The sequence below is a fragment of the uncultured Tateyamaria sp. genome, from assembly GCF_947488715.1.
Classification (GTDB): Bacteria; Pseudomonadota; Alphaproteobacteria; order Rhodobacterales; family Rhodobacteraceae; genus Tateyamaria.
The window spans coordinates 111177-223511 of record NZ_CANLAG010000007.1 but is presented as its reverse complement, the minus strand read 5'-3'; the positions used below and the strand labels follow the sequence as shown (position 1 = coordinate 223511).

Here is a 112335-nt window from a genome sequence, read left to right as displayed (position 1 = left end):
TCGGGGGCATTTCCGGGTCCGCCATTGCCGACATCTCGGCCCTTGGGTCGATCCTGATCCCGGTGATGAAAGACAAGGGATATGACGCAGATTACGCGGTGAACGTCACCGTGACGTCCTCCATCGCGGGGATCATCATCCCGCCAAGCCACAACATGATCATCTTTGCCCTCGCAACCGGCGGCGCCGTGTCGATTTCCAAACTGTTTCTGGCAGGCGTTGTGCCGGGCGTGCTCATGTGCTGCTGCCTTGCGCTTGCGGCCTATGTGGTGGCCGTCAAACGCGGGTACAAGGCCGAACAGTTCCCCGGCTGGACCGCACTTGCCATCGCCTTTGTCGGCTCCATTCCCGGCCTTTTGACGGCTGTGATCATTGTGGGCGGCGTCTTGTCCGGCGTCTTCACGGTCACTGAATCGGGCGCCTTTGGTGCGATGTATGCCTTTATCGTGACGCTCATCGTCTACCGCAGCCTGTCCTGGGAGGCGTTCAAAACCGCCGTGATCTCTTCGGTGCGCACAACGTCGATGGTGATGATCCTGATCGCCTGCGCGGGCGCATTTGCCTACATGCTGACGTTCAACCGCGTGCCAACCAAAACGGTCGAATTCCTGCTTGGCATCACCGAAAACCCGATCCTCATCCTGTTGATGATCAACGCAGTACTGCTGCTGTTGGGCATGATCATGGACATGGCCGCACTGATCCTGATCTGCACACCGATCTTCCTTCCTGTGATGAACATGCTGGGCATCGACCCCGTGCAATTTGGCATGATCCTGTTGGTGAACCTTGGCCTGGGCCTCTGCACGCCCCCAGTTGGCACCTGTCTCTTTGTCGGCTGTGCGGTCGGAAAGCTTCCGATGGAAAAGGCGGTCAAGACGATCTGGCCCTTCTACCTCGCGATATTCTCGGCACTCATGTTGATCACATTCATACCGGCGATCTCACTGACGCTGCCAAATCTGATCATCGGACCATAGGAGAACGTGATGCTTACGTTGCAACGGTTGGACATTGACGACGCGAACAGAATGATCGCGGGCGCACGCGCCAAGGCCGTCGAAATCGGTGTGCCCATGTGCATCGCGGTCACGGACGAAAGCGGCAACCTGATCGCGTTTGAACGCATGGACGGTGGCAAGATCACCAGCATCCAACTCGCCATCGACAAGAGCTTTACCGCCTGCGGTATCCGAAAAGGGACCGATGCGCTGGGTGCTGTCAATCAACCCGGCGAACCGGCACACGGCATTTCCTCAACACTCGGCGGGCGCATGGTGACAGTTGCCGGTGGCCTGCCGGTATTTCACCAAGGCGAGGTGGTCGGTGGCATTGGCGTCAGCTCAGGCTCACCTGCACAAGATCACGTCGTGGCACAGGCCGGCGCCGAGGCCTTCACCTAACCCCATGGAACGGCCAGACCTTCAAAGGAGAATGACATGACCAAACCCACAATCGGCTTTATCGGACTTGGCCTAATGGGCGGTAACATGGCCGAATGCCTGCAAAACAACGGGTTTGACCTGGTCGTTATGGGACGCAACAAAGAGGCGGTTGCCGCCACCGTCAGTCGTGGTGCTGTTGAGGTTGCGACCCCAAAGGCGCTGGCCGAGGCAAGCGATATCGTGATGCTTTGCGTCACCACATCCGACGTTGTCGAGGCACTGGTCTACGGCGACGATGGCATCCTCGCAGGCATCAAGGATGGTGCTGTCGTCATCGACTTTGGCACCTCGATCCCCGCGTCCACCCGCAAGATCGGCGCTGATCTGGCCGCCAAGGGTGCGGGCATGCTGGATGCACCTCTGGGGCGCACACCCGCGCATGCCAAGGACGGTTTGCTCAACATCATGGCCGCAGGCGAGATGGAGACATACGACAAGGTGAAACCGGTCCTCGACGTCCTGGGCGAGAATGTTTTCCACTTGGGCGCACTTGGCGCTGGACATGTCACTAAACTGATCAACAATTTCATGGGCATGACAACCGCCTGCACGATGAGCCAGGCCTTTGCCGTGGCCGAACGCGCCGGCATCGACAAGCAACAGCTCTTTGACATCATGTCAGCGGGACCGTCCAATTCGCCCTTCATGCAATTTTGCAAAAACTACGCGGTGGACGGTGTCAGCGATCTGGGTTTTTCCATCGCCAACGCCAGCAAAGACATCAGTTACTTCGTCCAGATGACCGAAGACATGGGCACACGGGCACAAATTGCCGAAGGCACCGACGCCAACCTCAAAGCCGCATTGGCGGCCGGGATGGGCGATGGAAACGTCCCGGAAATCTTTGATCTGTTCGTGAAGCAGTCGCGCTAGGGTGATCGACTGAGTCAAACATCCAGTCGTCACGGATACGCCCGAAATAAAGCAGGATATCGAATACAGCATTCAGGGATGGTGGATCGCGCAAGGCTCAAACTCCCGACGCAGAGTGGCCGCGCAGCGGACGCGCGTACGTCGGGCTACCCGCTCAGCACAACGGGGCAAGATCAAACAATCAGGAGGGCGGTGGTGGGTCGTGAGAGGCTCGAACTCCAGACGCAGAGTGGCCGCGCAGCGGATGCGCGTACGTCGGGCAACCCGCTCAGCGCAACGGAGGAACATCAAACATTCAGGTGGGCGATGGTGGGTCGTGAGAGGCTCGAACTCCCGACATCTTCGGTGTAAACGAAGCGCTCTACCAACTGAGCTAACGACCCGATGTCGCCGTATTAGCCAAGGCGCGCGGAGGCTTCAAGCCCCTTCCGACAGACATGTTTGGATCCCGCCAGATACCGCATAAACAACGCCCTGCCCCCCCGGCAGATCGGCGAACGCACCGGGCTCCAACCCCAACGCGTGACAGCGCAGCATCCGTGACGTGATCCCATGCGTGACCAGAACCGCAGGGCCGCGCAAGGTCGCCAGAAACGCACCTGTCCGCACATAAAGCGCCTCTAATCCTTCGCCGCCCGGCGCTTCGTCGTACCAGGTCAGATCGCCGTGATGATCGAACAACTGCGGCCTTTGCAACGCAATCTCGGCGCGCCGCACACCCGTCCAGGCCCCCATTGTGATCTCGGACAGGCGCGGATCAGTGGACACGTCGCGCCCAGGCAGTGCAATCTCTGCCGTGGCGCGCGCGCGGCCTTGCGGGCTAGACCACAGCGCCCAACCGTCCAGATTCAGACCCGCCAGCAACCGACCCTGCGCCTCAGCCTGCGCACGCCCGGTGTCGGTCAACGGACTGTCCATCTCGCCCTGCATACGGCCCTCGCGGTTCCACTCGGTCTCGCCATGGCGCAGGATCAAAAGGTCGGGGTAGGTCATGGCCTTCGCTACTGCGACAGGCGGGCTCGGACAAGGGGCAACATGTTTTCGCGCACCGCGCGCACTGCGGGCGCGTGGCGCGTGCGCGGATGGGTCAGGCACCACAAGGGACGCGTGCGCACCTCTGTTCCCGCACGGCGCCCTGCGGCCAAACATGCAGGCACCCAACCGCGCCCCAATCCTGCGACAACCGCCGCAACCACCGCCGACTGATCCGACACCCGCAGCCCCACAGATCCCGCTTCGGCCTCTGTCCACTGGGCCTGCGGCACATGCGCCATCTCTGGAATGTACCCGATCCACTGCGCACCCGACCCAGCCACGACAAAATCCACATCACACAGCTTGCGCGCAATGACGTCTCCGCCCGCCTCCGGACGGGCAAGGCGCAGGGCCACATCCGCCTCGCCATGCAACAGGTTGAAACTCTCATGCGCCCCAATCACCGACACGGAGACATCAGGGGCCAAGGCGCGCCATTGCGGCAAAACCGGCACCACAGCTGCGGCAATCACCCACGGCACAGACGTCAGACGCACAGCACCGCGCGGGCCAACGGTGCTTTGCCTGGTGGCCGCAACCTGTGCAGCGGCATCGGCCATGGCCTGTGCATGGCGCATGACCACAGCCCCCTCATCCGTCACGCCCCCGGCCGCACCACGCCACAACACCTGACCCAACACCCGTTCCAACCGGTGCACATGACGCGCCACTGTCGTCTCGTGCTGGCCCAACGCACGCGCCGCCGCGGCAAAGCTGCCCTCTTCCACAACCGCGCGAAACACCCGCACGTCGTCCCATGCCGCTTCCTGCATTTTTGCAATGTCCTCCTGCACGTCCGCCAATGGCATTCGAATTTGCGCAGGCCTACCCTGACCCACCACAACAGGAGATCGCAATGCCTTACCTTATTCTGTTCGAAGATGCCCCCGACCACGATCACATACGCCGCGCGCATATGTCCGAGCACCTGGCGTTCTTGTCAGAAAACGCGCGTCACATCAGTTGCGCCGGGCCTCTGTTCGACGGTGACGTGGGTGCTGGCGGGGCGTGGCTGGTGTCGACCGAAACCGCAGACGCGGCGCAGGCGCTTGTGGAAGCCGATCCATTTTGGCCAACGGGCCTGCGGAAATCTGTGCGGATCTTGCGCTGGCACCATGTTTTTGCAGATGGTCAGCCAACCCAGTGACGCTGTGCCCAGCTCACTGCCCGGCTGAATTTATTCGGCGTATCCGCCAATCAACCAGCTACAAAACAATCAAACGCCGCACCTGACCAGGCCAACGCTAAACAACGGACGTAGAAGGAGAATGGTGGGTGATAAGAGATTCGAACTCCTGACATCTTCGATGTGAACGAAGCGCTCTACCACTGAGCTAATCACCCTAAAGCCCGCGCGTCTTAGCCAAGTGCGCGGGCGCTGGCAATAGGGCCAGAAGAAAAACCTATTCCGCAGCCGCAGCTGTGGTGTCAGCAACGGCCTCAACGCCATCCATGTCCTTGGCATCGGGCTGCGATTCCAGCGGCGGCAGGTCTTCGGACTGGCGGATTTTGGCAATCATCATCTTGCCTGTCGGCAGTTTCTTTTCGCGGTTGATCTTCACCTTGCCCAGCGGTTGCAGGTTCAGCTCACGACCATCTTGCAGGGCCGACCCCAGAACCGAAAGCATGGCTTCGACCACCGGCTTGACGTCTTTCTTCTTCATGCCGGACTTGGCGACCACTGCGTCGACCAATTCCTTCTTGCGCATCATTGGCCCGGAAACGACCGGTTGGGGCGTCTCGACAACAACGGGCGCCGCCGCTGTTGTGGTCGCCGTCTTGGTCACAGAGGACTTGGGTGCTACCTTGGGCTTGGTTGTGCGGGTCGACGTGGTCTTGGTGGATGTCTTGGTTGTGCGGGTCGCCATTCTGGGCCTCATTATATGTGTTACTGCCTGCCACGCTCATATCCTGAAACCTCACAGATTTCCATATAAACGGAACAAATGGAGGTATTTAACCTGCATTGTGGCGCAAGCATCAACAATTCAGAGCCGCACTACCAAATACACCGAACCATAAAAAAGGCGCGCAAACAAATGTCTGCGCGCCCTTCTTCATCTCAAACAAGGATCAGTGCGCGACAGCAGCCGCCCCTGTATCTCGCGCCGCGGCTGCCGCAGCGGCTGCCGCTTCTTCCGCGGCCTCGTCCCATTCGATCGCATCCGGCACAGCCGTCAACGCGCGTTCCAGAACTTCGGTCACATGCGTCACAGGAATGATCTCGAGACCTTCCTTCACGTTGTCCGGAATGTCCGCGAGGTCCTTGGCGTTTTCCTCGGGGATCAACACCGTCTTGATGCCCCCCCGCAGCGCCGCCAACAGCTTCTCTTTGAGGCCACCAATCGGCATCGCGTTGCCGCGCAACGACACCTCACCCGTCATGGCGATGTCCTTGCGCACCGGAATACCGGTTAACACAGACACAATCGACGTCACCATCGCCAGACCGGCAGACGGCCCATCCTTGGGTGTTGCGCCATCCGGCACGTGCACGTGGATGTCGATCGTATCGAATTTCGGCGGTTTCACACCGATCTCCGGGCTGATCGAACGCACGTAAGACGAGGCCGCGTCGATCGACTCCTTCATGACGTCACCCAGCTTGCCGGTGGTCTTCATCCGACCCTTGCCCGGCAGCTTGAGCGCCTCGATGTGCAGCAGATCACCACCCACCGACGTCCAGGCCAGACCGGTGACAACACCCACCTGATCGTTCTGTTCGGCCAGACCGTAGCGATGCTTGCGCACACCCAGGAAATCGTCGAGGTTTTCAGGGGTTACAACAACCTCTTCAACCTCTTTCTTGATGATCTTGGTCAGCGATTTACGCGCCACCTTGGCAATCTCACGCTCAAGGTTCCGAACGCCAGCCTCACGGGTGTAGTACCGGATGATATCCGCCAGTCCCTCATCGGTCAGCTCGAATTCCTTACCCTTCAGGCCGTGGTTCTTGACCTGCTTGGCAATCAAATGCTGCTTGGCAATCTCGCGCTTTTCATCCTCGGTGTAGCCCGCCAGCGGAATGATCTCCATCCGGTCCAGCAGCGGCCCAGGCATGTTATAGCTGTTGGACGTGGTCAGGAACATCACGTTCGACAGGTCGTATTCCACCTCAAGATAGTGGTCCACAAACGTGCCGTTCTGTTCCGGGTCCAACACCTCGAGCATGGCCGACGCCGGATCTCCGCGGAAATCCTGTCCCATCTTGTCGATCTCATCGAGCAGGATCAGCGGGTTGGTCGTCTTGGCCTTTTTCAGCGCCTGAATGATCTTGCCGGGCATCGAACCAATATAGGTCCGACGGTGACCGCGAATTTCGCTTTCGTCACGCACACCGCCCAACGAGATGCGAATAAACTCGCGCCCCGTGGCTTTTGCGACCGACTTGCCGAGGCTGGTTTTACCCACACCCGGAGGACCGACCAAGCACATGATCGGACCTTTCATCTTCTTTGAGCGTTGCTGCACAGCGAGGTACTCAACGATCCGCTCCTTGACCTTCTCAAGGCCATAGTGATCGTCATCCAACACCTTCTGCGCGCGGCCCAGATCCTTTTTCACGCGGGATTTCACGCCCCACGGGATCGCCAGAATCCAGTCCAGGTAGTTGCGCACAACCGTGGCTTCGGCGCTCATGGGCGACATGTTCTTGAGCTTCTTCAGCTCCGCTTCGGCCTTTTCACGTGCCTCTTTCGACAGCTTGGTGGCCGCTATTTTCTCTTCAAGTTCAGCAACTTCGTTCTTGCCGTCCTCGCCATCGCCCAGCTCTTGCTGGATCGCCTTCATCTGCTCGTTGAGGTAATATTCGCGCTGCGTCCGCTCCATCTGGGACTTCACGCGCGTTTTGATCTTTTTCTCGACCTGCAGCACCGACAACTCGCCCTGCATCAGGCCGTACACTTTCTCAAGCCGCTCGCTCACGCTCAGCGTCTCAAGCAGGTCCTGCTTTTGATCCACTTCGATGCCCAGATGCCCCGCCACCAGATCAGCCAGCTTGGCAGGCTCCGTGGTCTCGCCAACCGCGGTCAGCGCCTCTTCGGGAATGTTCTTCTTGACCTTGGCGTAACGCTCAAACTCTTCGCCCACCGACCGCAACAGGGCCTCTGTGGTGGCCATATCACCCGGCATTTCGGTCAGATACTCGGCGCGGGCCTCGAAAAAGTTGTCGTTTTCCAGATAATCAGTGATGCGCACACGTGCCTGCCCCTCGACCAGCACTTTGACCGTGCCATCGGGAAGTTTCAGCAATTGCAACACATTGGCCAGCACGCCAGCCTTGTAAATGCCGGAGGTATCAGGGTCGTCAATCGACGGGTCCACCTGGCTCGACAGCAAAATCTGCTTGTCATCCGCCATCACCTCTTCGAGGGCGCGGACCGATTTGTCACGGCCCACAAACAGCGGCACGATCATGTGGGGAAACACCACGATATCGCGCAACGGCAGCACCGGGTACGAGGCGTTGAGAGGCTCTTGCATGCTCTTATCCTTGTCATTGGCAAGACAGTGCGGTCCCGCATTGCGGCAACCATGGACTGTCTCCTCGGGTTCGGACTGCTTGATCTGTGTGCGCAGCCTCTTGGTTTCAAGGTGTATCCTGACGCGCTCACGACAAGGGTGCAATGGGATGCAGCAAACTGTCCCCAGATTTTTACCACACGTGCCTGTGCCAGCGGCACTTGGCGGCACAATATGCAGCCCCCCGCGTCAAAGTGCGGCACTCCGCGCGCCCAGACAGAATTTCACACGCTCAAGGCCAATCCACACACCAATTCAATCGCCGGGGACGGTGGGCGGGGCGTCGTGGGTCGCGCATGCGGCACACGCGCGCCGGTCCCGGCGCTAGACCAGCGTGGCCACAGCCAAAAGTGACACGGCAAACCAGGACACGGATATCACTGCAAATTTCATTTCATCCCCTCCCCAGGGCAGGTTTCGACTGTTCCTAACGCACAGGCCGTACGCACGCGACGGAGGTATTCCTGACCCCGCCCGCCCGTTCACAGCCGCATATCCACGTTTTGCGACCGCGCCGCGGCCAGATCGGCCACCGCCTGCGCCCGCAGCGCATCGGCCAGGGCCGCCACCTGCCGGTCCGCCGCCGATGGCTCCGCAGGGGCCAGGGCCGCCGATTTCACAACTTCCATCTTGGAAATGGTCGCACCCGGATCCCCGTCCACGGGCGACACATCAATGGACACCGCACCGCCAACAGCATATTGCCGCCCATCGGGTCCCGTCTGATAGCTATAGGTCGGCGCGCCCGCATACTGACCGCCCACCGCCGCATGCGCCTGCTCATGGCGCCGCACTTCGGCATCACGCGCCCGCAATTCCTTGACAACCGCCTGTTCCGGCGCGGTCAATCCGCTGGCATCAGTCTCTTCATCCGGGCGCGCAACAGCATCACCCGCGCCCAGCCCCGCCTCACCAGACACCGCGCCACGCGCCGACGCACCACGTTCGGGCGCACGCACCACATCCGCGCGCGCGGACCCAGCACGCTCCGCAACACCGGGATCCGCCTGCGCCGCCACACGGTCCGCAACATCCCGCTGCCGCTGCTGGATCAGCGCCGCCACAGCAGTCCAATCCGCCCCTTGTCCAAAGTCGATCGCATCCATAACCCCCGACCTTGCCCATAGCGGGTTAAGGTCAGGTTACGAAAACAGGCCACCGGCGCCGATCAAAGCCGTTCGATATCCCCATCCGCGCGCCCCGCATGGAACGCCGCCTGCCACGCATCAAACGTGCCCGCCGCAATTGCCGCCCGCATGCCTGCCATGATCTCTTGGTAATAATGCAGGTTGTGCCAGGTCAGCAGCATCCCCGAAATCATCTCCTGCGCTCGGAACACATGGTGCAGATAGGCCCGCGAATAATGCGCACAGGCCGGACAGCGACAGTCTTCGTCCAAGGGGCGCGGATCATCCGCATGACGCGCGTTCTTGATGTTGACCACACCGCGCCGCGTGAACACCTGACCGGTGCGCCCCGACCGGCTGGGCAACACGCAATCCATCATGTCGATGCCCCGCGCCACAGCACCTACAATGTCATCGGGCTTGCCCACACCCATCAGGTATCGCGGCTTGTCCACGGGCAATTGCTCCGGCGCATAGTCGAGACAGCCGAACATCGCCTCCTGCCCCTCGCCCACGGCCAGACCGCCCACGGCATAGCCCTCAAATCCGATCTCTTTCAGCGCCTCGGCACTTTGGCCGCGCAGGTCTTCTTCCAACCCGCCTTGCTGGATACCAAACAGCGCGTGGCCGGGCCGGTCCCCAAACGCCTCACGCGACCGCCGCGCCCAGCGCATCGACAGCTCCATCGACGCCGCAATCCGGTCCCGGTCCGCAGGCAGCGCGGGACATTCATCGAAACACATCACGATGTCCGAGCCGAGCAACCGCTGGATCTCCATCGACCGCTCGGGTGTCAGCGCATGTTTGGACCCGTCAATGTGGGATTTGAACGTCACGCCCTCCTCGGTCAGCTTGCGCAGGCCTGCAAGGCTCATCACCTGAAAGCCACCGGAATCCGTCAAAATCGGCCGGTCCCAGTTCATGAACTTGTGCAAGCCCCCCAACCGATCGATGCGCTCGGCGGTGGGGCGCAGCATCAGGTGATAGGTGTTGCCAAGCAGGATGTCGGCCCCCGTCGCGCGCACACTCTCGGGCATCATTGCCTTGACAGTGGCGGCCGTGCCCACAGGCATAAAGGCCGGCGTGCGGATCTCTCCACGCGGGGTCGAAATCACCCCGGTCCGCGCGCGGCCATCCGTGGCATTCAGATCAAAGGAAAAGCTGGTCATGCCCGCCTGCTAGAGCCGCGCGGCCCAAGGGTCAAGCCACCGCCCCTTGACGCGCAACGTCAAGGCTGCAACCAAACGGATCATGCGCATCGCCGTGATCCTCGCCGGTCTTCTCAGCATGGTGGCACTGGCCTTTGGCTGGGCGGCCAGCCTGCACCGTGCCGCCGATACCGTGGCCATGTTGCGCCCCATCCTGGGCCTGGTGATCCTGCTGGCCGCCCTTGCCGCACGCGGCCCGGCCCTGCGCCTGATGTTCATGGTGACGGGTGGGCTGTCGCTGGTCTCCGTCCTGATCTTTCTGCTGCCACAGGCCCCCGGCACCGACATGCGGCTCTATTCTAAAAACGTCTGGTTCGGCAATGAACAGACCACAGCCCTGGCAGAGGACATCACAGCCGCCCAAGTCGACGTTGTTATGTTGCAGGAACTGTCGGGCCAAAACCGGGGGATCATCGACCAACTGACACCCGATTTCCCACACCAGCACATCTGCAAGTTCTCCGAATGGTCCGCCATGGCCGTCTTGTCGAAGCACCCCTTTGCGGCACAATCGCTCTGCACCGGTCAACGCGCTCTGGCAGCGGCCCGGATAGATCTGCACGGCCAACCGGTCTGGGTCGTTTCCACCCACATCCCCTGGCCCTGGCCGTTCGAGAACGCAGATGCCGAAACCAGCACCGAGGCCCTGCTCAGCTCACTGACAGGCCCCATTGTGGTGGCCGGTGATTTCAATACCTTCCCATGGTCCGGGCGGCTCCAGCGCATCCGCAGGATCACGGACACACGGATCGCCGGTCTCACGCGCCCCACCCTCACCTACCGCCATGTGCCGCTGCCGCTGGACCATGTGCTCGCACCGGGCGGTGGGTCCGTCACCAACCGGCCCCTGCTGGGTGGCGATCACCACGGGATCGTGGCGGATGTCTCCCTCTGACAACACCCGCCACGGTTGCCCCGCGCGTCGCCACCATGCTACCTAGGGCGTTCACGACGTCGCGGGGGGATGCACCATGGACACGCTGAATTTCGGCTGGGAGGAATGGATCAGCCTGCCCGACCTCGGTCTGCCCGCGCTCAAGGCCAAGATCGACACAGGCGCGCGCACATCCGCCCTGCACGCCCACGACATCGAAGTCTTCGGCCCCGCCAAATCCCCCAAGGTGCGCTTCAACGTCCACCCGATCAGCGGCAAGGATCACGTGGCCATCACCTGCTCTGCCCCTATCCTCGACCGGCGCGAAGTGACCTCGTCCAACGGCGAGGCGGAACTGCGCTATGTGATCGAAACCACACTCGCCGTCGCAGGCCAGTCCTGGCCCATCGAGGTGACGCTCACCGACCGCTCGTCGATGACCTCACGCATGCTGCTGGGCCGTCAGGCCCTTGCCGACCACATTTCGATCACCGCCTCGGAAAAGCGCCTGCAGCCAGAGCTCAGCTACGACGTCTACCACTCCTCCGCCATGCGCAAGGTCGCCCCCGCCCGGTCCCTGCGCATCGCCGTGCTCAGCCGCGAAAACAACTACTCCACCCGCCGCCTCGTCGAAGTGGGCGAGGCCCGCGGCCACACGGTCGAGGTCATCGACACCACCCGCTGCTACATGGCCATCAACGCCATGGCGCCCGAGGTCCACTACGACGGCAAACGCCTGCCCCGCTATGACGCCGTGATCCCGCGCATCGGCGCCTCCATCACCAGCTACGGCACCGCCGTCATCCGCCAATTCGAAACCACCGGCACCTACTGCGTCAACGGCTCGGCAGGCATCACCGCCAGCCGTGACAAACTGCACGCGCACCAGATCCTCGCCTCCAAGAAAATCGGCATGCCAACCACGGCCTTTGCCGCCTCGCCCAAGGATACGGCCAACATCATGGGCCTCGTGGGCACCGCGCCCGTGATCGTCAAACTGCTGGAAAGCACCCAAGGCAAAGGCGTCGTGCTGGCCGAAACCAAAAAGGCCGCCGAAAGCGTCATCGACGCCTTCCGCGGCCTGCGCGCCAACTTCCTCGTACAGGACTTTGTCAAAGAGGCGGCAGGCGAAGACATCCGCTGCCTCGTGGTCGACGGCAAGGTGGTCGCCTCCATGAAACGCACCGGGGCCGAGGGCGATTTCCGCTCCAACCTGCACCGGGGCGGGTCAGCCACGTCCGTCCGCATCTCAAAGGAAGAGCGCGAAACCGCCGTCCGCGCCGCCCGCGTCTTTGGGCTTGGCAAGGCGGGCGTCGACCTCCTGCGCTCCGAAACCGGCCCCAAGGTGCTCGAGGTTAACTCCAGCCCCGGCTTTGAGGGTATCGAGAACGCCACCGGCAAGGACATCGTGGGCCGCGTCTACGACATGATCGAAGCCCGCGTAAAACCACGGCCCGTGCGCAAGCGGGGATAAGGGTTGGGGTCAGTTCCTAGGATTTCTAATCCGGGATTGCGCAGAAAGCGGACATGACAAAGCCGAGCGGACGGCTCATTGCGGTCTTTCGTTCCAATGGCAAAACCGCCAAAGTTTGCACTGCACCGGCAATCCGTCCAATAATGGACGCAACCTCCATTAACCCTGTTCGTTTTGCAAACGGCCAACCGGAACAAGGTGACCTGCACCTCATGAAACCGCATCAGCCGATCGTCAATCGCGGCGCACAGATGTTGCGGCAGTCTGATGTCCAGGCAGAGCGGATCATTGCCCGCCTCAGAATGGTGCTGTCAGCCGCATTGTTCTTTGGTGTGCTCGGTTTGCTCGTCAACATGGAAAGCGCCGGGCTTGGCATTCGTCAATTCGAATTGGCGTTCCTGTTGGTCGGCGCCGGCGCTTATTTCCTGATGGGGGCCGTTAACTTCTATTTTTCCCATCCGGATCGCTTCCGATTCTGGCACAGTTGGCTTTTCAATGCCTTGGAAGTGGCGTTGCTTGGGTTCCAATTGTTCATCGACGTGCGCAGTGACGGCACGCCGTCCTTGGTCGCATTGGCCAGCCCGCTGGTATTGGTGGCCACTCTGGTTCTGTGCGTTCAGGCCCTGAGGTACCGCGTAGAACTGCATATTTTCACAGCCACGTTTCTGATCGTGGTGTGCGCAAGCGTGACATTCTACAGCCCCCTTCTCGATACGCCATGGAGCGCGTCCGTGATCGAAGAAATGCGCGTCCTCTATTCGCCTCCTCCAAACGTGATGCGCATCGTCATCCTTGCCACGCTTGCGCTTGTCATTGGAACGGCTGTCTATCGATCCCGCCGACTGGTCGAACGTGTGGCCAAAGAAGTGGAAGACGCCAGCAATCTAAGACGCTTTCTGCCCAGCGAATTGGGGTCCGACCTGAGTGACGATGCTCTGCAAGAGCTCAGGGTGCCGCAGCGAAAAGAGGTCGTTGTCGCCATGATCGATCTGCGCGGCTTCACCGAGCTAAGTGACACTCTATCGGCCAACGAAGTCGCGGATATTCTATTGTGGTTCCGCAGCATGGTCCTTGACGCTGCCGAGCGGCACAACGGCGTGGTCGACAAGTTTGTTGGCGATGGGGCCATGATGATCTTTGGCCTGCATGATGACCCAACCCGCGCGTCTTTCAACGCGCTTGCCGCTTTCAACCACATCAGTGACGCGGTCGACAAAAGAAACGCCGACCGGAAAAAAGGCGATGCAGAGGTTGCAATCGCCGCTGGCTTGCACTCCGGCCCCACATTGGTCGGTGCCTTTGGCGACGACCGCCGTCTGGAATTCACCGCTTTGGGCAAGACGGTCAACATCGCATCCCGTCTCGAAGCAATCGCAAAAGAAAACGGCATGCGTCTGGTTGCATCACAAGCCGTTCTCGCAGAAAGCGACGCCTTCGCCGTCAGCTTACACAGTCTTGGACCCGTCACCGTGCGTGGGATCGCAGACCCGATACAGATCGTCGGCCTAAAGAAATAGAGATTGCATGTTTGGTCGGGCGCCAATTTTAGCGGCAGTCACGCGCCATGCCCACCGTACGTCCCGTTAACGCACCGGGGCATCCAGCCCCTTTACCCCCCGCACCCCTATCCCTATATAAACACTCAGGATCATCCACGGGGCCGACATGAACCAACCGAACGAACAGCTCGAAGGCACGCCGCTCATTGCGCCGTCCTCCACCGACCATCCCCTGCACGAGGCTGTGGTCGAGGCCTGCCGCTCGGTCTATGACCCCGAAATCCCGGTGAACATCTTTGAACTCGGCCTGATCTACACGATCGATATCAATGCCGAAAACGAAGTCCGCATCATCATGTCCCTCACCGCACCCGGCTGCCCTGTGGCCGGCGAAATGCCCGGTTGGGTCGCCGATGCCGTCGAGCCGATCCCCGGCGTCAAACAAGTGGACGTCGAACTGACCTGGGAGCCGCCTTGGGGCATGGAGATGATGTCCGACGAGGCGCGCCTCGAACTGGGCTTTATGTAACCCCAAGCGTCACAAAACCATCACGCACCCTTCGGGTATCCGTTACACGGCACAGTCAAACTGTGCGCGTCGGCGCCACCGCGATCCCCATTCCGGATGCTGACGCACCGCCCTGACACCCCGCACCGTCACAGGCGATGCCCAGGGCCGCTGCACCCCCGGCGGCCCTGTTCGCGGTGCCTCACAACCTGCGCAGCACCCACATCAACATGCGCCGACGCCGCGCCCGACGCTTGCGATTTTGCATCTGCTCTTTCATTTCTGCAAATACCGCGCGCTCCTGATCATAAATCGACAGTGTTTCCATAGAGTTGTACGGATGTTTCATAGGGTCGCCTCCTGTGCTTCACCCAACATGGCAGCTCGCAACACCCATTGTCAGAGGCCAAAACCGCACCTACTCTTGCATTTATGCAAATCACCGACTGGACAGACCTGGGCCTCTTTGCCGCCGTCGCCCGCAACGGGTCACTGGCAGCCGCCGCACGCGAAACCGGGCTCAGCCAGGCCACCCTCTCGCGCCGCATGACCGCGCTGGAACAGCGCATGGGCCGCCGCCTCTTTGTGCACGGCACCGCCGGATACACCGCCACCGCCGAGGGACGTGCCCTGCTGGACCGCGCCAAACGGATGGAGGCCGCCGCCCGCGACATCGCACACTGGACCGCCGCCCAATCCGGGCCACCACGGGTGCGCATCTCTGCGGGGACATGGACCGCCGATTACCTCGCCCGCCACCTGTCCGACTTTTGGTCCGCCAGCGCGCCGTGGACACCCGAATTTGTCAGCTGCAACAAAGAGTTGGACATCGAACGCCGCGAGGTCGACATCGGCGTGCGCAACCGCAGGCCCACCCACCCCTGGCTCGCCGGGCGGCGCACCGGAACGGTGGAACACGCGGCCTATGCCACCAGCGGCGACATCACCGGATGGATCGGACCCAGCGACGACACCGCGTCCCTGCCCTCCGAGGCCTGGACCGTCACCCACCACGGCGCAGACATGGTCGCCATGTCCAACGAACCCCAGGTGCGCATGGCGCTGGCCTGCTCGGGCACCGGGCGGGTTGTGTTGCCCACCTTTGCAGGTGACCGCGTTCCCGAACTGGTGCGCGTGTCGGACGTCATCGATGCCCTCACCGCCGAGGAATGGCTGGTCTGCCACCAGGACACCCGCCACGATCCACCGATCCGCGCCGCACTTGATGCGCTGTCATCCTGCCTGTCGCGCCCGCGCCCCTTGCAAGCCACCGGCCCAAGCCCTACTTTAACAGTCGGATAAACGAGGCTCCTCACATGTTTTCGATCCCCGGCAAACAAGCCGTCAGCATCACAGACCGTGCCGCAACGCAAATTTCCAAACTCATGGAAAAAGAGGGCCATTCCGGCCTGCGCATCGGCGTGAAAAAGGGCGGCTGCGCGGGCATGGAATACACAATGGAATATGTCGAAACCGCTGATCCGAACGACGAAGTGGTCGAACAGGATGGCGCGCGCGTTCTGATCGCGCCCATGGCGCAGATGTTCCTGTTTGGGACGGAGATCGACTATGAAACGTCGCTGCTGGAATCCGGGTTCAAGTTCAACAACCCCAACGTGGCAGACGCCTGCGGTTGCGGCGAAAGCATCTCGTTCAAGGGCGTCGACGAATTGGCCGCCGAACGCAGCAGCTGACATGGCCGTCTCGGACGAAGAGATCGAACACGTCCTCGACCTCTTTGCCGGGCTTGGCCCCCTCACCACACGCAAGATGTTCGGCGGGTTGGCTATCTATCGTGATGGCACGATCTTTGCCCTGCTGATGTCCGACGGTCGCACCTTGATCAAAGGTCAGGGCGAGATGCAGGACAGGTTTGACGCTATGGGTCTCGAACGCTGGACCTATGCCCGTCCGGGCAAGTCGCCCACGGCCATGCCGTACTGGCACCTGCCGGACAGCGCGCTCGATGACGCCGATGAGGCGACAGAGCTTGCGCGCGCGGCCTTGGCGCATCTCTAGGCACCGTACGCGCCCGGCTCTCGCTGTTTGACGCGAGCATGCACCGCTATCCCTGAAACGAAAATGGCGCACCCGTTCCCACAGGTGCGCCACGTTTTGCGTCCATGCCGCAGCATGAACCATCATTTCAACGCTGATCAGCCGTTGATCCAGGACTGAACGGTGTCTTTGTTGTCCGCAATCCAGTCTTCGGCCACTTCACGCGGGTCGCGCTTGTTTTCGAACATCTCGACAATCCAGCCGTTGATCTCGTCGCCGGTGAACTGCACATTCGACAGCATCTTGGCGGCGGCGGGGTTGCGCTCTTCGAGGGACGCGGAATAGGCCACAAAGATCTCGTTCGACGCGATCACGCAGTTGAACTCGGACACTTCCAGCCAGTCTTCGGCATCCAGATCCACGTCTTCACAACCGTCGCTGCGCGCAGGCTCTTCCACGGCGGTCAGATCGTATTTCACGTGGATCGCCTCGGGTGTCCAATAGTAGAACAGCTGCGGCTTGCCGGACGTGTAAGCGGCCTCAAGGCCCGCTTTGAACGTGTCGGCGGAGACGATGTTCGGCTCCCACAGACCGTCGAGGCCATAGGACTTGAACTTGATCTGCCAGCGCTTGGTCGACGCCCATGTCACGTCACCGGCCCAGTATTCACCCTTGCCGTTGCCGTCCGTGTCGAACATCGCGGCGATCTCGGGGTTCTTCAGGTCCTCGATGGTTTTGACTTTGTCGGTCATGTACGAGGGCACATAGATGTTGGAGGTGCCGTTGTAGGGGCTGTTGGTCTTTACGGTCTGGTTGCCGTCGATGTACTCGTCCCACAGCGCCTGCTGGTTGGGCATCCACATGTCGGTGAACACGTCGATGGACCCGTCACCCTTGTCCATGCCCGCCATGATGACAGCCGCCTGGTTCATGCCCGACACGATTTCGGCGTCACCACCCATCTCTGTCTCGATGATCGTCGACAGCACGTGGCCGATGGCCTGTGCGCCGTTCCAGCTCAGATCGGAAAAGGTGACTTTCTCCTGGGCCGAGGCCCCGGCGGCGGCCAGCGCCAATACGCTTGTAAGCGCGGTTGTTTTCAACATGTTCATTTGGTGTCTCCCGTTTTTGTTGAACTTTGATGAGTGGTTTAAATACGGCTGAAAGAGTTGCGGATCCCCTTGAGAATGCGGTCGATCATCATCGCGACCAGCGCAATCGCCACGCCCGCCAGCAGACCCTTGCCCGCATTCGCGTCGCCCAGGGCCGAGGTCACAATGGCCCCCAAACCTTCGGCGCCAATAAAGGCCGAGATGGTCGCCATCGACAGCGCCAGCATGATCGTCTGGTTCAACCCCGCCATGATCGACGGGATCGACATCGGTAACTCGACCTTGCGCAGCAATTGCCGTTCCGACGCACCGAACGCCAGTGCGGCTTCCTTGGTGCTTTCCGGCACTTGCAAGATACCCAGCGCCGTCAGCTTGATCATCGGCGGCATCGCAAAGATGACCGTGGCCAGAACCGCAGGCGGCTGCGAGATGCCAAAGAACGCGACCGCAGGCACAAGGTAACTCAGCGACGGAATGGTCTGCATCACATCCAGGATCGGCTCGGTGATCCAGCGGAACCACTTGTTCTTGGCCATCCATATGCCAATCGGCAGCCCCACGAACACACAGACCGCCGTCGATACGACAACCAGGGCCATTGTCTGCATCGCGATCTGCCACAGCTCGAACAGGGCCAGGAACCCAAGCGACGCGCCCACAAACACCGTGGTACCCCGCCCCGCAAACGCCCAACTCAGCGCCAGGAACAGGAAGGCGACCACCGGCCACGGGGTCTGCATAAACGCAACCTCAACCCGGATCAGCGACTGCCGCAGCACATTCGTCATCGCATCGAAAAAGCCCGCGTATTGCGCCCGCAGCTTGTTGATCCCGATGTCGATGCTTTCGGCGGAATAGGTGAACACCGTCACTTTGCGGCCCTCAACCGGGTCCTTGACCTGCGCGATGACCTTTGTGGCCCCCTCTTCACCGGCGGCAATGGCCTCTTCGTCGGCCACCCGGCGATAGGTCACGTCCGCAGGCGGGTCGAGCCGCGCCAGCGTCGGGAAATCGTCGATAAAGGCACAATCAAACCGGTCCGCCGTGGTGATCGACTGGAAATCGTTGACCTGGTCCCGCTCCCGACCCAGATCGCGCACATCGCGGCGCAACTGGCTGCGCTCTGCATTCTGCGCATCTGTCCGGGCTTCGATGGCGTCAAGCGCATCAAACCGGGTCTGCATGTCCAGAATGTCGGCATCCATCGACGTCAACAGCGCGGTCACATCCCCCGCACCATAGGCCGGCATCAACTGACCAACCGCCTCACCGGCGCGCATCTGGTTGAAACAGGCGCGCTCGTCCAGACGCAGCTGTGTGGCCCGGTAGGTGGTCAGCGGCGCAATGATCGCCACCACAACCAGCCCGACAACCAAACGCTTGAAATTCACACCACTGGGCACCGCATGATCAATCCGCCAGCGGGAATATTGCGAGAAATACCAACGGTTTGCGCTGCTGCCCATCCACAGGCGACCCGCAACAAACAAAATGGTGGCGGCCCAACCGTAGTTGGTCACCCAGGTCGAATAGCGCGCAACCAGCGTGCTGTTTGCCGCCGCATCCAATTGGGCCTCGGCCAATAGGGGCGAGAATTTGATCACCTGCATCAGGCACACCAGCGCCAGCACATCAATCGCGAGCGAGATCCAGAACAACAGCCAGACACCCCGCGCCGCGGCCCACGCCCATGGCACAATCAGCGCCCAGATGTTCTGGTGCCACCGTGGCAGGCTGCCGCGCTGGACCTTTTCAAAGACCGACGCGTAATAGGGTTCCGCCTGCTCTACAAATGTCCCGATGGACACGTCGCGGTCTTCGATTTCGATTTGCTCCGCACCGCTCATGCCTCGGACCCTCCCTGCAAACCACGCAGCAGCGTGTCTTTTGTAACGATGCCGACAACCGCGCCATCTGCTTTGATCAGAACGGGTTTGTCAGACCCCGTGCTCAGCCCGACCAGCGTGTCCAGATCGTCCTCAGGGGCCGCCTCCGGGCAGCCCGAGGACAGATCAATGCCGCCGCTTTGGGCTGTGTAGGCGTCGACATCCGTCATGATCTTGGCCGCAGACACCAGCTTGAGCCGCGAGATGCCCGCGACAAAATCCGCCACGTAATCATCCACCGGCGCCGTCACGATGTCCTCTGCGGTGCCAATCTGCACAATCTCGCCGTCCTTCATGATGCCGATGCGGTCGCCCATGCGGATCGCTTCGTCGAGGTCGTGGGTGATAAAGACGGTGGTTTTCTTGAGGTTCTGGCTCAGCCCCAGGAATTCGTCCTGCAGGTTGCGCCGGATCAGCGGGTCGAGCGCCGAAAACGGCTCGTCCATCAGCAGGATCTCGGGGTCCGCCGCCAAGGCGCGCGCCAGGCCCACCCGTTGTTGCATCCCGCCCGAAAGCTCGGCAGGCAACCGGTCGCCATACCCATGCAGCGACACCGTCTCCAGCGCCGCATCGGCCTTTTGCGCCCGCGTGTACCCGTCAATGCCGCGCAGCTCCAACGCAAAGCCGATGTTGTCGCGCACCGACCGGTGCGGCAGCAGGGCCATGTTCTGAAACACCATCCCGATCTTGTCCGCGCGTGTGGCCCGCAATTCCTCGGTTTTCATCGCGCCGATATCTTCGCCCATGATCCGAATGGTGCCGGCGGTTGGTTCAATCAGCCGGTTGATGTGGCGCACAAGGGTGGATTTGCCCGACCCCGACAGCCCCATCAAACAAAAGATTTCGCCTTCCTCGACCTGAAACGACGCGTCCTTGACGCCGACAACAGCGCCGTAGCGTTCCAGAACTTCCGCCTTTCCGATGCCGTCCTTGCGGATGGCACTCATGGCTTCGGCCGATTTCTGGCCAAAGATCTTCCAGACGTTTTCGAGTTCTACAACACTCATGCACGCGCTCTTTCTCTTTTGGGGTCAAAGAACGGGACTGGCACGACTGTGGCGCTCAGCCGCTTCATCCGCCCGTCCAACAGACCAACTTCAACTTCTGTGTCGGGTGATGCAAATTCGATCGACAGTCGGGCCATTGCGATGACCTGCCCCAGCATCGGGGATTTCGTGGCGGATGTGACCTCACCGATCTGGCGCTCGTCCATATAGATCGGACAGCCCGTGACCGGCACATCGGTGGATTGGAACTGCAGGCCCACCAACGCGCGCCGTGGCGCTTGCGCATTGCGGCGCAGGGCCTCGTGTCCCACAAATTCGGTTTTTTTCAGATCAACGGCAAATCCCAGCCCCGCCTCAAAGGCGTCATGGCCCGGCGCGAACTCGGCACCGCTTGCCGCCAGCCCCGCCTCGATCCGTATGACGTCCAGCGCCGCAGAGCCCATGGGCTTGATGCCGAACTCGGCCCCCGCCTCCATCAGCGCGTCCCACAGCGGCAAGGCCGCATCGCGCGAACAAAAGAGCTCGTACCCCAACTCGCCGGTATAGCCACTGCGCGTCAGCATGAACGGCACGCCGTCCCGGTCATTGAGACGCCCCACCGTCGCCCCAAACCACTTGAGCTGATCAAGGTTCGGCACATGCGGCTGCGTGAACAGCACCTTGCGCAGGATGTCGCGCGACCGCGGCCCCTGCAGCGCAAGGTTCGGCAGCGCCCCCTGAAGGTCGTGAATGCGGACCTGGAAACCATGCTCTGCTGCCAGCTTGGTCAACCACGTGCCGCTTTCTTCGGCCCCGCAACACCAGCGGAACAAATGATCCGACAGGCGGAACAGGGTCCCGTCGTCGATCACCTCGCCGCTGACATCACACATCAGCGCATAGGTCCCCCGCCACACGGCCAGGCGCGCAATGTCGCGCGTCATCGCCAGTTGCAGCAGCCGCTCCGCATCCGGCCCGATGATGTCGAACTTGCGCAGCCCGCTCATGTCCTGCAACGTTGCCGCCTCGCGGCACGCCCAATACTCCCCATGCGTCCCATGGCTGGGAAAGGACACCGGCGCCCACAGATCGCGCGCAGGCGCAAACTGCTCTGTCAGCGGCGCCAAACGCGCGTGAAATGCGGATTTTTGAGAGATTTGCATCGGCGCATCTTCTTTCTTGCGGTACGCAACGGCCCGCGTGATCTTTGTCTCTGGCCGGTAGATGCGCACATGCACGTCCGTCGGATTCCACCCGTTGATCGGGTCAATGTCATCCGGGCACGCCGTCGAGACGCACACCAGATCATCCAGCGCCGTCATCGCGACATAGTCCCCCGGCCGCGACCACGATTCCGCAGTCTGAAGGTGATGGTGCGGATCCACCCAGGTGTTCCAGAAAAAGTTGATCGCCGGCCAACCCGCACGCGCAGCCACCCCATAAGGCCCCAGCGCGCGCGAGATATTGTCCGAACAGTTCACATGCCCCGGAAACCCGCGCTCTTCATAACCGCGCCCCGTGCAGGCCAGACCAAAGGTGTCGTGCCGCCCGCACGTGTCCTGCATGACCTGCAAGAGCGGCGCCATCGCCCCATCGTAAAACTTGTCAAACAGCCCAGGCCCCGGAAACGCGCGCCGTACCATCGATCGTGTTGTGGTCCCGTCGATCATCCATTCGGCACCCGCATCCAGCGACCTGGTGCGAAAGGCCTGAAAATCCGAACATTGCTGGCCCATCACATCGATGATCTGCAATGTCTCGCCCTTGCGCAGCTCATAGGCCTGCGCTGTGGCCCGGTCGACCGTGAACTCGTCGCGCACGTCCCCCAAAGGCTCTGGCAGGTGCACCGCCCCCGATGCGCGCTGAACGCTGACTTCGATCGCCCCGGCGGACCGGCCCTCGATCAGATCATCATCAGACACCGGCATCAAAACAACAACGTCACAGGTCACCGGCGCACGCATCACCAACGGCTCGGACAGCGCATCGACCACCACGGCGGCCAGCCCGTCCGCCCAAGGCGCGCCGTTGCTCTCCAGCCAACCGCGCAACGCCCCATGTTCGAAATCCGCCCCCGGCACTGAGGACACCGGCGGCAAGCCAAACTGCGCCTCGATCCGCGCACCGTCCGTCCCGAACACCGCAATGGCAATCGGGTCGGCAACCGCGCCCGTGCCCATCTGCACAATATCGCCCTCGGCAAGGGTCAGACGCAGACAACCGCGCGGCTGAAGAAAGTGCCGCGTCGGCGCATCGGTGTTCTGAAATCCGGCAAAATTCCGCCCCAGACCGTGATGACCCATGTTAGAAAAACTGCGAATGGTGGTGTGTTGTAGCACGGGGTCAAATGTCTCAGAATCGTCTGTGAAACTGGTTTCAAGGTTTGTGTAACCAGTTTCATAAGTCAACAATTACTGTATTGTGCCGGTCGGCCCAATCAAAATGGTAGGTGAATGCCTCAACTTCGACCAAAAACGAAAAGCAACATGCGCGACGTGGCCCGTCATGCGGGCGTGTCCGTGGCCACCGTGTCCCGCGTGCTGAACGGGACGGGTGTGGTGTCCGCCGACACCCGCAAACGTGTCGAGGCGTCGGTGGACACGCTCAACTTTGTGCCAAGCCCCTCGGCCCGCGCCATCAACAGCGGGCGCACGTTCATGGTCGGCGCACTGGTGCCGACGCTGGATCACGCGATCTTTGCCCGCTACCTGCACGCCCTCGAAGAGGAACTGGCCCTGTGCGGCCTGTCTCTTGTTGTGGCAACCACCGGCGGCAACCCAGAACTAGAGGCGAAACGCGCCCAAGATCTGATGAACCTCGGCATCGAGGGGCTGGTTGTATCAGGCATCACCCGCGACCCGGCTTTTGAACAAAATGTGCGCCGCCGGGCCCTGCCGGTGATTGCCACCTCCTATTTTTCGCCGGAGCACGACCTGCCCACCATTGGCTATGACAATGCCGAAATTGCCCTGATGGCACTGGATCATCTGGTGGATCTGGGCCACCGCAATATCGCGGTCATGCACGGCCCTGTGCGCTCCAACGACCGCACACAGGCCCGGATCGTCGCGCTACAGGCCCGTCTGCCCTCGGGCGCGCACATTCTCGAATGTCCCCTCCACTACGAAGCGGCGGCAGACCTCGCCAAACACGTCGTTCAAAATGAGCGCAGCGTGACCGCCCTGCTCTGCGCTTCGGACGTGCTGGCCCTGGGTGCGCTCTTTGGATTGCAATCCATCGACGTGTCGGTTCCCGACGACATCTCCTTGATCGGTATGGAAGATTTGCCCGCCTCGCGCACCACGTCCCCCGCCATCACAAGCGTGCGTTTGCCGCTCGACGATATGGGGCGTCACACGGCCAATGCGATGCGCGCCTGGATCGAACAGGGCACGCGGCCCGAGGCGCTTAAACTGCCTTCACAGTTGATCCTGCGCAGTTCAACCAGCCCTGTTTGATAGGAAGGGGTCTGATGGGTTCGGGTCTGATCCGACCCTCAATTCACCCACCATCTGCGCCACAAACGCACGCATAAACGCCACGCGTTCCGCCGCAATCGCCCGTGCCGGTTCGGTGTGCAGTGTCTCTGCGATCCGGTACAATTTGACCTCAAAGTGGTCCAGCGCATAGGCTCTGTCGTCCAGCGCCCGCGCGTCGGCCAACGGATCACCGCCATGCACGAGGCCCCGGCCCATCTGTCCCGATACGCCGAAACACCGCGCAATCCCGATCGCCCCCAGTGCCTCCAGACGGTCCGCGTCCTGCAAAATGCGCGCCTCCGCTGTCTCGCACGGCACGCCCGCGGAAAAGCTGTGGGCGGATATACAGTGATGCACCTGCTCTTGACCCGCGATCCCGCGCGCCTGCATCCACGCGACCGCATGATCGGCTGATAGGGATGCGGCCTGTGCCCTTTGTGGATCGTCTTTGGGCAGGTTGATAATATCGTGCAGATAGGCCGCGATCATCAGCACGTCGCGGTTGACGGGGTACGCCATCTGATCCGCAATCATGCCACATGTCGCCCAGACCCGCCGCACGTGCCAGATGTCATGCGCACCGTCCGTTTGTCCGGCCCAGACCCGATGCACTTCGGCTTCAAGGTCCGCCTGCAAGCTCATGTTTTGTCTTGCAAATGCACATATGTCGCGCGGAACCGCGCGCTCAGGTGATCACCGGCCAACATTTCTTCGTCGCCGCCCTTTGGGGCAACATTGGTGTCATAAGTCGGGTTAAAGAACATCGGTACCGAAATCCGCTCGGCCATGCCACCCACCACCCGGTGCGGCGTGGCCTTGACCGCCCCGTCCGTCCAGAACTCCAGCATCTCGCCAAAGTTGATGATAAAATCTCCCGGCGGCGCACTCAGCGGGATCCAGCCCCCGCCACGCTTGCGCACCTCCAACCCCGGCGACCCGTCCGTCGCCAGCAAGGTCAGACAGCCATAGTCGGTGTGCGTCGCAATCCCGAAATCCTTGGCCCCCGCCCAGTCGGGCCGCGCCGGATAATAGTTGCCCCGCAACAGCGCCATCGGCGTGTCAAACGCCCTGTCAAAATGCGCCGCATCCGCACCAATCGCCGTCGCAATCGCCCGCAGCAAACCTTTGCACACAGTGATGGCATCCGCGTAATAGTCTGAAATCACACGCCGAAATGCGGGATCATCCGGCCACTGGTTCGGCGCATAGAAAATCTTGGTCGCCAGGGCATGCCCCTCGGGCAACTGGTACCCAATGTCAAAGAACTGCTTGTAGTCGGGATTGGCATCCGGATCGACCTGCTCGGACCCTGCGGCCCCCCACCCCCGGTTCGACCCCGTGCGCGCCATATCCAGCGCCCGCTTGGCCGTCTCCGGCTGGCGAAAGAACGCGCGGTAGGTCTCGATCACCTCCTGCACCCGCGCCGCCGACAAATCCGTGTTGTGCACGGTGGCAAAGCCCACCCCAACCGCCGCCTCTCGCAGGGCCGCAAGGCTCTGCGCGTCGCCTTCGGCCAGTTTCTTCGCATCCAGTCGTGGGATCATCACCTGCCCTCTCCACTCGTTCGGCCACGCCCTAGCGCAGCCGCGCCCCCGATGCTAGGACCAACCCACATCGCACATCACCAAACGAGGGCACGCATGGGACGCAAACTGGCAGCAGGCAACTGGAAAATGAACGGCACTCCGGCCATGCTGGACGGCCTCAAAACCCTCTCGGCCCCGAACGGCACCCAGGTGCTGATCTGTCCGCCAGCCCCCCTGATCCACCGCGCGGCGCAAATCGCAGGCCCCGTCGCCATCGGCGGCCAGGACTGCCACACACAGGCCTCAGGCGCCCATACGGGCGACACCGCCGCCTCCATGCTCAAGGACGCAGGCGCCACATATGTCATCGTAGGTCACTCCGAGCGCCGCGCCGATCATGCCGAAACCAACGCCCAAATCCGCGCCAAGGCCGAAGCTGCCTATGCCGCAGGCCTCACCGCCATCATCTGCATCGGCGAAAGCGAAGCCGAACGCCTCGGTCCCGACTGCCTCGACATCATCGCGGCCCAGCTTGACGGCTCCACCCCCGACGGGGCCACCGCCGACAATACCGTCATCGCCTATGAACCGATCTGGGCCATCGGCACCGGCCGCGTGCCCACCCTCGATCAGATCATCGAAACCCACGACATGATCCGCGAAAAACTGACCAACCGCTTCGCAGCCCAAGGCACAACCATGTCCATCCTCTACGGCGGCTCCGTCAAACCCAGCAACGCCGCTGAAATCTTCACCGCACAGAACGTCGACGGCGCCCTCGTCGGCGGCGCATCCCTGAAACCCGACGATTTCCAACCCATCATCGACGCCCTCGCCGCCTCCTGATCTTCCTTTCGCGGCAAATACCTCGGGGGGATGGCGCGCATAGCGCCAAGGGGGGCAGCGCCCCCCTTTCACTTCAACAGCAGGGGGGCAGCGCCCCCCTGAACATCGTGTCGCGCGCAGCGCGTCATTTTCAAAAAACGCGCCGCGCAAACCTTACACCTACTGCACGATAATCTCCGGCCCCATCATCAAAGTCGGCAACCAGATCGAAATGGCCGGGATATAGGTCACCATGATCAGGAACACGAAGAGCACGGCCAGGAACGGCAGCGCTGCGCGCACCACCCGCATCATGGGCATCCCCGCCACCCCTGAGGTCACGAACAGGTTCAGACCCACAGGCGGCGTGATCATCCCGATCTCCATGTTCACCACCATGATGATGCCCAGATGGATCGGATCAATCCCCAGCTCGATGGCAATCGGGAACACCAGTGGTGCGACGATCACCAACAGGCCCGACGGCTCCATGAACTGACCACCGATCAACAGGATGATGTTGACGATGATCAGGAACACAACCGGCCCAAATCCCGCATCCAACATCGCACCCGCAATCTGCTGCGGGATCTGCTCATCGGTCAGAACATGCTTCAGGATCAACGCATTGGCAATGATGAACATCAGCGTCACGGTCAGCTTGCCCGCCTCAAAAAACGCGTTCTTCGTATCGCGGTGCACCAGCGCCAGCGGCATCCGGGCAAAATCCGTGGCAATCGCCACCGGGTTCAGGTCCAGACCGCGCAGCACACGTTCCGCCGCCGCCCCTGCCGCTGCAAGCGCAAAACCGATCAGAACGGATGTGGTCAGATCGAGACCGCCCGCCACCAGCCAGATCAGGATGCCCAGAGCCAGGCCACCCATCAGCGTGATACCGGTGAAATTCCCTGCGCGCGGCGCATCCTTGGAAAACGGTCCCATGTCCCGATAGATGAAACTGGCAATCAGGAACGAATAGACCGCCGCAACCGCCGCCGCCTCCGTGGGGGTAAAGATACCGCCATAGATGCCGCCCAGAATGATGATGATCAGGAACAGACCACCCGAGGCCGCAGCCGCCGAGGCACCTACTTCACCCCAGCCCAACCAGTCGCCCTTGGGCAGGTTCTTGATCTTGGCAATGGCATAGATGGTGATCATCAGCATCGTACCGGCCATCAGACCGGGGATCACACCCGCCAGAAACATCCGGCCCACGGACACATCCGTGGCCGAGGCATAGACGACCATCACGATGGACGGCGGGATCAGGATGCCCAAGGTACCCGCATTGGCGATGACACCCGCGGCAAAATCCTTGGAGTAGCCCACCTGCCGCATGCCCGCGATCACGATGGACCCGATGGCCACCACGGTCGCCGGGCTGGACCCCGACAGGGCCGCAAACATCATACAGGCGAACACACCCGCAATCGCCAGACCACCGGGGAAATGCCCCACAACGGCGATGGAGAACCGGATGATCCGCTTGGCCACGCCACCGGTCGACATGAACGTCGAGGCGAGGATGAAAAACGGAATCGCCAACAGTGTGTAGTGGCCCGCCATCGCCTGAAACAGCGTCTGTGCAATCGAGGCCAGCGAGGTATCACTCAGCACCAGCAGAAATATGATCGAGGACATGCCGAGGCTGACAGCAATCGGCACACCGATCAGCATCATCCCCACGACAAGGGCGAAAAGAATTGCAACTTCCATGGCTTAATCGCCTTCGTTCATGTGTTTGACGTCTTCGATCGCATCTTCGGCCTCATGGCTCACGATCAGACTTGTGGCGTGGCCTTTCCAGACCCGCACGGTGGCCTGGACAAAGCGGAACAGCAGCAGACCCATGCCAAAAGGCAGGATGAAATAGGGCATGAAGCGCGGGATTTTTTCGTACGCCTCGCCTTCGTTCATGATCGGCTCGATCCACTGCAGCCAGACGGGATGCGGGATGTCGACCGTCTCGTACCAGCCGCGATAGGATGACCGCTTCATCTCTTCGAACCCGGTCGGGAACCAGCGCCCGGTGGTCTGCGGCAGGTTCGCAAAGTTGGCCCAATAGTCCCAGGCGCCCTTGAAGACGAGAAACGCATAGCCGATGCAGATCGCACCCGCGACCAGCGCAATGATGCGGCGTGTGGCCGGGGAAAACAGGTTGATAACCGCGTCCACACCGAGGTTGGCAGTGACCTTGACCGCATAGCTGACCCCAAAGAGGACGAGCCAAGCAAACAGGAACGTCACCATCTCCAGCCCCCAGATCAGGCCGGTGTTGTAGCCATAGCGCAGCACGACATTGATGAATGTTATCAATGTCATAAGTGCCAGAAGGATGGCGATGGCCGTCTCTTCGATTTCGTTGACCCAACGGCCAAACCCGGTGCCCGGATCATAAGCGCCTGCCATGGTCCTGCCCTTTCCCCACAATGTTCAGAAAATAGATCGGGTCCGGCGCGCAGATGCCGCCGGACCCTGTGCCAGCCTTAGTTGGTGGCGGCGTTGATCGCCTGAGCGGCGTCGATGTTGTCCTGGCCCACGTCGTCCTTGAACTCATCCCAGACGGGCTTCATCACGGCGACCCATTCGGCACGTTGCTCGGCTGTCAGCGCGCGGACCACACCACCGGCGTCGATCACGGCCTGCTTGGCCTCTTCGTTGACCTGGAAGGCCTGCGTATTGCGCGTGGTGGTCACCTCTTCGATGATGGTGGCCAGCTGGTCACGCGTGTCATCTTCGAGGCTGTCCCAGAAGTCGGTCGAGGTCACGACGAGGTAGTCGATGATGCCGTGGTTGGTCTCGGTTGTACCGTCCTGCACCTCAAAGAACTTCTTGCCGTAGATGTTGGACCAGGTGTTTTCCTGACCGTCCACAACGCCGGTTTGCAGCGCGCCGTAGACTTCGGAGAACGCCATCGGCTGGGGCGAGCCACCCAGAGCCGCCATCTGTGCCTTGAGCACATCAGAGTTTTGCACCCGGAACTTCAGACCATTGGCATCCGACGGAGAGATCAGCGGCTTGTTGGCCGACATCTGCTTCATCCCGTTGTGCCAGAACGCCAGACCCAGCAGGCCGCGGCGCGTCATGGATTCCTTCATCGCCTGACCGGTCTCGGAGGCCTGGAACGCGTCAACCGCGTTGATGTCGCGGAACATGAAGGGCAGATCGAAGATGCGGAACTTCTTGGTGAACTGCTCGAACTTCGACAGCGAGGGTGCTGCCAGTTGCACGTCGCCTTGCAGCAGCGCCTCGAGAACCTGATCGTCGTTGTAGAGCGTCGAGTTCGGGAACACTTCCATGCAGGCGGTGCCGTTCATCTCGTCGTTCACGCGCTGTTGCAACAGCGACGCCGCGATCCCCTTGGGGTGCTTGTCGGTGTTGGTCACGTGGCTGAACTTGATCACGATCTCGCCGGAGTCGCAGGCGGCGGCAACGGCGCCCGCGCTGACGGTCAAGGCCAGGGCGGCAGCGGTCAAAAATTTCATAATGTCTCCTCCCAGAGAAATGTTGTGAAACCGTTTGTCCCCGCGGGGACAGGCCGCCACATAAAAGCAGACCGCGCGGTGCGTGCAGCATAAAGTTCTTGGAAATATCTGGAGAAACGACACCAACGACATAATAACAATGCCTTACGCGTATACCTTCATCTCACAAAACCGATACTACACGCGGCTATGTGCGGTTTCCCGCACGGCCCCACGCAACACTGTGCGGATTTCCGCACAGTGTTAGCGCCGGTAGTCCTCGGCGCGAATCCCGTAGCGCTTGAGCTTGTCGTAAAACGTCTTGCGCGGCAGTTGCAGCGCCTGTGCGGCGGCGCTGGCATGACCGTTCTGGCGCCCCAATGCGGCAATGAGCAAGGACCGCTCGACCCGCGCCATCTGTTCGGCGAGACCTTGATCGGCGACTTCGGCGGCGTCTTCGGGCATGCCCAGCACAAAGCGCATCGCCGCACTCATCAGTGACCGCGCATTGCCGGGCCAGTCCTGCGCCATGAGTGCCGCCATGTGGTCGGGACCCACCTCGGGCGGGGTCAGACCCGCCTGTTCGGCGGCTTGTGCGACGTAGTGACGAAAGAGCACGGGAATATCCTCGGGGCGTTCGCCCACAGAGGGGATGCGGACGGGCATGACCTCGATCCGGTAGTAGAGATCGGCGTTGAGCGCGCCCGCCTCGACCGCAGCGGCAAGGTCGCGGTTGCTGCCTGCGATCAGACGTGCGGCGCTGCCGGCCTCCAGCGCTTCGAGCAGGGCCAATTGGCTGGCGGCGGGCAGATGGGTGATCTCGTCAAGAAAGAGGCTGCCGCCCTCGGCCTCCTTGATCGCCTCGGCCAGCGCCTTGGGGCGCAAGTCGCTGGCGGCGCGTTTGACAAAGGCGGCCTTGGACCGGAGCGAGGACAGGTGGATGACCTCGGCCACCTTGGAGATACCAGTGCCGGGCGCGCCGGTCACCAGCACCTCGGTTTCCAGCGGGGCGACCAGACGAACGCGGGCGCGCAACCCGTCAGCCAGATCGGAGGTGCCAAAGAGCATGCGCGAGGCGGGATCGCCGCTTTCTACCAGTTTGCGCAGGCGGCGGTTTTCCAGCACCAGCGCGCGGGATTTGAGCGCGCGTTCAAGAACGGACAGCAAGTCACTGGGCGCACAGGGTTTTTCGAGGAAGCCAAAGGCGCCCTCGCGCATGGCTTGCACGGCCATGGGAATGTCGCCTTCGCCGGTGAGCAGGATCACGGGCAGGTCCGCATCCACTTTGCGCGTGTGGGCCAGCAGGTAGAACCCGTCGCGGCCCGGCATGCGAATATCCGACAGGATCACGCCGTCAAAGTCGCGGGTGATATGATCCTTGGCCACCACGAAAGAGGCCGCCGTGATGGGCGCGTAATCCGCCAATTCCAGCGTTTGCGCCAGCGCGTCGCGCACGGCGGCGTCGTCATCGACCACCAGCACCTGAACGGTCATGCCGCGTCCCTTTCTGTCCATGGCAGGAGTTCGACGGTGAATTCCGCCCCCTGATCGCTGTTGCCGCCACGGATCTCGCCACCAAAGCTCTGGACGATGCCGTAGGAGATCGACAGGCCCAGCCCCATGCCTTCGGAGGCGCCGACCTCTTTGGTGGAATAGAACGGGTCAAACACGCGGTCCGGCACGGCGATGCCCGGCCCGGTGTCGCGGATGGTGACCGAGGCCCCCGCGATCGACAGGGTCAGGCGGCGCGTTTCGGTGCCCGCCATGGCGTCCACCGCGTTGGAGATCAGGTTGACAAAGACCTGCCCCAGCCGCACCTCGCCCCCCGAGACCCAGACGGGCGTGTCGGGCAGATCGAGGTCGAGGGTGACATCCTCGCGCCGGATACGGGGCATGGTCAGTTCCACGGCACTTTGTACCACGGCAACCAGATCGACGCGCACAGCCGGTTCGCTTTCCTGCCGGGCAAAGGCGCGCAGGTTCTTGATGATGCGGCCCATGCGGTGGGCCATGTCGGCGATGCGGCCCAGGTTTTCATCCGCCCGGTCGGGTTTCGATTTGGCGAGGAACTGTTTGCCGTTCTCGGCATAGGTCTGGATCGCCATGAGCGGTTGGTTCAGCTCGTGGCTGAGGCCCGCGCTCATCTGCCCCAGCGCCGACAGTTTGCCCGCCTGTACGAGGTCGGCCTGCGCGCGGGCAAGGGCCGTTTGTGCCTCTTCGCGTTCCTCGGCCTCGCGGCGCAGTTGGGCATTGGTATCGGACAGGGCGGCGGTGCGTTCGGCCACGCGCTGTTCCAGCAGTGCGTTGGCATCGGCCAGTGTGCGGCGGCGTTCGGTGGCCAGAAAGAGCAGCGCACCGAAAGCAAGGCAGAGCCCCGCCACGGCGGCGGCTTGCAGCGTGGCAAGGCGGCGGGCCGGGGCCACATCCACCAGCGCCTCGCCCGTCATACCGATCACCGGCAGCGCGCGCACAAGGTGCAGCGCGTTTTGCGGCAGGTACGGCCCCCACCCCATTTGCCAGACCTCGTGGCGGCCCAGGTGGTAGCTGTCGAAGGGCAGTGGCGGGCCGAGGTCGGGCACGAGGCCGGGCGCATTTTCGGGCCGTTCCCAGAACACGATTTCGGAGCGGTTGGTGATGAACACGCGGTCTTGCGCGTCGGTGAAGAACACCGCCGGGTTCGATCCGACCCAGTCCCATTCGATGCCTGCGAGGTTGGCGGTGACGACCACGGCCCCCTGTACCTTGGACTGGGCGTTGAACACCGGGGCGGCATAGGCGAACACGCGGGCACCTGCGGGCGTTTTGCCGTTGCCCCAACCGAGCGCCCCTTGGGTTGCGCGCTGGACCAGCGGGGCGATGTCGACGCCGGTGGGTGTGGGCCGGGCCGAGGCCATGACGTGCCCTGTGGCGTCGGTCAGGCGGATGTCCTCGGCAGCGGTCTTGTCGGCAATCTCGAGCAGCAGCGCCTCGGCGGCGGCGACATCCTCGCCTGCGAGCACCGCGCCCACTTGCGGGTGGTCGGCCACAAGCACAGCCAGTTCGCGGTAGCGTTGCAGCTGCCCCGTCAGCCGGTCCGAGGCGAGGGCGAGGTCCGATGCGCCCTGGCGCGACAATTGGTCCAGCGCCTGGAAGTAGCCATAGCGCCACACACCCGCCGCCGCCGCGGCGACGACGGCCACAAAGGCCAGCACAACGCTGACCCGTCTGAGGAGACCCGATGTCATGGGCGCACCCTAGCCGCGGGCATCGGGGCTTGCCAAGCGCGCGCGGGGCTGAGACATCTGGGCCATGTTGATCCAATCCCCCCATGACCCCGATTTCGTGCAGGACCCCTATGCGTTTTACGATGCGGCGCGGGCGGATGGCCCGGTGCAGTTCTGGCAGGATTACGGGATGTTTGCGACCTTTGACCACGCCACGGTGCACGCGCTTTTGCGCGACCGGCGGTTGGGGCGTGCAGTGCCGGGGCGCGGGGCCGCGGCGGCGCATTTGACGGATTTCGACGCAGTGGAGCGGTATTCCCTGCTGGAGCTGGAGCCGCCCGAGCACACGCGGTTGCGGCGGTTGGTGCTGCATGCGTTCACCTCGCGGCGGATTGCGGCGCTGGAGGGGGACATCAGCGCCATCTGCGCCGACCTGCTGGCGGGGTTGCCCGCGGGGCCCTTCGACCTGATCCCGACCTATTGCCAGCTGGTGCCGGTACGCGTGATCGCTCGCCTCTTGGGTGTGCCAGAGGAGATGGGGCCGGACCTGCTGCGCTGGTCGGCGGCGATGGTGGCGATGTATCAGGCGGGGCGCAGCCGTACGATCGAGGACGCCGCCAACACCGCCGCCGCCGAGTTCACAGCCTTCCTGCGCGGATATATTGAAGAGCGGCGCAATGACCCGCGCGACGACCTGATCACCGAGCTGATTGCCGCCGAAGACGGCGGCCAGACCCTGAGCATGGACGAGATGATCGGCACCTGCATTCTGCTGTTGAACGCCGGACACGAGGCGACGGTGCACAGCCTTGGCAACGCGGTCAAAGCCCTGGTGGACCGCGGCGCCACAGACGCCCTCGCCCATCCCGAACGCTGTGTTGAAGAGGTCATGCGCTATGACCCGCCGCTGCACATGTTCACGCGCCACGTCTACGAACCGATTGAGGTCGGTGGTCACAAGCTCACCCCTGGTGACGAGATCGCGCTGATGCTGGGGGCTGCGGGCCGCGATCCGGCGGTGTTCGATGCACCGCACCGGTTCGATCCGACCCGCGCAAAGAACCCGCATGTCGCCTTTGGCGGCGGCCTGCACTTTTGCGTCGGCGCACCGCTGGCCCGGCTGGAAATGCAGATCGCCCTACCGATGCTCTTTGACGCGATGGCCGATCTGCGCATCACCGAGACGCCCATGTATGCCGATAGCTACCACTTTCACAAACTCGACCGCCTGATCGTCACCTCGTGAGTCGGGACTGGGTCAAGGATGGCCAAAGGCCACCGCCAAAGGCGGCGTGTCCTTGACGCGGGCGCGACTCACAACACCTTCGAAAAAGTCTGTTTAAGACGCACCGCGCCTTAAACGACCTCTCAGCAGAATATCCAAACAATCCAACCCGCGCAGCGTCAGAAGCAGAGCGTCGCCTCACCACTGGCTGAATGAAAAATGCGCGGTAGCGCGCAATTGGATCACGTCTCCAGCGGGAGCATCGTGGTGGACTTGATCTCTTCCATCGACAGCAGCGCCGTCACGTTGTGCACCCGCACCTCCGAGATCAGCGCCTGGTAGAACGCGTCATAGGCGCGGGCATTCTTCACCCGCACCTTGAGGATATAGTCGATGTCACCCGCCAGACGGTGCGCCTCTTGCACTTCGGCCCGGTCGCGCAGGGCCTGCAGGAATTTCGCCTGCCAGTCGGCCTCGTGCTCGGAGGTGCGGATGAGGACAAAGAAGCACGCCTCGAACCCCAGCGCCTCGGCATCCAACACGACGGTCTGCTGACCGACCACCCCCGCCTCGCGCAGCTTGCGAATCCGGTTCCACACTGGCGTCTTTGAGGACCCCACCGCACGCGCAATATCGTCCAGCGACTGACTGGCATCGCGCTGCAACTCGGCCAGAATTTTGCGATCCACGTCATCAATGCGAACAGACATTCCAAAGCGCTCCAATTCGGGAAACAGGCGTTCTGCGCCTGCAAAGAGATGGAACAATCATCCTTATCTGCGCCACTGTCTAGCGTCAAAGTGGGATAATTTCCTATATTGGGGGTCAGAATTTACGAAACGAGGCACAGATGAACCATTTTCCCATCTTCCTGAACACTGCCGGACGGCGGATTGTTCTGTCGGGTGGCGGCGATGCCGCTCTGGCGAAACTGCGCCTGCTGATGAAAACCACGGCGCATATCTCGGTCTTTGCGCCTGACGCGGACGATCAGATCAAGATCTGGGCCGCCGAGGGCAAACTGCGCCTGATCGACCGCGCGATGGAGCCGGGCGATGCGATGTGCGCGGCCCTGTTCTATGCCGCAGACGAGGACGCCGCCGAGGACAAGCGCACCGCCGCCATCGCCCATGCGGACGGCGCGCTGGTCAACATCGTGGACAATCTGGCCGACAGCCAGTTCATCACCCCCGCCATTGTGGACCGTGACCCTGTCACCGTCGCCATCGGCACCGAAGGGGCCGCCCCCGTGCTGGCCCGCGCCATCAAGGCCGACCTCGAGGAACGCCTGCCCACGTCGCTTGGCACGCTGGCACGGATTGGCAAAGCGTTCCGCAAGGCGGCTGACGCCCTGCCCTTTGGCCGTGCGCGCCGGGACTTCTGGCGTGACTACTATTTCAATGCCGGCCCCAAGGCTGTCGCGGACAGTGTCGAGGCTGTGCAGCCCGCGCTGGACAACCTGCTGGCCGATCACCTGCTGCGCGAGACGCGCAAGGGTCACGTTGCCTTTGTCGGTGCGGGCCCCGGTGATCCCGAACTGTTGACCCTCAAGGCGCGCAAGGCGCTGGATGAGGCCGATGTGGTGATTTACGACCGCTTGATTTCCAAGGAAATCCTCGAACTGGCCCGCCGCGAGGCGACCATGCTGGACGTGGGCAAAGAGGCCTTTGGCCCCTCGACCCCGCAGGAGGTCATCAACGATCTGATTGTGGAGCATGGCCTCAAAGGTGCCCAGGTTGTCCGTCTGAAGTCCGGTGACGCCACTGTGTTTGGCCGTCTGGACGAGGAGATTGAGGCCGTGACCGAGGCGGGTGTTGATTATCACATTGTGCCGGGTATTACGGCGGCCTCTGCTGCCGTTGCCTCTATTGGTCAGTCGTTGACGCGTCGGGGCCGCAACTCTTCGGTGCGGTTCCTGACCGGTCACGACACACGCGGCTTTGCCGATCACGATTGGCGCGCACTGGCACAGCCTGGCGAGGTTGCCGCGATCTATATGGGCAAGAAATCCGCCCGCTTTATTCAAGGACGGTTGCTGATGCACGGGATCGATCCGGCCACGCCGGTGACTTTTGTGGAGAATGCCAGCCGTGCGGATCAGCAGGTCCTGTCGACCACCGTGGCTGAGATGGAGCCGACACTGACCCAAGCCGGTCTGGGCGGCCCTGCCCTGACATTCATTGGTCTGGCCCCGCGCGCGGCGCTTGCCGCCATTCCCGAGATCCCCATGCCCCAAATGCCCGAACAGATTCAGGAGGCGCACTGATGCCCAAGGCATTCACCCCCAAAGTGGTCACCGCCAATCACCTGTTGGCCGGCGACGTGATTTATCAAACCACGGATGGCTGGACACGCCAGTTGTCCGACGCAGAGGTGTTGACCGATGAGGCCGATGCCGATCTGCGTCTGATCGAGGCCTCGCAGCAGGTTGATGTGGTTGTGGGCGCCTATCTGGCCGATGTGGCCGTGACAGACGGCGTGCCCGCCCCCACCCATTTCCGCGAAACATTCCGGGCCACAGGCCCCAGCAACTATGCCCATGGCAAACAAGTGGACTTTGCGACGGGCGCATATGAGGAAGCTTCCTGATGTATAGCTATTCCGAATTCGACACCGCCTTTCTGGCGGAACGCAACCGCCAGTTCCGCGCCCAGGTTGAGCGTCGCATCTCCGGTGCGCTGACCGAGGACGAGTTCAAGCCGCTGCGCCTGATGAACGGTCTCTATCTGCAACTGCACGCCTATATGCTGCGCGTGGCCATCCCTTATGGCACGCTGGACAGCGCCAAGATGCGCAAGCTGGCCGAGATCGCTGAGCGCTGGGACAAGGGTTATGGCCACTTCACCACGCGCCAGAACATCCAGTACAACTGGCCAGAGTTGAAGGACGTGCCCGACATGCTGGACGCGCTGGCAGAGGTGGGCATGCACGCCATCCAGACCTCTGGCAACACGATCCGCAACGTGACCGCCGACCATTTCGCAGGGGCCGCAGCGGACGAGATTGCCGACCCGCGCCCCGTGGCCGAGCTGATGCGCCAGTGGTCCACCGACCACCCCGAGTTCCAGTTCATGCCCCGCAAGTTCAAGATCGCCATCACCGGCTCGCCCAACGACCGCGCCGTGACCAAGGCGCATGACATCGGCATCCGTATGGTAACCCGTGACGGGCAACGCGGCTACGAGATCATCGTGGGTGGTGGCCTGGGCCGGACGCCGATGATCGGCAAGGTCATCACCGACTTCCTGCCCGAAGCAGACCTGCTGCCATATCTCGAAGCCGTTGTGTCCGTCTGGAACCAGATCGGCCGCCGCGACAACAAGTACAAGGCGCGCATCAAGATCACCGTGCACGAGCACGGCATCGACGAAATCCGCCGCCTGGTCGAAGAACGGTTTGTGGAAACCCGCAAGACCTTCTCGGGCGTGGATGTCCAGATGCTGCGCGAGATCGAAGACCACTTCGCCGCACCCGCGTTCAAGACCGCGTCCGAGGCACCGTTCAAGGACGCCTATCACAACGACCCCGTTTTCCGCAGCTGGGCCGACACCAACCTGACCGCCCACAAGGCGCCGGGATACAAGATCGTGTCGATCTCGCTCAAGAAACACGGGGCCACACCCGGTGACGCCAGCGCGGACCAGATGCGCCTGATGGCCGATCTGGCGCAAGACTACGGCCACGACGAATTGCGCATCAGCCACGAACAGAACGTGATCCTGCCCCATGTGCATGTGTCCGATCTGCCCGCCCTGCACGCGCGCCTCAAGGATGCGGACCTCGCCACCGCCAATATCGGCTTGATCAGCGACATCATCGCCTGCCCCGGCATGGACTATTGCGCGCTGGCCACGGCCCGCTCGATCCCGATCGCCCAAGAGATCGCCACCGCCTTTGACGACCTCAAGCGCGAGCACGAGATCGGCAACCTCAAGATCAAGATCTCGGGCTGCATCAACGCCTGTGGCCACCACCATGTGGGCCACATCGGGATCCTGGGCCTCGACCGCGCGGGCGTCGAAAACTACCAGATCACCCTGGGCGGCGATCACACCGAAGCCGCCAAAGTGGGCGACCGCGTCGGCCCCGGCTTCTCGGCGGATGACATCGTGCCTGCGGTGGAACGGATCGTGGACACCTATCTCGACCTGCGCAGCGACGTAGACGAGGCGTTCATCGACACGTATCGCCGCACGGGCCTCGCCCCCTTCAAGGCGGCCCTCTACCCCGAAACCAAGGTCGCCGCGGAATAGGCTCTGATGCTTCATTGTTCCCCAAATATGCACGGCCCAACACAGCCCGAGGCGCAGGTGATGGTCAGCGCGCTGAACGCGAAACTGACCCATCACGGCGCCACGGATGTGCTGCGCGCGGCCTTTGAGGCCGTGCCGGACATCGCATTGGTGTCCAGCTTTGGGGCGGAATCGGTGGTGCTGCTGCATCTGGCGGCGATGGTAAAGCGGGACGTGCCGGTGATCTTTATCGACACCGAAATGCTCTTTGCCGAGACGCTGGTGTACCAGCAGGACGTGGCTGAACGGCTGCGGCTGGAAAACGTGACCGTGATCCGTGCGGATGACATTGCAGCGCATGACCCGGACGGCACATTACACCAACGGGATACCGATGCGTGCTGTGCGCTGCGCAAGACCGTACCGCTGCAACGCGCACTTGCGCCTTACGGCGGCTGGATGACGGGGCGCAAACGCTACCAATCCGGCACACGCGCGCGCCTCGAGTTCTTTGAGGTTGAAGACGACACGGGCCGGATCAAGGTCAACCCGCTGGCCCGCTGGGCGCCGCAGGATGTGCGCGATTACATGGACGAGAACCGCCTGCCCCGGCATCCGCTGGTGGCGCAGGGCTATCCCAGCATCGGCTGCGCGCCCTGCACCTCACCGGTGGCTGAAGGCGAAGACCCCCGCGCCGGACGCTGGCGCGATACGAACAAGGACGAATGTGGCATCCATTTTGTGAACGGCAAAATGGTGCGCGTAGGAGAAAGCAAATGACAATTGTTGTGACAGATCAGGGCTTTGGCCCGGACACTTGGGACGGCGGCTATGCCCCTCTGGGCGAGGCGGCCAATGATGCTGCGGCCCTGGATGTGCCCAGTGATGCGGACCCGGATCAGATCCCGCTGAACGCGGACATCATTCGCGTGGATTTTCCCAGCTTTGCCGACGGGCGCGGGTTTACCATCGCCCGGATGTTGCGCCTGCGCGGCTATCAGGGGCGTTTGCGCGCAAGGGGCCACGTGATCTCTGATCAATATGCCATGGCCCGCCGCGCCGGTTTCGACGAGGTCGAGATCAGCCAGGCCCTCGCGGCACGTCAACCCGAGGACCAGTGGGTTTTCCGCGCAGACTGGCAGGCCCATGACTATCAGTCGCGGCTGCGTGGCGCGTCCAATCACTAAGGTGGTGCGCCTGCGCACCTGATACAGATCAAGGCGCGCGACCATTCGCGCGCTTATCCCGTTACAAAACCCTTCCCAAATCGAGAGGCGCAGGTGTAAACCTGCGTTGACACACCCATGACCGAGCAAACACCCGTGAACCAAGCCAGCGCCGTGAAGGCGACACCCGCCCTGCCCGATGCCCAGACCGTGACGCAGGTCACGCACTGGACCGACCGTCTGTTTTCCTTCCGCGTGACGCGGCCTGCGTCGTTGCGGTTCCGGTCGGGCGAATTTGTGATGATCGGCCTGATGGGCGAACCGCACCCCGAAACCGGCAAGCAAAAGCCGCTGCTGCGCGCCTATTCCATCGCCTCGCCCAGCTGGGACGAAGAGTTAGAGTTCTATTCGATCAAGGTGCCCGACGGCCCGCTGACCTCGCGGTTGCAGCACATCAAGGTGGGCGAAGAGATCATCCTGCGCCCCAAGCCCGTTGGCACCTTGGTGCATGATGCGCTGTTGCCGGGCAAACGGTTGTGGTTCTTTGCCACTGGCACCGGGTTTGCGCCTTTTGCGTCGCTCTTGCGCGAGCCACAGACTTATGAGGATTACGACGAGGTCATCATCACCCACACCTGCCGCGAGGCGGGCGAGCTGGAATACGGTGCCAAGCTGATCGAGGATCTGAAGTCGGACGAGCTGTTGAACGAGCTGATCGGCGACGGGTTCTGGAAGAAGATCAAGTACTACCCCACCACCACCCGCGAAGAGAGCCCAAAGATGGGCCGCATCACCGATCTGATGAAGTCGGGCGAGGCTTTCAGTGATCTGGGTGTGCCGCCATTGAACCCTGACACGGACCGCGCGATGATCTGTGGCAATCTGGCGTTCAACCTGGAGCTCAAGGACATGTTCGAGGACTACGGCCTCGAAGAAGGCGCCAATTCCAAGCCTGCGCATTACGTGGTGGAGAAAGCGTTCCTCGACTGACGCGTTTGCGACATGTGGAGCGAAGAAAAAACCGCGCCCCGGTCACTCCGGGGCGCGGTTTTCTTTTGCGTGTTGGTGGGCGCGTTGTGCGCCCGGTGACGGATCAGAGACCCATCGCCTCTTTGACCTGATCGAGCAGACCTTTGAGCAGTTCAGGGTTGTCCTTTGCCTGCTGGAGGCCGGCCTTGAGCGTGGTTTTCTGCAACGCACCGATGTCAGAGCCGTCGATCATCTCGGCGACCTTGTCAAAGTTGAAACCGTCCACAGTCAGCAGGTCGGCGATGCCGGTGCTGGCGGCTTCGGTGCCTTCGGCAGCCACGTCTGCGGCTTCGTCCACGGCCTCGGTGGCTGTTTCAGTCGCTGTTTCCGTAGCTGTCTCAGTGGCAGCATCAGTTGCGGCCTCTGTTGCGCCTTCGGCGGCATCCGTTGCCGCTTCGGTCGCGTCCGTAGCAGCGTCTGTTGTGGCCTCCACAGCGTCCGTCGCTGTGTCGGTCACGGCTTCGGCTGCATCAGTGGCTGTCTCTGTCGCGGCCTCAGCGGCGTCCGCAGCGGCGTCTGTGGTCGCTTCAACAGCGTCTGTCGCAGTGTCAGCAGCCGCATCAGCGGTGTCTGTCACAGCATCAACTGCATCGGTCGCGGTGTCGGCCACTGCGTCCACAGCATCCGATGCTGCGTCAGTTGCCGCGTCCACTGCGTCACCACCGGTCTCGGCCAGCGATTGTGCTGCGTCCGTAGCTGCATCAACCGCCGTATCAACCGCATCACCCGCAGCGTCCACGGCCTCTTCGGCAGTTTCGGTCACGGCCTCTACGGCCGTCTCAGCCGCATCCGTGGCCGCCTCAACTGCACCTTCAACAGCGCCTTCGGTTGCTTCAACGGCCTCACCCACGGCGTCGCTTGCGCTTTCCAGAGCGGCGGGCGCATTCACGGCCTCAGCGGCCTCGGTCACAGCCTCTTGGGGTGTTTTGCCGGAGAAAAGCAGATACCCGCCCCCCACGATCACAACCGCAACAATTATCCAGATCAGATTCTTCATGATACGTCCCCTTTGATTTTGGACTAACGCACAACATGCGTCTTGAGTTCCCGGCTGTCAGATGCGCGTCCACAAAGAAAGGTGCAAGGGGGAAAATCCGCGATTTCGGCGCAGTATGGCCGATTTCGAGGGTTGAAGATGCACCGGTCAAGGTCTACCTTCCGGCCTCAAATTTCCGCAACAATCAAGGACAACCACCATCGCTCGCAGACCACACAACGCGCCGCCTCAACGTGACACCGGCCCGCGCGTCAACGACAAGATCCGCTCTTCCGAAATCCGCCTGATCGGCGCAGACGGCGAAAACGTCGGCGTTGTCACCCCGGCCCGCGCCATGGACATGGCCGAGGATGCAGGTCTGGACCTGGTCGAAATCTCGCCCAACGCAAATCCGCCCGTGTGCAAGATCATGGATTTCGGCAAGTTCAAATATGAGCAGCAAAAGCGCGAGAGCGAAGCCCGCAAGAAGCAGAAGGTCATTGAGATCAAAGAGGTCAAATTTCGGCCCAACACAGATACCAATGACTATGACGTCAAGATGCGGAACGTGTTCAAGTTCCTGGAAAACGGCGACAAGGTGAAGGTCACTTTGCGGTTCCGCGGTCGCGAGATGGCGCACCAGAACCTTGGCCGCGAGCTGCTGGAGCGGGTGGCCGAGGACACCAAGGAACATGGCAAGGTCGAGAACTTTCCCAAGATGGAAGGTCGCCAGATGGTCATGCTGATCGGCCCCCTGCCCGCTAAGGGGTAACGCGCCCGCATCTGACCCCGATACCCTCTCATCGCATTTCTGACGAAATACGATTGCCGGGTGACGCCCCCGCAAGCGCGGGGGCTGAGAAGGTCGTCAGATGGTCATGCTCATCGGACCGCTGCCCGCCAAGGGTTAAGCCGATTTCGCAGCAAGTTTTGTCAGGGCGTTGCATATGCGGCGCCCCTTCTTTTTGCGCAGTCAGCACGTGCAGACAAAACTGCCTGTGTGCCTGTGTGCCTGTGACAATGACACGTCTGTGATGACCGGGGACGGATGGTCCGCGCCGCCTTGACGCCGCCCCTGCCGCGCTAGAGTAAGGGCCTGTTACCGCTCACAGCCCCTAGGAGGTCCCATGCCCGCATTTGCAAAATATCCCAGCCTTGATGGCGCATCTGTTCTGATCACCGGCGGGGCCTCAGGCATTGGGCGTCTCACGGTCGAGGCCTTTGCCGAGCAAGGTGCGCGGGTCGGATTTCTAGACCGGGACGCGGATGCCTCCGCAGAGGTGAGCGCGGCCACAGGTGCGGCCCACGCCCTGTGCGATCTGCGCGACATCGAGGCGACGCGCAGCGCCATCGCAACGCTGGCCGAAGAGGTCGGCCCCTTCACCGTTCTGGTCAACAATGCCGCGCGCGACGACCGCCATGACTGGCGCGAGGTGACGCCGGAATACTGGGACGAGCGGATGCAGACGAACCTGCGCCACATGTTCTTTGCCATTCAAGCGGTGGCACCGGGCATGATGGAGGCCGGCGGTGGATCAATCGTGAACCTCGGGTCAAACTCCTGGTGGGAAGCAGGCGGCGGGTTCCCGGCCTACACCACGGCCAAGGCGGCGGTGCACGGTCTGACCCGCACCATGGCGCGCGATCTGGGCGATCACCGCATCCGCGTGAACACGGTCGTGCCGGGCTGGATCATGACGGACCGGCAAAAGGAGCTGTGGGCCACACCCGAGGCGCTGGAGGCGCACCGCGCGCGCCAGTGCCTGCCCGATCTGATTGACCCCGTCTATGTTGCGCGGATGGTGCTGTGGCTGGCCTCGGATGACGCTGCGATGTGCACGGCCAACAATTTCATGGTCGAAGCGGGGTCGATCTGAGCCCCTAGGCTTGTGCGGCAATGGCGACGATCTCGATCAACGTGGTGCCACCGTCGCCGATATCGGCCCCCATGCACGCCCGCTGTGGCCAATGTGCAGCGGGGCCGATCCACGGCGTCCAGACCGCATCCATCTGCGGTTTCATTGTCATGTCCTGTAGGTAGATCGTGACTTGCAGCAGGCGGGATTTGTCACTGCCTGCCTCTGCGAGCCGCGCATCAAGGAACGCCAGCGCATTTGTGGTCTGTGCTGCGATGCCTTGTGCCGCGTCAGGATCATAGGCGACAGCATAGACCAGACCGCCATGGGTCACGGTCAAGCTGCGCCCGGCGACCGGGGCAGGCCAGCGTTGGATCGGGGATGGCAAGTGCGTCTCCGTTTCATGCAAAAGGCCCAGAGATTATCCGGGCCTTCGTCGTCGTTGTTCGGGATGTTAGCTGGCAGCAGCAACCGCCCGTTTGGTCATTACCGCACACAGATGCGCGCGGTAGGCACCGGTGCCATGCAGATCGTTGATCATGTCATCGCCGCTCAGAGACAATCCGTCGATGGCATTCGCAGAGAAGTTGGCGGACAGCGCGGCCTCGGCCTCGGCCCAGCGGAACACGCCGTCATTGCTGGCCCCGGTGATGGCCACGCGCACGCCGTCAGCATATTTCGCGACAAAGACGCCCACCAGCGCAAAGCGCGAGGCAGGTTGCACGAACTTCTGGTAGTTCGCGGCCTCTGGCACGGGGAACCGGACCTCGGTGATGATCTCGCCCTCATCCAACGCGGTGGTGAACATGCCCTGGAAATAGTCGTCGGCCGCAATCTCGCGGCTGTTTGTGACGATGGTGGCCCCTGATCCAAGTGCTGCTGCCGGGTAACAGGCGGAGGGGTCGTTGTTGGCCAGGCTGCCGCCGATGGTCCCGCGGTTGCGCACCGCCGGATCCCCGATATGGGCCGCTGTGGATGCCAGCGCCGGGTAGGCCCCCGCCTCTGCTGCCACGGTGGCATGGCTCGTGGCCCCACCGATACACAGCGCACCGTCGTCGCCCGTGCAAACACCCTGCATCTCGGAAATGCCCTTGAGGCTCACCAGCTTTGTCGGGCTCGCCAACCGCTGCTTGAGCGTGGGGATCAGGGTCTGCCCGCCTCCCAGCGCTTGTGCGTCCTCGTCTCCCAGAGCCGCAACTGCATCCGCAACTGAACTGGGTTTTGCAAATTCGAAGTTATACATCTTCAGGTCCTTCTTCTCGGCAACATGATCCTTGTCATCTTGCCAAATAAACTCCGGGGGTCCGGGGGCTGGCCCCCGGTCCTGCCCTTTCCATTCAGCCGTTCATCGCCGCCCAGACACGATCCGGCGACAGGGGCATGTCCACATGGGTCACATCCTTGCCCGCCGATTGCAGCGCATCGACCACCGCATTCACCACCGCAGGCGGCGATCCGATGGCACCGGCCTCGCCGCAGCCCTTGACCCCGAGCGGGTTGTGGGTGCACGGCGTCTGGCAGGAATGATCCACCGAGAACATCGGCAGGTCATCAGCACGCGGCATCGCATAGTCCATGTAGGACGCGCTCAGCAACTGGCCGTTCTCGTCATAGGCACAGTTCTCAAGCAGCGCCTGCCCGATCCCCTGCGCCAGACCGCCATGGACCTGACCCGTCACAATCATCGGATTGATGATGTTGCCAAAGTCATCTGCGGCCGCAAAGCGTTCGATACTGACCTTGCCGGTGTCGGGGTCCACTTCAACTTCACAGGCGTAAGCCCCTGACGGGTATGTGAAATTCGACGGATCATAGAAGGCCGTCTCTTCCAGCCCCGGCTCGATATCCTCGAGCGGATAGTTGTGCGGCACGTAAGCGGCGAGGGTCACATCCCCCCAGGCCACGGACTTGTCCGTGCCCGCAACCGAGAACGCGCCGTCCTTCAGCTCGATATCCGTCTCGGATGCTTCGAGCAAATGGGACGCGATCTTCTTGGCCTTGTTGATGATCTTTTCCGTCGCACGGACCATGGCCGAGCCGCCGACCGCAATCGACCGCGAGCCATAGGTGCCCATGCCCATGGGTACTTTGGACGTATCGCCGTGCACGATCTCGATCATGCTCTCATCAATGCCGATCATTTCGGCCACCACCTGGGCAAAGGACGTCTCGTGCCCCTGCCCGTGGGAATGCGAGCCGGTCATTACAACGAGGCCCCCGGTGGCATTCACCCGCACGGTGGCGCTCTCATACAAACCAGCACGCGCGCCCAACTGCCCCACGAGGTTCGACGGCGCGATGCCGCAGGCCTCAATATAACAGTTCACGCCCAGCCCGCGCAGCTTGCCGTTTTTCTCGCTTTCGGCACGGCGCGCGGCGAAACCGGCGAAATCGCCCATCTCTTCGAGCTTGTCCATGGTCGCGTGATAATCCCCGGTGTCGTACTCGACCGCCACAGGCGTGGCATAGGGGAATTCGGTGATGAAGTTCTGACGACGCAGCGCGATGGGATCCACACCCAATTCGCGCGCGGCCTTGTCCACCACACGCTCCAGCTGGAACGTCGCCTCGGGGCGGCCTGCGCCGCGATAGGCATCGACCGGCACCGTGTTGGTGAACACGGCCTTGACGTTCACATAGATCAGCGGGGTTTTGTAGTTCCCGGCCATCAGCGTGCCGTGCAGCCATGTGGGCACCGACGGCGCAAAGGTCGACAGATAGGCACCCATGTTGGCATGGGTTTCCGTGCGCAGCGCGGTAAAGTTGTTGTCCGCATCCAGCGCCAGCTCGATCTTGGTCACGTGGTCGCGGCCATGGGCGTCCGAGATGAACGCCTCGGACCGGGACGACGTCCACTTGACCGGACGGTTGCAGGCCTTGGCGGCAAAGGTACAGAACGCTTCCTCTTGATAGTGGAAGATCTTGGTGCCGAACCCACCGCCCACATCGGGGGCCACGACGCGCAGCTTGTGTTCCGGGATGCCCAGAACAAACGCACCCATCAACAGGCGGATCACATGCGGGTTCTGCGACGTGGTATAAAGCGTGTGCTCATCCGTGCCACGGGCATAGTCACCCACCGCCACGCGCGGCTCCATCGGGTTGGCGACGAGGCGGTTGTTGATCAACTCAAGCGTGGTCACATGGGCCGCGTCCTCGAATGCCTTGTCGGTGGCGGCCTTGTTTTCCTCAACAAAGCCCCAGTCGTAGCAGAGGTTATTGTTCAAATCGTCATGCACCTTGGTCGCGCCGTCCTTGAGCGCGTCCTTCATGTCCACAACGGCGGGCAGTTCGGCGATGTCCACGTTGATCGCCTCGGCGGCGTCACGGGCCTGGGCCAAGGTCTCGGCGACCACGGCGGCGATGGGTTCGCCCACATGGCGGACCTTGCCCTGCGCCAGCACGGGGTGTGCCGGTTCCTGCATGGGTTCGCCGTGTTTGTCGGTCACCTGCCAGCCGCAGGGAATGGAGCCTACGCCCTCGAAATCCGCGCCGGTGAAGACCTTGACCACGCCGGGCATGCCCTCGGCCGCGCTGGTGTCGACACTGGTGAGCGTGCCATGTGCAACGTCAGAGCGCAGGAAAAACACATGCGCCTGACCGTGCAGGTTGATGTCGTCGGTATAGTTTCCAACGCCGGTCAGAAACCGTACGTCCTCGCGCCGCTTGCTGCTGGCGCCGATGCCTCCGTCTTTTGGCATAGTTCATTCCTCCCTGATGTGGCGGTGCGCAATGAATGCGCACCCTACGGTGTGGACCTGTGCCCTGCCGCCGTAGGGTGTGCGTTTGCGCGCACCTTTACTATTCTGCGGCGATGGCGCCGACGTCCTGACCGGATGCGGCCATGATCGCTTTGACGATGTTATGGTAGCCGGTGCAGCGGCAGATGTTGCCCTCAAGATATTCCCGCACGTCGCTTTCGGACGGTTTCGGGTTGTCCTTGAGCAGCGCCGCCGCCGACATCACCATGCCCGGCGTGCAAAAGCCGCATTGCAGGCCGTGGTGGTCCTGGAACGCCTGTTGGATCACATTGAGCGAGCCGTCTGCGTTGGCTTGGCCTTCGATCGTGGCAACATCCGCGCCATCGGCCTCGGCCGCGAGCATTGTGCAGCTTTTGACCGCGACACCGTCCACGTGGACCACGCAGGCCCCGCATTGTGACGTGTCGCAACCCACATGTGTGCCGGTCAGTTTCAGCTCATCCCGAAGGAAAGACGACAACAGCGTGCGCCCCTCGACTTCACCAGACGCAGCTTTTCCGTTCACGGTCATGGTGACCTGTGCCATGGCATCCTCCCTTTTGGCATTCTTGTTTAGAGGGAGTTAAGCATGGCGATTGGCCGTTGAGAACAGAAAACTTTGTGTGTCCCCGGAAATCGCAAGATCGTGCAGATGTTTAGGGGCCGGTGCTGCGCGGGCGGGGCCGTGTGGGAATTTCCTTGAGCAGGCCACCCACCCCCATGGCCGAGATGTCGCCTTGTACCATTGCGATCCCGCAAGCGAGCCGCTCAAGCACCCAGTCCGCCCCGTTGAGTGCGGGCGAGCGGGCGCAGCCCGGCAGTCCGATCACAGGTCGCCCCGATAGTGTGCCGAAAAACAGCAGATTGCCGGGATCAACCGGCATACCGTAGGCCGTTACCGTGCCGCCCGCCTGTCTGAGCGCCTCTGGTGCCACATCGCAGATGTCGGATGTCGCGGAGGCCGTCAGGATCAGGATCATCTCACCCTGCGCCTTCCGAATGGCGCCCGCGAGTGCATCCGTTTCATGCGCCACCACGCAGCGGTCATCCAGTGTGATCTCAAGGCGGTCCAGGCGGCCCGTCATCGCGGCACGGCCTTTGCCCGGCGGTGTGTCTGCGCCGACGCGGGTTTCGATCAACGTGGCGGTTTTGACCGTGGGCCGCGCTACGGACAAGGCGCTGCTGGCCACGGCGCAGGCGCGGTCCAGATGGGTTTGCGGCACTGCGTATGAGATGATTTTGATCGTTGCGACCATCGTGCCTGCGTCCACGCGGTGAAATTGCGGGACGGTGGCAAGTGTGATCATGGGATCGACCGCGTTCAGCGCGGCCACCGCGCTTGCGTCCACCTGAACCACGCCCGGACCTGTTGCATAGAGGTTAACGCGGCCCGCACCGGCTGGCGCGATGCGCAGGCCCTGTTCTTTTTCATCCACGACAATTGCGTCGGCCAGCGCAGATGCCGCGGCGTTTTCTTCGGTATCGCCGGTCTCAAGGCGCGCAACCACGAGGGTGTGGTGCCCGGCCGCTTCAAGATCTTCCACGTGGGCGGGCGTCAGCACTGTGCCTTTGGGCACGCGCCCGGTTGAGGACGGCATCGAATGCGCCAGGATTGCACCGGTGGCCGACCGTATCGGCACAGAGCCAAAGATCATGTTGGACGCCTGAGGCGCTGTATCATCTGCGCCAGGATCGACACCGCAATCTCGGGCGGGCTGGCCGCGCCAATGTCGAGGCCGACAGGCCCTGCAATGCGCGCAATGGCGCTTGTATCAAAGCCTGCATCCTCAAGCCGCGCGACCCGCTTGGCATGGGTGCGGGTCGACCCCAGCGCACCGATGTAGAACGCGCCGGAGTTCAGCGCCACGTGCAGTGCCGGGTCATCCAGTTTCGGGTCATGGGTGAGCAGCACCAGCGCAGTGCGCGTGTCCACGCCGACCTCTGCCAATGCCGCATCTGGCCAATCGTTGATCACCCGTTCGCCAGGGAACCGGGCCTGCGACCCAAAGGCCTCGCGCGGGTCGATGATCACGGGGTCGTAACCCGCAATACGCGCCATCGGCACGAGGGCCTGCGCGATATGCACCGCGCCCACAATCACCAGACGCAACGGCGGGTTGTGGATCGCGACAAAGGTGCGGGTGTCCTCTTCGACGCCCGTGCGGTCGCTGGCAAAGCGTGCAGCATGCCCGCTTTCGTCCAACCGCCGTTCCCAGTTTTCCAGATCAACCACATAGGCAACCGGGGTGCGTGCCGCGCGTGCGGCCACGAGTTTATCCAACAGATCAAGAGGCATGGCGGGCCCGACGGGTTCAACCAGCACCTTGATCGTACCACCACAGGCCAGCCCAACGGCAAAGGCATCATCATCGCTGACACCAAATTCCAACAGGCGTGGCTGACCGTCTTCGATGGCCTCCATCGCCTCGACCACCACTGCGCCTTCGACACAACCGCCGGACACCGACCCCATCATGTCGCCTGCGCCTGACACGACCAATTGCGCACCGGCGCGGCGCGGCGCACTGCCCCAGGTCTGCACAACCGTTGCGAGGGCCGCGCCCTGCCCCGCCTGCACCCATGCCAACGCCTGCTCCGGCGCGTCATCCAAACTGGTCATACCTTGTGCCTTTCGTTGCGCCTGTTGGCCCGGCACCAACCGTATCGCCAGCCCGTTGCGGGACACAAGCCCCGGCCATGCACAGACCAGCCGCACCGCAAGTGCTTGCGCCCCTGCACCCTGCGCCTTACATCTGGGGCGAGACAGCCGGAGATGCCATTCATGCCCATGCAAGCCCAGGAAATCGAGGATCTGATCCGCGAGAGCTTTCCCGATGCCAAGATCACCATCACAGACCTGGCCGGTGACGGAAATCACTACTCGGCCGAGGTTGTGGACGCGTCCTTTGCCGGAATGAACCGCGTGCAACAACACCGCGCCGTGACCAAGGCGCTCAAGGGCAAGATGGACGGCAGCCACGGCGAATTGCACGCACTGGCCCTGACCACCAAGGCGCCTGCATGAACCAGCTATGCCGGATCCTCTCTGCGCCCTTCCGGCGTGGGCCGCGCAGGCCGCTGGCCGCGCGCCGCCCGGATCGCCAGACCATGGGCCAAGAGCACGCCGTGCCCCTGGGCATGGAAGCGACGGATCTGGCACTGGTCGACCGGGTGAACCGCAAAAACGACGCGCTGGAACGCGTGACACTGCCGCGCAACGGGCAGGACCGGACCCTCAGTGGGTTGTCCGGGGCCAGCACCCTTATCGACCCGATGCCCGAGGACGAAACCTATGCCGCGCGGTACCACCGCGCCTACAACAAGAAAGAAGATTGACATGAGCGACGCCAACGCACGCATCTCCGAAACCATTCAGGCCAACAACGTGGTCCTGTTCATGAAAGGCACAAAGTCGATGCCGCAATGCGGCTTTTCCAGCCGTGTGGCAGGCGTGCTGAATTACATGGGCGTGGATTTTGCCGACGTGAACGTGCTGGCGGACGAAGAAATCCGCCACGGGATCAAGGATTTCTCCGACTGGCCCACGATCCCCCAGCTTTACGTCAAAGGCGAGTTCGTCGGCGGCTGCGATATCATCACCGAAATGACCCTGTCGGGCGAGTTGGACACACTCTTTGACGAAAATGACGTGACCTATGACAAGGACGCCGCCGACAAAATCCGCGAAGCCAACGGCTAAGCCGGGCGGGCGCACGGACACGTGCGCTATTCCACAATAGCGTAAGGCGCGCCCGATCAGGGCGCGCCTTTCCTTTTGGTCACAGCTTGGTGGCAGGCGGTGATTAGCCCGCTTTTTCCTCGACATCGGCGGCCAGCGCTTCCGCACGCGCGGCCAATTCGGCCAGCGTGTCCGTTACCGCCTCCGGCACCACAGGCACCTCGATCCGCTCCGGCTCTGGCGCGCCCATGGTGCGCAGCCCTTCCAGTTCCGCCTCGCGCTCGGCCAATTGGGCCTGCACCTCGGAAATCTTGTCCTCGACGCTTGCCGTCTTGTCGGCCAGCATCAGCCCGGCCATCAGCAGCATCCGCGCCTCGGGCATACGCCCGGCCTGATCGGCCAGCACCTGTGCTTCGTCGTCCAGCATCTTGGCCGCCGCGTGCAGATAACTTTCCTCGCCCGCCTGGCAGGCCACGGCGAATTGCCGCCCACCGATGTTCACGGTCACTTCGGGCATCAGGCCTCCTCCTCTTCTTCGGGCGCGTCCAGTTGATCCAGAAGCGGCGTCAGCGCGCCGATGATGCTGGAGGCTTCGGCGACGTCAGCAGCACGTGCCGCCCGCAACGCCTCCAGTTCGGCCATCATTGCCTTGTTGATCAGGTGCGGCTCGCCCACGCCTTCTTCGTTGGCACTGCGCAGGGCCGCGTTCGACGCGCGCAGTTGTTCGTTGGCCTGGCGGAGCCGTTGCAATTCGAGATCCAGATCGGCCACGCGGGATTGCGCGGCGTCCGCCTGGGCCTTGGCCTCTGCGGCGGCGCTTTCCTGCCGCTCTGACAGTTTGCGCACCCGTTCAGACAGTTGCGCATTGGCCAGTTTCTCGTCCTCCAGTGCCGCTTCGAGTGTCGTCACGTCTGCGCCGCCCGATGCTTCCATCGTGCCCAGACCGGTTGCAATCCGGTCCATGGCCGCTGTCAGCCGCTGTTGAAGGGTGTCTAAGTCGCTCATCCCCGTGCCTGTCCCCTTGCTGTGGACCGATCCGACGGACCTGTCCGTGTCCTGTTTTTGACCCGAGGCCCGCGAATCGTTTGCCGGCCCGGATGGTCCTTAGTCTAGCCAATGCCCGCGCCAAATGCGCCCCCCTTTGCGATCAACCACTTGCACGGCGGCATTGAAGTGCCGGGACATCACGGGTGCCGCCGGGCTTGCGCGCAGACATGCAGATCGCCTTGATCTTTGGGGTTTGGCTGGTATTGAGCCTGAAACCCATTTGCCCAGAGGACAACGCCCCGTGGATCTGACCGCCCTTCGCACCGCCCATCCCGAACACTGGTCCAAGGCGACCGCCATTCGCGCCCTGACCCTGGACGCCGTCGCTGCGGCGAATTCCGGGCACTCCGGCATGCCGATGGGGATGGCGGATGTGGCCACTGTCCTGTTTGAAAAGCACCTGAAGTTTGACGCATCTGCACCCAACTGGCCCGACCGGGACCGGTTCATCCTGTCGGCGGGTCACGGGTCGATGCTGCTCTATTCGCTGCTGCACCTGACCGGCTACGAAGACATGACGCTGCAACAGATCAAGGATTTCCGCCAGTGGGGCGCGATCACGGCGGGTCACCCTGAATACGGCCATGCCGGTGGGATCGAGACCACAACAGGCCCGCTGGGCCAGGGCATCGCAAACTCGGTCGGCTTCGCCATGGCCGAAGAGATCATGCGCGCGCACTACGGCAAGAAGGTTGTGGACCACTATACTTATGTCATCGCGGGCGACGGTTGTTTGATGGAAGGCGTCAGCCAGGAGGCCATCACGCTCGCGGGACGTCATCAGCTGTCCAAGCTGATCGTGTTCTGGGACAACAACAACATCACCATTGACGGTCCCGTGACCCTGTCCGACACCACCGACCAGCCGCAGCGCTTCAAATCCGCAGGCTGGGCCGTGATCGAGATCGACGGCCATGACCCCGAGGCCATTGATGCGGCCATCACCAAGGCCAAGAGCCAGGGCAAGCCCACAATGATCGCTTGCAAGACGCACATCGCCCTGGGCCACGCAGCACAGGATACGTCCAAGGGCCACGGCGCGCTGACGGATGCCAACCAGATGGCGGCGGCCAAAGCCGCTTATGGCTGGACCACCGGCCCGTTCGATGTGCCGGCTGATGTCAAATCAGCGTGGGAAGCCATCGGCGCACGCGGCGCTGCGGCCCGCGCGGAATGGGAGGCCCGCTTTGCCGGTCTGTCGTCGAACAAGCAGAACCAGTTCAACCGCGTCATCGCCCGCGACGTGCCCAAGAAACTGTCTGCCACCGTCAAGGCGTTCAAAAAGCAGATGTCGGAAAGCGCGCCCAAACTGGCGACACGCGCCGCATCCGAAAAGGCGCTGGAGGTGATCAACCCGGTTATGCCAGAGACCGTGGGTGGATCGGCAGACCTCACCGGATCCAACAACACCAAGACCGGCGATCTGGGTGTCTTTGACACCGACAATCGCGGCGGGCGTTACGTCTATTGGGGTGTGCGTGAACATGGCATGTCTTCGGCGATGAACGGCATAGCGCTGCACGGGGGCATCCGCCCCTACGGCGGCACGTTCATGTGTTTCACCGACTATGCGCGCCCCGCGATGCGTCTGGCCGCCCTGATGAAGATCCCCACCGTGTTCGTCATGACCCATGACAGCATCGGCCTAGGCGAAGACGGCCCGACCCACCAGCCGGTCGAACATCTGGCGATCAGCCGCGCGACACCCAACACGATGGTGTTCCGCCCCGCCGACGCTGTAGAAACCGCCGAAAGCTGGGAACTGGCGCTGTCGGCCACCGAAACGCCATCTGTTCTGTCGCTGACCCGTCAGGGCCTGCCCACCGTGCGGACCGAGCACAAGCTGAAGAACCTGACAGCCCAGGGTGCCTATGTGCTGGCGGACGCCGAAGGCAAACGCCAGGTCATCCTGATCGCATCCGGGTCCGAAGTGTCCATCGCGATGGAAGCCCGCGCCAAGCTGCAAGAGGCCGGGATCGGGTGCCGTGTGGTGTCCATGCCCTGCATGGAGCTGTTTGCGCAGCAGGATGAAAGCTATCGCCGCAAGGTGCTGCCTGCGGGTCCTGTGCGGATCGGCATCGAAGCGGCCATGCGCCAGGGTTGGGATCGGTGGTTGCTGGGTGAGCGCGGCAAGTCCAACAAGGCCGATTTCGTCGGCATGGATGACTTTGGCGCCTCGGCCCCTGCGAATGTGCTGTTCGAGAAATTCGGCATCACAACCGACGCAGTGGTCGAAAAGGCCAAGGCGCTGCTGTAACCGGCCCACATCCGGGCCTCCGCCACGCGGGGGCCCATCCAACCGGGACAGCAGAAATGACCGACATCCCCGACGCATCCTCCCGGTTTCAGGACAGCCTGCCGGTTTCGTCAGACGCGCTGATGCAGCAGTTGACGGATTGGGGCATTGCATTCTCGCGGCACGATCACATCCCCCTGCGCACGGTTGAGGAATCCAAGACCGTGCAGGACATGTTCCTGCCGACCGAGGCAGGCGGCGGGCATATCAAGAACCTTTATTTGCGCGACAACAAGAAGCGCAACGTGCTGCTGGTCGCCGAACAGGACCAGCAGATCGACCTCAAGACCCTGAACAAGACGCTTGGCACAGGCCGGTTGTCGTTCGGATCGGCAGAGCGGCTGATGGAACATCTGGGCGTGCGGCCCGGCGCTGTGACGCCGCTTGCGATGATCAACGGCGCAAAGACCGGCGTGCAACTGTTCATGGATGCAGGCCTGCGCGACTGTGCGCAAATCTACCCGCACCCGCTGGTCAACGACCGCACGCTTGGCATGACTGTCCCGGCGCTCGAAGCGTTTTTTGAACAGATCGGCGTGTCACCCACCTGGGTGACACTCTAGACACTGCTGCGGATCAGATGGCCTTGGGTGCCAATGCCCGCCAGATCGGCGTGATCACCTTTTCCCCGATGGGGATCAGGACAAAGCCGAGGGCCAGACCAAGGATGCCGTTCATCGCGGCCTTGGCAAACCATTTGACCACACCGGACGCATCCCCCACCGCTGCGCTGATGGACTTGGCAATGCCGTAGATCACGTTTTCAGGGCCGTGCCAGCCCAATTGGGCCGCGCCGTGAACGATGATCTCACCACCCACCCACAGCATCGCCGCAGTCCCGACAATCATCAGCAGTTTCATAAAGCCCGGCATCACGGCAACAATCCCCCGCCCAATCGCGCGCGTCAGACCCAACCGTGCGCGTGCCATGGCAAGGCCCACATCATCCGCTTTGACGATGATGGCGACGGAGCCGTAGACGGCGACGGTGATCATGATGGCGACAGTGGCTAATGTAGCGGCTTCCATCCAGAAGTTGCTTTCCGGGATGGCGGCGAGGGAAATCGTCATGATTTCGGCCGACAGGATAAAATCAGTTTTGATCGCGCCCTTGGCTTTTTGCTCTTCGAGGTGCGCAGGGTCTTCGACGGTGTCGGCCTTGCCTTCGTAATCCTCGTGACCGTGCCCCCACCCCAGAACATGCGCGACCTTTTCTGCGCCTTCGAAACACAGGTAGGAGCCGCCCAACATCAGAAGCGGCGGGATCGCCCAAGGCGCAAAAGCCGAGAGCGCAAGCCCGGCAGGGAGCAGGTAGACCAGTTTGTTGATCATGGAGCCGCGCGCGATACGCCAGATGATCGGCAATTCGCGGTCCGCAGAGAACCCCTGGACATATTTCGGCGTCACGGCGGCGTCGTCGATCACCGCGCCTGCTGCTTTGGACCCCGCTTTGGCCGCCTGCCCGATCACGTCATCGACCGATGCCGCCGCCACTTTGGCGATTCCCGCCACGTCATCCAGCAATGCCAAAAGTCCGCTCATTCCGCCGTCTCCCTGTTGCGCGCCTTACGTTAGCGCATAACACCTTGTGTTGGTTCCGCATACTGTTAGCGCCAACTGTATACCGTTTGCCACGTTTATCGCTAACACTTTGTTTTTCCGCGCCTTTAAGGGTTCTCATGCCGCGGTGCGGCGGCTATCACGCCCGTGACACACAAGCTGCCGTTGCGGAAGGACCATCACCATGACAATCAAAGTTGGCATCAATGGGTTTGGGCGCATCGGACGCTGCACACTGAACCACATCGCCACATCCATGCGCAATGACATCGATGTGGTGGCGGTGAACGCCACGGGCCCGCTGGAAACCGCGGCGCATCTGATGAAATACGACAGCATCCATGGCCGTTTCCCGCACGAGATCACAGTGTCCAACAACACGATGGATCTGGGCCGTGGGCCGATCCGAATGATGTCGACCTATGACATGAACGAGCTGGACTGGGACGGCGTGGACGTGGTGCTGGAATGCACGGGCAAGTTCAACGACGGTGAAAAGGCCAACATCCATTTCGAACGTGGCGCCAAAAAGGTGCTGTTGTCTGCGCCCGGCAAAAACGTGGACAAGACGGTTGTGTTCGGCGTGAACGATGACCTGCTGGCGGCCAATGATCGGATGATCTCGAACGGGTCCTGCACCACGAACTGTCTGGCCCCGCTGGCCAAGGTTCTGGACGAGGCGATTGGCATCGAGCGCGGCGTGATGACCACGATCCACAGCTATACCGGTGACCAGCCCACGCTGGACCGCCGCCACGACGATCTCTACCGCGCGCGGTCGGCGGCCATGGCGATGATCCCCACATCCACTGGAGCGGCCAAGGCGCTCGGCGAGGTCCTGCCCAATCTGGCGGGCAAGCTGGACGGCACCGCGATGCGCGTACCCACGCCCAACGTGTCCGCCGTGGACCTCACATTCGAGGCGGGCCGCGATGTGACCAAGGAAGAGGTCAACGCCGCCGTGGCACAGGCCGTTCAGGGGCCGATTGGCCGCGTTCTGGCCTATGATGACGAACAGAAGGTCAGCATCGACTTTAACCACACTGAACATTCGTCGATCTTTGCACCCGATCAGACCAAGGTTGTCGGCAACCGGCTGGTGCGTGTTCTGGCATGGTACGACAATGAATGGGCATTTTCCGCACGTATGGCCGATGTGGCCGTGGCGATGGGCCGCCTCGGCTGATCAGGCACGCGGACTTGCAAGGATCGGGCGGGGCTGTCACAACGGCCCTGCCCTTTTTGCATTCAGGCCCATCCGATCCATGACCAACAGCAACGCGATCTTTCTTGGCCTTTTGATCATCGGCGCGATCACGGTGGACGTCATGCTGTACGGGTCCGAACACCTGGTGTTTCTGGGCAAAAAATTCGCCGAACTACTCGAATGGATCGCATTCTGGCGATAGGTCGCACTGTGTTGTGCACCCTGCCCGGTTGACAATCCGTCTCGCATGCCTTTGTTAGCGGTAACGGCGCGGGGTATTCTGACCCCGTTGCTTCAGACTGTATTCTGACGCCAGACATGGGGGATACCATGGCCATCAAAGTTGCAATCAATGGATTTGGCCGCATCGGTCGTAACGTGCTGCGTGCGATTGTGGAAAGCGGACGCACAGATATCGAAGTCGTTGCCATCAACGACCTGGGACCGGTCGAGACCAACGCCCACCTGCTGCAATATGACAGTGTGCATGGCCGGTTCCCGGTGCAGGTCAAAACATCCGCCGACAGCATCGACGTGGGCCACGGCCCCATCAAAGTGACGGCAGAGCGCAACCCGGCTGACCTGCCTTGGGCGCATGTGGACATCGTGCTGGAATGCACGGGCATCTTTACGTCCAAGGACGCGTGCCAGGCGCATCTCGAGAACGGGTCGAGCCGGGTACTGATTTCCGCCCCCGGCAAAGATGCGGACAAAACCATCGTCTACGGCGTGAACCACGACACCCTGTCCGGGGATGACGTGGTGGTGTCGAACGCGTCCTGCACCACCAACTGCCTGACGCCCGTGGCCAAGGTGCTGCACGACCAGTTCGGCATCAAGCGTGGGTTCATGACCACCGTGCACAGCTATACCGGCGACCAACCGACGCTGGACACGATGCACAAGGACCTCTACCGCGCCCGCGCGGCGGCCCTGTCGATGATCCCCACCTCCACCGGTGCTGCCAAGGCCGTGGGTCTGGTGATGCCCGAGCTGAACGGCAAGCTGGACGGCGTGGCTATCCGCGTGCCCACGCCCAACGTGTCTTGCGTGGACCTGACTGTCGAAGTGGACGGTGACGTGACCATCGAGCAGATCAACGCCGCGATGTCCGCCGCTGCAGCCTCCGGCCCCCTCAAGGGTGTGCTCGGTGTGACCGACGCGAAACTGGTGTCGATGGATTTCAACCACGACCCACATTCGTCGATCTTTGCCACCGACCAGACCAAGGTGATGGACGGCAACATGGTGCGTATCCTCAGCTGGTACGACAACGAATGGGGTTTCTCGAACCGCATGGGTGACACGGCCGTCGAGATGGGCAAGTACCTGTAATCCCCGCACAATCGAACACGGAAAAGGGCGTCCAAACGGACGCCCTTTTTTTGGTCTGGATCGAGGGTTCCTGCGTTACCCGATGACGATCTGGCCTGTCATATGGGGATGGAACACGCAGAAATAGGTGGTTTCCATGTCTTGCGTGACCACAATCTCTGCCGCCTGAGAGTTCCCGATTTCGCCCGTATCCCACCCGAACGCGTCTGCCGTCGCCGTATGGGGCGCCAGGTCGTCATTGACCCAGCGGATGGTATCTCCCACCTGCACCTCAATGCGCTCCGGCACAAAGACAAAGCTGGTGATGCGCACCACATGCGTTACGGGATTGGCGGCATAGGCGATGCCCGCGCTGGAAGCGGCTGCCGCAGCAGCCGCTCCCGTCAAGACGGCACGCCGTGTCTTCAACGGACCCATCAGTGGTCGTGGTCCAGGCCTTTTACCATCGCCTCGGCGTGTTTCTCATGGGCCTTGAAGATCTCAAGCCCTTGCTCGAAGAGCGCTTTGACTTCGGCATTGTCGATGTTGGGGATCATGGTGCCTTCGACCAATGCGTTGACCTCTTTGTGGTAGGCCAGTTCGTTCTCGGCGTAGGCCATGTCGAACGCGTCGCCTTCCAGCTTGACGAAGTCGGCCACGATCTTGTCCGCACGCGCGTCCAGAGCCTGGCTGACTGCGTTGTCCTGTGCCGTTGCACCAAGCTTGTCCAGCAAACCCAGCGCCGCTTCGTTGACCGCTTCGTGGTCGCGGATCATGGTGCGGGCAAACTCGTGGATGTCCGGGTTCTTGGACAGCGCCAGCGCCAGATGCGCATAGCGGATGTCGATGTTGTCGGCTGTATAGGCGATATGGGCAAACTCCAGATCGTTCATGGCAGCGATGTCTTGGGCCTGGGCTTGCGCGCCGACCATTGCCGCGGCAAATGCCAGCGCAGAGATGATTTTCTTCATGAGGGGTCCTCCGGGTTAAGGTTGTGTGCCCCCTAACTAGTGGCGGCATACCCCCCTCGCCCATGTCACAGCGTTCGCGAGTCAATGCCGATCGTTCAATCCGTTGAACGGTCAGGCCCCGGCACGGTTCAGGCCGCGCGCTGGCAATCAGCAGAGCAATGATCTCTGCACCTATGCGTTATGCTTGGATGGTGAAATAGGTTTGCCCGTGGGTCAGAAGACGTTAGCCAAACCGCTCTCTCAACGCGTCATTCACCAGCGGTGTCACGAATTTGCTGACGTCCCCGCCGAGGCGCGCGATTTCCTTGACCAGCTTGGAGGCAATCGCCTGATGTTCGGCCTCAGCCATCAAAAACACTGTTTCGATGCTGTTGTCCAATTGGCGGTTCATACCGACCATCTGATATTCATACTCAAAATCCGCGACAGCCCGCAGGCCGCGGATGATGGTCTGAGCGCCGACGTCGCGGGCGCAGTCGATCAGGAGGTTTTCAAACGGGTGTGCGACAATCTCGGTGCCGGTCTGCTCACTGAGCTTGGCGCACTCCGCCTCGATCATGGCGACGCGGTCCTCTAGCGGGAACAACGGCCCCTTGTCGCGGTTGATGGCGACGCCGATGACCAGACGGTCGACCATGGGGCTGGCCCGGCGGATGATGTCGATATGACCCAAGGTGATCGGGTCAAAGGTGCCGGGGTAAAGGCCGATGCGCATGGGCGGCTCCGTCAGTCGTCGTTTCCGCACTGCATCATTTCACGGCGCTGAATGCAAGCGCGGTCAGTGGCCCATGATCATGCCTTGCAGCGCGTCCTTTTCCATCGCCAGTTCGGCGAGGCGCGCCTTGACCACGTCACCGAGCGTGATCAGCCCAACCAACTGGCCGTCCTCGAGCACAGGCATGTGGCGAAACCGACCATCCGTCATCTTTTGCAGCACCGCGTCCGCACTGTCGTCACGCCCGCATGTGACAAGTTTGACGGTCATGAAGCTGTCCACCGGGTCGGACAGAATCGCCCCACCCCGTTTGGCCAGCACGCGCACGATGTCACGCTCGGACAGGATGCCGTCCGCGGTCACACCGTCGCTGGATATGACGACTGTCCCGATTTTGCGTTCGGCCAGGATGCGCGCGGCCTCTGACACTTTCGTGCCGGGCGGGACGGTCACAACCGCATCATCGGATTTCGCCTTGAGAATCTGGTGGACAAGCATGGTCTGGGTCCTCGCGCTGACATTTCCGTGACCCCAGCGTCAGGTGCGAAGCGGGTCCGTGTCAAGTCTGGACACAGCCGATGGTTGAATGTAGGCGTGTCGTTTGCAGGGTAAACGCGTCGGGCGTTTCTCATGTGATAGATCAGAAACCACCCTCAGTGCATTGTTTTTAATTTACTTTGCCTTCTAGCCTGCTGACTTCAGCCTTGATCCCATGGGACAGCAAGTCGGCAATTCTTTGCAGTCGGCTGTGTTCCTGATCTGCGGCGTGCCGGATCAAGTAGAAGCTGCGCGTGAGTGAAAACGCATCCGTCAGGACTCGCTGCACCCCCGGCGCGGCGTCGAGCGCAAAGTCATGGACCACGCCAATGCCTGCTCCCTGTCGTAGGATGTTCAACTGTACCGCAACCGAGTTTGACGCCAGCGCCACGCGGGCCACACCGACATCCGCCAGATAGTCCAGTTCCTGATCAAAGATCATGTCGGGGATATAGCCGACAATCTGGTGGTCCCTGAGGTCTTCCAGCCTGCGGATCGGCGCAGTGGACTGTAGATACCGGTCACTCGCGGCAAAGTGCAGCCGGTAGTCCGTGATGCGCTGAACGGTTAACCGCCCTGCTGTTGGCGCACTGACCGCGATGGCAAAGTCGGCCTCGCGGCGCGACAGGTTGACGACACGCGGCAAGGCGACGATCTGAATGTCGAGCGCGGGATGTTGATCCACAATGGCGGCGCAGACCTGCGGCAGGATGTAATTGGCGCAGCCGTCGGGCGCTCCTATCCGCACCTGACCGCTGAGGGCGGCGGAATGCGGCCCCTGATCTGATTGGCGCAAGGCCGACAGCCCATCGGCAGCCCCACGCATTGCCGCTTCGGCGGCCTCGGCGCTCGCCAGCAACCGCTCGCCCGCCATTGTAACGGAATAGCCCTGGGGGGATTTCACAAACAGGGCAGCGCCAAGGTCGCGTTCCAGACGCGCGACGCGACGCCCGAGGGTTGCCGCGTCCAGACGTACTGCTTTGCTGGCGCCTGACAGCGTTTCGGCTCGCGCAACAGCCAGAAACAGGCGCATGTCATCCCAGTGCATCGTGGTGTCACCCTCTCTGTATTTTGCATTTTTGCATTACTATTTTGCCCAGTTGCCTCTTTTACCCTCTATTTTGCAAGACTATCCTGCCGCTCAAACCGGACATGACCCGGACCCATTTTGCTGGCGCGCAGGCGCAGGAGGACACATGCAAGAGCTTTCTCACTATATTGGCGGCGCCCACGTGGCTGGAACGTCCGGACGGTTTGCCGACGTGATGAACCCGGCCACCGGTGAGGTGCAGGCCAAGGTGCCGCTGGCATCGACCGAAGAAGTCGCGCACGCCGTCGAAGTGGCAGCTCAGGCACAGCCCGCATGGGCGGCTGTCAACCCACAGCGCCGCGCGCGCGTGATGATGAAGTTTGTCACCCTGCTGAACCGCGACATGGACAAGCTGGCCGAGGCGCTGAGCCGCGAGCACGGCAAGACGCTGCCGGATGCGGCGGGTGACGTGCAGCGCGGGCTGGAAGTGGTCGAATACTGCATTGGCGCGCCCCACCTGCTGAAAGGCGAGTACACCGACAGCGCCGGCCCCGGCATCGACATGTATTCCATGCGCCAGGCGCTTGGGGTCACGGCAGGCATCACACCCTTCAACTTTCCGGCCATGATCCCGATGTGGATGTTTGCGCCCGCCATTGCGTGCGGCAACGCCTTCATCCTCAAACCCTCCGAACGTGATCCGTCTGTGCCGCTGATGCTGGCCGAACTGATGGAAGAAGCGGGCCTGCCCAAGGGCATCCTGCAAGTCGTGAACGGCGACAAGGAAGCGGTAGATGCGATCCTGCACGACGATGTGATCCAGTCCATCGGCTTTGTCGGGTCGACACCGATTGCGGAATACATCTATGCCACCGGCTGTGCCAACGGCAAACGCGTGCAGTGTTTCGGTGGTGCCAAGAACCACATGATCGTGATGCCCGACGCGGATATGGATCAGGCGGCAGACGCCCTTGTCGGCGCAGGATACGGTGCCGCAGGGGAGCGTTGCATGGCCATTTCGGTGGCCGTACCCGTGGGAGATGAAACCGCAGACCGCCTGATTGAAAAGCTGGTGCCGCGCATCGAAAAACTGAAGGTTGGCCCCTACACTGCGGGCAAGGATGTCGACTATGGCCCCGTTGTGACCGGCGCGGCCAAGGCCAACATCGAACGTCTGGTACAAACCGGTATCGACCAAGGTGCCGAGTTGGTCGTCGACGGGCGCGATTTCAAATTGCAGGGCTATGAGGACGGCTATTTCGTCGGGCCACACCTCTTTGACCGCGCGACCAAGGACATGGACATCTACAAGCAAGAGATTTTTGGCCCCGTGCTGACCACTGTGCGCGCCCAGTCTTACGAAGAGGCGATTGGCCTTGCCATGGACCATGAATATGGCAACGGCACTGCGATCTTTACCCGCGATGGCGACACGGCGCGTGACTTTGCCAACCGGATCAACGTTGGCATGGTGGGTATCAACGTGCCGATCCCGGTGCCGCTGGCCTATCACACCTTTGGCGGCTGGAAGAAATCAGTGTTTGGCGACCTGAACCAACACGGCCCGGACGCGTTCAAATTCTATACGCGCACCAAAACAGTGACGGCGCGCTGGCCGTCTGGCATTAAGGAAGGTGGAGAGTTCTCGATTCCCGTAATGGAGTGATATGCCAGTCATCTTCCGCATATTTCCGGATCGCGGTCTGGTTGTCGTTCGGTATTCAGGCCTGGCGGCCATCGACGATACGATGGCCGCGACCCAAGCCTATACCGCGCACCCGCACTATGCGCCCGGTCAAAAGCAGCTCGTGGACCTGAGTGGGGTCACGGGCTACGAAAAAGACTATGTCCGGTTCATGATGATGCAGGCAAGCAAGGCCGGAAGATTTGCGAATGCGGGCATTCAGTCGCTGGTTGTGTATATCGCACCGACCCCGATCGCCCAGGAAATGAGCGCGCTGTTCATCCGGTCTTGGGATGATGTGGATGCGGTTGTTCCTATGGTTCAGCATTCGGAATCCGAGGCGCTGGCGCTGTTGGGACAGCCCGAAACCACCGTCGATGCGCTTCTGACCCCCGCGGACGGACGTGCCTTGCAATAATCTGGCAAACATCAGAATTTAACGTATGTTCAATTCGGACGAACATGCGGAGGGAACACCATGGATTTTGCCCTGACCGAGGAACAAACCGCCATTTTCGATATGGCATACGCTTTTGGCCAATCAGACATCGCGCCCTATGCCCGACAGTGGGAGGCCGATGGCACCATCCCCAAGGATTTGTGGCCCAAGGTCGGCGCGCTGGGGTTTGCATCGCTCTATGTGTCTGAAGACGCCGGTGGATCGGGGTTGTCGCGTCTGGACGCCACGCTGGTGTTCGAAGCCCTGTCGATGGCTTGCCCGTCTGTGGCGGCCTTCCTGTCGATCCACAATATGTGTGCCAAGATGCTGGACAGCTTTGGCGATAACGCGCTGAAGGCGCGCGTGATGCCCGGTGTGCTGAGTATGGAGACTGTGCTCAGCTATTGTTTGACCGAACCCGGATCGGGGTCCGATGCCGCCGCCCTGCGCACCCGTGCGGAGCGCACAAACGAAGGCTACACCCTGAACGGAACCAAGGCGTTCATCTCGGGTGGTGGCTATTCCGATGCGTATGTTTGCATGGTCCGCACCGGTGAGGATGGTGCCAAAGGGGTGTCGACCGTCTATGTCGAAGACGGTACTGACGGGCTGTCTTTTGGCGGGTTGGAAGACAAGATGGGCTGGCGCAGCCAACCTACGGCGCAAGTACAGTTTGACAATTGCGACATTCCAAGCGGCAATTTAGTGGGTGAAGAGGGACAGGGTTTCAAATATGCGATGATGGGGCTGGATGGCGGCCGTTTGAACATCGCCGCCTGTTCCTTGGGTGCCGCACAGACCGCACTGAGCACGACACTGGATTACATGGGCGAGCGCAAGGCGTTCGGCCAGCCCATCGACCAGTTCCAGGGGCTGCAATTTCGGCTCGCCGATATGGAGATCGAGCTGCAAGCCGCGCGCACCTTCCTGCGGCAGGCGGCGTGGAAGCTGGACAACGGCGCGCCGGACGCGACCAAGTTCTGCGCCATGGCCAAGAAGTTTGTGACCGAAGCCGGATCGAAGGTCGTAGACCAGTGCCTGCAACTGCACGGCGGCTATGGGTACTTGGCCGATTACGGGATCGAGAAACTGGTGCGGGATTTGCGCGTGCACCAGATTTTGGAAGGCACAAACGAGATCATGCGGGTCATTGTGGCGCGAGAAATGTTGAAGAGCCGGTGATGCTGCTCAAATCAATTCACGATGCGGCATGGAACCACGAGGCTTGGGCTTTGGAAACTGGTCGCAATTGGCCCCGCATCAGTGCACTGCCAATCGGTTCACTCGCAGTATGGCCAGCCATCGCAATTGCAGCCTATCTCAATGTACATTCTGTTTTGACCTGGGCTGAATCTGGTGGCTGGCTTGATATCTTCCTATTGATTTCCAAGCTCTTGGTCTCTTTTTCGTTCATAGGTTGGCTCTTTATCGTCGCAGTCCCACGCACGATTGTGAGCTTACTGTACATCATCCGACTGACGGCCACCGGGCGTTCCTCGGGTGTTGACGCACGAATTGAATTCCTTGGAAGCAGCCGGCGGAAAAACTTGATATGACTGACATCTCTATCCGCGTCTCAGGCCGCGCGGGCCGGATCACCTTGCAACGGCCACATGCGCTGAATGCCATGACCTACGAGATGTGTCTCGCCATCGAAGGCGCATTGGACAGATGGGCCACAGACGATGCGGTGCAAGTTGTGGTTCTGGATGCCGAAGGCGACCGCGCCTTCTGCTCGGGCGGGGACATTGCTGAACTCTATGACACCGGCACCAAGGGCGATTATGCCTACGGCCAAAAATTCTGGGCCGACGAATACCGCCTGAACCACAAGATCTTTCACTATCCCAAGCCTGTCGTCAGCTTCCTGCAAGGGTTCACAATGGGTGGCGGCGTGGGCATCGGATGCCACGGGTCGCACCGGATCGTGGGCGACACGAGCCAGATTGCCATGCCCGAATGCGGCATCGGTCTGGTTCCGGATGTGGGCGGGTCGCTGATGCTGGCCCTCGCGCCGGGCCGGTTGGGTGAATACTTGGGCACCACGGCGGCGCGTATGAATGCAGGTGACGCCATTTTCGCGGGCTTTGCCGACCACTACATCGCCGAAGGACATTGGCCCGCCCTGATCGAAACGCTTGAGCAGACAGGCGATGTCGCCTGTGTCACGGACGCTGCAACCGCCCCTGCCCCCGGCCCCTTGCAAGACGCGATGCCCGACATTGACCGGCATTTCCACGGCGCGTCCCTGTCGGACATTCAAACGACCTTGCGCGCCGACGACAGTGACTTTGCCCGCGACACGCTGAAACGGATGGGGCGCAACAGCCCGCTGTCCATGGCTTGCGCGATTGAAACCCTGCACCGTTTGCGCGGCCCGTCCCTAACGCTGGAAAAGGCGTTGGACCTCGAATACCGCTTTACCGCCCGTGCGATGGAGCATGGCGATTTCCTCGAAGGGATCCGCGCCGCGATCATCGACAAGGACCGCAGCCCGAAATGGCAGTTTGCCGAAGGTGACGTGCCTGCCACTGCGATCAGCAAGATGTTGATGCCGCTTGGGAAAATGACACTGAAACTGGGAGGATCAGGGATGCAGATCGGGTTTATCGGACTTGGCAATATGGGCGCACCGATGGCGGCCAACCTCGCCAAGGCGGGGCACAACGTCACCGGGTTTGATGTAGCGGGCACCACAGCCGAGGGCGTGACACAGGTCGCCACCGCCGCAGAAGCCGCGGCAGGCCAGGACATCGTGATCACGATGCTGCCCAATGGCGACATCCTGCGCAGCGTCGCCGATACCGTGATCCCTGCCATGACCGCAGGTGCGACGTTGATCGACTGTTCGACTGTCGATGTGGAAAGCGCCCGCGCCGTGGCAGCTCAGGCTGATGCGGCGGGTCTTGGCTGTGTCGACGCGCCGGTGTCGGGCGGCATTGGCGGCGCGGCAGGCGGAACGCTGACATTCATGGCAGGCGGAAGTGCCGCGGCATTCGAGGCCGCCAAACCGCTGTTCGACATCATGGGCCAAAAGGCCGTGCATTGCGGCGATGCGGGCGCGGGCCAAGCGGCCAAGATCTGCAACAACATGATCCTTGGCGTGACCATGATCGCCACCTGCGAGGCCTTTGCCCTCGCGGACAAGCTGGGGCTCGACCGGCAAAAGATGTTCGATGTGGTCAGCACCTCGTCAGGATACAGCTGGACCATGAACGCCTATTGCCCTGCGCCCGGCGTCGGCCCCACCAGTCCGGCGGACAACGGCTATACGCCGGGATTTGCCGCCGAACTGATGCTCAAGGATCTGGGCCTGAGCCAGCAGGCCGCCGAAGCCACAGACGCGGACACCCCTATGGGACAAGCCGCCCTCGCCCTCTATCGTCAGTTTGTCGAAGACGAAGACGGGCGCGGCAAGGATTTCAGCGCAATGCTGCCCCGGTTTGAGACGCGCCGACGTCCAAGCTAGGCAATTGTGGCAAAATCAGAACGGACACGCATGCGAACCCATACGGATGCGTTTCCCAAAACCCTTTCTATCAAAGGGTCGTGCGCTGGTTTCCAAACCATGCACAATCCTAGGGACTCCAAGTAAATTGTCCTAAAATTGTCGTGATCAGTGCAAAAATTGGCTTTGATCGTCCGGCATCTTTGCGCCGTTGCCCACCCAAATTCCGGGCAGCGGAGGACAGAAGACAATGCCAACAGCAACAGAGCTGCCGATCAACACGGCAGCCACCGCAACAGACATGGCCACCACCATTTTCGGCAATGGTGTGCAGGTCAACAGCGCGACCTATACGGGCGATCAGCTCAGCTCAGGCACGTATTCCGACGGGGATGCCGTGTCGCCAGAGGCAACGCCGGGTGATACAGGCGTCATCCTATCCACCGGGTATGTCACCGATTTCACCAATTCGGATGGCACCACAAACACCAACCAGGCGGCAGGCACGTCGACCAACACCGCAGGTGTGGACGGGGACGCGGATTTCGAAGCCATTGCGCCCGGCTCCACCTTTGATGCGTCTTTCCTCGAGGTGAATTTCACGCCGCAAGGCGATTTCATCACCATCGACTTTGTTCTCAGTTCCGAAGAATACCCGGAATACGCCAACTCGCAGTTCAACGATGTTGTGGGTGTCTGGGTGAACGGGGTGCAGGCCACCGTGACCGTCGGCGACGGCAACGCATCCATCGGCAATATCAACGGCAACACAACGCAAAACCTCTATCAGGACAACACCGCGGACCAGTTCAACACCGAAATGGACGGTTTCACCATCACCCTGACGTTTGTTGCCCCGGTGATCCCGAACCAACCCAACACGCTCAAGATCGGCGTAGCGGACGTGGCGGACAACTCGTACGACACCAACCTGCTGATCGCGGGTGGATCAGTGCAATCGACCATCGTGGCGCAGGATGACGCGGTTGTGCTGGGCAATGACGACACCAAGGTGATCGACGTCCTGAACAACGACAGCTCGACCGGTGGCGCGCTGACGATCACCCATATCCAAGGCACGCCGGTCGTTGCAAACCAACAGGTCACCCTGAGCACGGGACAGGTCATCACGCTGAACGCGGATGGTACCCTGACTGTCGATGGCGACAGCGATGCCGAGACGATCTATTTCAACTACACCGTCGAAGACCAGAATGGCGCGACCGACACGGCGCTGGTCGAGGTCGAACAAGTCCCCTGTTTCGTGATGGGTACGCTGATCGATACGCCAGACGGCCCACGACCGGTTGAATCACTGCGGGCGGGTGACTTGATCCTGACTGCGGATGATGGTCCTCAACCCGTTCGGTGGATCGGGCGCAAGGCCGTCGCGGCCAAAGGCATGCACCGCCCCGTTCGGTTGCACCGCGGCGCCCATGGCGCTACCCGCGATTTGTGGCTGTCACAACAGCATCAGGTGGTTTTGACCGGGTATCTACCGCAATTGCTGTTTGGTGAGGATGAGGTGCTGACCAAGGCAAAGACGCTGGTCAACGGCCGCGATGTGGTGATGGAAGACCGCTGGGATGTGGTCACGTACCTGCACCTGTTGTTTGATAGGCATCAGATCGTGCAGGCCAATGGCGTGGCCTGCGAAAGCTATCTGCCGGGTCCGATGACCATGGGCGGGTTTGATCCCGAGACCCGCGCAGAGATCGCCGGATTGTTCCCCGAGATCAACGACCAAGGCATCGGTTATGGACCAGCGGCGCGCACGATGATCAAAGGGTTTGAGGCGCGTGCGCTGATGGCCGCGTGATTATTCCGCCGCCACCTTGCGCGCTTGCAACATCGGTTTGAGGTAGTGGCCGGTATGGCTTTCTGCAATCTCAGCCACCTGTTCCGGTGTGCCGGTGGCCACGACCTTGCCGCCGCCATCGCCGCCCTCGGGGCCGATGTCGATGATGTGATCGGCGGTTTTCACCACGTCCAGATTGTGTTCGATCACCACAACCGAATTGCCCTGATCGACCAATTCATGCAGCACTTCCAACAACTTACGCACATCCTCAAAATGCAGACCTGTTGTCGGCTCATCTAGGATATAAAGCGTCCGCCCAGTGGAGCGTTTGCTGAGCTCTTTCGACAGTTTCACCCGTTGCGCCTCGCCGCCTGACAGGGTTGTCGCCTGCTGGCCCACCTTGATGTATCCCAGACCAACACGCATCAGCGCGTCCATCTTTTCGCGAATGCTGGGCACCGCCTGAAAGAACCCTTGGGCATCTTCCACCGTCATATCCAGGACGTCGGCAATGGACTTGCCCTTGAATTTGATCTCAAGCGTTTCGCGATTGTAGCGCGCACCCTTGCAGGTCTCGCATTCTACATAAACGTCGGGGAGGAAGTGCATCTCGATCTTGATAACACCGTCGCCCTGACAAGCCTCGCAGCGCCCCCCCTTGACGTTGAAGCTGAACCGCCCCGGCTTGTAGCCGCGCGCCTTGGCCTCGGGCAGACCGGCAAACCAGTCGCGGATCGGGGTGAAGGCCCCGGTATAGGTCGCAGGGTTCGACCGCGGCGTCCGCCCAATGGGCCGCTGGTCGATGTCGATCACCTTGTCCAGATGTTCGAGGCCTTTGATCGTCTCGCAGGGCGCGGGCGTCTGGCGCGCGCCGTTCAGCGCCATGGACGCGGTTTTGAACAGCGTTTCGATTGTCAGCGTGGACTTGCCGCCGCCCGACACGCCGGTGACGCAGACAAACTTGCCCAGCGGGAAATCGACGGTCACGTTTTGCAAGTTGTTGCCGGTGGCCTTGACCACCGTCAGCTTTTTCTTGCCCTTTTTGCCTTTCCGGCGCTCGGTCGGCACTGCGATCTCGCGTTTGCCTGACAGGTAGTCACCGGTGATCGAGCCACTGGCCGCCAAAACATCCGGCGTGCCATGCGCCACAACTTCACCGCCATGCACACCCGCGCCCGGTCCAATGTCGAACACATAATCAGCTTCGCGGATCGCCTCTTCGTCATGTTCAACCACGATGACGGTGTTGCCCTGGTCACGCAGATTTTTGAGCGTGCCAAGCAGGCGGTCATTGTCGCGCTGGTGCAGGCCGATGGACGGCTCGTCCAGCACGTATAGAACCCCGGTCAGACCAGAGCCGATTTGCGAGGCCAGTCGGATGCGTTGGCTCTCGCCACCACTTAACGTGCCACTTGAACGAGACATCGTAAGATACTCAAGACCCACGTTATTCAAGAACCCTAGACGCTCGCGAATCTCTTTCAGGATCGCGCGCGCAATCTCGTTGTTTTGTGCGGTCAGGTGATCCGGAACGGTCTGACACCAGGCAAATGCCTCGCGAATCGACATCTCGACCACATGTCCCACGTGCAAAAGATGCTCGGGATCATCGGCGGGGCCAATCTTGACCGCCAGCGCCTCTGGCCGTAGGCGGAAACCGCCGCAGTCGCCGCAGGGGCGGTTGTTCTGGTAACGCTCAAATTCCTCGCGGACCCAGTTCGAATCCGTCTCACGGTACCGACGTTCCATGTTGGGGATCACCCCCTCGAACACGCGCGTCACCTGATAAACGCGCCCGCCCTCATCATAGCGGAACGGGATTTCCTCATCGTGCGACCCGTACAGGAATACCTGCTGCACATGCTTGGGCAGGTCTTTCCACTTGGTCTGCGGATCGAATTCGTAATGTTTGGCAATCGCCTCGATGGTCTGCAGGAAATACGGGCTCTTACCCTTGCGCCATGGGGCCAGCGCGCCGTCATAGACCTTGAGCGTCTGGTCTGGCACCACGAGCCGTTCGTCAAAGAACAGCTCTTGCCCCAGCCCGTCACAGGTTGGACAGGCCCCAAAAGGCGCGTTGAACGAAAACAGGCGCGGCTCAATCTCGGGGATGGTGAAGCCACTGACAGGACAGGCGAATTTCTCGGAGAACGTCGTGCGTACCGGGTCACCTTCGCTTGGCGCAGTCTCGAGGATGGCAATGCCGTCGGCCAGATCCAGCGCGGTGCGCAAGCTGTCGGCCAGCCGCGTCTCCAGCCCTTCTCGCACGACGATCCGGTCCACCACGACGTCGATGTCATGGCGGAATTTCTTGTCCAGCGTCGGCGGCTCGTCCAGCTCGTAGAACGACCCGTCAACCTTCACCCGTTGGAACCCCTGCTTGCGCAGTTCGAGGAACTCCTTGCGGTACTCGCCCTTTCGGTCGCGGATGATGGGGGCCAGCAAATAAGCGCGCGTCCCCTCTTCCATCGTCATGACGCGGTCGACCATGTCCTGCACTTGCTGCGCCTCAATGGGCTTGCCGGTGGCGGGTGAATACGGCGTGCCGACACGCGCAAAGAGCAGGCGCATGTAGTCGTAGATTTCGGTCACGGTCCCGACGGTCGAGCGTGGGTTTTTCGACGTCGTCTTTTGCTCGATGGAAATCGCGGGGCTGAGGCCGGAAATATGATCCACATCCGGTTTCTGCATCATGTCGAGGAACTGCCGCGCATAGGCGGACAGCGATTCCACATAGCGGCGCTGCCCCTCGGCATAGATCGTGTCGAAGGCGAGCGAGGACTTGCCCGACCCCGAAAGCCCAGTGATCACCACCAGTTGATCGCGCGGAATGTCCACGTCGATGCCCTTGAGGTTGTGCTCGCGCGCGCCGCGCACCTCGATATTCTTTTGCTCGGCCATATCAGCCCCCCGGATTAACGGTTTGTACATAGGTCAGATGGCCGTGACAGCCAATGAAAAAAGTAGAACATTGTGCGAACATGTTTGCTGCTGTCATGTGCTGTCAGCACGGCGCCGCGCAGCCATCCACGCGTGGGCCGCAATGCCGCAGGCAAATACAGCCACGCAGGTCCACACGAGCCCCGGAAACCCGGCGGCCCCCAGCACCAGCAGCAGCACCGGCGTGCCGAGCGTATTGCCAAGGTTTCCCGTCTGCGCGAGGCCGCCGTAAGCCTGGCTTTGATAAGCGGCGCCCTCATTCAACTGCGGCACAGCGGCAAAGCTTGCGCCCTGCACCAGCCCAAGTGCGCCCGCAAGCGTCAGACAGGCCGCAGGCAGCCCCGGCATCGCCCACAACCACAAGAGCGACGCAATACAGGCGGCAAAGCCAATCTGCACCAACATCACCGCCGTGATGTAGCGCAGCAAAAACACGCCAAGCGTCAACGACACGGCAATCGAGGTCAGCGGCATCGCCCCCATCACCCAAGCCCGCCATTCCGGCGCGATGTAGGGCGGCAGGACAGTCAGGATGGCGAGGAAACAGAAGGTGTAAAACATCCACCCCGCCCCAGGAGCCGCGATGCGCGGGGATCGGTAGATTGCAACATGATCGCGCGCGATCCCGCTGACGGCCAAACGCCCTTCCGGCGGCACTTCGAGCGGGCGCAGGAACACAGTCAGGATCACCGCGAATGCCATCAGCCACAGAGCGTGCGCGATGAACAGCGCGGGCAGGCCCTGCACCTCGACCAAGGGTAGGCCAAGTGCCACCAGCAAGGTAAAGGCGACGGAGAAAAACGTGCTCCAGAGCGTCAGGGTAAATCCCCTGTGCCTGTCTGCGCTAAGCTGTGCGATCAAAGTGGGCGCGGCCACCACGATGGCCAGATGCGACACGCCCTCAAGCCCGCGGCTGAGCAACATCAAGGGCAGGCTCGGCAGTGTTGCCTGAAACAGCGACAGCGCCGCCCCCGCCCAAAGCGCCCAAAGCATTGCGCGGCGGTACCGGATGCGCGCCACGACCAGCCCAGCCACAACGCCCAGCACGATGCCCACAAACCCGACCAGCGACACGATGAACCCCAGCGCGGGGCCCGCGTCGGGATAGACCTGTGGCAGACGGTCAAAGATGATTGAGATTTTGGCGTATTGCCCCGCCGCCCCCAATCCCGCGCCCCAGAGGGCAAAGACAAGCGGGAATGAGGTGCGGTCGGTCATGGCTCCGGGCTACGCCTGAAAGCCGGTCGCTGCAAGGCCGCGATATGTGCGCGGCCCGCGCCCTACATATGGATCACGCGATCATAGGCGTCCAGCACGCTTTCGTGCATCATTTCGGACAGGGTCGGATGCGGGAAGACCGTGTGCATCAGGTCCTCTTCGGTGGTCTCCAACGCCTGACCAACCACATAGCCCTGGATCAGTTCGGTCACTTCTGCACCAACCATGTGCGCGCCCAACAGCTCGCCGGTCTTTTCATCGAAAACCGTTTTGATCAAGCCTTCGGGCTCACCAAGTGCGATGGCTTTGCCGTTGCCGATGAAGGGGAATTTGCCAACTTTGACCTTGTAGCCCGCCTCTTTTGCCTTGGCCTCGGTCAGGCCCACGCTGGCCACCTGTGGGTGGCAATATGTGCAGCCCGCAATGGAATTGGGTTTGATCGGATGCACGGCGTTCTTGCCCGCGATCAATTCAGCGACCATCACGCCCTCATGGGACGCTTTGTGGGCAAGCCATGGCGCGCCCGCGATGTCCCCGATGGCAAAGATGCCGTCGACCCCGGTGCGGCAATATTCATCCGTGACCACATGGGTCCGGTCCACCTTCACACCAAGTTTCTCAAGGTTCAGCCCTTCGACATTGCCGACGATGCCGACGGCCGAGATCACCGTGTCAAAGTCCTGCTTCTCGACCTTGCCGCCCACTTCGATGTGGGCTGTGACTTTGCCCTTGGCGCGGTCCAACTGTTTGACCATCGCTTTTTGCATGATCTTCATGCCCTGCTTTTCAAAGGCTTTCTTGGCAAAGGCACTGATTTCAGCATCTTCGACCGGCAGGACGCGATCCATGACCTCAACCACAGTCGTGTCAGCGCCCAACGTATTGTAGAAGCTGGCAAATTCGATGCCAATTGCGCCCGACCCGATGACCAACAGCTTTTTGGGCATCCGCGTAGGCGTCAGCGCCGCCTTGTAGGTCCAGACCAGTTCGCCATCGGCCTCAAGACCCGGCAGTTCGCGCGCCCGCGCGCCTGTGGCCAGGATGATGTTCTTGGCGGTCAGTTCTTCGGTGCCCTTGTCGGTCTTGACGCTGACCTTGCCCTTGGACGGGACCGTGCCCTCGCCCATGATCACGGTGATCTTGTTCTTTTTCAGCAGGTGCTGCACGCCGCCCGACAGTTGCCCGGCGATCTTGCGGCTGCGGTCTACAACGGCTGGCAGGTCATAGCCGATGCCATCCGCCTTGAGGCCAAATTCCTTGGCGCGGTGCATCAGGTGGAAGACTTCAGAACTGCGCAGCATCGCCTTGGTCGGGATACAGCCCCAGTTCAGGCAAATGCCACCCAGATGTTCGCGTTCGACCACGCATGTGTTCAGACCCAGCTGTGCAGCGCGAATTGCCGCCACATAGCCGCCTGGCCCGGAGCCGATCACCACAACATCAAAGGATTTCGCCGCCATATCAGTACCCTCGCAAAAAGCGCCACGTCAGATTTAGTTTACCGTTAAACTATTTTTTTTCCAACCTCAACGCAACCAGCCCGCGACAAATCGCCTGACGCAAGGGAATGCGTCAGGTGCGGTGCAAATACGGTGATGTTACGTGGGTCCGTCAGGCTGCGGTTTTGGCCTGGAGCGCGCGCAGTACACTGCCGTAACCACCCGCCTCAAGGTGGGCCAGTTCGGCGGCGGTGGATTTGCGACCCAAGCAGGCATTGCGGTGCGGGAAGCGTCCGAATTGCCGGATCACTTCGCGATGCGCCTGCGCATGCGTCAGGAAAGTGTCGTCCTGCATGCGCTCACAGATCAGGCGAACGGCCCGGTCCTGGTCACAGAGGTTCTCGGAATGCTCGAGTGGCATGTAAAAGAACTGCCGCGCAGGCAGGTCGACCCGCATGTCCCACCCTTTGGCGATTGCGGACTTTGCAGCGGCCAACGCCGCCCGGTCCAACGCAAAGGCGCGGCTGTCGTCGCGGAACATGTTGCGCGACAGCTGATCCGTCAGAATGATATAGGCGAGCGCGCCATTGGGATATGTCAGCCACAGGGCAAATTTGCCTTCGGCAGCGGCCTGCCATGTGGTTTCAAAACGGGCGCGTATGGCGTCATCAAGCACGTCGTCTTGTGAATACCATTCGTTCGGACTGCACTCATCCAACCAAAACTTCAAAACCTCGTCCGGACCAACCATGGTGTTCGCTCCCACTCTCCATGCATACCGTTACGTCACCGTTACATTGGTTACATGTGTGAACCCAATCACGAAATGCAACACCTGCGACATATTACGCGGCATGCGTGTCTTCCTCGTCTTCGAGATCGGACTCGATGGCGTATTCCTGAGCGATCTCCATCGCCACAGGTGTGGTCGACGCCTGGGACATCACCACGTAAGAGCCCGTCTCATCCAGTGGGATCGTGGCCCGCTGTGTCATCCGGTAGCTGGCATAGGCGACCAGCACTGCAAACAGCACCGCCGTGAACAGGTAGAACCCGGCCGGGCCCACGTTCTCCATCAATGCGCCGACGATCAATGGTCCGAACACCGCACCCAGCCCGTTGATAAACACCAACCCGCCGGAGGCCGCGGCCATATCGTCGTGGTCCAGAAAGTCATTGGTGTGCGCAATCAACAGGGAATAAAGCGGGTTCGACATGCCGCCCACGATGAACCCGGACACCAGCAACAGCGTGAAACTGCCGCCCAGCGCCATGCCGAGGACCGACCCACCAAAGCCGACAGCCGCCACAGCCACAACCAGAACGCGCCGGTCGATCCGGTCGGACATCCACCCAATTGGATATTGCAGCACCACCGCCCCGACAAAGAAGATCGCCACAAAGGTCGAGATTTGCGCTACGCTCAAACCAACCTGCGCGCCGTAGACCGATGCCATACCGAACTGCGCCGAAAACACGCCCCCCAGCACAAACATCCCCACGACACCCAGCGGTGACACATTTGCAAGCGCCCTGAGCGTCATCGGCTTGGTCGTGTCAAAGGCCGGTGTCGGGCTGATCGACAACAGGATCGGCGTGATCGCGATAGACACCAGCACTGACGGGATCACAAACAGCACAAAGCCCGACGGGTCCGCCGTCAGCAAAAGCGCCTGACTGGCCACAATGCCCAACGTCTGCACGATCATGTAAAGAGACAGCGCCTGCCCACGGTTCGAATTGTCCGCCGCATCGTTCAGCCAGCTTTCCGCCGTCACGTAGACCGCGGAAAAGCAGAACCCGATCAGCACACGGCCCGCTGTCCACACCCAAGGGTCCGCAAACGTCGGGTAAAGGATCATCACCGCCGAGATCAAAGAGGCCAGCGCCGCAAACACGCGCACGTGCCCCACCCGCCGGATCATGCCCGGCGCCATGCGGCTGCCGCCGAGGAAACCGGCAAAATAGGCAGACATCACGATCGACATCTCGAGGGTCGAAAACCCTTCGATCTCGCCTCTGACACCCAACAGCGTGCCCTGCATGCCGTTGCCGACCATCAACAGGAACATGCCAAGCAACAAGGCCCACGCGCTGGTCAAAACTTGCATCATGGCCGATCACTCCTTGGCGGGTGTGTCTCTCACCCGTGTCACAGGCGATGGTCCGTGTCAGCAGATTTTGCGACCTCAGGATGTCGGTTTTGCGTCTTGTGCCTGCGGCAGAAGCAGAGAGGCGTCGCCGTAGGAAAAAAAGCGGTATGCGTTGCTCACTGCGTGGGCATAGACCGCGCGCATCCGTTCCGTGCCCATGAGGGCAGACACAAGCATCAACAAGGTGGATTTGGGCAAGTGGAAATTGGTCATCAGCCCATCCGTCGCGCGAAAGGTAAAGCCGGGGTATATAAAGATATCCGTCTCCCCTTCCCAAGCATGAAAGCCACCATCGCGTGCCATCGTTTCGATCAGGCGCAATGCGGTTGTGCCGACCGGGATCACACGCCCGCCGCGTGCGCGCGTGTTGGCCATGGCCTGTGCGGCACCCGCGCTGACCTGACCCCATTCGGAATGCATCTTGTGAGTGGTGACGTCGTCCACCTTGACCGGCAGGAACGTGCCCGCGCCCACATGCAAGGTGACATAGGTGACCTGCACACCGCGCGCATCCAGCGCCTGCATCAGCGCATCGTCGAAATGCAGCGATGCCGTTGGCGCAGCAACAGCACCGGCATTGCGCGCCCAGATTGTCTGGTAGTCGGTCTTGTCCTGCGCGTCCGCCGGTCGTTTGGCCGCGATATAGGGCGGCAAGGGCATTGCCCCCGCCGCATTCAGTGCGGCGTCAAAGTCGTCACCCGACAGATTGAACTGCAACAGGCCCTGCCCGTCTGTGACCCCTGTTAATGTGGCAGACAGTTCGTCGGAAAAGCGCACCGTTTCCCCGATCTTCACCTTCTTCAGCGGTTTGACCAGCGCGGCCCAAGTGCCGTCCGCGCGCGGCTCAAGCAGCGTGACTTCGATCTTTGCAGTGGTATCGCCCTGCGTGCTGGTTCGTGCGCGGGTGCCAAACAGGCGCGCGGGGATCACCCGCGTGTCGTTGAGCACCAAGAGATCGCCGGTGCGCAGCCAGTCGACCAGATCAGTGACCACCTGATCATGGGTGGCCTTCCCATTTGCCACCAGCAGGCGCGCGGAGGACCGCGGCGATGCGGGTCGGGTGGCAATCAGGTCTTCGGGCAGGTGAAAGTCGAAATCAGAAAGTTGCATGCGCGCGGCGTATCGCGGTGCTCACCGTTCATCAAGCTCTTCTCGACGCTCGCGCAGGCGGCGCTGCGCGCGTGTCTCGGCTTGCGGTTCCGGGGCAAAGGCCTCTGGCTGCACAGGAGCTGCGGCATCGCCTTCGACTTGCGGCAATTCCGGTGCCGGTGCGCGAAAGATCTCGCGGAACATACCCGGCGTCAGCGCCGACAGCGGATTGACCTGCACGCGCGGGTCCGTGACCGGGCCGCGCAGCCGGTAGTTGAACCCGATCAGCCCCTCGCCCTTGCGGGTCAGGATGCTGCCGATCCCGTTAAGCAGGAACAGGGGCGAAATCACGCCCTGCATGTCCAGCACCGAACGCGTCACGTCATACGTGCCGTCCATGGACAGCCCCATCGACGGTCCTGTGGCACTGGCGCGCGTCAGCGCCATTGTACTGGGGGTCAGGCGAAACGCGGCCTCAACTTCTTGAAAGTGGATACCGCTGCCGCGCATCTGTTCGAGCAGGCCAATGATGCTGACCGCATTCAAGAGGGCCGCAATGGCAGGCGCGTCGGTGATCCGGGTTTCAGTGACTTCAAGCGTGCCGTCAAAGCTGGCGGCCCCCACGGGCAACAGGGTCAGGGACAACGCCCCACCACGCGCTTGTTTGAGAATACCGGCAGATGCGGCGACGCCGCCCGCGTCATCTGACCTGATCCTGATGGCGCTGCGCCCATTCTGCGGCAGGACCTGACCGCGCACCACAGTGCCGCCATTCACCTGCGCGCGAAATTCACCGTCGAGGCCGCGCGTCATGTTGAACTGGCCCTCCAAACCGGTGAGCGAGATCGAGTCGGTGATCTGCAAACGATCAAGGGTCAGCGTGATCGGCCCGCCGCCCTGCTGGCCACCCGTGCCCGAACCCGAGCCACCGAAATCGGCCTGTCTCAGGTCCAGCACGCCGCCCCGTACAACCACGCCCGGTGGATTGCGCCCACGCCCCACCAGATCAACAGGCGCGCGCAACCACTGTCCCACCTCGACCTGAGAGAACCGCGCCCGTTCCAGACCGCCGCCGGGGGTCAACGTGATTGCCCCCGTGGCCTTCAGACCCGGTGCATCCAGTCGCAGCGCATCGACCGTTGGCGTCGCACCGAGCGTGCCAGAGATCGACAATTGCCCAGCCGTTCCAGCCGCCTTGCGCCAACCCAGAGGTGGCGATGACAGGCGCACGCCGCGCAAATCCGAGGTGAGGGAAAAAGTAGGTGTTTGCCCGCCAACGGGCAGGCCCACCACGATCTCGCCCTCGCCCTGCCCTGTGACTAGGCCATCGGGCAGACCGAGTTGAAACGCCTGAATTGTCCGCTCTGATAGCTCAAGCGTTCCGGCCACTTGACCGGGCTGCGGCGTGGTCGAGATCGGCTGGGTCCAGACGGCATCGAATGGCACGCCGTCCAATGTGCCGGGGCCAGAGACCGCAACCTGCGCGTTGGACGCGGTGACCCGCAACGTGTCCGCCGCCAACCTGCGCCCCTCGATGAGTTGCGTGCTGATCACATTCCGCGCCGTTCCTGTGGCGTCATAGATCAGGTCCGACGTCTTCAGCCCGGATTTGAGCGGCAGCGCCAAGGTGCCTGCCATTTGCAATTGCCCTTCGGCGAGGCTGGGCGCGAGCCCCGCCTTTTTCATCAGGTTCAGGGGCGGCTGATCCAGCAGGGACAGTGCGGATGTCACAGACCCCGATGCCTCAAGCCGCACAACCGCGGGCGCGCCATCCCGCGCTGTGACGTCCGGGATGATAAAGGACGACCCGCCCACTTCGACAATGCCGCCCTCGGGTGCGGTGACCTGTCCCGCATCGACCGACACGACAAAACGTTGGTCCAGCAAACTGGCCGTGCCGCGCGCATTTTTGATCGGCGGCAAAGTCTTGACGTAGCGCACATGCGCATCGTCATAGGCAAAGCTGACATAGGCGTTGGTCGGCGTGTCCGGCGCGTCCCGCAGCACGAGATCCACGTCGCTCAGCGTCCCGCCCAACAGGTTCTCGGACAGCCACGACCGCGTTTGCGGCACAAACTGTTCCGGCCAGAGTTCCAACAACCGATCCGGCGACAACGTGTCGACCTGCGCGTCAAGCGCATAGCGCCAACCGGCATCCGCCGCCTCCAGCATGCCGCGCGCCAGCAAGACCTGCCCGCCATCACGGAACACGGCCTGCCCGATGTCCAGATGGAACGGCGCCAGCGTCAGGCGGAAATCCATCTCGGCCCCGTCCAACACAACGGGCGCTGGATACAGCGCGTCGGGATTGGCCGCCAAGCGGCTGGCGCGGAACTGTCCCACCAGATCGTCCAACGCGCCGCTGTCATCCAGCCCCAGCACTGTCTGCCCCTCGATGCTGCCTGTGATCCAGGCGCTGTCGACGGACAACTCGCTGAACTCGAGCACACGGTCATCCGGGTCATAATTGAAATAGCTGCGCGCCGACGTGAACGGCACAGGCCGCGTCGCATCCGTGGGCTGAATGACCCCGGCCCCAATGCCCAGCGTCACGTTCAAGGGGGCCAGCGTGCCATCGCTATCGATCCCGCCACGCATTGATCCGGAGATCGGCGCACGCAGCACATCCAGCCAGGCAAAGGGCGGCGCAAGGGCCGCAATGTCACCTGCAGACACATCCGCAACCGTGGCACCAAAAGACGCGGCCGCATCCCCGATCCGGCTTTGGTAATTGGCCTCAAGGGTCGCGACCCCCTGCCCGCCGCTCAACAGTGCTAGGTCCGATGTGATCCGCACCGTGTCGTCGTCGCGGGTCAAGCGCATGCGCCCGCCATCCATTGTCCATGCCTGGGCAGACCGCACATCCTCGATCCGCAGGGTCATCGCCTGAACATCTGCCGATTGCAGCGCCGACAGCGCGGGCAGTGTCAGCAAGTCGTCGATGCTTTCGATCAATTGGGCAAAAGTCGCGGCCTCTTGCGTGGGCGAGCTGAGGTCGACGCCCCCCGACAACACAACCGATCCATCCACCTGTCGGCGCAATTTCCCGAACACACCGCTTATGGTGATGTCGGACGGGCGCAACTGGCCTTGCAACAGGTTGTCCATCGACACACCCGCACGCAATTCGCCGAATGCCACAATTTCCGCGCCTGCCGCGTTCACGAACTGCACGTTGGTCATGCGCGCGCGCGGAACCAGGCCCTCTTCGACAACCAGCTCCAGATCGTCAAACCGCAACGACGCTGTGCCAAGCGCATCGGCCACCCGCGCCTCAATCCGGGCGCGCAGCCAATCCGGGGCCGCAACGGGCCGTCCGATCAACACATATATCACCGCGCCACAGATCGCTGTGACGCACAGCGTCAGCAAAACACTGCCCAACCCGAGGCGACGCCACAGGCTTTTGCGGCGCACGGGGCGCTCGGGCGATATGGGTTCCGCGCTGCTCATGTCTTTATTCTTGTCCGCACAGCCCTATCATGCCAGTCACAACTTTCCCAATTGTCACGAAAAGGTTCTGATCCGTGCTCGACATTGCGACCCCTGCCCCTGATTTCACCCTGCCGCAAAGCGACGGCACCGACGTGACACTGTCCGACCTCAAGGGCGGTCCGGTGGTTCTATACTTTTATCCGCGCGACGACACACCCGGCTGCACCAAGGAATCCATCGCCTTTTCCGAACTGCTGTCAGATTTCGAGGCCGCAGGCGCCAAGGTGTTCGGCCTGTCCAAGGACGGCGTTGCCAGCCATGCCAAATTCGCCGCCAAACGCGACCTTTCTGTCCCGCTCTTGTCGGACGAAAACGGCACGGTCTGCGAGGACTATGGCGTTTGGAAGGAAAAGAACATGTACGGCAAGAAATACATGGGCATCGAACGCACAACCTACCTGATCGATGCCAACGGCGACGTGGCTATGGTCTGGCCCAAGGTCAAGGTACCGGGTCACGCCGAGGCTGTTCTTGCTGCGGTGCAAGCCCTGTGATGATGCCGCTGGCGCAGATGGCCGAGGCGGTTCTGCGCACGGCAAACGGACGGGAAAAAACCGCCCTGTCCCGGCGCTATGCCGCCGAGTGGCGGGCGGCACGCGCGGCTGGTGACAGGCCAGAGATTGGCACCGCCGCGCCGCCCATGCACCCGGCCCGACCGGCTGCGCCCGAACTGCTCAGCCCACGCGATGTACCGCGCCGACGCCCCGGCAGTCCCGAGGGCCGCATCGCCTTGTTGCACGCGGTGGCACACATCGAATTGAACGCGGTGGACCTGCACTGGGACATCATCGCGCGCTTTACCGACGTAGAAATGCCCATTGGCTTCTACGATGACTGGGTCAAAGCCGCAGACGAAGAATCCAAACATTTCAACCTGATGTGCGATTGTCTTGAGGAAATGGGCAGCCACTATGGCGCTTTGCCAGCCCACGCTGGCATGTGGCGCGCCGCCGAAGACACCGCCACCGATTTCATGGGCCGCCTCGCTGTTGTGCCCATGGTGCTCGAGGCGCGCGGGCTCGATGTGACGCCCGGCATGATCGAGGTGTTTCGCAAGGCCAAGGCCGACAGCGCGGTCGCAGCCCTCGAAAACATCTATGCCGAAGAGGTCGCGCATGTGGCCTACGGGTCCAAGTGGTTCCACTTTCTGTGCGGGCGACACAACCTTGACCCAAAGGACGCCTTTCACGAACTGGTACAACGTTACTTTCACAGCCCACTCAAACCGCCCTTCAACGAAGAAAAGCGCGCAGAGGCCGGACTGCCCCCGGATTTCTACTGGCCACTTGCAGTCGCGGACTGATCCGTATGGCGCGCATTGGCGGTTTTCCGCCAATTTGACACAATTCCGCACCACTTACCGCCCCAAGCTGTGATGAGACTTGCCGCCAAAGGGCGACATCCTTATGCACAGGCGTCAAGGCACCGTGTTGGGGGATGTGAGTGCCGCAATTGGGATGGGACAAAGGACGAGCGCAGTGCGAACACGCCTCGGCATCAAATGGCACGGTCTGCTGGAACACTATTTTCCAGAGCGTCGGGTCTTTCTCAAATCGGACAATGACACGCGTTTCATTCGGCTGCGGTCTGGAACGCAACTGGTGGCATTCGCCGGCAGTTCTTTCGTGGTCGCCTGGGCGATTGTTGCCACCGCCATTCTGCTGATGGACAGCATCGGTGCCGGGAACTTCCGCGAACAGGCCAAACGGGACCAGCGCACCTATCAGGCGCGACTGAACGATCTGTCCGCCCAACGTGATGCCCGCGCCGAAGAAGCCCTGGCCGCACAAGAGCGGTTCAACGCGGCACTGGCGCAAATCTCTGTCATGCAGTCCGAATTGCTCAGCTCTGAAACACGTCGACGCGAACTTGAGACGGGCATCGACGTGATCCAATCCACGCTGCGCGGCACCATGCAAGCCCGCGAGGATGCACGGTCTGAGCTGGCGACATTGCAAGAACAACTCGAAACCGGCACGGGCGGCACCGCACTGGCCTCTGCCGGAGGTGGCGCGCCCATGGATTTCGTCGCCGAGGCGCTGGCACGGACCGCGGCAGAACGTGACAAGGTGGTGCTGGACGCACAAGACGCACTGCTGGCCGCCGACGCGATGGCCGCTGAAATCGCGGTGATGAAAGAGCAAAACGACCAGATTTTCCGCCAACTCGAAGAGGCGATGACGGTTTCGGTCGCGCCACTGGACAAAATGTTCCGCGCCGCCGGGATGCCCACCGACCGCATCATCGAACAGGTACGCCGCGGTTATTCCGGCCAGGGTGGCCCACTGACGCCCCTGTCCTTCTCTACCCGCGGCGAAGAACCCAGCCCCGACGCCCTGCGCGCCAACCGTCTGATCAACCAGATGGATCAGCTGAACCTCTACCGCATCGCCGCGCAAAAGGCGCCCTTTGCGTCCCCCGTCAAATCCGCCTTCCGGTTCACGTCATCATTCGGGTTCCGCCGCGATCCCAAAACTGGTGGCCGCCGGATGCATAACGGGGTCGATTTTGCCGCCAGCAACGGCACGCCGCTCTATGCAACAGCGGACGGCGTTGTCACGTACTCGGGCTGGCAGTCCGGCTATGGCCGGTTGGTTAAAATCCAACACGAATTTGGCATTGAAACCCGTTATGCACATCTGTCGAAACTTCGCGTGAAAGTTGGCCAAAGGGTCTCGCGCGGGGATCGGATTGGTGATATGGGAGCCTCTGGACGGGTGACCGGCGTGCATTTGCACTACGAAGTCCGTGTCGGCGGCAAGGCCGTCAACCCGATGATCTATATCAAGGCAGCGAACGATGTTTTCTAAGAGCAAAATCAACGAACCCGGCCCCAGCACTGACGCAGCAAAACCGGCTGCTCCGCCCGCACCCGCACCCGCCGCGGCCCCGAAACAGAGCGAGTTCAAGGCAAGCGCCCCCAAGGCCAAGCCCCCCGCCTCGATCCTGTCGGCGGACCTGCACATAACGGGCAACATGAAAACCACCGGCGACATCCAGGTCGAAGGCACCGTCGAAGGCGACATTCGTGCCCACCTGCTGACCATCGGTGAAAGCGCCACAATCAAAGGCGAAGTCATCGCCGATGACGTGGTCATCAACGGCCGCATCGTCGGTCGTGTGCGTGGCCTCAAGGTGCGCCTGACATCGACCGCACGTGTCGAGGGCGACATCATTCACAAGACAATCGCCATCGAATCCGGCGCTCACTTCGAGGGTTCCGTGCAACGTCAGGACGATCCTCTGAACTCCGGTTCGGCCAAACCCAAGCACGCCGCAGCACCCGCCGCGCCGCCTGCTGGCGAATAAGCCACCCGGATCACACCCAATACGGGGCGTTGCAGTGACATCTGCGACGCCCTTTTTTTCATGCCTGCCTTTGGGCGCTACTGGCCCAGCATCCACGCCCCTTCGGGCCAGAATGCGTGAAAGGCAAAGGCGAACATGACATCATGCGGCACATCCTGCCCTGATGTATCGCGCACACGGATGCTGCCGACATCACGGCCCTTGTCGATGCGCGGTGTGTCGAGGGCCGACGCCTGGCCCGCGTGCCAACTCAACGTGATCCCTGCCTCTGACAGGTCGCCCAACGCGGCCAGTCGTGACAACGGCCATGCCCGATCCCCCACACGGACCACGCGCGCAAGCGGCGCGATGCCATGGGGCGGCGGGTCGCCGGAGTACAAGAACGGTCGGTGGCTGCTGTCATAGCGGGAATAGGGATTGCGCCTGTAGTCCCGATTGTGGGGCGGCTCCGCCATCACCAGACCGTCCGGGTGCGCCGCCTTGAACTCTGCCCAGCTTTCCATCCACGTGGGCATGTGGGTCAACGCAACGCCGGTCATCTCACCAACAATGCCGCGACCAACCGCCTGCTGCCACCAGCTCTGGGTTTCGCGGTCATACATGATCATATCCGAATTGCGCAGCTTGCCAGACACCCCAAAGCTCAACGTGCGTCCCTGCACCCGCCGATCAAACGTCATGCCGGAATTGCACAGCGGGCAGAACGTCACCGCCACGGGCACGCCGCCAATGCTGTCATTGACGATCTCGTGCCAAATCAAATAGCGGATTGGATAGGCGCGCGCCCGCGCACCCTCCATCGCCATGGTGATCACCGGTTCGCGCGCACCCAAGCCTCGTTTCTTCGCCGCCTCGACAAATTGCGGCGCGTCCAGCGCTGGTATGCCGTCCTTGGGTGGGCCGCCCGACAGTATCTCAACCCAGTTGCCAATGGATGTTTTGCCAAAATCCGTATCCGGCCACTCGTGTTTCCAGAAACTGGGATCGGCAGATGCAACCACGCTCATCCACAGGCCGGTCAAAATACTGGTGATCAAGATCCGCACGCCCACCTCCTCTGCACATGCTGATGCAGTGTGGCTCAGGCCCTTGCCAGCGCACAACCAACCCCACGCAGACGTGAAAAAGGGCGCATCGCCAGATACGCCCTTTCACATCTCAAAAACTGATTTTTCTCAGTCGGTTACGACAACTTTGGTCATACGGTCCGGCTCGCCTTCGGAAATGGCGCCACTGCGGGGGTGTCCGCGTTTGATCGCCTGAACCACATCCTGACCATCCGTCACACGCCCCACGACCGTGTACTGACCGTTCAGAAACGGGCCCGGCTGGAACATGATAAAGAACTGCGAGTTGGCGCTGTTGGGCGACTGCGACCGGGCCATGCCCACGACGCCCGTGTCAAACGGAACGTCCGAAAATTCCGCTGGCAGATCAGGCAGGTCAGACCCACCCGTCCCGGCACGGCGATAGTTGTAGCCGTCCGTTGCGTCGCCAAACTGCACGTCACCGGTCTGTGCCATAAAGCCATCAATCACCCGGTGAAATACAACACCGTCATACTGACCTGCTTCGGCCAATGCGGTGATCTGGGCCACGTGTTTGGGCGCAACGTCTTCGAGCAGATCGATAGTGATCGTGCCGTTTGCCTCCCCCGCCACAGTGACCTCAAGGCCCGTGGCCAGCGCAGGTGTCGCGCCAGCAACGGCCAAAGCAGCGATCAGGTTACGCAACATCTGCAGCCACCTTGACGCTGATCATGCGGTCAGGCTCCGCAGGCGGCTCGCCGCGCGTGATGGCATCCACGTGTTCCATGCCCGCCACGACCTGGCCGTAGACGGTGTACTGACCGTTCAGAAAGTCGTTGTCCTTGAAGTTGATAAAAAACTGGCTGTTGGCGCTGTTGGGGTTGGCCGACCGTGCGGCACCAAGGCTACCACGTGCATGCGGGATCTTGGAGAATTCGGCCGGAACGTCGGGCTTGTCCGACCCACCGGTGCCCGCCATGCGGATGTTGAACCCGTCTTCCATGTCGCCGTGTTGCACATCACCGGTCTGGGCCATGAAGCCGTCGATGACGCGGTGAAACGCGACGTTGTCGTACTCGCCCGCGCGGGCCAGTTCCTTCATCCGCTCCACGTGCTGTGGCGCAACGTCAGGCAACAACTGGATGGTGACGGTGCCACCTTTCAGCTCCATCAGGATTGTGTTTTCGGGGTCTTTGATATCGGCCATGTCTGCCTCTTTCTGTCTCAAGCTTTGGTTGGACATATGCCGATGCGGCGTCCGGGACAAGTAACGCGTTGACGTTCTGGCCGATTGCCGCGATGCAATGCGCGACCTAACGGAAGCTATGACCAAGGAGCGCACGATATGGGCTGGAAAACGCTGGACGACATGGACCTTCAGGGCAAACGGGTTCTTACCCGCGTCGACATCAACGTTCCGATGGAAGATGGCCGCGTCACCGACGCCACGCGCATTGACCGCATCGTGCCCACGATCACTGACATCCGTGCCAAGGGCGGCAGCCCCGTACTGCTGGCGCATTTTGGGCGCCCCAAGGGGCAACCCAGTGCCGAATTGTCCCTTGCCCAACTGGTCCCTGATCTTGAGGCCGCGTTCGGCTGCCCTGTCATCTTTGTCGAACGGCCCAGCCGCGATTTCATCGACGCTCAGACCAGTGACGCGGTGATCCTGGTCGAAAACACCCGCTTTTCCGCGATGGAAGAGGCAAACGCCCCCGAAATGGCCGGGTTTCTCGCCACGCTGGGTGACGTCTACTGCAACGACGCCTTTTCCGCCGCTCACCGCGCCCATGCCTCGACCGCCGGTGTCGCCGCGCATCTGCCCTCCTGTGCCGGGCGCTTGATGCAGGCCGAACTGCAAGCCCTCGAAGCGGCCCTATCCAACCCCAAACGGCCCGTCGGCGCGGTTGTCGGTGGTGCCAAAGTATCGACGAAACTGGACCTGCTGGAAAACCTGGTCAAAAAGATCGACGTGCTGATCATCGGTGGCGGCATGGCCAACACCTTCATCGCCGCCCAAGGCGCGCAAATGGGCGCGTCCCTGCAAGAGGCCGATCTGCACGACACGGCCCGCGCCATTCTGGCCGCTGCCCAAGAGGCCGGATGCCGTGTCATTCTGCCCAGCGATGGCCGCGTGTCCCGCGCCTTCGCCGCAGGTGCACCGCACGACATCATTCCGCTGAACGCGGACACCGTGCTCGAGGATGATCAAATGGTGCTGGACGCCGGTGACGCCGCCGCATCCGACATCGCCGCGGCCTTTGCTGAGCTGAAAACGCTGATCTGGAACGGACCGCTTGGCGCCTTCGAGATCGCACCTTTCGACACGGCCACCGTCAGCGCCGCCAAAGCGGCTGCACAGCGCACCGCCTCTGGTGACCTGATCACCGTGGCCGGGGGCGGCGACACTGTTGCGGCGCTCAACCAGGCCGGCGTGGCCGACGACTTTACCTATATCTCGACCGCAGGCGGCGCGTTCCTGGAGTGGATGGAGGGCAAGGAACTGCCCGGCGTTGCAGCCCTCATGACATAGTCATTCTCCCGCGCTTGGCAGCCCGGCCACGCGTCCCCATATTGCCCCTGTACCGAAAAACACAGGGGCAGACATGGCTTGGACATTGATCACCGGCGCATCCGAAGGACTGGGCGTTGAGTTTGCGCATATCGCAGCCAAGGAAGGCCGCAACCTGATCCTGGCCGCGCGGTCCAAGGACAAGCTGGACAAGGTCGCAGAAACCGCCCGCACACACGGCGTCGAAGTGCTGGTTGTGCCAACAGATCTGTCTGACCCGGACGCCGTTGACCAGTTGTGGTCCACCGCCACCGATGGACGCAAAGTCGATGTTCTGGTGAACAATGCGGGCCTTGGCTACAACGGCCCCTTTGCCGACGGGCAAGGTTGGAGCCGCGAACTCAGCTCGATCAACGTGAACATGATCGCCCTGACCCGCCTGATGAAACTGGCCATCCCCCACATGCAGGCACAGCCCAAGGGCCGCATTCTCAATGTCGCGTCCGTCGCCGGGTTCACCCCCGGCCCGAACATGGCCGTCTACCACGCAACCAAAGCCTATGTTCTGTCGCTGTCCGAAGCCGTCGCCGAGGAATTGCGCGGCTCGAACGTAACCGTGACGGCCCTTTGCCCCGGCGCAACGGCCACCAATTTCTTTGAGGATGCGGACATGCACGGCGTGCGCCTGCTCAAACTTGCCAAACCGATGAAGGCCTTTGACGTGGCGGAGTTGGGCTGGCTTGGTGCACGGATCGGGAAACGGATCGTGGTGCCCGGCGCCATGAACAAGGTTCTAGCCGCCCTGCCCCGCATTTCCCCACGTGGTCTGACCACGCGGATTGCCGCGCAGATCATGGGAAAACACTAGGGCATTGAATCAAGGGGGATTCCCAAGGCGAATCACCTGTGCCATACTGCTCCAAACCGCACAAAGAGGCGGACCAGAGGCAAAGCACATGACCCGCACCGCGCGCCCCGCACTGGGGACATTTATCTTTTTCGCAATCGCCTTTGCGTTGGCGATCTATTTCACCTTTGCCGCTGTGCAGGGGGATTACGGCCTGTTCCGCCGTGCCGAAATTGATGCCGAAGCGCAGGACCTCGCCCAACAACTGGCCGCCGTGCAGGCCGAAGTCGACGAGATGGAAAACCTGACGCGCCGCTTGTCTGACGACTACCTCGATCTGGACCTGCTGGACGAACAGGCGCGACGCATGTTGGGCGTTCTGCGCAGCGACGAAATCGTCATTCGCTAAAAACTCATATTTTTCCATGCTCTATGGTTAGGCTGCCGTTGCGGCACATTGACACTCGCGTGACGGGTCCGAATCCTGTAGAGAATAGTTTAACGCTAAACTATTCCTGCCCGGAGGAGGACTGCCCCCATGGCCGCGCGCAAAGCCACAACCAAATCAAACGTGTCCGCGGAGGAGCTGAAAGGCTACTACCGCGACATGCTCCTGATCCGCCGCTTCGAAGAGAAAGCGGGCCAACTCTATGGTATGGGTTTGATCGGGGGGTTCTGCCACCTCTACATCGGGCAAGAGGCGGTTGTCGTCGGTCTCGAAGCCGCCGCCGAAGAGGGTGACAAGCGCGTCACGTCCTACCGCGACCACGGTCACATGCTGGCCTGCGGCATGGACCCCAACGGTGTGATGGCCGAGCTGACGGGCCGCGAGGGCGGATATTCCAAAGGCAAAGGCGGCTCAATGCACATGTTCTCGAAAGAGAAGCATTTCTACGGCGGCCACGGGATTGTGGCGGCACAGGTGCCGCTGGGTGCGGGTCTGGCGTTTGCCGACAAGTACAAGGACAATGGCCGCGTCACCTTTACCTACTTCGGTGACGGCGCCGCCAACCAAGGTCAGGTCTATGAGGCCTACAACATGGCCGAGCTGTGGGACCTGCCCGTCATTTTCGTGATCGAGAACAACCAATACGCCATGGGCACGTCCACCAAACGGTCGACCAAGTCGCCCAGCTATTGGGAACGCGGTGCCGCTTACGGCATCCCCGGCGAGGAAGTGGACGGTATGGATGTGCTCGCGGTCAAGGCCGCTGGTCAAAAGGCCGTCGCCCACTGCCGCGCAGGCAAAGGGCCATACATTCTCGAGATCAAGACATACCGCTACCGCGGTCACTCGATGTCTGACCCGGCCAAATATCGGACCCGCGAAGAAGTGCAAAAGATGCGCGACGAGCGTGACCCCATCGAGGCAGTGCGTTCGATGCTGCTGACCGGCAAGCACGCCAGCGAGGATGACCTGAAGGCCATCGACAAAGAGATCAAGCAGATCGTAAACGCCTCGGCTGAGTTCGCAAAAGAGAGCCCGGAACCGGCGCTCGACGAGCTTTGGACAGACATCTACGCCGACGATGCGGCACCGCAGAACGCGTAAGGGAGAGACAGACAATGGCAACCGAAATACTCATGCCCGCCCTCTCGCCCACCATGGAAGAGGGTACGCTGGCGAAATGGCTTGTTAACGAAGGCGACACCGTGTCGTCAGGCGACATCATGGCCGAGATCGAGACAGACAAGGCCACGATGGAGTTTGAGGCCGTCGACGAAGGCACCATCGGCAAGATCCTTGTCCCCGCGGGGACAGAGGGTGTCAAAGTGAACACGCCAATCGCCGTTTTGCTCGAAGAAGGCGAAGACGCCAGCGACATAGCGGCAAGTGCTGCCCCTGCCGCCGAAGCCGCGCCGGCCGCCGCCGCGCCTGCTGCCCCAGCGGCCACCAGCGCGGCACCCGAGGCGCCCGTGTCCGACACCAGCCCCGACTATCCCGAAGGCACCGCGATGAAATCGCAAACTGTCCGCGAGGCCCTGCGCGACGCGATGGCCGAAGAGATGCGCGCGGATGAAAACGTATTCCTGATGGGCGAAGAAGTTGCGGAATATCAGGGGGCTTACAAAGTGTCCCAAGGTCTTCTCGATGAGTTTGGCGCCAAGCGGGTGATCGACACCCCGATCACGGAACACGGGTTCGCAGGGATCGGCGTCGGCGCAGCCTTTGGCGGTCTGCGCCCCATCGTCGAGTTTATGACGTGGAATTTTGCCATGCAGGCGATTGACCAGATCATCAACTCTGCGGCCAAAACGCTGTATATGTCCGGCGGTCAGATGGGTGCACCCATGGTGTTCCGTGGACCCAACGGCGCTGCCGCGCGCGTGGGCGCCCAGCACTCGCAGGACTATGCAGCATGGTACATGCAAGTGCCCGGCCTGAAGGTGGTGATGCCCTACTCTGCCGCCGACGCAAAAGGTCTGATGAAGACCGCGATCCGCGACAACAACCCTGTGTGCTTCCTGGAAAACGAAATCCTCTACGGACGTAGTTTTGATGTGCCGGACATGGACGATTTCACCATTCCGTTCGGCAAGGCCCGCATCTGGCGCGAAGGCACAGATGTCACGTTGGTGTCGTTTGGTATTGGCATGCAATACGCCTTGGAAGCAGCAGAAAAGCTGGCCGAAGACGGTATCAGCGCCGAGGTCATCGACCTCCGCACGATACGTCCAATGGATACGGCAACGATCATCAACTCTGTGATGAAAACCAATCGCTGTGTGACTGTCGAAGAGGGATGGCCGCAAGGGTCTGTCGGCAGCTACATCAGTTCCGTTCTCATGCAGCAGGCGTTCGATTACCTCGACGCGCCGGTCATCAACTGTACTGGCAAGGACGTTCCGATGCCCTATGCCGCAAACCTCGAAAAACACGCGCTGATCACGACAGACGAAGTGATCGAAGCCGTGAAACAAGTCACTTACCGCTAAGGAGCCGCAGACATGCCGATAGAAATTCTCATGCCCGCGCTGTCTCCAACAATGGAAGAAGGCACGCTCGCGAAGTGGCTGGTCAAAGAGGGAGACACGGTGTCTTCCGGTGATCTTTTGGCCGAAATCGAAACCGACAAGGCCACGATGGAGTTCGAGGCCGTGGATGAAGGCGTTGTGGGGAAAATCCTGATCGCTGAAGGGTCCGAAGGGGTCAAGGTAAACACCCCAATCGCTGTTTTGCTGGAAGATGGCGAAAGCGCCGACAGCATCGGCGAAGCCAGCACGCCAACTCGGGAACCCGCCCAAGAGGCGGCGAAAGAACCCGATCCAACACCGCAGTTTGCAGCGGCCCCTACGCCCAAGACCAAGGACGGAGCCCGCGTGTTCGCCTCACCGCTTGCGCGCCGCATTGCTGCGCAAAAAGGTTTGGACCTATCCGCGATCAAAGGCTCTGGTCCGCATGGCCGCATCGTCAAATCGGACGTTGAGAACGCGACAGCTGCGCCAGCGAAAGCTGAAGCACCTGCTGCTGCAACCGCAGCACCTGCGGCGCCAGCATCGGGACCATCTGGCGACGCAGTCACCAAAATGTACGATGGGCGCGACTACAAAGAGGTCAAGCTGGACGGTATGCGCAAGACAATTGCCGCGCGCCTGACAGAAGCCAAACAAACTGTACCCCACTTCTACCTGCGGCGTGACATTCGCCTGGATGCCTTGCTGGAGTTCCGCGGCACGTTAAACGGCCAATTGGCTGAACGTGGTGTGAAACTGTCGGTCAACGACTTTATCATCAAGGCCTGCGCGATCGCATTGCAGCAGGTGCCCGACGCCAATGCAGTTTGGGCAGGTGACAAAGTACTGAAACTGACCCCCTCGGACGTCGCAGTCGCCGTCGCGATCGAAGGCGGTCTGTTTACACCCGTGTTGCAAGATGCGCATCACAAGTCACTTTCCGCCTTGTCCGCGGAGATGAAGGACTTGGCAGGCCGGGCACGCGATCGCAAACTGGCGCCACATGAGTATCAAGGCGGCAGCTTTGCAATTTCAAACCTGGGGATGTTCGGCATCGACAACTTCGATGCTGTGATCAACCCACCGCACGGCGCGATCCTCGCGGTCGGCGCAGGTGTCAAAAAACCGGTCGTTGGCAAAGATGGCGAACTTGGCATTGCCACAGTGATGTCGGTCACGCTGTCCGTTGATCACCGCGTCATTGACGGCGCGTTGGGCGCACAGCTGTTGCAGGCGATTGTCGACAACCTTGAAAATCCGCTGTCGATGCTGGCGTAACTGCCAAACACAAAAAAAGGGGGCTGCGGTAGGTCTACCGCTGCCCCCTTTTCTATTTGCCGACCTAGCGTGGTCAGTGATCTTTGCCAAGCATATGGTTCATCGAAACCGAAGGTTGATCACAACCTGCTTCGCCAACGATGCGCGCTGGAATGCCCGCAACCGTCTTGCACTCAGGGACCTCTTCCAAAACGACAGATCCCGCAGCAATCCGACTGCAATTCCCAATTCGAATGTTGCCGAGCACTTTGGCACCTGCCCCAATCAAAACGCCGTTCCCAATCTTGGGATGCCGATCTTCCTCTTCTTTGCCCGTACCGCCAAGCGTTACCGAATGCAGCATCGAAACGTTGTCACCAACGACTGCAGTCTCGCCAATCACAATCGAATGGGCGTGGTCGATCATGATCCCACGGCCAATGCGTGCCGCCGGATGAATATCGACACCAAAAATTTCAGACACGCGCATCTGAAAGAAGTACGCCAGATCATAGTGACCTTCGGTCCATAGGAAGTGTCCAACCCGGTACGCTTGAACGGCCTGATATCCTTTGAAGTAAAGGATCGGCTGAACGAGGCGGTGGCACGCCGGATCGCGCTCATAAACGGCAACCAAATCCGCACGTGACGCAGCCACCAAGTCAGGAGACTTCTGGTACGCCTCTTCCACAATCTCACGTACGACCACCATCGACATTTCATTCGATGCCAACTTTGCAGCGATACGGTAGGACAGCGCCTTTTCGATCGACTTGTGGTGCAGAATACACGCGTGAACAAAACCACCAATCAGCGGCTCATCTGTCACAGCTTGTCGCGCTTCCTCGGTGATCTGATCCCAAACCGGGTCAATTGCAGAGATGTTTGTGCCTAGGTTTGCCATGGTTCATCCTCTCGCGCCTTCCATACTCTACATAGGCGCTAATCTCCAAACGCAAACCCGTGATGTATCCAATCTCGAAACGCGATCATTCGTCTTGATCACGCTTCGCCCCGTTTCTCATGTCACGCGACCAACGTAAGGTCAGCAAATGGCCCAGCCCCGAACCGGGCCGAATTTTGCGCAACCTGCACATTGAACATAGAACCGACCAAACCGTCCGCGATTTGCAAGGACGACGGATATGTCCAAGAGGGTGAAGACAAAGCAAGCTCGCGCACCACTTCGCCGCTGCGCATCACCCGCAACGTGTACACTTCGCTTTCTTCACCGATCGGCACTTCGGGCAGTTCCCAATCGTCTCCGTCCACACGTGTGCGGCGGATCCACGTGAAGTGGAAATCCATACCCACACGCGTCGCATTAAAGTGGCTGGGTCTGTAGGGACGCAAACCATTGCCATCAAATGCATGAACCGCCTCGGAATAGGAAGGATCGTCCACACTTCGTTGTGCTGGTCCGACACGATAGGTCTGCGCAATGCGCCTCAGGTTCGGTGCCAGTTCAATCTGTTTTGGTATGCCGTTGAACAAAACACACCAGGACCCAACAGGCCAAGCCTCTCCGTCTGTGCGTTCGGATCCAAACTGTCCACGCAGACGATGGCTCAGCAGATAACGACCGGGCGCGATCAGCGTGGCGTCCCGAAACTGCAACAGTTCCCAATTATTCGGTGTCCCGTCGCCAATGGCGATCAAATTCCCACCATTCAACAGTGCCGCATCGGAAATCGAGGACGGCGTTCCGTTTGCAAACCCAACTTCCAACGCTTCACCATGATCCACGATGCCCGATGGAGCAGGCCCAAGAGCGTTGCGCGTAAAACCTATGCCTGACCGAGCTGCCACTAGTGTATTCAAGACAAAGTCAGTGTCTGTTGCCGACTGGTAAACTGCAACGCTGCCCGGCCAAGGCGAGCCAGTAACCGCAATATAAGGCGCATGTTCAACTTCGGATCCGGAAAGCAACGGCAAATCCAGAAAGGTTGTCGTCAGTGGAACAGGTGGCACGAACTCCCGGACGGCCGCCAAGTCATCCGCCAGCTCCGAAGGAGTATAGACCTCCGGTTCAATCCGCACCGCTTCAAGCAGCTGCATTTCGCCCTGTTCTACCCGGTCCACGCGGTAGCGCGATGCACCCTCTGATTGCTCGGGCGACAATTCGATCACATCCCCCGCCCCGACGCCGATCATCGACGGCGGCAAGGCCAGACGTACTGTTTCGCGCGACACCCGCGCCTCTGTCAGCCAACGCTCAGCAATTTGCCGTCCTTCGGGCCGTGTCAGCGCCATCGGCAAATCCGAGGTCGACACCGAATGCGTCGCGTCGTCAGCCAAGATCGCTTCTTCAGACAAGACGTCAAAATTGCCATCCGTTTGCACAAATCTCAACCGCACACGCCCCGCCAAATCAGCATCAGACTCCCGTGACTGTTCCGTCGTGCCATCCAAATCTGCATTCAAGGCCAGCGTTTCGGGATTCAACACAACCGGATCCTGCCCGTCTCTCATGACAAACCGCAGCACACCGTCCCGTTCAATCGCATCAAACGCATAGCGCAACATCAAGGGTTGCAATGCCGAACGCGCATCCGAAACCTCTTCCACCAGATACCCACGCACATGCCCATGCAACTGGCTGGTGTCATAGTCTGTCAGCCCAGCGCGCTCACAGATTTCACCAACGACCGACGCAAGCGTGCGTGCCGACGTGCGCCCATTGATCCAATGGCCGCGCGGATAGTTCACACCATCCGACCACGTGCTGAGTGAATTGGGGAAAAACGGATAAGGCCGCGCATCCCAGGCCCAAACAAATGCACGGCTCATATCCACCATGGCCGCTCCGTATTCCTGGGAAATCGGGTTGTTCGAAACGTCACCCCAGTAACTGTGCATAGCCCGAAGATATTGCTTCTGGATCAGGTCATCGCGCGCACCGTTCGAATATTTCGGCAGGCTGCTTTCAGACGACTTCTGATCGAGAAACTTGTTCGGCTGGTTGGTTCCTTTATCGACCGCGGCACAGCCGAGCTCGGTAAACCAGATCGGCTTGGAACCCGGCTCCCATGCCGTTGGCTGATCAGAACGCACGCCACCTACGCGCTCGTGATGCGCGTTTTGCCACCAGTTCCGAATGTCCTTGTACCGCCACACCCATGGCTCGCCGTTGGCACCATCCTCAATTGGCGTGCGTATCTGGGCCGCATCTGCCTCGGGCGAATGGTAGAACCAGTCAAACCCCTCTCCGCCTGCAACATTCGCTTTCAGGTAGTCCAGATCGTAAATGCTCGGCCACTCCTGCGCATCCAGATGCGCACGGCCCTCGCGCCAATCGGACAGGGGCATGTAGTTGTCGATGCCGATGAAGTCGATATTGTCATCTGCCCAAAGCGGATCGAGGTGAAAAAACCGATCGCCGCTACCGTCCTGTGGCTGATAGCCAAAGTACTCGGTCCAGTCTGCCGCATAGCTGATCTTGGTATCCGGTCCCAGCAACGCACGCACTTCTGCCGCCAGCGCACGCAGTTTTTGAACAACGACAAACTTGTTGTTCGCACCGCGAATTTGGGTCAATCCGCGCAACTCTGACCCGATACAGAATGACTCCACGCCACCCGCGTAGGCACACAGGGCAGCATAGTGCACAATGAACCGTGACAACGACCACTCATCCGGCGGACCGGAATAGGTAAAGGTCGGCCCAGTGCCAAAATGCACTGCTTTGACCGTGCCAAAAAATGCGTCCACTTCCGCTTCCGCCGCCAGCGTCCCGTCCGGGGAACCTTCGACGCCCGGCGCAGTGGACAATGTGATCCGACCCCGCCAAGGCAGATGCGGCTGCGTGCCGCTTGGATCATAGGGATTGGGCAGCGTGTTATCGTCCAGTTGATCCATCAGGATAAAGGGGTAGAACATCACGTTCTGTCCTGCAGCGTTCAGCGCTTGGATCGCTTCCACAACGGCCGTGTCCGCGGGTGTCCCGCCATAGATCGGGCGATCATCAACGCGGGGAACTTCTTCGACCCAGTGCCGCGCAGTATGCGACACACCCCAAGGCATATTTTCGCCATCGATGTCTTTGCGTTCGACCTTCGGTTTCAACTCGCAACTGCCACACCGCAGATCGTTGCCAAACCAGGACACGATCAGAGAAGTCGCCTCGCAATTGGGCAATTCCTCAGTCAGCGCATCCAAAGACTCTGAAAAGTCCGACCGACCCGCCGGCGTGTTCACGTTGGCGCTCCAACGGCCCATATTGCTGTCCAGATAGTTCACCGGCGTCGTGGCCAGCGCGTATTCACCCGTCCCCGGCATCAGCGCAACACCGCGAATGGCATGCGTCATCTCTTCGTCTGCGCCGTCCTCGCCGGGTTGTTCCGGGCGAATGACCTCGAATGAAAACTGCGGCACACGGTTACCAAAAGGCCCCAAGGCAAGGTTTTCCAAGACCACATAGGCCGTACCGCGATAGGCAGGCACCTGCCCCGCCCCTTCAATCGCCTCGATCAATGGGTCGGGCAGTTGGTCCTCCGCACCCGAATAGAACCGCATGTTCAAATCGTTCACAGCCACTTCTTCGCCGTCCGCCCAGACACGGCCTATGCGGGTGACCTCGCCCTCGCATACCGCCAGCGCCAAGTGGACCGAATAGCTGTATTCCTTCGTGGCAGGCGTAGATGGCCCCGCCCCTTTGCCAGATCCCGGTGTCACGTTGACCGTTTCAATGAAATCAGACGCCCAAATGACCTGCCCACCCATGCGCATACGCCCATAGAGCTGCGAAATCGCAGCACCCTCACCGGAATTGGTCAGACGAAACCGATCCACCTTGCCGTGTTCGACAATGTCCGACCCCTGCCCCATGACACGTTGGTCAATCACCCGGCCCAGGGTTGCACCCACGGCCCGCCCGATGGCCACCGAAGAAAGACCGGCAAAGGTGCCTCCCAGAGACCCGCCAACAGCCGCACCAGCAGCAGAAAGTACAACAGTCGCCATCAGACGGCCTCCTCATTCGGAAATTCAAATCGGGCAACAATACGTCGTGCCCAAGGGCTGCTCAGCGGGCTTTCGACAACCCCATGGCCGCTATAGGCATGCACAAACGCAGGTGCCCCACCGATCTCGGTCTGTACGCCCAGATGCTTTGCAACAGACCCGGCGCGCATACGGAACAAGATGACGTCACCCTGCCGTGCGGCTTCAAGCGGCTTGGCCCGCAAATGGCGCAAAGCGGCCTGCCACAGCCACTCCTCGCCCTGCGGCTCGGACCAGTCCATGGTATAGGCGGGGGGGCGTTCGGGTTCGGTCCCGATCACGTCGCGCCAAATCCCGCGCACCAACCCCAGACAATCACAACCCGCCGACTTCGTGGCCATTTGATGGACGTAAGGCGTCCCGATCCACTGGCGCGCATGATGTACGATCTGTTCAGATGTCGTGCTCACCGCAGGCTCCCCCCGGAATTGGAACCACTGCTCTTGGGATAGGCCATCACCCAATCATCGCTGGGCAGATCAGGAAATCCTTGGAAATTGAGCAGGTTGTTGAACTTCAAACGGCACGTTTCGAACCGCTTGTCACACCCCGCTGTCAGGCGCAGTTGATCGCCGGATGCAATTGGACCACGAATGGGTTCCCACAACTCGATCCGGCGCACTGTCCCGTCAAAGACGTCATGCTTGACCATACCCCACAACCCGGCGGCATCGCCTTCCAACACATCGAGACGCCCGCGCTGGAACCAGCCGGGCTCAAAGCCCGCCAACATATCCCACTCAAACACCCGCCCATCAGTGATCCGATCCGCAGGCCCGTCATGGCGGTAGCCGGGCTCGGACAAATCGAACCGGCACTGACCGTCACCCAGAACGGCGGTACATGGCTTTTGGTAAATACGCCCAAGTGGACGGTTCAACGCTTCGGTCAAGCCACGCAATTCGGCGTGAAACGCTCCGCCTGCACGGCGCAGCTCACCAATCGTGCCGCGAAACTGCAGCCACCGCACATCCGGATCCGCCCAGTTCACCAACCACGCGCGCACCTCTGCCCCGTCAAATCGACCGGCCTCGATCTCATCCTCGCGAATGGCCGCATCCGTCAGCGCACCCAAGGCTTCGGTATTGTCAACACTCAACCCGGTGCTTTGCGCCAACGCAGATGCGGACAGACCCGTCTCAGCCGAGAATGAAATCCCGTCAAAGGCCAGTGTCCGGTCGTGGTCGGTAAACCCAAACGTCACGCCATCGGTGCGCGAAATGGCCCAGGCCCGGCACAACGTCGTCAAACCCTCGGCGGCATGCGCCAGAAACGCTTCACTTTGCCCGCTCATCACACACGTACCTCGATGATCGGCACATTCGGTACGCTGCCCGCCTGAAAACTCGATACCGACGTCTGGATCTGGTCGGTGCCAAACCGCACAGGCACGTCAAACTCAAATCCCGCCGTGATCTCGACGTCTTCTTCGGGGGCATGCTGAAACGTGACGATACCGGTGGACACATCCACCTCATAATCCACGCCTTCCTTCATCTCATCCCGACCCAGACCAATTCGCACCGAACCCAGCACGGGTTTGCTGATCGGACGCGCATAGCTGTTGTCGCCGGACCGGTAGACCTTGAGCAAAGGAAAAGCATCCTGCACCGCGTTGCCACGGGCAATGGTCTGATCATTGAAGGCAGGCTCGGCGCTGGCTGCCGAAGACTTGAAGTCCGACCAGTCCTTCCACCGAAACCCGTACATCTGACCCATTCGGGCCTCGAAAAAGGAAATCAGCGTTTCGATGTCATCCAACGACCGCAGCCCAAGCCCCGCGTCATAGCGGCGGCGCGAATGCGCCCAGGGTGTGTTGCGCTCTTCGTACCCGTTGGCCAGCGTGACCACCTCAGTACGGCGTTCTGGCCCGCCAACTGAACCAAAGCTCAGCGACGCGGGAAAGCGAACCTCATGAAATTGCATCTCTTTAGCTCCCCTCAAGTTCTATCGGTTACGATTGGCCCGCCCGAGGGCCCGGTTCATCTGTGCGGCAATCTGGTTCTGGGATCGTGCAAATCCCTGCACATCGGGCGTGGTGATGTTCATCACGATCGACGGACCCGCAGACCCGCCACCGCGCACACCCAACTTGCCATCCGGCCCGCGCGCCAGCGGCATGATCGCCTCCGGCCCGGCCTCGCCCATGACGCCCATACCGCCCCGCATGCCAAAGGGTGTGGCCTGACTGACGATACCGCCACTGGCAAAGGGCATGACACGCCCCTGACTGAACGGCGCGCCGTCGGCAAAAGGCAGAATGCCCTGTACCAACCCACCAACACCGCTCGCCAACAGCCCGCCCACATGATCTGTGACGGGCTTGATGGCGGCATTATACGTGGCGTTGATCATCGAATTGGCGACGGTTTCCAACGCATCCGACAGGGTCATACCGTCGAACACCAAACCGTCAAAGGCCGAGCGCAAACCCCGCGACAACCCTTTCTCCAGGGTCGCCACATCCTTGCCCGTTGCGGCCAGGCTCTCGCGCATCCGCCGCAACTCACTGTCGAAACTGGTGACCATGATGGATGTCGCATCCAGGGTCTGGCGCAAGCCATCCGTGTGCTCGTCCAACCCCTCGATCTCGTCTTTGTAGTCGCTCATGTCGCGCTCCCTTCAGGTGCCGCATCGGGCGCCTTGTCCGGCCAGGCAGCCATCAGCGCCTCCAACCCGTTGCTCAACAACGGCGCGGACTTGCCCGGATCACCCAGCATCACTTGCAGTTCCGCAGGGGTCAGCGCCCAGAACGCATCCGGCGTCAGGCGCAAGCCCTGCATCCCGGCCCGCATCAACGCGGGCCAGTCCAGTCCGTCACTCATGCGCCCGGCACCACAAAGGCACGGGCGATCAACTCAGCCGCAGCCCGCGCCGCAGCCATCGGACCACCCTCGATTTCCGCATGATCCAGCGCGTCAGGTGCCACCGGACAATTGCCACCGCGCAGTCCCGCCTTGAGCAAGGCCAGGACGTCACCACTGGAAAAACGGCTCTGCTCGAACCGCTCCACCAAAGCGATCAACGACGGCTCTGCCAGGGCGTCTTCCAGCCCCGCCAACGCACCAAGGGTCAGGCGCATCACGCACGCCTGTCCGTCGATGACCAACGTCACCTCACCCCTCCACGGATTGCTCATCAGGCAACAAGCGCCGTAAAGGTCAGCGCGCCCGCCGACGACAGCGACAACTCGTACGTGGCCTCACCGTTGTGGTTGCCGCTGTACTCGAGCGAGGTCACCTGAAACGGCCCCTCGATGATGCCAAAGTCAGGCACGATCACCTGAAAAGCAGGTGTTTCACCGTCAAAGAAGATCTGGCGCGCACGCTCGTCCGTGCCTTCGTCCTTGAACACACCCGATCCCGAGATGTTGGCCGACCGCACACCAGCGCCCGCCAACAATTCGCGCCACCCGCCCTGGCTCTCCAGGCTGGTCACATCGACGGTTTCCGCGTTAAAACTGACGCGCGTGGCCCGCAGGCCCGCAATGGTCTCGAACTGCCCGTCCGATGTCATGTCGACCTTGATCAAAAGGTCTTTTCCGTTCTGAGCACCCATGGGTTTTCTCCGTTTGAAGCAAAAGGGTTAGTCGTCTTCGACACGCGCGCGAAATGTCAGATCGATGCGGCGGCCAGCGCCCTTGTCGATCATCACCGCACGCGCGCGGTCAAATTTCATGGACACCAGGCGCCCCCGGCTCAACGCCATCTCGGCATCGTGCAACACGTCACACACGGCACCCGCAGCCACCTTTGCGGCGTAAAACCCGGGCACGTCAGTGACGACCGAAATCACGAACCGATGCGCGGCACCTGTGCCTGTCTTGTCGCTCTCCGCGCGGACCGTTTCAGGCCCAAGACTGACATAAAGACTGGGCAAGGCACCGCTGGGCAGCGCGTCATAAACCGCGCCCCCCACGGCCTCACCCACATCCGGGTCTGCACTGACAGCGGCAAAGACGGCCGACTGCAACGCGGCGGAAACTGCGTAACTCATGCCACCACCTCTTCGTCTGCCATGCACACCAGATGGCGGCCTTCGGGGTCCCGCTCGGCCACAGAGCGGATGTGAAACACACGCCCCCCGTCGCGAAACCGCTGTTCAGGGACGGGGCGCTCGGGATGACCACTCGGCGCGCCGCGCACCACAATCTGATAGGGCACCATCGACACCGGTGCCGCCGCCACCTGAAGCGCCCGGCCCGTGCGCGCCGTCAGCTCTGCCCAGACCACACCCAAAGGTGTCCAGGTTTCGACAAAACCACCGGCGCCATCAGACACACGACCCGGACTTTCCAGCGTCAAACGGCGATTGAGACGCGGCGCGCTCATGTTGTGCGCCCGCCCAGGCGCAGGGGCTTGTACCGCTCGATCAGGCTGGTCACACCAAACGGCATACAGCCCTCGCTCAGGCTCGTTTCATCCCGGTACTCGTAATAATGCGCCGCCAGCAGCATGACCGCCTGCGCCAGATCCGCAGGCACATCCGACCAAACCGCGCCGAACCCGGCGGTAAACGCCACCGACACGCTGCCCGCCGTTGGTACAACCGGCAAACAAGCTGCAACGGCGCGCACACGCGGCCGATGTGTGTCGCGCTCCAACCAAAAGGCATCGTTGCCCACCGGCGTGGTGCCGCCTGACCGGTCAATCAGCGTCACACCTGTCACCGCCGACACCGGTGCAACCGGCAACGCCTGTGCATCCGCCACGGCCCATTCCGACACCGTCAGCGAAAACGCGCGCTCAAACAGTGCCTTGCCCGTGCGCGCCTCGATGGCAGCAACCGCCGCCCGCAGAAAGCTCGTCAAAACAGCGTCTTGCACGCTGTCATGGCCAAAACCGCTGCCCAGACGCAGATGCGCCTTGAATTCTTCGACCGGCAACGCCCCATCAGGCACTGTGGTCTCTTCGATCAACATCATGGAACATCTCCACACGAATTCTGCCCCTCACCCCAATCAAGTCCGGGCGCGCGCCAGTCCGCATTGCTCGGACGGAGGGGAGCAGCTAGACAACACGGCGCACATCCAGCGCGCACCCGGTAACCAGGGGCAGGCCATCGCCCACCCCCGGCCATCCACTCCCACCCGTTAGGCGGTCGCGAATTTCAGCAGCTTGATCGCGGCAAAGTCGCTCACGTCACCGCCCACGCGCTTGGTCGCATAGAACAGGACGTGCGGCTTGGCGCTGAAGGGATCACGCAGAACACGCAGATCGGGACGCTCGGCCACGGTGTAGCCGGCGGCGAAATCTCCAAAGGCAATGGCATCGGCACCGGTTGCGGCGTCGGGCATGTCTTCGGCGATCAGCACGGGATAACCCATCAGAACCGCAGGCTGACCGGCAGCCAGACCGTCGGTCCACAGGAAACGGCCGTCATTGTCCTTCAGCTTGCGCACGATGCCAGCGGTCTTGGAGTTCATCACGAAGGTCGCGTTGGCACGGTATTCGGCACCCAGCGCGTAAACCACGTCGATGATCGCCTCGGCGGTCACGTCACCGTCCACACCCGTAGGCACATAGCCGAGGTTGCCCCAGGCCCAAACGTCATTGTCGACCGATGTGTGCGTCAGGAAACCCTTGGGCTTGTCGATGCCGTCGCCGGACACGAAAGATGCCGCCTCGGCGCGTGCAAACTTGTCCGCGATGCGACCGGCCAGCCACGCTTCGATGTCAAACGCCGCGTCATCCAGCAGGCGCTGCGATGCCTTGGGCAGGGCCGACAGCTCGTGCAGCGGGATGGTGATGCGGTCGATGGACGGCGTGTCCGTCTCGGTCAGGCTGGCCGTTTCGGTGGCCCAGCCGGTGCCCACATCGCCGTGGTCGACCAGCACGTCATAGGACGTCGCTTCGACATTGACGACGGATGCGATCGAACGGATCGACGCCGTGGCGTTCAGAACCGATTTCACGCTCTCCGATGTCTGCGGATCGACGAGGTAACCGCCATCCGAATTCACCGCTGTCGACAGCGATTTGCCGTCCAGCTCAAGGCCGCGCAGGCCGTCATCTTCGCCCGAACGCAGATAGGCGTTGAACGCCTTCTGATGAGGGGCCCCAAAGTCGACGGCACCGGCCAGAGGGGTGCGCGCCGCAGTCATGTTTTTCCGATCCAGCATGGTCAGTCGCTCTTCTGTTTGTTGAAGTTTGGTTTGAACGTCGGCTTTGAAGCCTTTCAATTCGTTGACGAAACCGTTCATGGCTTCGGCAACCTCTTGGACTGGGGACAAACCTTCCCCGGCCCGAGCCTTGATCTCGGTCTTGCTCATAAGCATGTCCTTGATGGTGGGTTGAAATGGCGTGCGCGTCAGCGCTGTGCCAGGCTTTCGCGGGCAACCCAAAGGGCCGCCGCCATGTCACGCAGCGTGTCATCGTCAAACGCGTTGCGTTCTTCCGATTTTGCCGACACCCGCGCACTGGGCAGCATCGGGAACGTGACCAAAGACACTTCCCAAAGCTCCAGTTCAGTCAAGAGCCGCTGGCCCTTGTCGTTCTTTGTGGCTTTCACCGTACGATACCCGATGGACAGCCCGTCGATGGCGCCCGCCTGGATCAGGTCCATCGCCTCGCGGCCCTTGGCCACCCCCGGCAGCAAACGGCCCTTGACCCACAGGCCCCGGCCATCCTCGCGGACCTCGTCCCACACACCGATGGGAAAGGCCGGATCGTGCTGCCACAGCATCTTCACGCTGCGCCCTTCGACGGCAATCGCACCCAGCGACGCCGCATAAGCGCCCGCGCGCACAACGTCCCCGCCTTGATCGCAGGCACCAAACAGGCTGGCATAGCCTTCGATCACGTGATCATCCTGCACCTTGATGCCGTCGCCAAAGCGCGCAAATTTTGTCTCCAGACCGGTCTCTGCCTGCATCTGTTGTCTCCTTTTCAATGCGGAATGGCCGCCATGATTGATTGAAACCCGGTGGCCAGAATGACGGCGACCACGCCGTACACGGTCAGCCACAGCCGCTTCTCCAGCCGCTCCATCAGCTCTTCGAGCCGGTCGAGCCGCTTGCCCAGGTTGTCGAAATGCACCTCTGTCAGGCGTTCATGCGCCTCCAGCCGCAGACCGGGCGCACAGGCGAACCGGTCCAAACCGCCGTCATCCATGGCCCTACTCCTCGGCCAAGGCGGGCAGCCCCAGCATCCGGCGCTTTTCGGCCTCGGTCAGGAAATCGGCCTGCACCACCCGCGCCCACTGCGCATCGCGTTCCGCCGACAGGGCCGGCACTTGATCCAGATCGGGCGCCAGCACCACATCCTCGCCGGTATGCGCGCCCAACCACTCGGCCAGCGCCGCCGCTACCCGCGTGGCCAGCGGCAACACGGTCAGCCGGTAAAACGCCCGGTTGGCCTCCTGATAATTGGCGTAAGTCGCATCGCCCTGGATCCCCAACAGCATCGGCGGCACCCCAAAGGCCAAGGCGATCTCGCGCGCGGCCGCCTCCTTGGTTTTCTGAAACTCCATGTCGGATGGAGAGAACCCCATAGGCTTCCAATCCAAACCACCCTCCAGCAACATCGGACGCCCCGCATTGCGCGCACCCGAATGGTTGGTCTCGATCTCCGACACCAGACGGTCATACTGATCCACGCTCAGGTGCCCCTGACCCTCTTGTCCCTTGTAGACAATGGCCCCCGACGGACGGGCTGCATTGTCCAACAGGGATTTCGACCAACGCGACGCCGCCGTATGCACATCCAGCGCCATGGCCGCCGCCTGCATCGGCGAAAACCCGTAATGATCGTCCTGCGGGTGAAAGCTCTTGATGTGGCACACCGGGCTCACCGCACCGCTGGCATCAAACCGGTGCGTCTTGCCCGACACCGCATATTCATAGGCCACCGGCCACCCATCGGCCCCCGGCACCACCGACATCCGATCCGACCGCAACACATGCAGCTCCAGCGGCGCACCGCTTTCACCCGCCACCGCCTCCACATAGGCATTGCCCGACAGCAACAGCTGCGCATAAAGCGCCTCCAGCAACTCCGCGCGCCCCTGACCGGGATTGGGCCGCTTGATCAGCGACAAGAGCGGATGCGTCTCAAACCGCTGCTCCACATCCTGCAACACAAGCGGCAAGGCCGCCGCCGCCTCGGCGATCAACTTGACCGACCGAAACCCAACCGGATTGCCCGAAAACCCCGACCGGGTCAGCGACACCGCATCGCGCGGGCTCCACGCCACACGGCCACCTGTCTGCCAGGCCACGACTTTCCCCGTGGCACTGGCCTTTTGCTCCGGCGCGTCCACCGCGGCCCGGTTCCGAAAGAAATCAAACACCATTCTCGGGTCTCCTATCCGTGATCCCAAGGGCCGCCCGGCCCCGTCCATACCAACGAAAAAGGCAGCCCCATTTCAGGACTGCCCACACCACAAGGGACGGATCCCTCGTATCATCTTGCCAAATAAACTCTCCCCGAAGGGCCGTTCTGAAACCGCAGCCTACGGGCCTACAACCCGCGCACGCCGGGCCGCCGGTACTCCCGCGCGGGCTCGATCATCAACTCGTGCAACGCCCAGACCAACGCATCCACCCGGTCCGGCGATCCGTCACCCAGGTACCCGCGCCGCGTCATCTGCACCATCTGATCCTCAAGCGCGGTCAGGTGCGGCGTATGTGTCACCCGTCCCTGCTCATAAAGGGCGGCAATGGGCTCTGCGCGGGCCACCTTGCCCCGGCTGGCATGCACCGCCTTGTAAGGCACCATCGGGTCGATCTGACGGACCACCTCGCCCACCATCTGACCGCCCTGATTGACCTCCGCCACCAAGCGGTCCGCATCCCAGGTGTCCACGGCCTCCACCGCCACCCGCGCCCATTCAGACGGGCGCGCGCCTTGCACCGAGGCGTCGCAAATCACATGCGCGGTCCACTCCTGCGGCGGGCCCTGCATATGCGCCCCCACCACAATGATCCCGCACTCGTCCGCCGCCTTGCCGCTGGTGATCGCCGGATCAAGGCCCACGACAATGCGGTCAAAATGGAAAAATCCCTTCTTGTGACAGGCCGCCAACATGTCGCTGGTCCACAACGCCCCCTCGGCATCGCTCAACAGCAACCCATCCAGCTCCTGCCGTCCCAACCGCGTGCCCGCATAGCGCGCCCGCACCTCGGCCAGAAACGACGCCGCCAGATTGGCCGCGTTCGCCTCCGTGGGCGCGTGGGTGGTTACGGTTGACGGCTGCTCCAACAGCGCCTTCAGCACCCCCACATTGCGCGGCGTGGTGGTCACACAGACCCGTGGGTCATCGCCCAACCGCAACGCAAACTGCAACATGTCCCAGGTCTCCTGACCCTTCTTCCACTTGGCCAGCTCATCAACCCAGGCCGCATCAAATTGCGGCCCCCGCAACCCTTCAGGGTCATGGGCCGTATGCACGGTCGCCACGGCACCATTGGGCCATTCCAGACGTTTACGTCCCGCCTGCCACTCAGGGCGGCGGTCGGGGGGCGAACAGGCCAGAATGCCGCTTTCGCCAAATATCATCACTTCCCGCACCTGGTCATGGGTCTCACCCACCAGAGCCACGCGGCTCGCGCGTCCGGGATCCATCGGCAACGGCCCCTCAACCATCGACCGGACCCACTCCGCGCCTGCACGGGTCTTGCCCGCACCACGTCCCCCCATGATCACCCAGGAACGCCAATCACCCTCTGGCGGCAGCTGATGCTCCATCGCCCAAAACTCGAACAGAAAAGGGAGGGCGCCCAAAGCGCCCTCACCCAACTCACTCAGAAACGCTTCCTGCTCTGCAACAGGCGCGGATGCGACCCAGCGCGCACCGAACTTCAGCTCGGGCTGCGTCAAGATCGAGCACAGCCCCTCCGTGTCCGCCGGACCCGCGTTTTTGCCTGGCTTCTGCAAGCGTCGTCTCCAATTTCTGGCAATTGACCAGCACCGTCCCCAAGTCCCGAAAGTTGGACTTGATTTCAGCGCCTTTGACGTCCTCCCCCATGTCAGCCCTTTCTTTGAGGGCCTTGAACGCGTTCCGCAAATCGCGGAGCGAGTCCTGAACCGAAAGCAAAAGCTCCTCGGCACGCGCTTCATCATCAAGCGCAGGGGTGTTCAGTGTCATGTGTGCATAACCTCTCATGCGTTGGGATTGCTCCGCACGAGAGAAACGAAAAAGCGACCTCCGGATTTCTCCGGGGCCGCTGACCCACTTCTTCTAGCTTGTCACAAGTTATACGTGTGACCGTTCGCAGAGTCAAGCAAAATGCGCGCGACCCAGATCGGCTAACCGTACGGTAAGATTAACAAATTCCTACCCGAAGGGTTAACAAGGGGTGAACGCTCCACGTAACCGCCTGAAGACGCTACACAACCCTACCGTGTCCCCGCGGGGACACCTCGATAACGCGGCCCGTAGGGTGCGCATGCACTGCGCACCGCCCGTCCGCACGGGTCAGCCGTCGTCAGATTGGTTGGCCCGTTCCGCCTCGATCTCACGCCAACGCGCCACGTTGCGGTTGTGCTCGTCTAGTGTCTCGGCAAAGGCGTGCCCGCCCGTCCCGTCCGCCACAAAGAACACATAAGGTGTCTCGTCCGGCTGCGCGGCCGCCATCAGGCTGGCACGACCGGGGTTCGCAATAGGTGTCGGTGGCAATCCCTGAATGACATAGGTGTTCCATGGCGTCGCCGCGCGCAGCTCGGACCGCCGCAAACCACGGCCCAACACGCCCTGCCCCTTGGTGATCCCATAGATCACCGTCGGGTCCGTCTGCAGACGCATGCCCCGGTTCAGACGATTGACAAAGACGCTCGCCACCTGCCGACGCTCTTCGGCGACCCCGGTTTCCTTTTCGATGATCGACGCCAGCGTCAGCAACTCTTCGGGTGAGGCAAGCGGCACACTTGCGTCCCGCGCCTCCCAGGCGGCGGACACCCACAGCTCCTGCTGCTCTGCCATATCCGCCAGCACACCCGCCCGGTCGTCGCCGGGGCGCACCTCATAGCTGTCGGGTGCCAAGGCCCCTTCGGGCGGCACTTCGGCAACCGTACCTTCCAGGATGTCCATCGCACGCAGCGCGTTCACAACTTGCCAACTGGTCACGCCCTCGGCCATTGCCACACGGTAGCGCGTGTCCTGCGCCTCTCTGACAGTTGTGTAAATCTCAGGCGTCTCATCCGTGCCTGGCTGAAACGACACGCGCTCCACAAACCGGTTCGTGCCCGGATCCAGCTCGCGCACCTGCGCGCTCACACGGTTCACACCAATCCGGTAAACCACCTCTGTACCACAGGTGCTGGCTCCGCCGCGCGTGACCACGTCCACGATCTCTTCCATGGACGTCTCAGGCTCCAGCAGATAGCTGCCCGCCTTCAACTGGCTTGTCTTGCCCGCATAGTCGGCCCCAAGGCGGAAGATCCACGCATGAGATACCGCGCCTTCCTGCTCAAGATCACGGCTCACCCGGCGAAAGTTGGACCCACGCTCAACCTGCAGACAAATGGCCTGGTCCAACGTCCCGGTGCCTTCGTACTGGCCGCGCCCCCAAAGGATAGCAGCCCCTCCGAGGAACAGCGCCACGATCAAAAAGGTCAAAGCATTGGACGCGACCGAGCGCCACATCAGCCGTCAACCCGGCCGAAAATCACGCTGGCATTGGTGCCACCAAAGCCAAAGCTGTTGGACAGCGCATAGTCGACCTTGCGCTCACGCTTGGCATTTGGTGCCAGATCAACCGGCGTGTCCACGGCGGGCGTGTCCAGGTTGATGGTCGGCGGACAGACCTGATCCCGGATCGCCAGGATCGAGAATATCGCCTCAATCGCACCCGCGGCCCCCAACAGGTGCCCCGTCGCCGATTTGGTCGAAGACATGGTCACATTGGCCGCATGATCACCCAACAGACGCTCAACAGCACCCAATTCGATGGTGTCTGCCATGGTCGATGTGCCATGCGCGTTGATGTAGTCGATGTCCGTGGCCTCCAGCCCGGCATTGCGCAAAGCCGCGCGCATCGACCGCTCACCGCCTTCGCCATCCTCGGACGGTGCCGTGATGTGATAAGCGTCGCCCGACAGGCCGTACCCCTTCACCTCGGCATAGATCTTGGCCCCACGCGCCACAGCGTGCTCGTATTCTTCCAGCACAACGATGCCAGCACCCTCACCCATGACAAAACCATCGCGGTCCGCGTCATAGGGACGGCTCGCCTTTGCGGGATCGTCAGCACGCTTGGTTGACAGCGCCTTGCAGGCGTTGAACCCGGCAATGCCGATCTTGCAGATCGCCGCCTCAGCGCCACCGGCCACCATCACGTCGGCATCACCCAACATGATCAGACGCGCCGCATCACCAATGGCATGCGCCCCCGTGGAACAAGCAGTGACAACCGAATGGTTCGGTCCCTTGAACTGGTACTTGATGCTCACCTGACCGGAAATTAGGTTGATCAACGCGCCGGGGACAAAGAACGGCGACACGCGGCGCGGCCCCTTCTCTTCCATCATGACGGCGGTGTTCGCGATGGAATTCAAACCGCCGATGCCCGACCCGATCAACACGCCGGTGCGCTCACGGTCCTCATTGCCCTCAGGCATCCAACCTGAATCCTCAACCGCCTGCTGTGCAGCCGCCAGACCAAACAGGATAAAGGTATCTACCTTGCGCTGATCCTTGGGCGCCATATAGGCATCCGCGTTGAACGTCCCGTCCGTCCCGTCACCCAAAGGCACTTCGCAAGCGTATGTCGTGGCCAGCCCCTCGGGGTCAAACCCCGTGATCGGCCCTGCACCGGACTGCCCATCCAGAATACGGCTCCAGCTGGCTTCGACCCCATCAGCGAGCGGGGTCACCAGACCCAGACCTGTCACAACCACTCTGCGCATCTGCTCATGCCCTTTCATTCAATGTGCCGCCTCATACAGTGCAGCACCGACCCTGTTCAAGCCCCTCGGGCCCCCACCACTCCGGGTGCAACAGGTGACCCTGCGTGCAACCTGAAACATATCGTGCGCCGTCAGGCGCGCATTTTGGCAGCACCCCCATTGGCGTCACACCTGCGGTGGCGACTTGCGGATCATCAACCGCACCGGCCCCGCCGCATCCGCCGCGTCCCGCAGCGACACGTATCCCAGACGCTCTGCGAGATGCAGCGACACGGCATGGGCCGGGTCGATCATGCACACAAGCGGTCCCGTCACCACACGGTCGAACCAGTCATGCGCCGCCTGCGCCGCCTCGCGGCCAAGCCCCTGGCCCTGTACGTCCGGCGTCACAACCCATCCGGCCTCTGGCACCGCGTCGAAATCCGCGCCAAGCCCGCGCGCGCCGAAAAAGAACCCCACCTGCCCGACCATACGGCCCGACCCGTGCTCTTCGATCGCCCATTGACCAAAGCCGGTCATCTGCCAGTGGCCCGCATTGCGCAGAAAATTGTGCCAACACGCATCACGGCTGCGGGCCTGCCCACCGGTGAACTGCACCACCTCCGGCATGGCCCAAATCTCGGCGAACCGGTCGAAATCACCGGGGCGCATCGCGCGCAAGGTTACGCGCGCCGTGTTAATTGTCGGCACATGTCTGCTCATGAAGGTGTCCTGCCCGAATACCTAGGTGTTTTTTCAAACACTCACCCAAAGCCACCCCCAAAGGCAAGCAGACTGAGCCCCGGAATGCAAAAACGGCGCCCTTCCGCGAGGAAGGACGCCGTTGCATCGGGCAAGAGGCCCGAATGGCTTAGGATGCTTTGCTGATAAAGCCCACAGCGTCGCCGAATGTCTGGATGGTTTCGGCCGCGTCATCGGGGATTTCGATGCCGAATTCTTCTTCGAAGGCCATGACCAGCTCAACGGTGTCCAGGCTGTCGGCGCCCAGGTCGTCGATGAACGAAGCGTTTTCGCTGACCTTATCTTCGTCCACACCCAAGTGTTCCACAACGATCTTTTTCACGCGATCGGCAATTTCGCTCATATGACTGTCCTCATTCTTTGCCGGGGCAAATACTGCGCCCCCAAGTGGTGTCCCCATGGCTCAGGGGCTCTGGTCTTGCCCCCTTGGGGCGGTGAAGCACCGGCCTCCTGAACGGGGGCCTGCGCCGGAATCTGCGCTGCCTATAGCATATCCCCTTGAGATGGC

Annotated in this window: 112 protein-coding genes, 2 tRNA genes and 1 pseudogene (1 of these 115 cut by a window edge); 47 read left to right on the top strand and 68 right to left on the bottom strand. The window is 61.6% G+C overall.

Annotation, left to right across the window (positions count from 1 at the left end):
* The 3 genes in view from Q0936_RS16620 to Q0936_RS16610 are tightly spaced (at most 36 nt apart) and all read left to right on the top strand, a layout consistent with a single transcriptional unit that may run on beyond the window.
* Positions 1-980, top strand: partial view of a TRAP transporter large permease gene (locus Q0936_RS16620; protein WP_299145227.1) — the 3' portion only. The gene continues 307 nt to the left of window position 1, outside the view; only the last 980 of its 1287 coding nucleotides appear in the window; its start codon lies beyond the left edge, outside the window; it ends in the stop codon at positions 978-980.
* A gap of 9 nt (positions 981-989) precedes the next feature.
* A complete protein-coding gene (locus Q0936_RS16615; RefSeq protein WP_299294491.1) occupies positions 990-1403 on the top strand; it encodes a heme-binding protein in 414 nt (137 codons plus the stop codon).
* Between the two features lie 36 nt (positions 1404-1439).
* Entirely contained in the window at positions 1440-2318 is an 879-nt protein-coding gene (locus tag Q0936_RS16610; protein ID WP_299378259.1) for an NAD(P)-dependent oxidoreductase, read from the top strand.
* Positions 2319-2625: 307 nt separating this feature from the next.
* Here the strand turns inward: Q0936_RS16610 and Q0936_RS16605 are convergent.
* The 3 genes from Q0936_RS16605 to Q0936_RS16595 form a co-directional block, all read right to left on the bottom strand.
* Positions 2626-2701 (bottom strand) — tRNA-Val (locus tag Q0936_RS16605).
* A gap of 34 nt (positions 2702-2735) precedes the next feature.
* Positions 2736-3311: a histidine phosphatase family protein gene (locus Q0936_RS16600; RefSeq protein ID WP_299296578.1), complete on the bottom strand. Its 576-nt coding sequence runs from the start codon at positions 3309-3311 to the stop codon at positions 2736-2738.
* A gap of 8 nt (positions 3312-3319) precedes the next feature.
* Positions 3320-4126, bottom strand: a complete 807-nt coding sequence (locus Q0936_RS16595; protein WP_299378257.1) for a LysR family transcriptional regulator — start codon at positions 4124-4126, stop codon at positions 3320-3322.
* An 83-nt stretch (positions 4127-4209) separates the two neighbouring features.
* Here Q0936_RS16595 and Q0936_RS16590 point away from each other — a divergent pair, with 83 nt between their 5' ends.
* Complete coding sequence (locus Q0936_RS16590; protein ID WP_299296582.1) at positions 4210-4500, top strand: YciI family protein; 291 nt, start codon at positions 4210-4212, stop codon at positions 4498-4500.
* A 122-nt stretch (positions 4501-4622) separates the two neighbouring features.
* Here the strand turns inward: Q0936_RS16590 and Q0936_RS16585 are convergent.
* From Q0936_RS16585 to tgt, 5 genes are all read right to left on the bottom strand, one after another.
* Positions 4623-4697: transfer RNA gene (locus Q0936_RS16585), tRNA-Val, on the bottom strand.
* 59 nt (positions 4698-4756) lie between these two features.
* A complete protein-coding gene (locus Q0936_RS16580; protein WP_299296584.1) occupies positions 4757-5221 on the bottom strand; it encodes an HU family DNA-binding protein in 465 nt (154 codons plus the stop codon).
* Between the two features lie 205 nt (positions 5222-5426).
* Positions 5427-7835, bottom strand: a complete 2409-nt coding sequence (lon, locus tag Q0936_RS16575) for an endopeptidase La (RefSeq protein ID WP_299296587.1) — start codon at positions 7833-7835, stop codon at positions 5427-5429.
* A gap of 521 nt (positions 7836-8356) precedes the next feature.
* Positions 8357-8980, bottom strand: coding sequence for a putative metalloprotease CJM1_0395 family protein (locus tag Q0936_RS16570; protein ID WP_299296589.1), 624 nt, complete (start codon positions 8978-8980; stop codon positions 8357-8359).
* Positions 8981-9042: 62 nt separating this feature from the next.
* Positions 9043-10170, bottom strand: a complete 1128-nt coding sequence (tgt, locus tag Q0936_RS16565) for a tRNA guanosine(34) transglycosylase Tgt (RefSeq protein ID WP_299296591.1) — start codon at positions 10168-10170, stop codon at positions 9043-9045.
* A gap of 46 nt (positions 10171-10216) precedes the next feature.
* Here tgt and Q0936_RS16560 point away from each other — a divergent pair, with 46 nt between their 5' ends.
* From Q0936_RS16560 to Q0936_RS16545, 4 genes are all read left to right on the top strand, one after another.
* Positions 10217-11104 (top strand): endonuclease/exonuclease/phosphatase family protein, encoded by an 888-nt coding sequence (locus Q0936_RS16560; RefSeq protein WP_299296593.1) that lies wholly within the window; start codon positions 10217-10219, stop codon positions 11102-11104.
* A 76-nt stretch (positions 11105-11180) separates the two neighbouring features.
* Positions 11181-12557: a 30S ribosomal protein S6--L-glutamate ligase gene (rimK, locus tag Q0936_RS16555; protein WP_299296597.1), complete on the top strand. Its 1377-nt coding sequence runs from the start codon at positions 11181-11183 to the stop codon at positions 12555-12557.
* A gap of 53 nt (positions 12558-12610) precedes the next feature.
* Positions 12611-14074 (top strand): adenylate/guanylate cyclase domain-containing protein, encoded by a 1464-nt coding sequence (locus Q0936_RS16550; RefSeq protein WP_299378255.1) that lies wholly within the window; start codon positions 12611-12613, stop codon positions 14072-14074.
* A gap of 148 nt (positions 14075-14222) precedes the next feature.
* Positions 14223-14585, top strand: a complete 363-nt coding sequence (locus Q0936_RS16545; RefSeq protein WP_299145202.1) for an SUF system Fe-S cluster assembly protein — start codon at positions 14223-14225, stop codon at positions 14583-14585.
* Positions 14586-14766: 181 nt separating this feature from the next.
* On the opposite strand, the gene Q0936_RS16540 is transcribed toward Q0936_RS16545, so the two are convergent.
* Positions 14767-14913 carry a hypothetical protein gene (locus Q0936_RS16540; RefSeq protein ID WP_299298272.1) on the bottom strand — a complete coding sequence of 49 codons (147 nt, stop codon included), beginning with the start codon at positions 14911-14913 and terminating at the stop codon, positions 14767-14769.
* An 83-nt stretch (positions 14914-14996) separates the two neighbouring features.
* Here Q0936_RS16540 and Q0936_RS16535 point away from each other — a divergent pair, with 83 nt between their 5' ends.
* Genes Q0936_RS16535 through Q0936_RS16525 form a run of 3 tightly spaced genes read left to right on the top strand, consistent with a single transcriptional unit; the run spans position 14997 to position 16583 of the window.
* Positions 14997-15866 carry a LysR family transcriptional regulator gene (locus tag Q0936_RS16535; RefSeq protein WP_299298275.1) on the top strand — a complete coding sequence of 290 codons (870 nt, stop codon included), beginning with the start codon at positions 14997-14999 and terminating at the stop codon, positions 15864-15866.
* 14 nt (positions 15867-15880) lie between these two features.
* Positions 15881-16258, top strand: a complete 378-nt coding sequence (locus tag Q0936_RS16530) for an iron-sulfur cluster assembly accessory protein (protein WP_299298278.1) — start codon at positions 15881-15883, stop codon at positions 16256-16258.
* Position 16259: 1 nt separating this feature from the next.
* Complete coding sequence (locus Q0936_RS16525) at positions 16260-16583, top strand: TfoX/Sxy family protein (RefSeq protein WP_299298281.1); 324 nt, start codon at positions 16260-16262, stop codon at positions 16581-16583.
* 137 nt (positions 16584-16720) lie between these two features.
* Here the strand turns inward: Q0936_RS16525 and Q0936_RS16520 are convergent, their stop codons facing one another.
* From Q0936_RS16520 to Q0936_RS16505, 4 genes are read right to left on the bottom strand one after another with little or no spacing between them, the layout of a single operon-like run.
* Entirely contained in the window at positions 16721-17674 is a 954-nt protein-coding gene (locus tag Q0936_RS16520; protein WP_299145192.1) for a glycine betaine ABC transporter substrate-binding protein, read from the bottom strand.
* Between the two features lie 38 nt (positions 17675-17712).
* On the bottom strand, positions 17713-19521 hold the full coding sequence (locus Q0936_RS16515) for an ABC transporter permease subunit (protein ID WP_299145190.1): 1809 nt from the start codon (positions 19519-19521) through the stop codon (positions 17713-17715).
* The gene (locus Q0936_RS16510; RefSeq protein WP_299298284.1) at positions 19518-20567 is read right to left on the bottom strand and encodes a betaine/proline/choline family ABC transporter ATP-binding protein; all 1050 of its coding nucleotides are present in this window, start codon (positions 20565-20567) and stop codon (positions 19518-19520) included. Before Q0936_RS16510 ends, Q0936_RS16515 begins: the two co-directional genes overlap by 4 nt.
* Entirely contained in the window at positions 20564-22849 is a 2286-nt protein-coding gene (locus tag Q0936_RS16505) for an aminomethyltransferase family protein (protein WP_299298287.1), read from the bottom strand. Before Q0936_RS16505 ends, Q0936_RS16510 begins: the two co-directional genes overlap by 4 nt.
* Before the next feature lie 183 nt (positions 22850-23032).
* Between Q0936_RS16505 and Q0936_RS16500 the strand changes: the two genes are divergently transcribed.
* A complete protein-coding gene (locus Q0936_RS16500) occupies positions 23033-24004 on the top strand; it encodes a LacI family DNA-binding transcriptional regulator (protein ID WP_299298290.1) in 972 nt (323 codons plus the stop codon).
* On the opposite strand, the gene Q0936_RS16495 is transcribed toward Q0936_RS16500, so the two are convergent.
* Complete coding sequence (locus Q0936_RS16495) at positions 23987-24667, bottom strand: HD domain-containing protein (protein ID WP_299298293.1); 681 nt, start codon at positions 24665-24667, stop codon at positions 23987-23989. The two genes, Q0936_RS16500 and Q0936_RS16495, sit on opposite strands and share 18 nt — an antisense overlap.
* Entirely contained in the window at positions 24664-25569 is a 906-nt protein-coding gene (locus tag Q0936_RS16490) for a 2-oxoglutarate and iron-dependent oxygenase domain-containing protein (protein WP_299298296.1), read from the bottom strand. The genes Q0936_RS16495 and Q0936_RS16490 overlap by 4 nt, the downstream gene beginning before the upstream one ends.
* Positions 25570-25665: 96 nt before the next feature.
* Here Q0936_RS16490 and tpiA point away from each other — a divergent pair, with 96 nt between their 5' ends.
* The gene (gene tpiA / locus Q0936_RS16485) at positions 25666-26397 is read left to right on the top strand and encodes a triose-phosphate isomerase (protein WP_299298299.1); all 732 of its coding nucleotides are present in this window, start codon (positions 25666-25668) and stop codon (positions 26395-26397) included.
* Between the two features lie 159 nt (positions 26398-26556).
* Here tpiA and Q0936_RS16480 read toward each other — a convergent pair whose 3' ends face one another.
* The 5 genes from Q0936_RS16480 to Q0936_RS16460 form a co-directional block, all read right to left on the bottom strand.
* A complete protein-coding gene (locus Q0936_RS16480; protein ID WP_299298302.1) occupies positions 26557-28095 on the bottom strand; it encodes a TRAP transporter large permease in 1539 nt (512 codons plus the stop codon).
* A 3-nt stretch (positions 28096-28098) separates the two neighbouring features.
* The gene (locus tag Q0936_RS16475; protein ID WP_299298306.1) at positions 28099-28788 is read right to left on the bottom strand and encodes a TRAP transporter small permease; all 690 of its coding nucleotides are present in this window, start codon (positions 28786-28788) and stop codon (positions 28099-28101) included.
* A 77-nt stretch (positions 28789-28865) separates the two neighbouring features.
* Entirely contained in the window at positions 28866-29864 is a 999-nt protein-coding gene (locus tag Q0936_RS16470) for a DctP family TRAP transporter solute-binding subunit (RefSeq protein ID WP_299298347.1), read from the bottom strand.
* A 243-nt stretch (positions 29865-30107) separates the two neighbouring features.
* A complete protein-coding gene (locus tag Q0936_RS16465) occupies positions 30108-31337 on the bottom strand; it encodes a sigma-54 dependent transcriptional regulator (RefSeq protein ID WP_299298350.1) in 1230 nt (409 codons plus the stop codon).
* Positions 31334-33067, bottom strand: coding sequence for an ATP-binding protein (locus Q0936_RS16460; RefSeq protein ID WP_299298353.1), 1734 nt, complete (start codon positions 33065-33067; stop codon positions 31334-31336). Before Q0936_RS16460 ends, Q0936_RS16465 begins: the two co-directional genes overlap by 4 nt.
* Before the next feature lie 64 nt (positions 33068-33131).
* Here Q0936_RS16460 and Q0936_RS16455 point away from each other — a divergent pair, with 64 nt between their 5' ends.
* Positions 33132-34292 (top strand): cytochrome P450, encoded by a 1161-nt coding sequence (locus Q0936_RS16455; RefSeq protein WP_299298356.1) that lies wholly within the window; start codon positions 33132-33134, stop codon positions 34290-34292.
* A gap of 221 nt (positions 34293-34513) precedes the next feature.
* Here the strand turns inward: Q0936_RS16455 and Q0936_RS16450 are convergent, their stop codons facing one another.
* Positions 34514-34981, bottom strand: a complete 468-nt coding sequence (locus tag Q0936_RS16450) for an Lrp/AsnC family transcriptional regulator (protein WP_299145163.1) — start codon at positions 34979-34981, stop codon at positions 34514-34516.
* A 140-nt stretch (positions 34982-35121) separates the two neighbouring features.
* Between Q0936_RS16450 and cysG the strand changes: the two genes are divergently transcribed.
* The 6 genes from cysG to Q0936_RS16420 all read left to right on the top strand — a co-directional run bounded on the left by cysG (position 35122) and on the right by Q0936_RS16420 (position 40659).
* Positions 35122-36537 carry a siroheme synthase CysG gene (gene cysG, locus Q0936_RS16445; protein ID WP_299298359.1) on the top strand — a complete coding sequence of 472 codons (1416 nt, stop codon included), beginning with the start codon at positions 35122-35124 and terminating at the stop codon, positions 36535-36537.
* Complete coding sequence (locus tag Q0936_RS16440; RefSeq protein WP_299145158.1) at positions 36537-36860, top strand: DUF2849 domain-containing protein; 324 nt, start codon at positions 36537-36539, stop codon at positions 36858-36860. The genes cysG and Q0936_RS16440 overlap by 1 nt, the downstream gene beginning before the upstream one ends.
* Positions 36860-38524, top strand: coding sequence for a nitrite/sulfite reductase (locus Q0936_RS16435; protein WP_299296385.1), 1665 nt, complete (start codon positions 36860-36862; stop codon positions 38522-38524). Before Q0936_RS16440 ends, Q0936_RS16435 begins: the two co-directional genes overlap by 1 nt.
* Before the next feature lie 27 nt (positions 38525-38551).
* Complete coding sequence (locus Q0936_RS16430; protein ID WP_299296388.1) at positions 38552-39283, top strand: phosphoadenylyl-sulfate reductase; 732 nt, start codon at positions 38552-38554, stop codon at positions 39281-39283.
* Complete coding sequence (locus tag Q0936_RS16425) at positions 39280-39690, top strand: DUF934 domain-containing protein (RefSeq protein ID WP_299145152.1); 411 nt, start codon at positions 39280-39282, stop codon at positions 39688-39690. The genes Q0936_RS16430 and Q0936_RS16425 overlap by 4 nt, the downstream gene beginning before the upstream one ends.
* 117 nt (positions 39691-39807) lie before the next feature.
* Entirely contained in the window at positions 39808-40659 is an 852-nt protein-coding gene (locus Q0936_RS16420; protein ID WP_299296390.1) for a ferredoxin--NADP reductase, read from the top strand.
* A 103-nt stretch (positions 40660-40762) separates the two neighbouring features.
* Here Q0936_RS16420 and Q0936_RS16415 read toward each other — a convergent pair whose 3' ends face one another.
* Complete coding sequence (locus Q0936_RS16415; RefSeq protein WP_299296411.1) at positions 40763-41695, bottom strand: translation initiation factor 3; 933 nt, start codon at positions 41693-41695, stop codon at positions 40763-40765.
* 199 nt (positions 41696-41894) lie between these two features.
* On the opposite strand from Q0936_RS16415, the gene infC reads away from it, so the two are divergent.
* Positions 41895-42446 (top strand): translation initiation factor IF-3, encoded by a 552-nt coding sequence (gene infC / locus Q0936_RS16410; protein ID WP_299145251.1) that lies wholly within the window; start codon positions 41895-41897, stop codon positions 42444-42446.
* Between the two features lie 355 nt (positions 42447-42801).
* Positions 42802-43551 carry an SDR family oxidoreductase gene (locus Q0936_RS16405; RefSeq protein ID WP_299296414.1) on the top strand — a complete coding sequence of 250 codons (750 nt, stop codon included), beginning with the start codon at positions 42802-42804 and terminating at the stop codon, positions 43549-43551.
* A 4-nt stretch (positions 43552-43555) separates the two neighbouring features.
* Here Q0936_RS16405 and Q0936_RS16400 read toward each other — a convergent pair whose 3' ends face one another.
* The 6 genes from Q0936_RS16400 to Q0936_RS16375 all read right to left on the bottom strand — a co-directional run bounded on the left by Q0936_RS16400 (position 43556) and on the right by Q0936_RS16375 (position 49890).
* Complete coding sequence (locus Q0936_RS16400; protein WP_299296416.1) at positions 43556-43918, bottom strand: RidA family protein; 363 nt, start codon at positions 43916-43918, stop codon at positions 43556-43558.
* A gap of 66 nt (positions 43919-43984) precedes the next feature.
* Complete coding sequence (locus Q0936_RS16395) at positions 43985-44773, bottom strand: xanthine dehydrogenase family protein subunit M (protein ID WP_299296418.1); 789 nt, start codon at positions 44771-44773, stop codon at positions 43985-43987.
* Positions 44774-44867: 94 nt separating this feature from the next.
* Positions 44868-47231: a xanthine dehydrogenase family protein molybdopterin-binding subunit gene (locus tag Q0936_RS16390; protein WP_299296420.1), complete on the bottom strand. Its 2364-nt coding sequence runs from the start codon at positions 47229-47231 to the stop codon at positions 44868-44870.
* A 100-nt stretch (positions 47232-47331) separates the two neighbouring features.
* A complete protein-coding gene (locus Q0936_RS16385; protein WP_299145138.1) occupies positions 47332-47817 on the bottom strand; it encodes a (2Fe-2S)-binding protein in 486 nt (161 codons plus the stop codon).
* Positions 47818-47926: 109 nt separating this feature from the next.
* Entirely contained in the window at positions 47927-48925 is a 999-nt protein-coding gene (locus Q0936_RS16380; RefSeq protein ID WP_299296422.1) for a molybdopterin-binding protein, read from the bottom strand.
* Positions 48922-49890 carry an XdhC family protein gene (locus Q0936_RS16375; protein ID WP_299296424.1) on the bottom strand — a complete coding sequence of 323 codons (969 nt, stop codon included), beginning with the start codon at positions 49888-49890 and terminating at the stop codon, positions 48922-48924. The genes Q0936_RS16380 and Q0936_RS16375 overlap by 4 nt, the downstream gene beginning before the upstream one ends.
* A 162-nt stretch (positions 49891-50052) precedes the next feature.
* Here Q0936_RS16375 and Q0936_RS16370 point away from each other — a divergent pair, with 162 nt between their 5' ends.
* From Q0936_RS16370 to grxD, 3 genes are read left to right on the top strand one after another with little or no spacing between them, the layout of a single operon-like run.
* The gene (locus Q0936_RS16370; protein WP_299296426.1) at positions 50053-50295 is read left to right on the top strand and encodes a BolA family transcriptional regulator; all 243 of its coding nucleotides are present in this window, start codon (positions 50053-50055) and stop codon (positions 50293-50295) included.
* Positions 50292-50606 (top strand): hypothetical protein, encoded by a 315-nt coding sequence (locus Q0936_RS16365; protein ID WP_299296428.1) that lies wholly within the window; start codon positions 50292-50294, stop codon positions 50604-50606. The genes Q0936_RS16370 and Q0936_RS16365 overlap by 4 nt, the downstream gene beginning before the upstream one ends.
* 1 nt (position 50607) lies before the next feature.
* A complete protein-coding gene (grxD, locus tag Q0936_RS16360) occupies positions 50608-50970 on the top strand; it encodes a Grx4 family monothiol glutaredoxin (protein ID WP_299296430.1) in 363 nt (120 codons plus the stop codon).
* 103 nt (positions 50971-51073) lie between these two features.
* Here grxD and Q0936_RS16355 read toward each other — a convergent pair whose 3' ends face one another.
* Both Q0936_RS16355 and Q0936_RS16350 read right to left on the bottom strand, forming a co-directional pair.
* Positions 51074-51466: a cell division protein ZapA gene (locus tag Q0936_RS16355; RefSeq protein WP_299378250.1), complete on the bottom strand. Its 393-nt coding sequence runs from the start codon at positions 51464-51466 to the stop codon at positions 51074-51076.
* Positions 51466-51954, bottom strand: a complete 489-nt coding sequence (locus tag Q0936_RS16350) for a hypothetical protein (RefSeq protein ID WP_299297553.1) — start codon at positions 51952-51954, stop codon at positions 51466-51468. The genes Q0936_RS16355 and Q0936_RS16350 overlap by 1 nt, the downstream gene beginning before the upstream one ends.
* A gap of 283 nt (positions 51955-52237) precedes the next feature.
* Here Q0936_RS16350 and tkt point away from each other — a divergent pair, with 283 nt between their 5' ends.
* Positions 52238-54253 carry a transketolase gene (tkt, locus tag Q0936_RS16345; protein WP_299297554.1) on the top strand — a complete coding sequence of 672 codons (2016 nt, stop codon included), beginning with the start codon at positions 52238-52240 and terminating at the stop codon, positions 54251-54253.
* 56 nt (positions 54254-54309) lie between these two features.
* Positions 54310-54855: a prolyl-tRNA synthetase associated domain-containing protein gene (locus Q0936_RS16340; RefSeq protein ID WP_299297555.1), complete on the top strand. Its 546-nt coding sequence runs from the start codon at positions 54310-54312 to the stop codon at positions 54853-54855.
* A gap of 13 nt (positions 54856-54868) precedes the next feature.
* Here Q0936_RS16340 and Q0936_RS16335 read toward each other — a convergent pair whose 3' ends face one another.
* Positions 54869-55834, bottom strand: a complete 966-nt coding sequence (locus Q0936_RS16335) for a DUF808 domain-containing protein (RefSeq protein WP_299297556.1) — start codon at positions 55832-55834, stop codon at positions 54869-54871.
* A gap of 202 nt (positions 55835-56036) precedes the next feature.
* Between Q0936_RS16335 and gap (Q0936_RS16330) the strand changes: the two genes are divergently transcribed.
* The 3 genes from gap (Q0936_RS16330) to gap (Q0936_RS16320) all read left to right on the top strand — a co-directional run bounded on the left by gap (Q0936_RS16330) (position 56037) and on the right by gap (Q0936_RS16320) (position 58394).
* A complete protein-coding gene (gene gap, locus Q0936_RS16330; protein ID WP_299297557.1) occupies positions 56037-57038 on the top strand; it encodes a type I glyceraldehyde-3-phosphate dehydrogenase in 1002 nt (333 codons plus the stop codon).
* A gap of 79 nt (positions 57039-57117) precedes the next feature.
* Positions 57118-57261: a hypothetical protein gene (locus Q0936_RS16325; protein WP_299145114.1), complete on the top strand. Its 144-nt coding sequence runs from the start codon at positions 57118-57120 to the stop codon at positions 57259-57261.
* Positions 57262-57389: 128 nt separating this feature from the next.
* Positions 57390-58394 carry a type I glyceraldehyde-3-phosphate dehydrogenase gene (gene gap, locus Q0936_RS16320; protein WP_299145112.1) on the top strand — a complete coding sequence of 335 codons (1005 nt, stop codon included), beginning with the start codon at positions 57390-57392 and terminating at the stop codon, positions 58392-58394.
* 75 nt (positions 58395-58469) lie between these two features.
* Here gap (Q0936_RS16320) and Q0936_RS16315 read toward each other — a convergent pair whose 3' ends face one another.
* From Q0936_RS16315 to Q0936_RS16295, 5 genes are all read right to left on the bottom strand, one after another.
* Complete coding sequence (locus Q0936_RS16315) at positions 58470-58811, bottom strand: cupredoxin domain-containing protein (RefSeq protein WP_299297558.1); 342 nt, start codon at positions 58809-58811, stop codon at positions 58470-58472.
* Complete coding sequence (locus Q0936_RS16310) at positions 58811-59344, bottom strand: DUF4142 domain-containing protein (RefSeq protein WP_299297559.1); 534 nt, start codon at positions 59342-59344, stop codon at positions 58811-58813. Before Q0936_RS16310 ends, Q0936_RS16315 begins: the two co-directional genes overlap by 1 nt.
* A gap of 223 nt (positions 59345-59567) precedes the next feature.
* Complete coding sequence (gene coaD / locus Q0936_RS16305) at positions 59568-60059, bottom strand: pantetheine-phosphate adenylyltransferase (RefSeq protein ID WP_299145105.1); 492 nt, start codon at positions 60057-60059, stop codon at positions 59568-59570.
* Positions 60060-60122: 63 nt separating this feature from the next.
* On the bottom strand, positions 60123-60557 hold the full coding sequence (locus Q0936_RS16300; protein WP_299297560.1) for a CBS domain-containing protein: 435 nt from the start codon (positions 60555-60557) through the stop codon (positions 60123-60125).
* A 169-nt stretch (positions 60558-60726) separates the two neighbouring features.
* Positions 60727-61644: a LysR family transcriptional regulator gene (locus Q0936_RS16295; protein WP_299297561.1), complete on the bottom strand. Its 918-nt coding sequence runs from the start codon at positions 61642-61644 to the stop codon at positions 60727-60729.
* Between the two features lie 148 nt (positions 61645-61792).
* Between Q0936_RS16295 and Q0936_RS16290 the strand changes: the two genes are divergently transcribed.
* The 7 genes and pseudogenes from Q0936_RS16290 (at position 61793) to Q0936_RS16265 (ending at position 69016) form a co-directional block, all read left to right on the top strand.
* Positions 61793-63292 carry a CoA-acylating methylmalonate-semialdehyde dehydrogenase gene (locus tag Q0936_RS16290; RefSeq protein WP_299297562.1) on the top strand — a complete coding sequence of 500 codons (1500 nt, stop codon included), beginning with the start codon at positions 61793-61795 and terminating at the stop codon, positions 63290-63292.
* A gap of 1 nt (position 63293) precedes the next feature.
* Entirely contained in the window at positions 63294-63728 is a 435-nt protein-coding gene (locus Q0936_RS16285; protein ID WP_299145095.1) for a hypothetical protein, read from the top strand.
* 60 nt (positions 63729-63788) lie between these two features.
* Complete coding sequence (locus Q0936_RS16280; RefSeq protein WP_299297563.1) at positions 63789-64931, top strand: acyl-CoA dehydrogenase family protein; 1143 nt, start codon at positions 63789-63791, stop codon at positions 64929-64931.
* Positions 64931-65305 carry a hypothetical protein gene (locus Q0936_RS16275; RefSeq protein ID WP_299297564.1) on the top strand — a complete coding sequence of 125 codons (375 nt, stop codon included), beginning with the start codon at positions 64931-64933 and terminating at the stop codon, positions 65303-65305. The genes Q0936_RS16280 and Q0936_RS16275 overlap by 1 nt, the downstream gene beginning before the upstream one ends.
* A pseudogene (locus tag Q0936_RS20415) lies at positions 65302-66282 on the top strand (enoyl-CoA hydratase/isomerase family protein); the annotation flags it as partial. The gene Q0936_RS16275 and the pseudogene Q0936_RS20415, both read left to right, overlap by 4 nt.
* A 60-nt stretch (positions 66283-66342) precedes the next feature.
* Positions 66343-67218 (top strand): 3-hydroxyisobutyrate dehydrogenase, encoded by an 876-nt coding sequence (mmsB, locus tag Q0936_RS20410; RefSeq protein WP_363323313.1) that lies wholly within the window; start codon positions 66343-66345, stop codon positions 67216-67218.
* Positions 67219-67447: 229 nt separating this feature from the next.
* The gene (locus Q0936_RS16265) at positions 67448-69016 is read left to right on the top strand and encodes a choice-of-anchor L domain-containing protein (protein ID WP_299297566.1); all 1569 of its coding nucleotides are present in this window, start codon (positions 67448-67450) and stop codon (positions 69014-69016) included.
* On the opposite strand, the gene uvrA is transcribed toward Q0936_RS16265, so the two are convergent.
* The 7 genes from uvrA to Q0936_RS16230 all read right to left on the bottom strand — a co-directional run bounded on the left by uvrA (position 69017) and on the right by Q0936_RS16230 (position 81290).
* Positions 69017-71899 (bottom strand): excinuclease ABC subunit UvrA, encoded by a 2883-nt coding sequence (gene uvrA, locus Q0936_RS16260; protein WP_299297567.1) that lies wholly within the window; start codon positions 71897-71899, stop codon positions 69017-69019.
* Positions 71900-71992: 93 nt separating this feature from the next.
* Positions 71993-73156 (bottom strand): MFS transporter, encoded by a 1164-nt coding sequence (locus Q0936_RS16255; RefSeq protein ID WP_299297568.1) that lies wholly within the window; start codon positions 73154-73156, stop codon positions 71993-71995.
* A gap of 62 nt (positions 73157-73218) precedes the next feature.
* Positions 73219-74616, bottom strand: coding sequence for a dihydrolipoyl dehydrogenase (lpdA, locus tag Q0936_RS16250; protein ID WP_299297569.1), 1398 nt, complete (start codon positions 74614-74616; stop codon positions 73219-73221).
* A 151-nt stretch (positions 74617-74767) separates the two neighbouring features.
* Positions 74768-75346: a DUF924 family protein gene (locus tag Q0936_RS16245; protein WP_299297570.1), complete on the bottom strand. Its 579-nt coding sequence runs from the start codon at positions 75344-75346 to the stop codon at positions 74768-74770.
* A 94-nt stretch (positions 75347-75440) separates the two neighbouring features.
* Complete coding sequence (locus tag Q0936_RS16240; protein ID WP_299145071.1) at positions 75441-76709, bottom strand: MFS transporter; 1269 nt, start codon at positions 76707-76709, stop codon at positions 75441-75443.
* Positions 76710-76784: 75 nt separating this feature from the next.
* The gene (gene queA / locus Q0936_RS16235) at positions 76785-77858 is read right to left on the bottom strand and encodes a tRNA preQ1(34) S-adenosylmethionine ribosyltransferase-isomerase QueA (RefSeq protein WP_299297571.1); all 1074 of its coding nucleotides are present in this window, start codon (positions 77856-77858) and stop codon (positions 76785-76787) included.
* A gap of 21 nt (positions 77859-77879) precedes the next feature.
* Positions 77880-81290 carry a DUF3971 domain-containing protein gene (locus tag Q0936_RS16230; protein ID WP_299297572.1) on the bottom strand — a complete coding sequence of 1137 codons (3411 nt, stop codon included), beginning with the start codon at positions 81288-81290 and terminating at the stop codon, positions 77880-77882.
* Positions 81291-81364: 74 nt separating this feature from the next.
* Here Q0936_RS16230 and Q0936_RS16225 point away from each other — a divergent pair, with 74 nt between their 5' ends.
* The 4 genes from Q0936_RS16225 (at position 81365) to Q0936_RS16210 (ending at position 84641) form a co-directional block, all read left to right on the top strand.
* Complete coding sequence (locus Q0936_RS16225) at positions 81365-81826, top strand: peroxiredoxin (protein ID WP_299297573.1); 462 nt, start codon at positions 81365-81367, stop codon at positions 81824-81826.
* Positions 81826-82635, top strand: coding sequence for a ferritin-like domain-containing protein (locus tag Q0936_RS16220; RefSeq protein WP_299297587.1), 810 nt, complete (start codon positions 81826-81828; stop codon positions 82633-82635). Before Q0936_RS16225 ends, Q0936_RS16220 begins: the two co-directional genes overlap by 1 nt.
* A 175-nt stretch (positions 82636-82810) precedes the next feature.
* Positions 82811-84142 (top strand): M23 family metallopeptidase, encoded by a 1332-nt coding sequence (locus Q0936_RS16215; protein ID WP_299145058.1) that lies wholly within the window; start codon positions 82811-82813, stop codon positions 84140-84142.
* Positions 84132-84641, top strand: a complete 510-nt coding sequence (locus tag Q0936_RS16210) for a polymer-forming cytoskeletal protein (protein ID WP_299145055.1) — start codon at positions 84132-84134, stop codon at positions 84639-84641. The genes Q0936_RS16215 and Q0936_RS16210 overlap by 11 nt, the downstream gene beginning before the upstream one ends.
* 77 nt (positions 84642-84718) lie before the next feature.
* On the opposite strand, the gene Q0936_RS16205 is transcribed toward Q0936_RS16210, so the two are convergent.
* From Q0936_RS16205 to Q0936_RS16195, 3 genes are all read right to left on the bottom strand, one after another.
* Complete coding sequence (locus Q0936_RS16205) at positions 84719-85648, bottom strand: DUF3179 domain-containing protein (RefSeq protein WP_299297588.1); 930 nt, start codon at positions 85646-85648, stop codon at positions 84719-84721.
* 168 nt (positions 85649-85816) lie between these two features.
* Positions 85817-86377 carry a peptidylprolyl isomerase gene (locus tag Q0936_RS16200; RefSeq protein ID WP_299297574.1) on the bottom strand — a complete coding sequence of 187 codons (561 nt, stop codon included), beginning with the start codon at positions 86375-86377 and terminating at the stop codon, positions 85817-85819.
* A complete protein-coding gene (locus tag Q0936_RS16195) occupies positions 86367-86876 on the bottom strand; it encodes a peptidylprolyl isomerase (protein WP_299145051.1) in 510 nt (169 codons plus the stop codon). Before Q0936_RS16195 ends, Q0936_RS16200 begins: the two co-directional genes overlap by 11 nt.
* Before the next feature lie 138 nt (positions 86877-87014).
* Here Q0936_RS16195 and Q0936_RS16190 point away from each other — a divergent pair, with 138 nt between their 5' ends.
* The 6 genes from Q0936_RS16190 (at position 87015) to Q0936_RS16165 (ending at position 93261) form a co-directional block, all read left to right on the top strand.
* Entirely contained in the window at positions 87015-88202 is a 1188-nt protein-coding gene (locus tag Q0936_RS16190; RefSeq protein ID WP_299297575.1) for a phosphoglycerate kinase, read from the top strand.
* 73 nt (positions 88203-88275) lie between these two features.
* A complete protein-coding gene (locus Q0936_RS16185) occupies positions 88276-89049 on the top strand; it encodes an SDR family oxidoreductase (protein ID WP_299297576.1) in 774 nt (257 codons plus the stop codon).
* 88 nt (positions 89050-89137) lie between these two features.
* Positions 89138-89437 (top strand): septum formation initiator family protein, encoded by a 300-nt coding sequence (locus Q0936_RS16180; RefSeq protein ID WP_299297577.1) that lies wholly within the window; start codon positions 89138-89140, stop codon positions 89435-89437.
* Between the two features lie 129 nt (positions 89438-89566).
* Positions 89567-90580 (top strand): pyruvate dehydrogenase (acetyl-transferring) E1 component subunit alpha, encoded by a 1014-nt coding sequence (pdhA, locus tag Q0936_RS16175; protein ID WP_299297578.1) that lies wholly within the window; start codon positions 89567-89569, stop codon positions 90578-90580.
* Between the two features lie 14 nt (positions 90581-90594).
* The gene (locus Q0936_RS16170) at positions 90595-91965 is read left to right on the top strand and encodes a pyruvate dehydrogenase complex E1 component subunit beta (RefSeq protein ID WP_299297579.1); all 1371 of its coding nucleotides are present in this window, start codon (positions 90595-90597) and stop codon (positions 91963-91965) included.
* 12 nt (positions 91966-91977) lie between these two features.
* A complete protein-coding gene (locus tag Q0936_RS16165) occupies positions 91978-93261 on the top strand; it encodes a pyruvate dehydrogenase complex dihydrolipoamide acetyltransferase (RefSeq protein ID WP_299297580.1) in 1284 nt (427 codons plus the stop codon).
* A 73-nt stretch (positions 93262-93334) separates the two neighbouring features.
* Here Q0936_RS16165 and cysE read toward each other — a convergent pair whose 3' ends face one another.
* The 22 genes from cysE to Q0936_RS16055 all read right to left on the bottom strand — a co-directional run bounded on the left by cysE (position 93335) and on the right by Q0936_RS16055 (position 112170).
* Positions 93335-94144 (bottom strand): serine O-acetyltransferase, encoded by an 810-nt coding sequence (cysE, locus tag Q0936_RS16160; protein WP_299145034.1) that lies wholly within the window; start codon positions 94142-94144, stop codon positions 93335-93337.
* Between the two features lie 122 nt (positions 94145-94266).
* Positions 94267-98202 (bottom strand): glycoside hydrolase/phage tail family protein, encoded by a 3936-nt coding sequence (locus Q0936_RS16155; RefSeq protein ID WP_299297581.1) that lies wholly within the window; start codon positions 98200-98202, stop codon positions 94267-94269.
* Positions 98202-98651: an NlpC/P60 family protein gene (locus Q0936_RS16150; RefSeq protein WP_299297582.1), complete on the bottom strand. Its 450-nt coding sequence runs from the start codon at positions 98649-98651 to the stop codon at positions 98202-98204. Before Q0936_RS16150 ends, Q0936_RS16155 begins: the two co-directional genes overlap by 1 nt.
* Positions 98648-99535 carry a DUF2163 domain-containing protein gene (locus Q0936_RS16145; protein WP_299297583.1) on the bottom strand — a complete coding sequence of 296 codons (888 nt, stop codon included), beginning with the start codon at positions 99533-99535 and terminating at the stop codon, positions 98648-98650. The genes Q0936_RS16150 and Q0936_RS16145 overlap by 4 nt, the downstream gene beginning before the upstream one ends.
* Positions 99535-100167 carry a DUF2460 domain-containing protein gene (locus Q0936_RS16140; RefSeq protein WP_299297584.1) on the bottom strand — a complete coding sequence of 211 codons (633 nt, stop codon included), beginning with the start codon at positions 100165-100167 and terminating at the stop codon, positions 99535-99537. Before Q0936_RS16140 ends, Q0936_RS16145 begins: the two co-directional genes overlap by 1 nt.
* Before the next feature lie 21 nt (positions 100168-100188).
* On the bottom strand, positions 100189-100851 hold the full coding sequence (locus Q0936_RS16135; RefSeq protein ID WP_299297585.1) for a phage tail tape measure protein: 663 nt from the start codon (positions 100849-100851) through the stop codon (positions 100189-100191).
* A complete protein-coding gene (locus tag Q0936_RS16130) occupies positions 100848-101066 on the bottom strand; it encodes a rcc01693 family protein (RefSeq protein WP_299297586.1) in 219 nt (72 codons plus the stop codon). The genes Q0936_RS16135 and Q0936_RS16130 overlap by 4 nt, the downstream gene beginning before the upstream one ends.
* A complete protein-coding gene (locus tag Q0936_RS16125; protein WP_299145020.1) occupies positions 101063-101380 on the bottom strand; it encodes a gene transfer agent family protein in 318 nt (105 codons plus the stop codon). The genes Q0936_RS16130 and Q0936_RS16125 overlap by 4 nt, the downstream gene beginning before the upstream one ends.
* Positions 101380-101799: a phage major tail protein, TP901-1 family gene (locus tag Q0936_RS16120; RefSeq protein ID WP_299145017.1), complete on the bottom strand. Its 420-nt coding sequence runs from the start codon at positions 101797-101799 to the stop codon at positions 101380-101382. The genes Q0936_RS16125 and Q0936_RS16120 overlap by 1 nt, the downstream gene beginning before the upstream one ends.
* Positions 101800-101826: 27 nt before the next feature.
* On the bottom strand, positions 101827-102237 hold the full coding sequence (locus tag Q0936_RS16115) for a DUF3168 domain-containing protein (RefSeq protein ID WP_299145015.1): 411 nt from the start codon (positions 102235-102237) through the stop codon (positions 101827-101829).
* A complete protein-coding gene (locus tag Q0936_RS16110; protein WP_299298099.1) occupies positions 102234-102572 on the bottom strand; it encodes a phage head closure protein in 339 nt (112 codons plus the stop codon). The genes Q0936_RS16115 and Q0936_RS16110 overlap by 4 nt, the downstream gene beginning before the upstream one ends.
* On the bottom strand, positions 102569-103165 hold the full coding sequence (locus Q0936_RS16105; protein ID WP_299298101.1) for a head-tail connector protein: 597 nt from the start codon (positions 103163-103165) through the stop codon (positions 102569-102571). Before Q0936_RS16105 ends, Q0936_RS16110 begins: the two co-directional genes overlap by 4 nt.
* A gap of 168 nt (positions 103166-103333) precedes the next feature.
* Positions 103334-104512 carry a phage major capsid protein gene (locus tag Q0936_RS16100; protein ID WP_299145009.1) on the bottom strand — a complete coding sequence of 393 codons (1179 nt, stop codon included), beginning with the start codon at positions 104510-104512 and terminating at the stop codon, positions 103334-103336.
* Positions 104513-104550: 38 nt separating this feature from the next.
* On the bottom strand, positions 104551-105114 hold the full coding sequence (locus tag Q0936_RS16095) for an HK97 family phage prohead protease (protein WP_299298103.1): 564 nt from the start codon (positions 105112-105114) through the stop codon (positions 104551-104553).
* A 14-nt stretch (positions 105115-105128) separates the two neighbouring features.
* Positions 105129-105353, bottom strand: a complete 225-nt coding sequence (locus tag Q0936_RS16090) for a hypothetical protein (protein WP_299145005.1) — start codon at positions 105351-105353, stop codon at positions 105129-105131.
* A 4-nt stretch (positions 105354-105357) separates the two neighbouring features.
* Positions 105358-106533, bottom strand: a complete 1176-nt coding sequence (locus Q0936_RS16085) for a phage portal protein (RefSeq protein ID WP_299298105.1) — start codon at positions 106531-106533, stop codon at positions 105358-105360.
* A 167-nt stretch (positions 106534-106700) separates the two neighbouring features.
* Complete coding sequence (locus Q0936_RS16080; RefSeq protein WP_299298117.1) at positions 106701-107927, bottom strand: terminase family protein; 1227 nt, start codon at positions 107925-107927, stop codon at positions 106701-106703.
* Positions 107928-107979: 52 nt separating this feature from the next.
* A complete protein-coding gene (locus Q0936_RS16075; RefSeq protein ID WP_299298107.1) occupies positions 107980-108327 on the bottom strand; it encodes a hypothetical protein in 348 nt (115 codons plus the stop codon).
* A gap of 330 nt (positions 108328-108657) precedes the next feature.
* Positions 108658-109824, bottom strand: a complete 1167-nt coding sequence (gene mltG / locus Q0936_RS16070; RefSeq protein WP_299298109.1) for an endolytic transglycosylase MltG — start codon at positions 109822-109824, stop codon at positions 108658-108660.
* Entirely contained in the window at positions 109824-111086 is a 1263-nt protein-coding gene (gene fabF / locus Q0936_RS16065; protein WP_299298111.1) for a beta-ketoacyl-ACP synthase II, read from the bottom strand. The genes mltG and fabF overlap by 1 nt, the downstream gene beginning before the upstream one ends.
* A 165-nt stretch (positions 111087-111251) precedes the next feature.
* On the bottom strand, positions 111252-111788 hold the full coding sequence (locus Q0936_RS16060; RefSeq protein ID WP_299298113.1) for a GNAT family N-acetyltransferase: 537 nt from the start codon (positions 111786-111788) through the stop codon (positions 111252-111254).
* A 148-nt stretch (positions 111789-111936) separates the two neighbouring features.
* Positions 111937-112170, bottom strand: a complete 234-nt coding sequence (locus tag Q0936_RS16055) for an acyl carrier protein (protein ID WP_299144994.1) — start codon at positions 112168-112170, stop codon at positions 111937-111939.
* Positions 112171-112335 lie beyond the last annotated feature (165 nt).

What these genes read in the sequence shown, in the direction of transcription:
- Q0936_RS16110 (WP_299298099.1), bottom strand. Translation starts at nt 102,572, where the DNA reads ATGAGCGCGCCGCGTCTCAATCGCCGTTTGACGCTGGAAAGTCCGGGT.
- Q0936_RS16355 (WP_299378250.1), bottom strand. Translation starts at nt 51,466, where the DNA reads ATGCCCGAAGTGACCGTGAACATCGGTGGGCGGCAATTCGCCGTGGCC.
- lpdA (WP_299297569.1), bottom strand. Translation starts at nt 74,616, where the DNA reads ATGGCGGCGAAATCCTTTGATGTTGTGGTGATCGGCTCCGGGCCAGGC.
- Q0936_RS16100 (WP_299145009.1), bottom strand. Translation starts at nt 104,512, where the DNA reads ATGAGCAAGACCGAGATCAAGGCTCGGGCCGGGGAAGGTTTGTCCCCA.
- Q0936_RS16290 (WP_299297562.1), top strand. Translation starts at nt 61,793, where the DNA reads ATGCAAGAGCTTTCTCACTATATTGGCGGCGCCCACGTGGCTGGAACG.
- fabF (WP_299298111.1), bottom strand. Translation starts at nt 111,086, where the DNA reads ATGCGCAGAGTGGTTGTGACAGGTCTGGGTCTGGTGACCCCGCTCGCT.
- gap (WP_299145112.1), top strand. Translation starts at nt 57,390, where the DNA reads ATGGCCATCAAAGTTGCAATCAATGGATTTGGCCGCATCGGTCGTAAC.
- Q0936_RS16230 (WP_299297572.1), bottom strand. Translation starts at nt 81,290, where the DNA reads ATGAGCAGCGCGGAACCCATATCGCCCGAGCGCCCCGTGCGCCGCAAA.
- Q0936_RS16510 (WP_299298284.1), bottom strand. Translation starts at nt 20,567, where the DNA reads ATGAGTGTTGTAGAACTCGAAAACGTCTGGAAGATCTTTGGCCAGAAA.
- Q0936_RS16495 (WP_299298293.1), bottom strand. Translation starts at nt 24,667, where the DNA reads ATGAGCTTGCAGGCGGACCTTGAAGCCGAAGTGCATCGGGTCTGGGCC.
- Q0936_RS16125 (WP_299145020.1), bottom strand. Translation starts at nt 101,380, where the DNA reads ATGAGCAATCCGTGGAGGGGTGAGGTGACGTTGGTCATCGACGGACAG.
- Q0936_RS16140 (WP_299297584.1), bottom strand. Translation starts at nt 100,167, where the DNA reads ATGCAATTTCATGAGGTTCGCTTTCCCGCGTCGCTGAGCTTTGGTTCA.
- Q0936_RS16335 (WP_299297556.1), bottom strand. Translation starts at nt 55,834, where the DNA reads ATGAGCGGACTTTTGGCATTGCTGGATGACGTGGCGGGAATCGCCAAA.
- Q0936_RS16520 (WP_299145192.1), bottom strand. Translation starts at nt 17,674, where the DNA reads ATGAACATGTTGAAAACAACCGCGCTTACAAGCGTATTGGCGCTGGCC.
- tgt (WP_299296591.1), bottom strand. Translation starts at nt 10,170, where the DNA reads ATGACCAGCTTTTCCTTTGATCTGAATGCCACGGATGGCCGCGCGCGG.
- queA (WP_299297571.1), bottom strand. Translation starts at nt 77,858, where the DNA reads ATGCAACTTTCTGATTTCGACTTTCACCTGCCCGAAGACCTGATTGCC.
- Q0936_RS16515 (WP_299145190.1), bottom strand. Translation starts at nt 19,521, where the DNA reads ATGAGCGGTGCGGAGCAAATCGAAATCGAAGACCGCGACGTGTCCATC.
- Q0936_RS16055 (WP_299144994.1), bottom strand. Translation starts at nt 112,170, where the DNA reads ATGAGCGAAATTGCCGATCGCGTGAAAAAGATCGTTGTGGAACACTTG.
- Q0936_RS16395 (WP_299296418.1), bottom strand. Translation starts at nt 44,773, where the DNA reads ATGTATAACTTCGAATTTGCAAAACCCAGTTCAGTTGCGGATGCAGTT.
- tpiA (WP_299298299.1), top strand. Translation starts at nt 25,666, where the DNA reads ATGGGACGCAAACTGGCAGCAGGCAACTGGAAAATGAACGGCACTCCG.
- Q0936_RS16530 (WP_299298278.1), top strand. Translation starts at nt 15,881, where the DNA reads ATGTTTTCGATCCCCGGCAAACAAGCCGTCAGCATCACAGACCGTGCC.
- Q0936_RS16405 (WP_299296414.1), top strand. Translation starts at nt 42,802, where the DNA reads ATGCCCGCATTTGCAAAATATCCCAGCCTTGATGGCGCATCTGTTCTG.
- Q0936_RS16590 (WP_299296582.1), top strand. Translation starts at nt 4,210, where the DNA reads ATGCCTTACCTTATTCTGTTCGAAGATGCCCCCGACCACGATCACATA.
- rimK (WP_299296597.1), top strand. Translation starts at nt 11,181, where the DNA reads ATGGACACGCTGAATTTCGGCTGGGAGGAATGGATCAGCCTGCCCGAC.
- Q0936_RS16570 (WP_299296589.1), bottom strand. Translation starts at nt 8,980, where the DNA reads ATGGATGCGATCGACTTTGGACAAGGGGCGGATTGGACTGCTGTGGCG.
- Q0936_RS16390 (WP_299296420.1), bottom strand. Translation starts at nt 47,231, where the DNA reads ATGCCAAAAGACGGAGGCATCGGCGCCAGCAGCAAGCGGCGCGAGGAC.
- Q0936_RS16325 (WP_299145114.1), top strand. Translation starts at nt 57,118, where the DNA reads ATGACCAACAGCAACGCGATCTTTCTTGGCCTTTTGATCATCGGCGCG.
- Q0936_RS16525 (WP_299298281.1), top strand. Translation starts at nt 16,260, where the DNA reads ATGGCCGTCTCGGACGAAGAGATCGAACACGTCCTCGACCTCTTTGCC.
- Q0936_RS16310 (WP_299297559.1), bottom strand. Translation starts at nt 59,344, where the DNA reads ATGAAGAAAATCATCTCTGCGCTGGCATTTGCCGCGGCAATGGTCGGC.
- Q0936_RS16435 (WP_299296385.1), top strand. Translation starts at nt 36,860, where the DNA reads ATGTATAGCTATTCCGAATTCGACACCGCCTTTCTGGCGGAACGCAAC.
- Q0936_RS16205 (WP_299297588.1), bottom strand. Translation starts at nt 85,648, where the DNA reads ATGAGCGTGGTTGCATCTGCCGATCCCAGTTTCTGGAAACACGAGTGG.
- coaD (WP_299145105.1), bottom strand. Translation starts at nt 60,059, where the DNA reads ATGCGCATCGGCCTTTACCCCGGCACCTTTGACCCGATCACCTTGGGT.
- Q0936_RS16450 (WP_299145163.1), bottom strand. Translation starts at nt 34,981, where the DNA reads ATGTCTGTTCGCATTGATGACGTGGATCGCAAAATTCTGGCCGAGTTG.
- Q0936_RS16595 (WP_299378257.1), bottom strand. Translation starts at nt 4,126, where the DNA reads ATGCAGGAAGCGGCATGGGACGACGTGCGGGTGTTTCGCGCGGTTGTG.
- cysG (WP_299298359.1), top strand. Translation starts at nt 35,122, where the DNA reads ATGAACCATTTTCCCATCTTCCTGAACACTGCCGGACGGCGGATTGTT.
- Q0936_RS16285 (WP_299145095.1), top strand. Translation starts at nt 63,294, where the DNA reads ATGCCAGTCATCTTCCGCATATTTCCGGATCGCGGTCTGGTTGTCGTT.
- Q0936_RS16200 (WP_299297574.1), bottom strand. Translation starts at nt 86,377, where the DNA reads ATGTTGCGTAACCTGATCGCTGCTTTGGCCGTTGCTGGCGCGACACCT.
- Q0936_RS16180 (WP_299297577.1), top strand. Translation starts at nt 89,138, where the DNA reads ATGACCCGCACCGCGCGCCCCGCACTGGGGACATTTATCTTTTTCGCA.
- Q0936_RS16610 (WP_299378259.1), top strand. Translation starts at nt 1,440, where the DNA reads ATGACCAAACCCACAATCGGCTTTATCGGACTTGGCCTAATGGGCGGT.
- Q0936_RS16195 (WP_299145051.1), bottom strand. Translation starts at nt 86,876, where the DNA reads ATGGCCGATATCAAAGACCCCGAAAACACAATCCTGATGGAGCTGAAA.
- Q0936_RS16135 (WP_299297585.1), bottom strand. Translation starts at nt 100,851, where the DNA reads ATGAGCGACTACAAAGACGAGATCGAGGGGTTGGACGAGCACACGGAT.
- Q0936_RS16415 (WP_299296411.1), bottom strand. Translation starts at nt 41,695, where the DNA reads ATGAAGAATCTGATCTGGATAATTGTTGCGGTTGTGATCGTGGGGGGC.
- Q0936_RS16480 (WP_299298302.1), bottom strand. Translation starts at nt 28,095, where the DNA reads ATGGAAGTTGCAATTCTTTTCGCCCTTGTCGTGGGGATGATGCTGATC.
- Q0936_RS16155 (WP_299297581.1), bottom strand. Translation starts at nt 98,202, where the DNA reads ATGGCGACTGTTGTACTTTCTGCTGCTGGTGCGGCTGTTGGCGGGTCT.
- Q0936_RS16080 (WP_299298117.1), bottom strand. Translation starts at nt 107,927, where the DNA reads ATGGAGCATCAGCTGCCGCCAGAGGGTGATTGGCGTTCCTGGGTGATC.
- Q0936_RS16300 (WP_299297560.1), bottom strand. Translation starts at nt 60,557, where the DNA reads ATGCTTGTCCACCAGATTCTCAAGGCGAAATCCGATGATGCGGTTGTG.
- Q0936_RS16490 (WP_299298296.1), bottom strand. Translation starts at nt 25,569, where the DNA reads ATGATCCCACGACTGGATGCGAAGAAACTGGCCGAAGGCGACGCGCAG.
- Q0936_RS16365 (WP_299296428.1), top strand. Translation starts at nt 50,292, where the DNA reads ATGAACCAGCTATGCCGGATCCTCTCTGCGCCCTTCCGGCGTGGGCCG.
- Q0936_RS16440 (WP_299145158.1), top strand. Translation starts at nt 36,537, where the DNA reads ATGCCCAAGGCATTCACCCCCAAAGTGGTCACCGCCAATCACCTGTTG.
- Q0936_RS16295 (WP_299297561.1), bottom strand. Translation starts at nt 61,644, where the DNA reads ATGCACTGGGATGACATGCGCCTGTTTCTGGCTGTTGCGCGAGCCGAA.
- Q0936_RS16470 (WP_299298347.1), bottom strand. Translation starts at nt 29,864, where the DNA reads ATGAAATTTTTGACCGCTGCCGCCCTGGCCTTGACCGTCAGCGCGGGC.
- Q0936_RS16060 (WP_299298113.1), bottom strand. Translation starts at nt 111,788, where the DNA reads ATGAGCAGACATGTGCCGACAATTAACACGGCGCGCGTAACCTTGCGC.
- Q0936_RS16340 (WP_299297555.1), top strand. Translation starts at nt 54,310, where the DNA reads ATGACCGACATCCCCGACGCATCCTCCCGGTTTCAGGACAGCCTGCCG.
- Q0936_RS16105 (WP_299298101.1), bottom strand. Translation starts at nt 103,165, where the DNA reads ATGATGTTGATCGAAGAGACCACAGTGCCTGATGGGGCGTTGCCGGTC.
- uvrA (WP_299297567.1), bottom strand. Translation starts at nt 71,899, where the DNA reads ATGGCCGAGCAAAAGAATATCGAGGTGCGCGGCGCGCGCGAGCACAAC.
- Q0936_RS16370 (WP_299296426.1), top strand. Translation starts at nt 50,053, where the DNA reads ATGCCCATGCAAGCCCAGGAAATCGAGGATCTGATCCGCGAGAGCTTT.
- Q0936_RS16280 (WP_299297563.1), top strand. Translation starts at nt 63,789, where the DNA reads ATGGATTTTGCCCTGACCGAGGAACAAACCGCCATTTTCGATATGGCA.
- Q0936_RS16165 (WP_299297580.1), top strand. Translation starts at nt 91,978, where the DNA reads ATGCCGATAGAAATTCTCATGCCCGCGCTGTCTCCAACAATGGAAGAA.
- Q0936_RS16145 (WP_299297583.1), bottom strand. Translation starts at nt 99,535, where the DNA reads ATGAGCGGGCAAAGTGAAGCGTTTCTGGCGCATGCCGCCGAGGGTTTG.
- Q0936_RS16425 (WP_299145152.1), top strand. Translation starts at nt 39,280, where the DNA reads ATGACAATTGTTGTGACAGATCAGGGCTTTGGCCCGGACACTTGGGAC.
- Q0936_RS16075 (WP_299298107.1), bottom strand. Translation starts at nt 108,327, where the DNA reads ATGACACTGAACACCCCTGCGCTTGATGATGAAGCGCGTGCCGAGGAG.
- Q0936_RS16170 (WP_299297579.1), top strand. Translation starts at nt 90,595, where the DNA reads ATGGCAACCGAAATACTCATGCCCGCCCTCTCGCCCACCATGGAAGAG.
- gap (WP_299297557.1), top strand. Translation starts at nt 56,037, where the DNA reads ATGACAATCAAAGTTGGCATCAATGGGTTTGGGCGCATCGGACGCTGC.
- Q0936_RS16090 (WP_299145005.1), bottom strand. Translation starts at nt 105,353, where the DNA reads ATGGATGACGGCGGTTTGGACCGGTTCGCCTGTGCGCCCGGTCTGCGG.
- Q0936_RS16420 (WP_299296390.1), top strand. Translation starts at nt 39,808, where the DNA reads ATGACCGAGCAAACACCCGTGAACCAAGCCAGCGCCGTGAAGGCGACA.
- Q0936_RS16535 (WP_299298275.1), top strand. Translation starts at nt 14,997, where the DNA reads ATGCAAATCACCGACTGGACAGACCTGGGCCTCTTTGCCGCCGTCGCC.
- Q0936_RS16190 (WP_299297575.1), top strand. Translation starts at nt 87,015, where the DNA reads ATGGGCTGGAAAACGCTGGACGACATGGACCTTCAGGGCAAACGGGTT.
- Q0936_RS16460 (WP_299298353.1), bottom strand. Translation starts at nt 33,067, where the DNA reads ATGACATCGGGTCTCCTCAGACGGGTCAGCGTTGTGCTGGCCTTTGTG.
- Q0936_RS16455 (WP_299298356.1), top strand. Translation starts at nt 33,132, where the DNA reads ATGTTGATCCAATCCCCCCATGACCCCGATTTCGTGCAGGACCCCTAT.
- Q0936_RS16130 (WP_299297586.1), bottom strand. Translation starts at nt 101,066, where the DNA reads ATGAGTGACGGACTGGACTGGCCCGCGTTGATGCGGGCCGGGATGCAG.
- Q0936_RS16265 (WP_299297566.1), top strand. Translation starts at nt 67,448, where the DNA reads ATGCCAACAGCAACAGAGCTGCCGATCAACACGGCAGCCACCGCAACA.
- Q0936_RS16220 (WP_299297587.1), top strand. Translation starts at nt 81,826, where the DNA reads ATGATGCCGCTGGCGCAGATGGCCGAGGCGGTTCTGCGCACGGCAAAC.
- Q0936_RS16580 (WP_299296584.1), bottom strand. Translation starts at nt 5,221, where the DNA reads ATGGCGACCCGCACAACCAAGACATCCACCAAGACCACGTCGACCCGC.
- Q0936_RS16115 (WP_299145015.1), bottom strand. Translation starts at nt 102,237, where the DNA reads ATGAGTTACGCAGTTTCCGCCGCGTTGCAGTCGGCCGTCTTTGCCGCT.
- grxD (WP_299296430.1), top strand. Translation starts at nt 50,608, where the DNA reads ATGAGCGACGCCAACGCACGCATCTCCGAAACCATTCAGGCCAACAAC.
- lon (WP_299296587.1), bottom strand. Translation starts at nt 7,835, where the DNA reads ATGCAAGAGCCTCTCAACGCCTCGTACCCGGTGCTGCCGTTGCGCGAT.
- pdhA (WP_299297578.1), top strand. Translation starts at nt 89,567, where the DNA reads ATGGCCGCGCGCAAAGCCACAACCAAATCAAACGTGTCCGCGGAGGAG.
- Q0936_RS16505 (WP_299298287.1), bottom strand. Translation starts at nt 22,849, where the DNA reads ATGGGTCATCACGGTCTGGGGCGGAATTTTGCCGGATTTCAGAACACC.
- Q0936_RS16430 (WP_299296388.1), top strand. Translation starts at nt 38,552, where the DNA reads ATGCACGGCCCAACACAGCCCGAGGCGCAGGTGATGGTCAGCGCGCTG.
- Q0936_RS16615 (WP_299294491.1), top strand. Translation starts at nt 990, where the DNA reads ATGCTTACGTTGCAACGGTTGGACATTGACGACGCGAACAGAATGATC.
- Q0936_RS16255 (WP_299297568.1), bottom strand. Translation starts at nt 73,156, where the DNA reads ATGACCGACCGCACCTCATTCCCGCTTGTCTTTGCCCTCTGGGGCGCG.
- Q0936_RS16350 (WP_299297553.1), bottom strand. Translation starts at nt 51,954, where the DNA reads ATGAGCGACTTAGACACCCTTCAACAGCGGCTGACAGCGGCCATGGAC.
- Q0936_RS16465 (WP_299298350.1), bottom strand. Translation starts at nt 31,337, where the DNA reads ATGACCGTTCAGGTGCTGGTGGTCGATGACGACGCCGCCGTGCGCGAC.
- Q0936_RS16500 (WP_299298290.1), top strand. Translation starts at nt 23,033, where the DNA reads ATGCGCGACGTGGCCCGTCATGCGGGCGTGTCCGTGGCCACCGTGTCC.
- Q0936_RS16540 (WP_299298272.1), bottom strand. Translation starts at nt 14,913, where the DNA reads ATGAAACATCCGTACAACTCTATGGAAACACTGTCGATTTATGATCAG.
- Q0936_RS16380 (WP_299296422.1), bottom strand. Translation starts at nt 48,925, where the DNA reads ATGATCTTTGGCTCTGTGCCGATACGGTCGGCCACCGGTGCAATCCTG.
- Q0936_RS16085 (WP_299298105.1), bottom strand. Translation starts at nt 106,533, where the DNA reads ATGGTGTTTGATTTCTTTCGGAACCGGGCCGCGGTGGACGCGCCGGAG.
- mltG (WP_299298109.1), bottom strand. Translation starts at nt 109,824, where the DNA reads ATGTGGCGCTCGGTCGCGTCCAATGCTTTGACCTTTTTGATCGTGGCG.
- Q0936_RS16550 (WP_299378255.1), top strand. Translation starts at nt 12,611, where the DNA reads ATGACAAAGCCGAGCGGACGGCTCATTGCGGTCTTTCGTTCCAATGGC.
- Q0936_RS16210 (WP_299145055.1), top strand. Translation starts at nt 84,132, where the DNA reads ATGTTTTCTAAGAGCAAAATCAACGAACCCGGCCCCAGCACTGACGCA.
- Q0936_RS16315 (WP_299297558.1), bottom strand. Translation starts at nt 58,811, where the DNA reads ATGGGTCCGTTGAAGACACGGCGTGCCGTCTTGACGGGAGCGGCTGCT.
- Q0936_RS16375 (WP_299296424.1), bottom strand. Translation starts at nt 49,890, where the DNA reads ATGACCAGTTTGGATGACGCGCCGGAGCAGGCGTTGGCATGGGTGCAG.
- Q0936_RS16245 (WP_299297570.1), bottom strand. Translation starts at nt 75,346, where the DNA reads ATGGTTGGTCCGGACGAGGTTTTGAAGTTTTGGTTGGATGAGTGCAGT.
- Q0936_RS16240 (WP_299145071.1), bottom strand. Translation starts at nt 76,709, where the DNA reads ATGATGCAAGTTTTGACCAGCGCGTGGGCCTTGTTGCTTGGCATGTTC.
- Q0936_RS16545 (WP_299145202.1), top strand. Translation starts at nt 14,223, where the DNA reads ATGAACCAACCGAACGAACAGCTCGAAGGCACGCCGCTCATTGCGCCG.
- Q0936_RS16475 (WP_299298306.1), bottom strand. Translation starts at nt 28,788, where the DNA reads ATGGCAGGCGCTTATGATCCGGGCACCGGGTTTGGCCGTTGGGTCAAC.
- Q0936_RS16385 (WP_299145138.1), bottom strand. Translation starts at nt 47,817, where the DNA reads ATGGCACAGGTCACCATGACCGTGAACGGAAAAGCTGCGTCTGGTGAA.
- Q0936_RS16095 (WP_299298103.1), bottom strand. Translation starts at nt 105,114, where the DNA reads ATGCAGGCAGAGACCGGTCTGGAGACAAAATTTGCGCGCTTTGGCGAC.
- Q0936_RS16120 (WP_299145017.1), bottom strand. Translation starts at nt 101,799, where the DNA reads ATGGGTGCTCAGAACGGAAAAGACCTTTTGATCAAGGTCGACATGACA.
- Q0936_RS16600 (WP_299296578.1), bottom strand. Translation starts at nt 3,311, where the DNA reads ATGACCTACCCCGACCTTTTGATCCTGCGCCATGGCGAGACCGAGTGG.
- Q0936_RS16185 (WP_299297576.1), top strand. Translation starts at nt 88,276, where the DNA reads ATGGCTTGGACATTGATCACCGGCGCATCCGAAGGACTGGGCGTTGAG.
- mmsB (WP_363323313.1), top strand. Translation starts at nt 66,343, where the DNA reads ATGCAGATCGGGTTTATCGGACTTGGCAATATGGGCGCACCGATGGCG.
- Q0936_RS16275 (WP_299297564.1), top strand. Translation starts at nt 64,931, where the DNA reads ATGCTGCTCAAATCAATTCACGATGCGGCATGGAACCACGAGGCTTGG.
- cysE (WP_299145034.1), bottom strand. Translation starts at nt 94,144, where the DNA reads ATGGCAAACCTAGGCACAAACATCTCTGCAATTGACCCGGTTTGGGAT.